The sequence below is a fragment of the Pseudorhizobium banfieldiae genome (assembly GCF_000967425.1).
Taxonomy (GTDB): Bacteria; Pseudomonadota; Alphaproteobacteria; order Rhizobiales; family Rhizobiaceae; genus Neorhizobium; species Neorhizobium banfieldiae.
Genome location: NZ_FO082820.1, coordinates 3,352,009 through 3,465,592, shown reverse-complemented (window position 1 = coordinate 3,465,592; position 113,584 = coordinate 3,352,009). Strand labels below are relative to the sequence as shown.

Here is a 113,584-nt window from a genome sequence, read left to right as displayed (position 1 = left end):
GAGGAGCGCCCCGATCCAGACAATGGCCGGGCCGATGCGGGAGAGCAGGTTGAGGTCGGGGCCAACCCCGAACGGAATGACCGCGACGACGGTCATGAAGAAGAGGACGCCGATCAGGGCGCCGCCGCCGGCACGCACGGACAGCTTCAGGTCGCGGAGCAGCAGGGACATCATGCCGCGAACTCCTCTGCCACACCGGCAAACCCCGTCATCCGCAGTTCCTGCATCCCCTCGATACCGAGCGGCTGGTGGGTTGCGGCGAGAAGAATGCCGCCACGGGCCAGGTGCTGGCGGATGAGATCGGCAAAGGTCGCCTCCGCCCTGGTGTCAAGGGCGGCAGTCGGTTCGTCGAGGATCCAGACCGGGCGGTAGGAGACGAGAAGCTTGGCGAAGGCCATGCGGCGCTGCTGTCCTGCGGAGAGATAGCCGAAGGGAAGATGAGCAATGCCGCCGAGGCCTACCTGTTCGGCGGCCTCGGCGACCGAAACGCCCTCGCCGCCGCCGAAATCCCCGCAGAATTCCTTCCAGAAGGCGAGGTTCTCCTGCACCGACAGCTCCGCCTTCATTGCATTGCGATGGCCGAGATAGTGGCAGGCTTCGCTGGCCCGAATCGCATCGTCTGTCGAGGAGGAGGACCATCTGACCTGACCGAACTCTGGGCGAAGCAGGCCCGCCACTACCCGCAGGAGCGTCGACTTGCCGGAGCCGTTCCTGCCGATGAGGATAAGTCCTTCACCTGCGCCGAGTTCGAAGGAAATGTCCGAAAAAAGCAGGTCTTCCCCGCGCCGGGCCGCAAGCTTTTCGGCTGTCAGCCGCATGGCAGGTCCTTCATTAGGATTCAAATTACCTGAGCAGAATTTTTGTATGCAATGAGCACAAAGCGGTCTGGAACCCTTCTTAGAAATTATCTATAAGCTTCGCAACCACGCCAGCGGCCGGCGTGATTATCATCTTGCGCCGAACCTGAAGACCTCAATCTTCTCGTGCGGACAGCGGAAATGGTCGCACCCGCATCCTGATGTGCATAAGTGCATAGGCGTCCGCACGCGCGTGTTGGCTCTCATATCAGCGGGGTTATTGTCCGTGGCTAAATCTCTCGACAGCTTCAATTGTCGCTCCGTCCTTACCGTGGGCGGCAAGGACTATGTCTACTACAGCCTGCCCAAGGCGGAAGCGAACGGTCTACCCGGCGTTTCGAAGCTCCCCTTCTCGATGAAGGTGCTGCTCGAAAACCTGCTGCGCCACGAGGACGGACGGTCCGTTACCAAGGAGCATATCCTTGCCGTCGCCGAATGGCTCAACAACAAGGGTACGGTGGAAAGCGAAATTGCCTATCGTCCCGCTCGCGTACTAATGCAGGACTTCACCGGTGTGCCGGCCGTGGTTGACCTCGCTGCGATGCGCGACGCCATGGTTTCGCTCGGCGGCGACCCGGAAAAGATCAACCCGCTGGTCCCGGTCGACCTCGTGATCGACCACTCCGTCATCGTCGACGAGTTCGGCACGCCGACCGCCTTCGCCCGCAACGTCGAACTTGAGTACGAGCGCAATGGCGAACGCTACCGCTTCCTGAAATGGGGGCAGCAGGCGTTCGAGAACTTCCGCGTGGTCCCTCCAGGCACCGGTATCTGTCACCAGGTCAACCTCGAGTATCTCGGCCAGACCGTCTGGACGAAGGATGAGGACGGCGAGACGATTGCCTATCCGGACACTTGCGTCGGCACCGACAGCCACACCACCATGATCAACGGCCTTGGCGTTCTCGGCTGGGGTGTTGGCGGCATCGAGGCGGAGGCGGCAATGCTTGGCCAGCCGGTCTCCATGCTCCTGCCGGAAGTCATCGGCTTCAAGCTCACCGGCAAGCTGAAGGAAGGCGTCACGGCGACCGACCTCGTGCTGACCGTGGTACAGATGCTGCGCAAGAAGGGCGTCGTCTCGAAGTTCGTCGAGTTCTTCGGACCGGGCATGGACAACATGCCGCTCGCCGACCGTGCGACCATCGGCAACATGGGCCCGGAATATGGCGCCACCTGCGGCTTCTTCCCGGTCGACGGCGAAACCATCAACTACCTTACCATGTCCGGCCGTACCCGCGAGCGGATCGCGCTGGTGGAAGCTTATTCCAAGGCTCAGGGCATGTGGCGCGAAGGCGATGGCTCCGAGCTCGTCTTCACCGATACGCTTGAACTGGACCTCGGCGACGTCGTGCCGTCCATGGCCGGCCCGAAGCGTCCGGAAGGCCGCATCGCGCTCGAGAACATCGCCTCCGGCTTCGCCTCTGCCCTTGAGGCAGACTACAAGAAGCCGGGCCAGCTCGACACGCGCTATGCGGTTGAGGGCGCGGACTTCGATCTCGGCCATGGCGACGTCGCGATTGCTGCGATCACGTCCTGCACCAACACGTCCAACCCCAGCGTGCTCATTGCCGCAGGCCTGCTGGCCCGTAATGCCGTTGCCAAGGGCCTGAAGACCAAGCCGTGGGTGAAGACTTCGCTGGCGCCTGGATCGCAGGTGGTCGGAGAATACCTTGCAAAGTCCGGTCTGCAGACGGATCTGGACAAGCTCGGCTTCAACCTCGTCGGCTTCGGTTGCACGACCTGCATAGGCAATTCCGGTCCGCTGCCGGCGCCGATCTCCAAGACGATCAACGACAAGGGCCTGATCGTATCGGGCGTTCTTTCCGGCAACCGCAACTTCGAAGGCCGCATCTCGCCGGATGTCCAGGCGAACTACCTGGCCTCGCCGCCGCTCGTCGTCGCCTATGCTTTGGCCGGCACGGTGCAAAAGGACCTGACGAAGGAGCCGATCGGTGAAGACCAGAACGGCAACCCTGTCTACCTGAAGGACATCTGGCCGACCTCGCACGAGATCCAGGAGTTCATCCTGAAGTACGTCACGCGCGAACTCTACGAGTCGAAGTATGCGGACGTGTTCAAGGGCGACGAGAACTGGCAGGCCGTTCAGGTGCCGCCGGGGCAGACTTACGCTTGGGACGACGACTCCACCTATGTCCAGAACCCGCCCTACTTCGTCGGCATGGGCAAGACGGGCACCGGCCTCAAGGACATCAAGGGCGCCCGTATCCTCGGTCTCCTTGGCGACAAGATCACCACCGACCACATCTCGCCGGCCGGTTCGATCAAGGCGGCCTCGCCGGCAGGTTCCTATCTCATGGAGCATGGCGTTGGCGTTGCCGACTTCAACCAGTACGGCACGCGCCGCGGCAACCATGAGGTGATGATGCGTGGCACCTTCGCCAACATCCGCCTTCGCAACCACATGCTCGGCCCGAACGGCAAGGAAGGTGGCTACACAATCCACTATCCGTCGAAGGAAGAGATGTCGATCTACGACGCGGCCATGAAGTACAAGGAAGAAGGTGTCCCGCTCGTCATCTTCGCCGGCGTCGAATACGGCAACGGTTCGTCCCGTGACTGGGCCGCGAAGGGTACCAATCTTCTCGGGGTCAAGGCTGTGATTGCGCAGTCGTTCGAGCGTATCCACCGCTCGAACCTGGTCGGTATGGGCGTCGTTCCGTTCGTCCTTGAGGAAGGCACCAGCTGGGCCAGCCTCAACCTCAAGGGCGACGAAACGGTGACGATCGAGGGGCTGGAAGGTCCGATCAAGCCGCGCGAATGGAAGACGGCGAGGATTACCTACGGCGACGGCTCGGTGAAGGAAGTGAACATTCTCTGCCGCATCGATACTCTCGACGAGGTCACCTACATGAACAATGGCGGCATCCTGCAGACCGTTCTCCGCGATCTGGCTGCCTGACAACCAACTTGCACCCGCCGGACCTGTCCGGCGGGTGTTTCGGCGGCCTGGGGCCGTATTCGCCGGAGCATATCCTTGAGCCCAGCCATCCTTGCAGGCATGGCGCTGACGGTCTTCCTGACATCGCTGCTTTCCGGCGTGTTCGGCATGGCCGGCGGACTGATCCTTCTCTGGGTCCTGCTTTTCCTGATGCCAGTCGCCACTGCGATCGCCGTGCACGGCGTCATCCAGATGGTCGCCAACGGCTCCCGCGCCTGGTTTTCGCGGCATTATATCGATTACCGGATCCTGGCGATCCTGTGTCTCGGCCTCCTGATCGCGGCGGCTCTACTGACGGTGGTGAACTACACGCCAAACCTTGTCGTGGTATCCATTGTTCTCGGGTTGATGCCGGTTCTCGTGTGGCTGCCGGTCCAGCGCCTGCAACTGGATGCCTCCCGCCCGTCTCACGCCCTCGCCTGCGGCTTCGTCGCCGGAGCTCTTGCCATGGGGGTCGGTGTCTCCGGGCCGACGATCGACATCTTTTTCATCCGCACCATGATGGATCGCCGCAAGGTCATTGCCACCAAGGCGGCGATGCAGCTCGTTTCGCATGCGACGAAGGTGGTCTTCTACTGGCAGGCTGCCGCCGCACTGCCTGCATCAGACTGGCTCGCGATCCTTCTGGCCGCACCGATCGCCATCTTGGGGACGCGGACCGGCAACATCGTCCTGCAGCGGATGACAGACCTGTCCTTCCGAAGCTGGACCCGCTGGATCGTTACCGGTGTCGGAGGGGTCTACCTGCTGCAGGGGCTCCACCAGTTGATGTGACTGTTGCGCGGGTGCAGACTCGGAAGCTCCTCACCCCATCGTGACTTCCTCTTGAGCCGTCCGCCCGTTTACTTTGGCCCGAGTTCTTCCGTTAGCCTCTTGATCCCCGCGGTCAGCCGTGGCTAACAAATGTCAGTTCAAGAGGTTTGCATTCATGCTGCCCATCGTCCGCAGAGCGATATTCCTTGCCGGCGTTCTGGCTGCCGCCGCAGCCTCGGCAGAAGAGGGCAAGACGCCGAAAGGTGTGGTCGAGCTGTTCACGTCGCAGGGATGCTCCTCCTGCCCGCCGGCAGATGCCGTGTTGAAGAAACTGGTACATCAAGGCGATGTCGTCGCCCTCTCCTACCACGTCGATTACTGGAACTACCTTGGCTGGACCGACACGCTCAGCTCCAAGGCCAATACCGAACGGCAATATGGGTATGCCGAATCGCTTGGCCGAACCGGCGTCTACACGCCTCAGGCGGTGATCAATGGCCGGGATCACGTGAAGGGGACGGAACTCAGCACGATCAACGCCACAGTGGACAGGCTAAAGGCCGAGGGCCAGGGTCTGACGGTGCCGGTTGTCGCCCGCATGCGGGGCAAGGAGATCGAGATCGAGATCGGCGAGGGCCAGGGCGAGGCCGAAGTAGTCGTCGCGTATTTCACCAAGCGGCAGGATGTCGAGGTCTCGAAGGGCGAGAATGCCGGCAAGACCATGGAATACTGGCACAGCGTCTACGATGTGCAGTCGGTCGGGATGTGGCAGGGAAAGCCGCTCAAGCTGTCACTGCCGGGCAAGTTCATGGGCAAGTGGAAGAAGGATGGGTGCGCAATCCTGCTGCAACGCTCAGGCTCCGGCGGGGAGCCAGCTTCCATCCTCGGGGCGACGATCCTGATGGCAGGGCGCAAGCGCTACTAGAAGCGATGCTTGGGAGGCGATCCGACCCGGAGACATTGGGGGGCTGGGGGTAAGGGTCAATGCAACCGGGCCGGATCTATTGGGGCTGAAAAGCCAACCAACGCTCGGACTTTTGTCCGCGAATCCGGCAGTGTTTTGTTCGAAATGCGGCAAGATTAAAAACCCGCTGCTGTTCGTCAAAAGATGCGTAGCCGATTGCTTTTTGCCCCCGCTGAGGCAAACTGTCATGCGACTGACATCATTCATGGAGTCGTGATGACGGATCAGCCGGATTTGCGGAGCCTCCGCAGCCAAGAAGACGACGTCGTCGTCAGCCTGACCGAATACCGCCAGAGCCGAGACCCCGTCCCCGTCACCTTCCACCGGCGAGAGTTGGATGCCATCCTGCGGATCTACGGACGCATGGTCGGCGAGGGCGAGTGGAAGGACTATGCCATCGACCATTTGAAGGACCGCGCGATCTTCTCGATCTTCAAGCGTTCCGGCGAGATGCCGCTCTACCGGATCGAGAAGAACCCCAAGCTGGCGGCCAAGCAGGGCCAGTACTCTGTCATGAACGCGCACGGGATGATCCTCAAGCGGGGCCACGAGCTGCCGCAGGTGCTGCGGGTCTTCGACAAGGTGCTGAAACTGATCGACTAGCCTGGGTAGAGCGTGCCGGGATAGGCAAGGGCGTCCGGATCCGTCGTGGCGCCATCTCCGAGCGATCTTTGCATGAGTACCGTGTCGAGCCACCGGCCATGCTTGAAGCCGGTTGCCTCCAGCCTGCCGGTGGTCCTGAAGCCGAGGGTTTCGTGGACGGCAATGGATGCGGGGCTCGCGCCGCCGATCACCGCCACCATCTGCCGGAAACCCATGCTCGTGCAGCGCGTCAGCAGTTCGGATAGCAGTGCCTTGCCGATCCCGCGGCCGCGGGCTTCGGGGGCAAGGTAGATGGAGTCCTCGACGAGCCAGCGATAGGCAGGTCGGGTCCGGAAGGCGGATGCATAGGCATAGCCGAGGAGATTACCCTCCGGATCTTCGGCGGCAATATAAGGGTAGCCCTTGCCGCAGATTGCGGCGAAGCGGGCTTCCATTTCAACAGTGTCGGGTGGGTCGAGCTCGTAGCTCGCTGTCCCGTTCAGGACGCAGTCTTCATATATGGCCGTGATTGCCGGGAGATCGGAAGGTGAAGCGTCGCGCAGTGTGAAGGTCATGGGGTGATGCCGAGGAGGAACCTGAGCGAACCTATTGCCGCAGCGCACGCCGGGCAACAAAAAAAGGCGGCCCGGAGGCCGCCTTTTCGTCTGCCGTTTCCGATGCTGTTACTCGTTGCGATTGCCGAGGAACTGCAGGAGGAACATGAACAGGTTGATGAAGTCGAGGTAGAGGGTGAGGGCACCCATGATAGCCTTGCGGCCAGCCACCACGGCTTCGTCGCCGTCCCAGTACATTTCCTTGATCTTCTGCGTGTCGTAGGCCGTCAGGCCGGCGAAGACGAGAACGCCGATCACGGAAATGGCGAAGCCCATTGCCGAAGACTGCAGGAAGATGTTGACGATCGAGGCGATGATCAGGCCGAACAGGCCCATGATCAGGAAGGTGCCGAAGCCTGACAGGTCCTTCTTGGTCGTATAGCCGTAGAGCGATAGCGCACCGAAGGAGGCTGCGGTCACGAAGAACGTCTGGACGATGCTCTCACCGGTAAAGACCAGGAAGATCGAGGACAGCGAGAGACCCATCATTGCCGCATAGATCCAGAAGGTCGTCTGGGCTGCAGCGACGCTCATCGAATTGATGCGGAAGCTCAGGAAGAATACCATGCCGAGCGGAGCCAGCATGATCACCCACTTCAGCGGGCTGGCGTAGAGCATCTGCCCGAAGCCGGTCAGCTGGCCATCGGCAACCGCCATCTGCCATGTCAAGAAAGCCGCAACGCCGGTGATCGCCAGGCCCAGCGCCATCAGGTTGTAGACCTTGAGCATGTAGGCGCGAAGACCTTCGTCGATCATCGCCCCCGCTTGCGCGTGGCCCTGCGCCATACGGTTCTGGTAGTTTTTGGAGTCAGCCATAGTTTCCTCATTCAAGCTCCGTGTTTAGTCACGGTGTCGGGACCAACAATCCCAGGCGCCGCTGCGGAGCTCAGCATGCCTGCTCCGAATATGATGGCAGATCGCCTGTTCTACAAGTGGTTAGGCGGCGAAATACGCCGAATCGACCGCACCGAAGGCGTCGAAATGCCTCCGCTGACGCGGATGTGATCAGGCCATGCTACGGAAGCCGGCGACTAAAGTTCCCGCAACACCGGACCCGCCTTCTGCCCCAGGACTCTCCAGGTCCCGATCAGGCCGATCCCCACCGTGAGGACGAGGGCCCCGAGGAGCGTCACCAGGGCCACATCCGGAAGAAAGATCGACGGCAAGTTCATGATGCGGCTGACAACGAGCCAGGAAGCCGTGCCGCCGGCGACGAGTGCGAAAACAGCCGTCGCCGCTCCGAGGATCATGTACTCGTAGCTGAAGGCCCGGATCAGCAGGGCACGGGTTCCGCCGAGCGTCTTCAGGATGACAGCGTCATGGGTGCGGGCGCGGTTCCCCGCGGCAAGGGCGCCTGCGAGAACCAGGACAGACGCGACGAGGGCGACGGCAGCTGCGGCCCGGATGGCTGTCGCCAACTGGCCGACGAGCTGGTCGACAATGTCGATTGCGTCCTTCACCCGGACACTGGTGATCGTCGGATAAGCGCCCGTCACATCCCGCAGGATGGCGGCCTCTTCGGTGGCCGTGGCATCGGGGTCCGTGAGCGTCGCCAGCCACGCATGCGGTGCGCCACGGAAGGTGTTGGGGGAGAAGACCATCACGAAGTTGATCGATAGCGATTCCCATTCCACCTGGCGGAAGTTGGCGATGCGCGCGGTAATGTTGCGGCCAAGGACGTTGACGGTGACGGTATCGCCGATCGCAAGGCCAAGTTCCCCGGCTTCCTCCGCCGAGAAGGAGACCAGCGGTTCTCCGTCATGGTCCCTTGGCCACCAGGTGCCTTCGGTCAGCGTGGAATTGGTGGGAAGGGTCTCTTCATAGGTGATCCCGCGATCGCCCCTGAGGACCCATCTGCCTCCAGGCGGAACGTTCATCTGGGCGACGTCCTGGTCGTTGAAGGCGATGATGCGGCCGCGCAGCATCGGCACCTGGTTGATCTTTCCCTCCGGCGCGTGCTTGTGGAGGATGTCGAGGAATCCCTCGCGTTCGGCGCTCTGGATGTCGACGAAGAAGAAGTTCGGCGCCTGCTCGGCCATTCTGCCGGTCAACTGCCGGCGCAGATTGCCGTCGATCAAAGCGAGGGTGACGAGCAGCGCAAGCCCGAGGCCGAGGGACAGCACGACGGATGACGTGAGCGCGCCCGGGCGGTGAATATTGCCGATCGCCAGTCGAAGAGCCGGTGAGTTGACGCGCGGACTGCGGCGGGCAAGGGCTGAAATCAGCAGTGCGACGAGCCGAAGCAGGATGAATGCGCCAGCTACAGCGGCAAGGAAGACACTGGCGATGAAGCGCTCCTCGGCGGTCGCAATCGCCAGGGAAGCGAGAGCCGCCAGCGCGGCTGCTGCGGCGAGCACGTATGGCCAGGATGGAAACCTTGCCTGGTCGAAGCTCTGTTCACGGAAGAGTGCGGTCGCGGGCACCTCGCGGGCGTGCCCCAGGGGAAGCACCGAGAAGGCGAAGGTGATGAGGAGCCCGAAGAGAGCCGCCATCGCGAGCGCACCGGGATAGAAGACGACCTCCTCCGGGACGGGGAGCACGCCTTCCAGGAACCGCATCGCAATGAACGGTGCAACGGCACCAATCACAAGGCCGATCGCAATGCCGATTGCAGCCAGCATCAGGATCTGGATGAGGTAAACGGCTGCGATGATGGCTGCGGGCGCGCCGAGGCATTTGAATGTGGCGATTGTGGTCCGCTTCGCGTCGAGAAAGGCGCGCACGGCGTTGGCGACACCGACACCGCCAACGATCAGTGCAGTCAGCCCGACGAGCGTCAGAAACTGCGAGAAACGCTCGACATTCTCCGTGAGCGAAGGTGCCGCGCGATCGGCAGTACGGATGGACCATCCGGCATTGGGGAATTCCGCAGCGGCGCGTGCGGGAAGGGTGCTGCGCACGGCTGGTTGGTCAAGGCGGATCTTGTAGGCGTGTTCGACCAGGCTGCCGGTCTGGACGAGGCCGGATGCCATCAATGCCTCGCGGCTTATCAGCAGGCGCGGTGCGAAGCCGAAACCGTCGGAAATGGCATCAGGCTCGCTGGCAACCGTCGCAGCGAGGCGCAAGCGGGCATTGCCGAGCAGAAGTTCGTCTCCCACGCGAATTCCGAGCCGGTCGAGCAGGAGCGGCGCGGCCACTGCACCGAATACCTCGCCATCCTGCTGCAGCAGTTCAGCGAGCGGAAGGTTGGGCTCGGCCTCGAACTCGCCGTAGAGGGGATAAGCGCCGTCGACGGCCTTCACTTCCACCAACCCCTGATCGGAGCCGTCGGGGACACGCGCCATGGAGCGCAGGCCGGTTGAAACCGAAAGTTCGCCAAGGCTTTGCAGGAAGGCAAGTTCCTCGGGTGCCGCCTCGCGATTGTCGAGTTCGAAGCGGATATCGCCGGCGAGGATGTCCTGTCCCTGCGTTGCTATGGCCCCAGTGATGGCTCGCGAGACCGAGTTGACTGCGGCGATTGCGCCGGTGCCGAGGGCGATGCAGGCAAGGAAGATATAGAAGCCCGAAAGCCCTCCGCGCATTTCGCGAAGAGCCAGCCTCCATGCGGTCCCCAGCCTTTGACCAAACCGGGTCATGCGCGCACCGCTTCCGGTGCTGCGTTGACTGCCGTATCCCCGACGATTTCGCCGGAGCGGACACGGATCTGCCGGGTGCAGCGGGCGGCAAGGGCATTGTCGTGGGTGACGAGCAGCATTGTCATGCCGCGCTCGGCCTGCTTGGCGAAGAGGAGGTCGGCGATCTGGCGTCCCGTTTCGGTATCGAGGTTTCCGGTCGGCTCATCGGCGATCAGGACCAGGGGTGATGGCGCGAGAGCCCGCGCGATGGCCACGCGCTGCTGCTCGCCGCCTGACAACTGCCCCGGATAATGGCTGAGGCGCTCTCCGAGCCCGACCGCGGCCAGTTCCCGCTGGGCGATGTCGAACGGGTTGCGGACATTGGCGAGTTCCAGGGGCACAGCGACGTTTTCCAGCGCGGTCATGTTGGCGATCAGATGGAAGGACTGGAAGACGATGCCGATATTGCGGCCGCGGAAATCGGCGAGCGCATCTTCCGAGAGGGCGTGCAGGGGCTCCCCGGCAATGTGTATCTCGCCCTTGTCGAGGCGCTCAAGACCAGCCAACACCATCAGCAAGGTCGACTTGCCCGATCCTGAAGGACCGACGATGCCGACGGCTTCGCCCCGGCGAACCTGCAGATCGATCTGCTTCAATACATGGACGGATGCCGCGGCGCTTCCGAGTGTAAGATCCGCCTGGTTCAACTCGATGATGGTTTCAGTCAAAACAAAGCTTCCTATATTGACTTTCAGCAAAACCGAAGCCGCGCCACGGCAGCGCGAATTTAGGAACCGGGCCTTGAGATTTAAAGCAATCCTCTTTCACTTCCTCGTCATGTCATTCATGGCTGTCTGGCCGGTGGCTGCGCAGCAGCCCATACAGCTGGTCGGTTTCGGCGACAGCCTGATGGCGGGCTACCAGCTTGCGCCGAGCGAGTCCTATACGGCGCAACTCGAGACCGCCCTGCAAGCCAAAGGGCATGATGTCGTCGTTACCAATGCCGGCGTTTCCGGAGACACGACATCGGGTGGCCTTTCTCGCGTCGACTGGTCCGTACCGGATGGCACCGATGGCGTCATCCTGGAGCTTGGCGCCAACGACGCGCTGCGGGGGATTTCCCCGGACGAGACCGAAAAGAATCTGGACGCCATCATATCCCGCCTGAAGGAGCGGAACATTCCGGTGCTGCTCGCCGGAATGATGGCGCCGCCGAACATGGGCAGCGCGTATTCTGAGCGCTACAACGAGATCTACCCGCGCCTGGCGGAAAAACACGATGTGCCGCTCTATCCCTTCTTCCTCGACGGTGTCGTCGCGGTTGCGGGGACGCAGTTGGAGGACGGCATGCATCCGAATGCGAAAGGCGTCGGGATCATGGTGGAGCGCTCCTTGCCTGCCGTTGAAGCCTTTCTGGGGGACATCCGCACGGCGGGGAAATAACAACTTGCAAGGAACCGGCACCCGTGATTCGCTGTTAACAGACGCAAGAGATTCGAGGAGGTTCGCAATGCCGAGACTTTTCACCGCCCTCGAAGTCCCGCGCAACATCGCCATGAGCCTGTCGCTCCTTCGCGGCGGCTTGCCTGGCGCACGCTGGATCGACGTCGAAAACTATCACGTCACCCTGCGCTTCATCGGCGACGTGGATGGACGCACGGCCGACGAGATCGTCGACCGGCTGGACCGCATCGACCGGCCCGAATTCCAGATCAGCCTGAACGGCATCGGCTCCTTCGGTTCGAAGAAGCCCCATTCCATCTGGGCCGGCGTTTCGCCCTCCCAGGAAATGGCGGCGCTCCAGTCGGAGATCGAGCGGATCTGCCAGCGTATCGGTCTCCCACCGGATCCGCGCAAGTTCATGCCGCACGTGACGCTGGCACGACTGAAGGCCTGCAGGCTCGACGACGTCGTCACCTATCTCTCCGGGCGGGGCGACTTCCATACGCTGCCGTTCAAGGTGTCCAGGTTCGTTCTGATGTCGTCCAAGGACTCGATCGGCGGCGGACCTTACGTGACCGAAGAGGCTTTCGACCTCCGCGACTTCGGAAGCGGCACGAACCGGTCCTCGGTGGAGCCGATCAAGAGCTTTGTCTGAGCCGGGAGCGTCTGTCCGATGTCTCTGGACAAGCTTTCTTCCGAAGTCATCGAACGGGAACTCAGTGGACTTCCCGGCTGGACGCTACGTGAAGACGGCGCCGCTATCTCGCGAAGCTTCCGGTTCCGGAACTTCAGCCAGGCGTTCGGCTTCATGGCAGAATGTGCACTGGTTGCGGAGCGGATGAACCATCATCCGGAATGGTTCAACGTCTATTCCCGGGTCGACGTGACTCTGACTACCCACGATGCCGGCGGGGTAACGGAAAAGGACGTCAAGCTTGCGCGAGCGATGAACCGGGCTGCAGGCCGCGGCGATTGACGTCCATCGGACCACGCCCCACATGAGGGAGCAGGTTTCGCACGGGTTAGAGTTTATGGACGACGTGAAGATTGGTGAAATTCTCCTGCCGGGTGACGAGGAAACGCAGGATCGGCGCGAGAAGCAGGTGCGGGCAAAGTTCTGGCCGAAGCTGAAGCGTGTAGCAGCAAGCATCCCGTTCAGCCGCGATCTGGTTGCCGCCTATTACTGCGCCATGGATCCGAGGACGCCGACCCGCGTTCGGGGGATACTGTTCGCGGCGCTGGCCTATTTCATCCTTCCCCTGGACTTCCTGCCGGACGTCTTTGCCGTGGTAGGGTTCACGGACGACATGGCTGTAATCGCCGCTGCACTTAGGATGATCCAGGGCCATATTGCCGACCGTCACTATGATGCCGCTGACAAGGCTCTGGCGCAGGACCCGGACGCCAGCACAAATCCAGCCTAGCTTCAACGAGGCTGAGCAAGCTGACTAAGCGCCCGCCCAGCCAAATTCTTGCCCAATTCTCCCGGTCAGTGGCGAATGGCGCGGTCGTCGTAAAGCTCCCGTTCATCCACGAACAGGTAGTCTGCACTTCATCGGACGCTGTTGACGGTTTGGTAACCGCAATTAAGTCAAATTAAACCGAATCGTGATGATGCCTGACCAGGCTTGCCTTATCGGCCCCCAGTAGAGAAGCGGCAGGAGACCATGTCTGTTAAAACCGTAGCAACTGCAGTGACCTTGATGCTGGCCGCCGCCGGCATCGCATCTGCCCAATCCCCCACCCGCATCCAGCAGTTCAAGGCATGGGGCGCTTATTCATACAAGGCCTCCGGCGGCACGGTCTGCTACGTACTCTCCGTGCCGACGGCCAAGGAACCCGCCAATGTCGATCATGGCGACATCTTCTTCATCGTCTCGCAGCGCCCGGGCCAGAACATCTCCTACGAGCCGCAGGCGATGATGGGCTATCCGCTGCAGTCGAATTCCAAGGTCAACGTCACCATCGACGGCAAGACCTTCGTGATGTTCACCAAGGACAAGGCAGCTTGGGTCGAGAATGCGGCAGAGGAGCCCGCCCTGGTCGCGGCCATGAAGGGTGGTTCGAACATGACCGTCAAGGCGACCTCCGGCCGTGGCACCAGCACGTCCTATTCCTATTCGCTCTCCGGCATCTCGGCGGCGCTGAAGCAGATCGAATCCTGCAAGTAAATCGGGTGCCACGACAGTATTCCAGTAAAGGCCGGTTGCAGGACCGGCCTTTACTGCGTCTTGAAGAATGGTGACGCGGCCACGATTTGATGCTATGTGCCGCCGCAAATATACCCGTAGGCCACAGATGCCGCGCGGCAATCTCAAGCACAACATGCCCGATGACAACTCCGCCGCGGCGGGCGCATGCGTTTGAACAGGACCCGTCAATGTCAGTCTCCGAAGCCGTTCTCGACCCCGCGGTGAAAGCGCCGCTTGTCGTTCGCCCCGAACTTGCGGGCACGAAGCCCTCGCTCATCGGGCTCACGCGCGAGCAGATGGCGGACGCCCTCAAGGAGAAGGGTGTTCCGGAGAAGCAGGTGCGCATGCGCGTCAGCCAACTCTGGCACTGGCTCTATATCCGCGGCGTTTCAGACTTCGACGCGATGACCAATGTCGCGAAAGACATGCGGCAGATGCTGAAGGAGCACTTCACCATCGCTCGTCCGGAGGTCGTCGAGGAGCAGGTCTCCAATGACGGCACGCGCAAATGGCTGCTGCGCTTTCCGCCGCGTGGTGCCGGTCGCCCTGTCGAGGTGGAGACTGTCTACATCCCGGAGGAAGGCCGCGGCACGCTCTGCATCTCCAGCCAGGTGGGCTGTTCTCTCACCTGTTCCTTCTGCCATACCGGCACGCAGCGCCTGGTGCGCAACCTGACGGCGGAAGAGATCCTGGCACAGCTGCTGCTGGCGCGTGATCGTCTCGGCGATTTTCCGGATCGCGATGTGCCGCAGGGGGCGATGATCCCGTCGAGCGATCGCAAGATCACCAATATCGTGATGATGGGGATGGGGGAGCCACTCTATAATTTCGAGGCGGTGAAGACGGCTCTGCTGATCGCCTCGGATGGTGACGGGCTGTCGCTCTCCAAGCGACGCATCACCCTCTCGACCTCCGGCGTGGTTCCGGAAATCTACCGCACCGGCGAGGAGATCGGCGTCATGCTGGCGATCTCCCTGCATGCGGTGCGCGACGAGCTGCGCGACATGCTGGTGCCGATCAACAAGAAGTATCCGCTGAAGGAACTGATCGAAGCCTGCCGCGCCTATCCTGGCCTGTCGAATGCCCGCCGCATTACCTTCGAATATGTGATGCTGAAGGACGTCAACGACAGCCTGGAGGACGCCAAGGAACTGGTGAAGCTGCTCAAGGGCGTTCCGGCAAAGATCAACCTGATCCCGTTCAACCCCTGGCCAGGCACCAACTACCAGTGCTCCGACTGGGCGACGATCGAGAAGTTCGCCGACTTCATCAACCAGGCGGGCTATGCTTCGCCGATCCGCACGCCGCGCGGGCGCGACATCCTTGCTGCCTGCGGACAGTTGAAGTCGGAATCGGAGCGCATGCGCAAGACCGAGCGCCTCGCTTTCGAGGCCATGATGATCGCCGGTCACGGCGAGGATGACTGATCCGCAGCTCTCGTTATCACCATCCGGTTGATTTCGGTTCTTTGGCTCCATAAGAGACGTGACGGAAAGAAGCGATCTCTGGAGGAGAACATGCGCAATCTCATTCTCGCCCTCGCCGCCGCGACGGCTCTCGCCATGCCTGCCAAGGCTCAGGATGTTACTGTTGCGGTGACCGCAATCGTCGAGCATCCCGCCCTTGATGCCGCCCGTGACGGCATCAAGGAGGCACTCTCCGAGGCCGGCTACAAGGAAGGCGAGAACCTGACCTTCCTCTACGAGTCGGCCCAAGGTAACCCCGGCACGGCGGCGCAGATCGCCCGCCAGTTCGTCGGCGAGGAGCCAACCGTCATCGTGCCGATCTCGACGCCTTCCGCGCAGGCCGTGGTTTCGGCAACCCGCGACATCGCCATCGTCTTCACGGCTGTCTCCGACCCGCTCGGCGCGCAACTGGTCAAGGACATGGACAAGCCCGGCGGCAATGTGACCGGCATCTCCGACATGTCGCCCGTGGCTGACCATATCGCCCTGATCAAGGAGATCACCCCGGATGCGAAGTCGGTGGGCTTCGTGTACAACACCGCGGAAGCCAACTCCGTCTCGACCCTTGCGGCTCTCAAGGAAGAAGCTGCCAAGGCAGGCCTCGAGGTGATCGAGTCCGTCGCGACGAAGTCTGCCGAGGTGCAGGGCGCAACCCGCGCGCTCGTGGGGCGGGCGGATGTCCTCTACATCCCGACCGATAACACTATTGTTTCCGCATTCGAGGCAGCCGTCGGCGTGGCCGAGGAAGCAAAGCTGCCGCTCTTTGCCGGTGACACGGACTCCGTTGCGCGTGGTGCACTTGCTGCGCTCGGCTTCAACTACTTCGATGTCGGCAAGCAGACGGGCGAAGTCGTGGTCCGCGTCCTGAAGGGCGAGGCTCCAGGCGACATTCCGGTGAAGGTTGCCGCCGGTACGGACCTCGTGATCAACAAGAAGGCCGCCGAGAAGATGGGCGTCACCTTCTCCGACGCCGTTCTGTCGCGCGCAACCCGCATCGTCGAGTAAGCTACGGCATATCGGGGGGGGTCGACCACCGAGCGTCGACACCCCCGACAACATCAGTCCGCCGCCGTGCGGCGGATAAAGCAGGAGAGCACCAGGGTGCTGAGTCAGATCGCCTTTTGGGGCGCAGTGGAACTGGGGCTGGTCTTTGCCTTCGTTGCCATTGGCGTGTTTCTTACCTTCCGGGTGCTCGATTTCCCCGACCTGACGGTGGACGGCTCGTTTCCGCTCGGCGCAGCGGTGGCCGCCGTGCTGATCACGACAGGCTTCAATCCGTGGCTTGCGGCAGCGATTGCCATGGTTGCAGGCGCCTTGGCGGGCCTCGTAACGGCCTTCCTCAACGTGCGCTTCCGCATTCTCAATCTGCTTGCCTCCATCCTGACGATGATCGCGCTCTTCTCGGTCAACCTGCGGGTGATGGGCAAGCCGAATGTCGCCCTCATCAATGCCGACACCATGCTCAGCCCCTTCTTCGGCATCGGCCTGCGGGAAGTCTACGTGCGGCCGCTGTTCGTCGGCGTGCTGGTGGTGATCGCGGTGATCCTCGTCTGGCGCTTCCTTGAAAGCGATGCGGGGCTTGCCATGCGGGCGACCGGCGCCAATGCTCGCATGGCGCGCGCACAGGGCGTCGATACGCGCAGGCAAGTCTATCTCGGATTGGCGCTGTCGAATGCGCTCGTGGCGCTCGGCGGCGCTCTGTTTGCCCAGACCAATGGATTTGCCGACGTCACGTCCGGCGTCGGCACGATCGTCGTTGGTCTGGCGGCGGTGATCATCGGCGAAACGCTGTTCGGCGCCCGGGGCATCCTGTTTGCGCTCATCGGCTGCATCGTCGGCTCGATCCTCTATCGCATCGCGATCCAGCTTGCGTTGTCGACGGATGCGCTGGGGCTGAAGGCCTCCGACCTCAATTTGGTGACTGCCGTCCTGGTGGCCGTGGCGCTCATCCTGCCGCACCTGCGTCGCGGAGGAGCCAGATCGTGATTGATCTCAAGAACATCCATGTCACCTTCGGCAAGGGAACCCCTCTTCAGAAGGAAGCGCTGAAAGGTGTGAGCCTGACGATCGAGCAGGGCTCCTTCGTCACGGTCATCGGCTCGAACGGTGCAGGCAAGTCGACGCTGCTCGGCGTGCTGGCGGGCGACGTGCTGCCGAACGAGGGCAAGGTCACGGTCGGCATGACCGACGTGACGCGGAAGCCGACGGCTGCACGGGCCGGTCTCGTTGCCCGGGTCTTCCAGGATCCGCTGACCGGCAGCTGCGGCGCCTTGTCGATCGAGGAGAATCTTGCTCTCGCCGCACGGCGAGGCGAACGGCGGGGACTGAAGGCTGCGCTTGGACCAAACCGGCGCGCCCATTTCCGCGAGCGCGTCGCCGAACTTAATCTCGGCCTGGAAAACAGGATGAAGGACCGGATGGACCTTCTGTCGGGCGGGCAGCGGCAGGCCGTCTCGCTGGTCATGGCGACCCTGGCCGGATCGGAAGTCCTGCTTCTCGACGAACATACCGCAGCGCTCGATCCGGGCATGGCGGAATTCATCATGAAACTCACCCAGCGGGTCGTGTCCGAGCGCAAGCTGACGACGCTGATGGTGACCCATTCCATGCGCCAGGCGCTGGACTTCGGTCACCGCACGATCATGCTGCACGGCGGAGAGATCGTCCTCGACGTCAGCGGCGACAGCCGCAAGGACCTGCAGGTCGAGGATTTGATCGCCATGTTCCGCAAAATGCGCGGCGAGACGCTGGACGACGACGCGCTGCTGATCGGCTAGATCTCCAACAGCGAAGAGTGCCCACACGACGGAGGAGACATGCAAAGCCCCTTCGAGGCTCTGAAAGCGCGCAGCGCCGAAGACTGGCAGGGCTACTGCGAGCATCGGTTCGTGCGGGAACTTGCCGCCGGAACACTGCCCGAAGCTGCTTTCAGGCACTACCTGAAGCAGGACTACCTGTTCCTTGTCCAGTTCGCGCGGGCCTGGGGCCTCGCGGTCTACAAGAGCCGGGATCTCGCGGAGATCCGGCAGGGCCTCGAAGCCCTGAAGGCCATCGTGGATGTGGAGATCGGTCTCCATGTTCGATATTGCGCCACCTGGGGGATCGATGAGGCGGAACTGGCGGGACTGCCGGAATCCCGCGCGACCCTGGCCTATACGCGGTATGTCCTCGATGCCGGGATGAGCGGCGATCTGCTCGATCTGCATGTTGCACTGGCGCCCTGCATCATCGGCTATGCGGAGATTGTACGGTGGCTCCTGAGCCAGCCGTTCACCAGGACGGCAGGCAACCCCTATGGCGACTGGATCGAGATGTATGCCGGGGAGGAGTACCAGACCGCGGTGGCATCGGAGCTCGCCTGGTTGAACCAGCGGCTATCCCAGGTGGACGAGACGCGGCTCGACCGGCTCTCCGTCGTCTTCCGGGACGCGACGCGCCTGGAGGCCGATTTCTGGCAGATGGGTCTCGATTTGTCCTGACCTGCCGCTCAGCGTGCCTGCGTCATGAAGATCTTGAACGCGAAGACGGAGAAGACGCCGGCAAAGGTGTAGTCGATTCCGCGCAGGACCTTCGGGTTCGCCTGCAGCCAACCGGCAAGCTTGTCCGCCAGCAGGATCACGATGACATTGACCGGCGATCCGACGAGGATGAAGAAGACGCCGAGGAAGATCAGCTTCTGCGTGACATCCGGATCGCTTGCAGTGACGAACTGCGGCAGGAAGGTCATGAAGAAGATGATGACCTTGGGATTGAGCAGATTGACCCAGAGCCCGGTGGAGACGTTGGCAAGGACGGATCCCTTTACACCTTCGACCTTCTCGACCGACAGGTTCGAGCCTGAGCGCAGGGCCTGGATCGCCAGCCAGAGCAGATAACCGGCTCCGCCGGTCTTCAGGATGAAGAAGGCGGTAGGGGATGCAGTGATCAGCGCCGAAATGCCGAATGCAACGAGCAGCGTGTGGATCAGGATGCCGGTTGACGTGCCGACGACGACGAACAGCGCCGGCCCGCGGCCCTGCGCCAGCGCGCGGCTGATCGACAGCGTCATGTCAGGACCCGGCGTCACCGCCAGCAGGAGGCTGGCCGCTGTGAAGGCGAGTAACGTCGGCAGGCTCGGCAGGAAATCCATGGGTAACCCGGAAAGCGGAGTATGAACAGTGCTTCCTTACTCCCGTTTCCCGCCGCTGCCAATCATTCCCGCTGCGCGATGAATGCCTTCGACGCCTCCGCAAAATCTGGATGCCAGCGCGACAATGGCGGCCGGTTCTCGATGATGTCACCGGCTGCCCAGAGGATGCGCCGCTCATCCGTCCTGCGATCCACATCGTTGTCGGGGCAGAGGATGTAGAAGTCGCCGCGGGCAAGGCTGTCCAGCATGTACTCGACTGTCTGATCGGGCGTCCACGCGCCTTCAGGTTTCTCCGTACGGCCGTTGGCGGTCAGCGGAGTGAAGACGAAGCCGGGGATCAGCAGGTGAGCGCTGACACGGCAGTTCTCCGTGTTTCGCAGCTCGTGCTGCAGCGCTTCGGTGAATGCCTTCACGCCCGCCTTCGAGACGTTGTAGGCCGGATCGCCCGGTGGCGTGGTAATGCCCTGCTTGGAGCCGGTATTGATGACGAGCGCTGGCTCGCCGTGAGAGATCATGCCCGGGCCGAAGATGCGGCTGCCGTTGACGACACCCATCAGGTTGACCGCAAGCACCCTGTCCCAATTGGCCTGAGGGCCGAACAGCGAACTTCCGGGCTGGATACCCGCATTGTTCATGAGGATGTGTACGCGACCATATTTCTGGATGACGGCGCGCTCCAAGGACTCCAGTTCGGCGGGCTGTGAGACGTCGGTGCCGATGGCGGTCACGTCAGCCTCGCCACCTTCCGCCAGAGCTGCGACTTCGCGGCAGGCGCTGGCGAGTGTGTCCCCCTCCAGATCTGCGAGCACGACGCACAGCCCGAGTTCGGCGAAGCGCTTGGCGGTCGCAAGGCCGATGCCGGAGGCAGCTCCGGTGACAACGGCAACATTGCCCTTCTTGATGGCGGGATGAATGTCGGCCATGGCTTGCTCCTTCGAAATGTCGTGCAGGCGGCTAATCTGGGGCCATACACTACGCGGTCAACATGTCGAACCCGTCACATCTTGCACCAGAAGGCAAACTCGCTAAAAGTGCCGGCCATCTAGCGCCCCCGGGCGCACGCGCTCATCCTAAGTGGACCAAGACATCATGGCACTCCCCAAAGACGTGAAGAAAGTCGTTCTTGCCTATTCCGGCGGACTTGATACCTCCATCATCCTCAAGTGGCTGCAGACCGAACTCGGCGCCGAAGTCGTCACCTTCACCGCCGACCTTGGCCAGGGCGAAGAGCTCGAGCCGGCGCGCAAGAAGGCAGAGATGCTGGGGATCAAGGAGATTTTCATCGAGGACGTGCGCGAAGAATTCGTCCGCGACTTCGTCTTCCCGATGTTCCGCGCCAATGCCGTCTATGAAGGTGTCTACCTGCTTGGCACCTCGATCGCTCGTCCGCTGATTTCCAAGCACCTCATCGAGATTGCCAGGAAGACCGGTGCCGACGCGATCGCCCACGGTGCGACCGGCAAGGGCAACGACCAGGTACGGTTCGAGCTTTCGGCCTATGCCCTGAACCCCGACATCAAGATCATCGCGCCCTGGCGCGACTGGGCGTTCAAGAGCCGGACGGATCTGCTCGATTTCGCCGAGAAGAACCAGATCCCGGTGGCAAAGGACAAGAAGGGCGAGGCACCTTTCTCCGTCGACGCGAACCTGCTGCACTCCTCGTCCGAGGGCAAGGTACTCGAGGATCCCAGCCAGGAGGCGCCTGAATACGTGCACATGCGCACGATCTCGCCGGAAGCCGCACCGGACAAGGCGACCATCATCAAGATCGGCTTCGAGCGCGGCGACGCCGTCTCGATCAACGGCGAGCGCCTGTCGCCTGCGACGCTGCTCGCCAAGCTCAACGACTATGGCCGCGACAACGGCATCGGACGTCTGGACCTGGTGGAAAACCGCTTCGTCGGCATGAAGAGCCGCGGCGTCTACGAAACTCCCGGTGGCACGATCCTGCTTACCGCTCACCGGGCAATCGAGTCGATCACGCTCGACCGAGGTGCTGCCCACCTCAAGGACGATTTGATGCCGCGTTATGCGGAACTGATCTACTACGGCTTCTGGTTCTCGCCGGAGCGCGAGATGCTGCAGGCTGCCATTGACAAGAGCCAGGAGCATGTCGAGGGCGAAGTGACGCTGAAGCTCTACAAGGGCAATGTCATGGTCGTCGGCCGCGAGTCCCCCAAGTCGCTCTACTCCGACAAGCTGGTCACCTTCGAGGACGACCAGGGCGCCTATGACCAGAAGGACGCGGCAGGCTTCATCAAGCTGAACGCGCTTCGCCTGCGCACGCTCGCAAAGCGCAACCTCGAGGGCTAAGATCCCAGATCGCCGTTTGCTGAAGCCGCTCCCGCTGACGCGAGGGCGGCTTCTTCACGTCCGCCGGTCGAGCGCCAGGTATGCGAGATAGCTGCCGACGGCCATGAACTCCATGAACGGGATGACCGTACCGAAGGCAGGCAGAGGCGCGCCGATCATGGCCGCAGCCAGGCCGCCGAGGAATCCGCAGCTCATCTGGATGAAACCCATCATTGCCGATGCGGATCCCGCGATATGCGGGAAGGGCGCCATGCCGACTGTGATGATATGCGGGCTGACGAAGGCGATGCCGAAGGTGCAGATGCCGACCGGGATCATGATGGACAGGAAGCTCGGCGGGAGCAGCGCGACAGAGAGGGCCATGATAATTCCGCCCATGGCCGAGAAGCAGAGTCCGATGACGACGGCGCGATGGCCCGAGATGCGGTGCGACACCTTGCGCAGGGCAATCGAGCCGGCGAGGTAGGAGCCCGTCTGCACCAGCATGCCAAGCCCGAACTCTGTCGGCGACAGGCCGACTTCGCCGATCAGCACGAAGGGCAGCATGGTGGATTGTGCATATAGCGCACCGATGGAGCCGCCGATGACGAGGGAGGCGAGCGTGAAACGAGGGTTCGAAAGAACCTCGGCGTAGCCTTTGAACAGCCGCGCGGGGCGCAGTCGCGTACGATCGGGAACAGTGGTTTCGCGCAGAAAGAGGCTCACGCTGCCAATGGCAATGATGCCAAAGCCAAGCATCAGCAGGAAGACCGATTTCCAGCCGAAGGCGGCGAGCGACAGGCCGCCCAGCGTCGGGCCCAGCGCCGGGGCCACCGTGAGCATGATGGCGATGAGGTTCATGATGCTCGCCGCTTCCTTGCCGACGAACTGGTCGCGTACCACTGCCCGGGCAACGGTAATGCCGACAGAGGCGCCAATGCCCTGGATGAGGCGTCCTGCAAGGATCAGGTCGATGCTCGGCGCCATGGCGGCAAGCACTGACCCCGCCAGATAGATCAGCAGGAAACCGACTGTCGAGGCCTTGCGGCCGAATGCATCGGATGCCGGGCCTGCCAGCAGTTGGGCCACCGCAAAACCCGCAAAATAGAGCGAGAGCGACATCTTGATCGCGCCTTCCGTGGTGGAGAAGGCGTCGACGAGTTCCGGCATGGCCGGCGTGTAGATCGCCATCGAAACCGGTCCAAGGGCGGTCAGCAGGGCACCGAGCAAAGCAGTTCGGCGCGGCGTCATGGTGGAGGCGGGTTGGGGATTGTTGGCTTTCATCGCGGGCCAGTTTCGGCAAGACAGGTTGCTGCCGGTGGGTTTGATGTGGTCCAGGGTCCGCCGCATGGGCGGCATCCGGGGAAGGGGGCAGAGATACTCCCTTTCCCCCTTCAGGCAAGAGCAGGGGCGAATTAGTGATCGTGAGAATTGCGCTTGGCAGCTTGCATGGATCGTCTAGCTTCCCAGATAGATCGGTGACAGCCTGATCGCGAGGCACCGAAGATCATCATGAAGGAATTCCGCATGCCGCAGCTTCACATCAATCCCGCCCTGATCGACTGGACCGGGCACGAAGGCCTGCCGCGCTTCGACCTTGTGAAGGACGAGGATTTCGCAGGCGCGTTCGATGCTGCGATGGCGAAGCATGATGCCGAAATCAACGACATCGCTTCCGATCCGCGCGAGCCGACGATGGAGAACACCATCATTGCGCTTGAGATCGCCGGTGATGAGTTGTCGCGTATCTCGGCGCTGTTCTGGAACAAGGCCGGCGCCCATACCAACGATGTGATCCAGGCGCTGGAGCGGGAAATCGCGCCGAAGATGTCGCGGCATTACTCCAAGATCGCGATGAATGAGGCGTTGTTCAAACGGGTCGATGACCTCTGGGAGAAGCGGGAAAGCCTCGGCCTGACTGTCGAGGAGGAGCGGGTTCTCGAGCGACACTGGAAAGGATTTGTCCGTACAGGTGCCAAGCTTCCCAAGCCGGAACAGGAGCGGCTTGCGGCGATCAACGAGAAGCTTGCGGGTCTCGGAGCGAAGTTTGGGCAGAACGTGCTGGCGGATGAGAAGAACTGGCAACTTCATCTTTCTGACGAAGCCGAACTCGCCGGCCTTCCGGCCTTCCTCCGCGATGCCATGGCCTCGGCTGCGCGTGACCATGGCCGCGAGGACGGTTACGTCGTGACGCTGTCGCGCTCGATCATCGAGCCCTTCCTGACTTTTTCGGAGCGCAGGGATCTGCGGGAGCAGGCGTTCAAGGCATGGACTGCACGCGGTGCGAATGGCGGTGAGACGGACAATCTTGCGATCGTGAAGGAGACGCTTGGCCTGCGGGTCGAACGCGCCAAGCTGTTGGGCTATGACAGCTTCGCCGCCTTCAAGCTCGACAATACCATGGCGAAGACGCCGGAGGCGGTGAACGACCTGCTTATGGCTGTTTGGGAAAAGGCGCGGAACCGGGCACTGGAAGAGGAAGCGAGCCTTGCCGGTCTTGTCGCGGAAGAGGGCGGCAACCACGAGGTGATGCCCTGGGATTGGCGGTTCTACGCCGAGAGGCTGCGCCACCGCACCTTCAACTTCTCCGAAACCGAGCTCAAGCCATACCTCCAGCTCGAGAAGGTCATCCAGGCTTGCTTCGATGTGGCCGAGCGGCTGTTCGGCATCCGCGCAACCGAGGTGAGGGACGTGCCTGCCTATCATCCGGACGTGCGTGTGTTCGAGATCCGCGACGAGGAGGGTGCGCTGACGGCTCTGTTCCTCGGCGACTACTTTGCCCGGTCGTCCAAGCGGTCCGGCGCCTGGATGAGCTCCTTCCAGTCGCAGCACAGGCTGCCGCTGAAGAACGGCAAGAAGGGCGAGATCCCGATCATCTACAATGTCTGCAACTTCGCGAAGCCCGCAGCCGGCAGGCCGGCGCTTCTGTCGCTGGACGATGCGCGCACGCTGTTCCATGAATTCGGACATGCCCTGCACGGCATGCTTTCGAAGGTGACCTATCCTTCGGTCGCCGGAACCGGCGTGGCACGAGACTTTGTGGAGCTGCCGTCGCAGCTCTACGAGCACTGGCTGACGGTGCCGGAAATTTTGGAGAAGTATGCGGTCCACTACGAGACCGGCGAGCCGATGCCGAAGGAACTGCTCGAGAAGGTTCTGGCGGCGCGCACCTTCAATGCCGGTTTTGCGACTGTCGAATTCACGTCGTCGGCGCTGGTCGACATGGCCTTCCATACGCGCGGCGAGGTAGGCGATCCCATGCAGGTCCAGGCGGAGGTTCTGGACAAGATTGGCATGCCGCAGTCGATCGTGATGCGCCACGCCACGCCGCATTTCCAGCACGTCTTCTCGGGCGACGGCTATTCGGCCGGATACTATTCCTACATGTGGTCGGAAGTGCTTGATGCGGACGCGTTTGCCGCGTTCGAGGAAGCGGGCGATGCCTTCGATCCGGTCATGGCGCGCAAGCTGAAGAACAACATCTACTCTGTCGGCGGATCGGTCGATCCCGAAGATGCCTACAAGGCCTTTCGCGGCAAGCTGCCGGACCCGCAAGCCATGCTTCGCAAGAAAGGGCTGGCGATGGTGGAGGAACTCTCCGGTAGCGACGCCTGACGCAAGTGCATGACTGCTGTTCCGGAAGAATAGGGGCTCCCCTCTTTCGCAATTGCGAAAAACGAGGTATGAGGCGCCAACGAAATTGGCGCTCTCCTCCCACAAGTAGCGCCCCCCAACTCAGAGATATACTATATGGCAATCCGCAACATCGCGATTATCGCGCACGTTGACCATGGAAAGACGACGCTTGTTGACGAGCTGCTGAAGCAGTCGGGCACCTTCCGAGAGAACCAGCGCGTCATGGAACGCGTCATGGATTCCAACGACATCGAGAAAGAACGCGGTATCACGATCCTTGCGAAGGCGACTTCCATCGATTGGAAGGGTCACCGCATCAACATCGTCGACACCCCCGGCCACGCCGACTTTGGCGGGGAGGTCGAGCGTATCCTTTCGATGGTGGATGGCGCGATCGTTCTCGTCGACGCGTCCGAAGGCCCGATGCCGCAGACCAAGTTCGTCGTCGGCAAGGCGCTCAAGGTCGGCCTGAAGCCGATCGTGGCCATCAACAAGATCGACCGCCCGGATGGTCGTCACGAGGAAGTGCTGAACGAAGTCTTCGACCTCTTCGCCAACCTTGACGCGACTGACGAGCAGCTCGACTTCCCGATCCTCTACGGCTCGGGCCGCAACGGCTGGATGAACGTCAATCCGGAAGGCCCGCAGGACGAAGGTATGGCGCCGCTGCTCGACCTCGTGTTGAAGCACGTTCCCGAGCCGACCGTCGAGGAAGGCCCGTTCCGGATGATCGGTACCATCCTGGAAGCCAACAACTTCCTGGGCCGCATCATTACCGGCCGTATCGCTTCCGGTTCGATCAAGCCGAACCAGGCGGTGAAGGTTCTCGGCCAGGACGGCAGACTGATCGAAAGCGGCCGTATCTCGAAAATTCTGGCCTTCCGCGGCATCGAGCGCCAGCCGATAGAGGAGGCCCATGCCGGCGATATCGTCGCGATCGCTGGCCTCTCCAAGGGCACCGTTGCCGATACCTTCTGCGATCCGTCCGTCACGGAGCCGATGGCTGCACAGCCGATCGACCCGCCGACCGTGACCATGTCCTTCATCGTCAACGACAGCCCGCTTGCCGGCACCGAAGGCGACAAGGTGACGAGCCGCGTCATCCGTGATCGCCTGTACAAGGAAGCGGAAGGCAATGTCGCGCTGAAGATCGAGGAGTCGGCCGACAAGGACTCCTTCTATGTCTCCGGACGGGGTGAGCTTCAGCTTGCCGTTCTGATCGAAAACATGCGCCGCGAGGGCTTCGAGCTTGCCGTGTCGCGTCCGCGCGTCGTCATGCACAAGGACGAAGCGACTGGCCAGATGATGGAGCCGGTCGAGGAAGTTGTCATCGACGTGGACGAGGAGCATTCCGGAGTCGTCGTCCAGAAGATGTCGGAGCGAAAGGCCGAGATGGTCGAGCTTCGTCCGTCGGGCGGCAACCGCGTTCGCCTGCGCTTCTATGCCCCGACCCGCGGCCTGATCGGCTACCAGTCGGAACTCCTGACCGACACCCGTGGCACCGCCGTCATGAACCGGCTGTTCCACGAGTACCAGCCGTACAAGGGCGAGATCGGTGGTCGTGTGAACGGCGTGCTGCTCTCCAATGAATCCGGCGAAGCCGTTGCCTATGCGCTGTTCAACCTCGAGGACCGCGGCCCGATGATCATTGACGCCGGCGAGAAGGTCTACGAAGGCATGATCATCGGCATCCACAGCCGTGATAATGATCTCGACGTGAACGTGCTGAAGGGCAAGAAGCTCACCAACATCCGCGCCGCCGGCAAGGACGACGCGGTGAAGCTCACGCCGCCGATCAAGTTCACGCTGGAGCGCGCTCTTTCGTGGATTCAGGACGACGAGTTGGTGGAGGTGACGCCGAAGTCCATCCGGCTTCGCAAGCTCTATCTCGATCCGAACGATCGCAAGCGCTTCGAGAAGGCCAAACTGGCCGGCTAAGACATCGACCTTCGAGAACCCGGCGATCCGCCGGGTTTTCTTTTTGTGTCTTAATCCCGCACACCCTTGTTCCCATCGTAAAAAAAGCGTTAACTTCGTCTCGAAGGCGCCAGAACCAATGCTGGGGACAGCCGTTCTGACGCTTTATCATATCTCGCGAAGCCCGATGATCGGGTCCAGAGTGGCGTTATGAAGACGTTGTCGATCGATGTGCGGCGAGCGGAGCCGCAAGATGCGTGCGCGATAGCCGACGCGCACCGCGTCTCGTGGAACCAGGCCTATGCTGGCCTCATTCCGCACAAGCCGCTGATCCAGATGCTGGAGCGCCGGGGCGAGGCCTGGTGGCGCAAGGCGACACGTGGGCCTGCGACACTTCTCGTGCTCGAAGTCGCCGGAACGATTGCCGGCTATGCCACGATAGGGCTCAACCGTGCGAAAGCGCTCCCCTACGACGGCGAGGTCTACGAGATCTACCTGCGCCCGGAATTCCAGGGAATAGGCCTCGGCCGTCGCTTGTTCGGCGAAAGCCGGCGTCTCCTCAAATCGCTGGGCTGCGACGGTCTGGTAGTCTGGTGCCTTGAAGACAGCGAACATGCCGCGCGCTTCTTCCGCCGCCATGGTGGGCTCGACATGGTGGAGGGCATGGAGGATTTCGGCGGGACGTCACTGCGCAAGATCGGGTTCGTCTGGCCGCGTTGACTGGGAGCGCGTAAGCGTTTCTCCCCGAGACCAAAGCCTTGTTGCCTTGCAGCATAATACCCAGTATCGAGGCGCATCGTCATACCTCACCCGGGGAGAAGAATGCGTATCGATGCAATTTCCGTAGGGAAGAACCCGCCTGATGACGTCAATGTCATCGTCGAAGTGCCAGTGGGCGGCCATCCCATCAAGTATGAAATGGACAAGGACGCCGGCGCACTGGTCGTCGATCGCTTCCTCTACACCCCGATGACCTATCCGGGGAACTACGGCTTCGTGCCCCATACGCTGTCCGAAGATGGCGACCCGATCGACGTGCTCATCTGCAATACGCGCCCGCTCATTCCCGGCTGCGTCATCAACGTCCGCCCCATCGGCGTCATGGTGATGGAAGACGATGGCGGCAAGGACGAGAAGATCATCGCTGTCCCGGTGCCGAAGCTGACCCGCCGCTACGACAAGATCGAAAACTACAGCGACCTGCCGGACATCACCCTCAAGCAGATCGAACACTTTTTCGAACACTACAAGGATCTTGAGCCCGGCAAATGGGTCAAGATCGGTGGTTGGCAGGATGTTTCGGTCGCCAAGCAGCTGATCGTCGAGGCAATCGAGCGCTTCCAGACCAAGAAATAAATCAGGCCCCAATCAGGGTCCTCAGGCGTGTTGCCAAATCCTCCGGGTCGCCATCGATCCGGAGGATTTTCTTTCGGGCGGTTTCGCCACTGAGGATTGAGAAGGAACTTTTCGGCAGACGAAGCGATTTGGCGAGCAGTTCGACCAGCGCCTTGTTGGCCTTGCCGCCTTCGGCAACGGCGGATACGCGAGCCTTGAGGAAAACCGTTCCGTCATCGGCTGTTTCTGCGCCGTCTATGCTGTTGCGTCCACCTCCCGGCGTCAGTCGGACAGAGAGGCGAAGATGGTCGTCATGCCGGCTGTAGGGCAGGTTCAAGCCACCATCGGGTAGATGCTCGTCCATAGCAGCGAACGCAGGAAGAAGATGAGCAGAAGGACGATGATCGGTGAGATGTCGATACCACCCAGATCCGGCATGACGCGGCGGATCGGACGCAGCACCGGTTCCGTCACGTTATAAAGGAAGGTGCCGATGGCGTTGACGAACTGGTTGCTGGAATTGATGACGTTGAAGGCATAGAGCCAGGAGAAAATGGCGCTGCCAATCAAGATCCAGGTATAGAGGTTCAAGGCCAGGTCAATCGTCTGAAACAGCGCGAGCATTCAGGTCTCCATTTCGAGTTGACAGACATGTAGACATTGGGGGACTAACGAGCAAGTGCCGCGCCGGCGGGGCATCCGAATCATGTTTAACGGGTGTCCGGACAGTGCTCACCTCTGGAAAGCCTCATCGCAATGTCCGCTTCAATACCTGGTGACCGGTTCGCAGCCTTTCGGCATGCATCCTATGCCCGCTTCTTCACCGCCCGTTTCCTTGCTGCCTTCGCGATCCAGATTATCAGTGTCTCGGTTGGCTGGCAGATGTATGACGAGACCGGCAGCGCACTCTACCTCGGGCTGATCGGCCTGTTCCAGTTCCTGCCTTCGCTGCTGTTGATCCTGGTGACGGGCTCCGTCGCAGATCGTTATAACCGACGCGCCATTGTCGCCATCTGTCTCGCGGTGGGAGCTGCCTGTGCCCTTGCCCTTCTCTTTCTCACCAATGCCGGTCTCTTCATCCCGTGGGTGGTCTTCCTGATCCTTACTGTCTTCGGCATAGAGCGCGCCTTCATGGGACCGGCGGTGCAGTCGCTGGCGCCTAACCTTGTGCCGGAGCGGGATCTCGCCAACGCCATCGCCTGGAACTCGTCCTCCTGGCAGACCGCATCCATTGTCGGGCCGGTGGCCGGAGGCCTTCTCTACGGCCTCAGTGCGACCGCCGCCTATTCCGTCGCGCTCGGGATGATGGTGCTGGCGGTGATCCTCGTGATCCTGATCCCGAAGCCGGCGCAGCGGACGGGATCGAAGACGGTGAGCTGGAGCGAGATCCTCGCCGGCTTCCACTTCATCAGCCGGGAAAAGGTGGTACTCGGCGCCATCTCGCTCGACCTGTTCGCGGTGCTGCTCGGGGGTGCCGTGGCACTGATGCCGATCTTCGCGCGTGACATCCTGGTGCTCGGTCCCTGGGGTCTGGGACTGCTGCGTGCGGCACCCGGCATCGGGGCCGTCGCCGTCGCCCTCTGGCTTGCCTTCTACCCCATCCGGAGCCATGCCGGCACGGCAATGTTCATCGGCGTTGCCCTGTTCGGTGCCGGGACGATCGTGTTCGGCCTGTCGCAGACGGCATGGCTGTCCATCGCGGCACTTATGCTGATGGGCGCATCGGACATGATCTCGGTCTACGTCCGCGAAACGCTGATCGTGCTCTGGACTCCGGACGAGGTCCGCGGGCGGGTCAATGCCGTGAACATGGTGTTTGTCGGCGCATCGAACGAACTCGGCGAGTTCCGCGCCGGCACCATGGCGTCCATCATCGGGGCCGTGCCCGCCGTCGTCATCGGCGGTGCCGGTACGCTTGCCGTGGCGTGGATGTGGGCCATGAAGTTCCCCCAGTTGCGCCGGATCGACAGCCTGGACGCACCGGATCGCTAGGGCTTCAGCTGTTCATTCTGCTATGAGGCGGCTCGAGGACCATCCGGAACCGGCCTCGCTCCGGACGTCGACGCTGCATCGCGTTCAAAGATCAGATCGAGGAAGTGCCAGAGCCACTGCCTGAGCGGCGCATCAAAGATCATCCGCCCCTCGAGATGCTCGCTTCCTTTCTGCGCATTCGGCATGATGAAGCGGTGCTCGCCGCGCACCACCCAGCGCTGCATCATGGCGCGCGTCAGTTCGGCGTGAAACTGCACGCCCCACGCATTGTCGCCATAGCGGATCGCCTGGTTGGGATAGGCATCGCCTTCCGCAAGGCGTTGCGCGCCGTGGGGCAGGCTGAAGCCTTCCCTATGGAAGTGATAGACCATCTGCGGCCAGTGCGGCATGAGCAGCCTGCCATGCTCCGTCGCCCGGAGAGGATACCAGCCGATTTCGGCCAGGTCGTCCTTGTGTGCCGCGACCGTTCCCCCGAGATGGCGAACCATCATCTGCGCGCCGAGGCAGATGCCGAGGAAAGGCTTGTTTTCCTTCAGCGGCACTCCGATCCAGTCCGTTTCCTTGCGGATGTAGGGTTCGGGATCATTGGCGCTCATCGGGCCGCCGAAGATGACGGCGCCGGAATGCCCGGCAAGTGTCTCCGGCAGCGGATCACCGAGGACGGGCCGGCGGATGTCGAGCGGAAAGCCCTTCTCGACCAGCATCTGCCCCACGCGACCTGACGAGGAATTCTCCTGGTGCAACACGACCAGTACGGGAAGCTTCCGCTGCGCACCGGGTGGCTTGCTGGGGATGGACGGCCTGCTCTTGGGCATCATGCCTCAGGCTCGGATCGCGCCTCGGCCCCCTGTCGCTGCAGAACGCGATCGCGGGGGGAGACGCCGAGCAGGTCGGCAATCCGCCAAATCACGTGGTCCTCCATCTCGCTTCGCTTGCCATCGGCGTGAACGAGGTCCCAAAGCACGCCCAGGAGCTCGACGCGCTGGTCGGGGTCGAGGTGCCGGCCGAGGTCGGAGGTGAAGCGGTAGTAGTCCACCGCCTCCTGCCCTGCGTCACGCCCGGCATCCATCAGTTCGGTCAGTTGCTCTTCGGTGAGGTCGTAGCGCTCCCGGAGCAGGTCGCGCAGGTGTCTTTGCTCCTCCTCCGAGACGGTTCCGTCCGCTTCCATGACCTGAAAACAGAGGCCTGCAAATGCAACGCGCGGGTCCCCCGGCGCGAATGCGCGCTCCGGTTCACGGGCGGCAAGATTCTGGATGAAGGCCTGGAAGCGCTCGAACATCGGCCGGCCTCTCAGAACAGCCGGAGGCGATTGGCGGGGTGCGATGATGCGGACGGATCCTTGACGCCCGGATCATCCGGCGGTCGGCCGAAGAACGGGTCCGGCTCCGCCTCTTCCTTCCTTGCCGGCGGCGCCTTCTGTTCCGCGCCTGCAGCAAGCGCGATGACGCGGTTTTCGTCGTGCTTGCTGTCCGTCGCGGTATCGGCAGGCGCGTTCGCCGTTTCAGGCTCTGCAGGCGCTGCGGGTGTCACGTCCATCATCGTGTCCGATTGCTTCTGCTCGGGTTCCGGCTCCGGCTCGGGCTCCGAGGTCACCGGCGGCAGTTCCGCAATTGCCCTGCCGGCGAGATCGCCTTCTTCGACAGAACCTTCGAGTTGTCCGAAGGGCACTTTCCACTCGAACGCATCGATGCGGCCGGAAACGGGCGACATCGGCAGCCAGTGCTCGGATACGAGACCGTCGGCCACCCAAGCCGGATCGCGCGGAGCCCGAAGCGCCTGTGCCATCCAGTGGCGGATGCGGCCCTGATCTCCGGTATCAGCTTCCTCGATGTCGGCCAGCAGCAGATAGATGCTCTCCCGGGAGCTCATGCGGGAAGCCGCTTCGGCTTTCTCCCGGGCCCGCTTCAGCTCCCGCGCATCGAGGGCGGCTTCGGCGACGGCGACCAGGGATTCGACATTGTTGGGACGGGCCGATTCAAGCTTCTCGGCCCGCTTCAGGCGGTCGACCGCGCTGTCACCGCTTCTGGCCCGGACATAGGTTCTGGCAATCTCCGGATGCGGCGATACCTTCCACACCCCTTCAAGCACGGATGCGGCTCGACGGATATTGTCTTCGCGCAGATAGGCCTTGGCCGCGATGATGGCGGCGGGGACCAGATCCTTGGCTAGCTTCAGCGCCGCCAGAGCGTCGTCGCGGGCGCCCTTGGGGTCGGCTTCCAGCCGCTCGCCGGCCTTTGCGGTCAGGAGGACGGCCTTCCAGCGATCTGCCTGCTTCCGGTCGATGACATTGGCTATGCGCTGCTGTTCCAGCAGGCGGATGGCTTCGTCCCACCGGCCCTCCCGACAGCGGGCTTCCAGGGTCGCCTCTGCCGCCCAAGGGAGATAGGGCGCGTGTTCGGCGGCGCGTTCAGCATATTGCCGGGCCGCTTCGTCGGCTCCGGCGCGGCGCGCTTCAACATACAGGCCTCGGAGGCCGAGTTCGCGCGTCTCGGGGTCTTCGGCCATACGTTCGAAGCGCCGGCGCGCATCGTCGTGGCGCCCCTCGATCAGGGCGGCCTGGGCGTCGAGGAGGTGGAGCAGCGGCTCCTGGTCAGCGCGCAGCAGGCCCTGGGCGCGCAGGCTCATCTTCCGAGCAAGAATGGCATTGCCGGCGCCGGCGGCGATCAGCCCGGTGGAGAGTGCCTGATAGCCCCTGTCACGCTTGCGGGCGCGGAAAAAACGACGCACGGAATGGGGAGAAGTCCAGATGAGTTGAACCAGCCACCAGAGAATCATGAGCGCCGCAATCAAGGCGGCGACGGCGGTCGCCGCGACCATCAGGCTCGTTTCGATCAGGTAATCCTGCCAGGTGATCGCAATCAGGCCAGGGCGGTCCGCCAGCCAGGCGAAGCCCCAGCCGAGGGCGAGGACGACAATGATGAACGCAAATAATCTGATCATTCTGCCATTCCTCAGTTCTGTGCGCCGGTTTCGCTGACGGCGCGGGTAAGAGCGTCGCCAATGAGCCCGTCGACGGTCATGCGAGCATCCAGCGCCTGCTTGAATTCGCCCGACGCATCCTTGGCCTCTTGCGGCAGGGCGTTCCATTCGGTTGCCGCAGCGGAAAGATCGCCCGACTGAAGCGCATTTTCCATCCGGGAGACGATAGCCTCCGGGTTGTCACCCTGTGTATCGCCCGTCCGGCGGACCTTGACGACGGACAGCGCACTCGACATCAGCCGGCTGGTTATGCCCTGGCCTTCCTGTGGCGCGGAAACGGCATCCAGAATCGCCTCCCTTGCCGAGGCGAACCGTTCCACCAACTGAGCGTGGGTGGGAACGCCGTCCTCGGCATAGGAGCGGAGCTGGTCTGCGACCTGGGGATCGGGCGTGACGGCGGCGAAGGTGTCGAGTTCGCCCGCGAATGCGCCGCCGCGGTCGACGGCAGCCTTCAGGGCGGCAGCAGCAATGGCGCGTGCCGCGGCTTCCTCCGCTCCCGGCTCATTCAGCTTTGCCTCGGCTGTGTCGAGACGACCCTGCAACTCGTCCAGGCGCGCAGAATTCTCCGAGGCAGTCCCCTGGGAAGCGCTCTGGACCGACTGCAACTGCTGCTCCAGCGAGGCAAGCCTTTCCTCGAGTCCGCTGTCGCCGGCGCGTTGCGCAACTGCCGTCTCGAGGGCGTCCACACGAGAAGCGAGTTCCGGATCGGGAGCAGGAGCTGAAGCCGGCGCCTGACGAAGGGCTTCGACTTCCTGGCGCATTGCCTGAATATCCGTGCTCGAATCCTGCGACGGTGCTGCGGCGGGGAGATAGCCGGCATACTGCATGCTACCGGCGAGGGCGAGCGCGACGATGCCACCAAAAATACCGGCTGCGACGAGGGTTGAAGCCGATGGGCCCGAGGATCGCGCCGGCGGTGCGGGCTCTTCCTCCTGGGCCACTGTATCCTCCGGCGCCGCTATCGGCTCCGGCTGGGGTTCCGTCGGCATTGGCTCAGGCGAGGTCTCGGAGTCAGCACTCTCCGGCGTTGGTGGAGGGGAGTTCGCTGCGGTTTCTGCCGCCTGCTTCTCCTCGAAGGAAGTCTCAGTCGAAGTGTCGCTCCCGTTATCGGAATCGTTGCTGCGCATGGGCTCGGCGACCGATGCCTCCTCCGCCGTCAGGTCGATCGTGGTCGGTTCTTTCTTAGCCTTCGGGCGGCGGTTCGGCTTTTCCGGTTCCATCAAGACCTCGTTCTGCAACTTCCTTCTGAAACTAGTAAGGAGGGCGTGCGAAGGAAAGGGGCCAAGCCTATTTTGGGCCGTGTGACAGACTAAAGGAGGGCGAGGAGGCTCTCCTCGTCCGGACCCGCTGCAACGCGAATGTTCGAGTGCAGGTTATCCGGAATGGCCTCGCTGACATTCGCGCTCAGGCACAGCAGGGGTACGCCAAGGAGGGCGCCAAGGGCATCACCGGTCGTCACCTTGAAAAACTGCCTGGCGGTCTCCCGCGAGTAGAACAGGACGGCGTCGGCAGGCGGATGGCGGAGAGCCGCCTCCACCGCCTCGGACGCTAGCGGGATTGGATGCATTCGATAGGCTTCCACAACGTTTGCCGCCGCCCCGAGATCGGCGAGGCCTGCTTCCAGGGCGGGCGAACGAGGATAGCCGGCGAGATAAAGCAGCGGCGAGGTCGCAGCCAGATGAGTGAACTCTTCGCCGAAAAGGCGTATCATGCTGGCACCGGTCCCCTCCGCAATGCGGACATCGGAGAAGCCAGTCTCACGCAGCGCCGTGGCTGTGGCTTCCCCAACGGCAAAGACGGTTTCTCCGAGGTGGCGGGACACCGTATCGTCTAGAGACCGCAGGACGCGAACGGCCTCGGCGCTGGTCACTAGGATCGCACTGTGCGGCTTCTCGAGTGCCTCGCGTACCGGCTGCGGATGCTGCTCAGCCGCGGTGACGGGGAAGGCGACGGGATCGTGCCCCAAGGCCCTCAGCCGCTCCAGGGTTCTGGCCGCGGCCCGTTCTGGGCGGGTGACGAGGACGCGCAAGGCACTAGCTCCAGGTCTCGAAGAATCCGGGGCCTGCGGCGGTCCGCACGGTTTCGCCAGCCCGCCGGCCGAGTGCTTCGGCCTCCGCCCGCGCCCCGTCGACCTTCACGGAGTACTCCTTCTGGCCGTCCGGCGTCAGGATGAGGCCGGAGAAGCGCAGGTCGTCCCCTTCGCAGAGGGCGTAGCCGGCAATCGGCGTGCGGCATGAGCCGTCGAGCGCCATCAGGAAGGCACGCTCGCAACTGACGGCGTCATAGGTGGGCCGGTCGTTGACGGCTTCCAGCAGGGTATCGACCCGCCTATCGCCGATGCGGCTCTCGATGCAGATCGCCCCCTGGGCCGGCGCCGGCGGGAAGTGCTCCGGATCGAGCAGTTCGGTGACGACTTCTTCCCTTGCCAGCCGTTTCAGACCGGCGAACGCAAGCAGGGTGGCATCGACATGGCCCTCGTCGAGCTTGCGCAGCCGCGTGCCGACGGAGCCCCGGAAGATGGTGACCTGGATGTCCGGCCGGATGCGGCGGACGAGGGCCTGCCGGCGAAGTGAGGCCGTGCCGACGGTTGCGCCATCGGGCAGAGCAGTCAGGCTCGGGGCCGTGCGGCCGATCAATGCATCACGAATATCCTCGCGCGGCAGGTAGGCCGAGATATGCAGCCCGTCCGGCAGGACCGTCGGCATGTCCTTGGAGGAATGAACGGCGAAATCGAGTTCGCCGGATGAAAGCTGCTCCTCCAGTTCCAGCGTGAACAGGCCCTTGCCGCCGATCTCGCTCAGCGGCCGGTCGGTGACGCGGTCGCCCGTGGTGGACAGGACAACGATCTCGAACATCTCCTCGGGCAGGTCATGCGCGGCCATCAGCCGGGCCCGTGTTTCCGCTGCCTGCGCCAGCGCGAGCGGGCTGCCGCGCGTGCCGATCCGGAAAGGTTTTGTTTGCATCCGCTTTCGTCCGTTGTTAACCGGAGGCCTTGGTACCCGGCTTCGCCCTGTCCCGCAATCAACGATAGGCTCATGACGCCCTTTCTGCGTATCCTCGGCATCGAAACAAGCTGCGACGAAACCGCGGCTGCCGTGGTCTGCCGGCATGAAGACGGGCGGGGCGAGACACTCTCTGATGTCGTTTTGTCGCAGCTCGATGAGCATAGTGCCTATGGGGGCGTGGTGCCGGAGATCGCCGCCCGCGCCCATGTCGAGGCGCTGGATGGGCTGGTCGAAGAAGCGCTTGTGCAGGCAAAGGTCTCCCTCTCCGAAATCGATGCCGTGGCCGCCACGGCCGGGCCCGGCCTGATCGGCGGGCTGATCGTCGGTCTGATGACCGGCAAGGCGATCGCCCGGGTCACCGGCAAGCCTCTCTTTGCCATCAACCACCTCGAGGGTCATGCGCTGACCGCCCGGCTGACGGACGGCCTCGCATTTCCCTACCTGATGCTGCTGGTCTCCGGTGGCCACACGCAGCTCGTCCTGGTGCGCGGCGTCGGAGAGTATGAACGCTGGGGCACGACGATCGACGATGCGCTGGGCGAAGCGTTCGACAAGACCGCCAAGCTCCTGGGCCTGCCCTATCCCGGCGGACCGGCCGTCGAGCGGGCGGCGCAGGAAGGGGATCCGGATCGCTTCACACTGCCGCGGCCGCTGGTCGGGGAAGCACGGCTCGACTTCTCGTTCTCCGGGCTGAAGACGGCGGTCAGGCAGGCGGCGACAGCGATCGGCCCGCTCAGCGACAAGGATGTCGCAGATATCTGCGCCTCGTTCCAGAAGGCGATCTCGCGGACGCTGCAGGACCGGATCGGCCGCGGCCTTGCGCGATTCCGCGCCCAATATGCCGACAACCGCGTCCAGCCGGCCCTGGTGGTCGCAGGCGGGGTGGCTGCCAACCAGGAGATCCGGCGTACCTTGCAGGCTCTCTGCCTCGAATACGGCTTTCGCTTCGTGGCGCCGCCGATGCGACTTTGCACCGACAATGCCGCGATGATCGCCTGGGCGGGTCTGGAGCGGATGGCAGCGGAACTTCCGTCCGATCCGCTCGATATCCAGCCGCGGTCGCGCTGGCCACTCGACATGAGCGCACAGACCGTGCTTGGGTCCGGCAAACGGGGAGCAAAGGCATGACGCCATCCGAGAACGTGGTCGTCATTGGCGCCGGAGCCTTCGGCACGGCGCTCGCCGCAGTCATGGCCCTGCAGGACCGCCTCAAGGTCACGCTGGTCGGCCGCAATCCGGCCCTGATGAGTGACCTGCGCGACTTGCGGATGCATGACGGTGCCTTGCCGGGTGTTCCGCTTCCGGATGCGCTGGAGTTTTCGGCGGAGCCGGACGCGATTTCAGAGGCGGACATCGTCCTCTTTGTAATGCCGTCGCAGGCGCAGGCGGATGCCGCCCGCCATTATGCTCCCTATCTCAAACATGATGCCGCCGTCGTCACCTGTGCGAAGGGGCTGGAGCGTGCATCCGGAGCGCTGCTGACCGATGTGCTGGAACGGGAATTGAGTGGAAGGCCAGCCGCTGCCCTGAGCGGTCCCGGCTTCGCGGCGGATATCGCCCGTGGCCTTCCGACGGCGATGACCATTGCGGCGCGTGATGCCGATCTTGCTGAAAGGCTCGCCCAGTCCCTTTCAACCCCGACATTCCGGCTCTATGCGTCGGCAGACCGTGTCGGTGTTCAGTTGGGCGGTGCGCTCAAGAATGTCCTGGCGATCGCTTGCGGGATCGTGGAGGGTGCGGGGCTCGGTGAATCCGCGCGTGCCGCCCTCATTTCCCGCGGACTTGCCGAGATGTCGCGTCTGGTGGACCGCATGGGCGGGAAAGCGGAGACGGTGCGTGGACTGTCGGGACTGGGCGATCTCGTCCTGACGGGGACCAGCCACCAGTCCCGCAACCTTCGCTACGGGATCGCGCTCGGCCAGCAGACGCATAATGGCGGGAGCAGCGAACTGGTCGAAGGTGCGTTCGCCGCGGCGGTCGCCGCGGACTTGGGCAGAAGGCAAGGCGTAGACCTGCCTATCACCAATGCCGTTGCCGACATCATCGCCGAAAAACTTGCCATACCCGAAGCGGTCGAGCGGCTGATGACCCGTCCGATCACCACCGAATGACCAACGGAGAGAATTCCTGATGCTTTTCGCCTTCCTCTGCACCGACAAGCCCGGCCATCTCAACGTACGGATGGACACCCGCCCGGCGCATCTCGAGCACCTCAACAAACTGAATGCCGAAGGCACGCTGAAGATGGCTGGCCCGTTCCTTGACGACGACGGCAAGCCCAACGGCAGCCTTGTGATCGTCGAAGCGGAAGACATGGCGGCAGCGAGAGCGCTTGCCGAGGCCGATCCGTATTACCAGGCGGGCCTCTTCGAGAAGGTCGAGGTGAAGCCCTACAACTGGGTCTTCAACAAGCCGGAGGCCTGAGGCGATGGCGTACTGGCTTTTCAAGTCCGAGCCGAATGTCTGGTCATGGGAAATGCAGAAGGCCAAGGGCGAGGCCGGCGAGGAATGGACAGGCGTCCGCAACTACCAGGCCCGTAACAACATGCGGGCGATGAAGCTTGGCGACAAGGGCTTTTTCTATCATTCCAACGAGGGGCTGGAGATCGTCGGGGTCGTCGAGGTCTGTGCACTCAGCCATCCCGATTCCACGGCAGGGGATGACGCGCGCTGGGACTGCGTCGACATCCGTGCCGTGTGCGACATGCCGAAGCCGGTGACGCTGAAGGACATCAAGGCGAACCCGAAGTTCGAGACGATGTCGCTGGTGACCTCCATGCGGCTGTCCGTGCAGCCCGTGACGGATGAAGAATACCTGGAGATTTGCCGCCTCGGCGGGTTGGAGAACCCGCCTCGCTCGCCGGAATGACCTCGGCGTGAAGACCGATCCGCGCAGCTTCATTCTTGCCAACACGACGCTGCAGGCGCCGCCGCATGTGCCGGAAATCCGGCTGCATCTTGCGGACGAAGCGCACGACCTCTGGCAAAAGACGGAGGAGGAACTGGAGGCGATCGGCCTTCCTCCCCCATTCTGGGCCTTCGCCTGGGCAGGCGGCCAGGGACTGGCCCGCTACATCCTCGATCATCCGGAGACTGTGAGGGGAAAACGCGTGCTGGATGTTGCGACGGGCTCCGGTCTCGTCGCCATCGCGGCCGGCCTTGCGGGGGCGGTAGACGTCTTCGCAGCCGATATCGACCCGTGGAGCTCTGGCGCCGTTGCGTTGAATGCCGCGGCTAACGGGGTGGTCCTGAACTTTACCGGTGAGGACGTGGTCGGCTGCGCTGTCGATGCCGACGTGGTTCTGGCAGGGGACGTGTTCTACGACAAGAGCTTTGCGGATCGCCTCCTGCCCTGGTTCAAGCGGCTGGCCGGGCAGGGTGTTGTCGTGCTGGTCGGCGATCCGGGCCGGAGCTACCTGCCGCAGGACTGCCTCGAGGGGCTTGCTACCTATGAGGTGGCGGTCACGCGGGCGCTGGAAGACAGCGAGGTGAAGAAGACGACGGTCTGGCGGCTCACCTAGTTGCCGCGGATGACGCAGACGCCGGCTTCGTAGGAACATGCATTCGCCGATCCGCCGAGCCTCAGGCCGCTGCCGACGTGGATGATAGTTGCCTTGGGTGCGAGAATCGGTGCGGGCGTTGCTGGCCCGTTGCGATTGATGACCCAGACGGATCGGCTGAAAGTACCGATGCGCCGAAGATGCGTGACGGGGCTGGAATAGCCTACGGACGGACCGGCCTTTTGATAGTGGTGATGGCCGAAGCCGCGCGAGGAGCTGTTCCAGCCGTTTCCGGCAAAAGCGGGATAGGCTGCGGATATCGCGAGGCAGCATGCGAGTGCGGCCATCATGAAAGGTTTTCCGGTCATCATGACCTCCAGTTCAAGCGTTAACGGAAGGTTAACACAGTTGTCCTAGGGAAGTCGCCATGGCTGTGGGGCTATTGCCGGATTTGGTTAATCCGCGGGGCGGAAGAGGCGGGGATTGAAGGGTTTCGACCCCAATCGATTTAAATTTGAAATCCGTTTGAATTCGCTTGTCGTAGGGTATATCGGGCATTAAACCACGCTCAATGATGCAATGCACATTTCTTCGGCATGGTGCATTGGCGGGTGCAACGCCCGCATGCCGCTTCAACGCCGCGAGGTCCTGATGGCGAATGTGACGAAAAACCGGCCCCTGTCGCCGCATCTGCAGGTTTACAGGTTCATTCCAACCATGGCGATGTCGATCATGCACCGCATTACCGGTGCTGCTCTCTACTTCGGCATGATTCTCATCGCTGCCTGGCTCGTCGCCGCTGCTTCCGGTGAGGAAAGCTTCAATCAGGCGAATGCGCTGTTTGGGTCGCTGGTCGGCCAGATCATCCTCTTCGGCTTTACATGGGCCTTGCTGCACCACCTGCTCGGCGGCCTGCGCCACATCATGTGGGACCTCGGCTACGGCTTCGAGAAGGAATTCTCGACGAAGCTCGCCAAGGCCAATCTTGCCGCTTCGATCGCGCTCACGATCCTCGTCTGGATCGTCGTCGTCATGGTTCGCTGAGGAGAAGTTCATGGATATGCGTACGCCCCTCGGCAAGGTCCGTGGCCTTGGCTCTGCCAAAAGCGGTACTGATCACTTCTGGAAAGTTCGCACCACATCGGTCGCGCTTGTTCCGCTTGTCCTTTTCTACATCGTCTTCCTGATCATGTATGTGGGTCGTCCCTATGCGGAGGTCATTGGCGCTCTGGCCAACCCATTCGTTGCCGCGATCAACGCGCTGACGGTGCTGGCGACAGTGATCCACATGCGCCTCGGCATGGAAGAGGTGATCCAGGACTATGTCCATAACGAGGGTATGAAGGTCGTGCTTTTCATCCTCAACGCTTCCTTCTCGCTTCTGATCGGCGGTCTCTGTCTTATCGCCGTCCTGAAAATCGCATTTGCAGGATAATCCGCCATGGCATCGATCACTCCCATTGCGCAGGGGACATCCCAGACCGGCAAGGCCTATACCTATGTCGACCACTCCTATGACGTGATTGTCGTGGGCGCCGGCGGCGCGGGCCTCAGGGCGACGCTCGGCATGGCCGAGCAGGGCTTTAAGACGGCCTGCATCACCAAGGTCTTCCCGACGCGTTCCCACACCGTGGCTGCACAGGGTGGCATCGCCGCCTCGCTGACCAACATGACGCCGGATTGCTGGCAGTGGCACCTCTACGATACCGTCAAGGGCTCCGACTGGCTGGGCGATGTCGATGCCATGCAATATCTCGCCATGGAAGCGCCGAAGGCTGTTTACGAGCTGGAACATTACGGCGTGCCGTTTTCCCGTAACGAGGAAGGCAAGATCTACCAGCGGCCATTCGGCGGTCACATGCAGAACTACGGCGCCGGTCCGCCGGTGCAGCGCACCTGCGCTGCCGCAGACCGTACAGGACACGCGATCCTGCACACGCTCTACGGCCAGTCGCTGCGCAACAATGCCGAATTCTTCATCGAGTACTTCGCGCTCGACCTGATCATGTCGGACGACGGCCGCTGCACAGGGGTCGTCGCCTGGAATCTGGACGACGGCACGATCCATCGCTTCGCCGCCAAGATGGTGGTGCTGGCAACCGGTGGTTATGGCCGCGCCTACTTCTCGGCGACTTCCGCGCATACCTGCACCGGAGACGGTGGCGGCATGATCGCGCGTGCCGGGCTGCCGCTGCAGGACATGGAGTTCGTCCAGTTCCACCCGACAGGCATCTACGGATCCGGCTGTCTGATTACCGAAGGCGCGCGCGGCGAGGGCGGCTACCTCGTCAACTCCGAAGGCGAGCGTTTCATGGAGCGCTATGCGCCCTCCGCCAAGGACCTGGCCTCGCGCGATGTCGTTTCCCGCTGCATGACGCTGGAGATCCGCGAGGGGCGCGGCGTCGGCAAGAACAAGGACCACATCTTCCTGCATCTCGATCACCTGGATCCGGCTGTTCTGCACGAACGCCTGCCGGGTATCTCGGAGAGCGCCAAGATTTTCGCCGGCGTCGACGTCACCCGCGAGCCGATCCCCGTCCTGCCGACCGTGCACTACAACATGGGCGGCATCCCGACGAATTTCTGGGGTGAGGTCCTGAACGCGGACAGCGCTAATCCGGAGCGGATCGCTCCTGGCCTGATGGCGGTCGGCGAGGCCGGCTGCGCGTCGGTTCATGGTGCAAACCGTCTTGGTTCGAACTCGCTGATCGACCTTGTCGTTTTCGGCCGTGCCGCCGCAATCCGGGCAGGCGAGGTGATCGACCGGGCAGCACCCGTGCCGGCGCTCAACACTGCCGCCTGCGACAAGATCATGGACCGCTTTGACCGCCTTCGGAACGCCAATGGCGGAACGCCGACAGCGGTGCTGCGCGACAAGATGCAGCGAACCATGCAGGAAGATGCTGCCGTCTTCCGCACGCAGGAGTCGCTGGAATCCGGCTGCCGCCGCATGTCATCGATCTGGGGAGAGCTGAAGGACGTCAAGGTCACCGACCGCTCGATGATCTGGAATTCCGACCTCGTGGAGACGCTGGAGCTGGAGAACCTGATGGCGAACGCCATCACCACCGTCTACGGCGCCGAAGCACGCAAGGAAAGCCGTGGCAGCCACGCCCGCGAGGACTTTACGGAAGGCCCGTTCGGCGGTCGCGACGACGTGAACTGGCGCAAGCATACGCTTGCCTGGGTCAACGAAGCCGGCGACGTGAAGCTGGACTATCGCCCGGTTCATACGGAACTCATTGCCGATGGCATCGATCCTGCGAAGATCGAGCCCAAGGCCCGCGTCTACTGATCCCGAGAGGACCCGGACATGGTTGAACTCGCTCTACCGAAGAACTCGCAGATGACCGAAGGCAAGGTCTGGCCGAAGCCGGACGGCGCCACCAATCTTCGCGAGTACCGGATCTATCGCTGGAATCCGGACGACGGCCAGAACCCTCGGATCGACACCTACTATGTCGACATCGACGACTGCGGACCGATGGTGCTCGATGGTCTTCTCTACATCAAGAACAACATTGATCCGACGCTGACGCTCCGCCGCTCCTGCCGTGAGGGTATCTGCGGCTCGTGCGCGATGAACATCGACGGCTCGAACACGCTGGCCTGCACCAAGGGCATGGACGACATCAACGGCACGGTGAAGGTCTACCCGCTGCCGCACATGCCGGTGGTGAAGGACCTCGTGCCGGACCTGACGAACTTCTATGCGCAGCACCGTTCGATCGAGCCTTGGCTGAAGACGGTTTCGCCGCCGCCGGCGAAGGAGTGGAAGCAGAGCCATGAGGACCGGCTGAAGCTCGACGGGCTCTACGAGTGCATTCTCTGCGCCTGCTGCTCCACCTCCTGTCCCAGCTACTGGTGGAACGGCGACCGCTATCTCGGCCCGGCTGTCCTGCTGCAGGCCTATCGCTGGCTCATCGACTCGCGCGATGAGGCGAAGGGCGAGCGTCTGGACAACCTCGAGGATCCGTTCCGGCTCTATCGCTGCCATACGATCATGAACTGCGCGCAGACCTGTCCGAAGGGATTGAACCCGGCCAAGGCGATCGCTGAGATCAAAAAGATGATGGTCGAGCGCCGTGTCTAGAGAAATGCGAGATCATTGCTTGATGTTGAGCAGCGCTGGCCCATGTTCCGCATCAAGGGCATCTCAGGGCGGAGAGTTCCGCCCTGTCTTGATTTGAGACAGCTCTTCGCGATAATTCCGCCGTCTTTCATCCATAGCAACGGCAGCAGGCAAAGAACGGAGTGAATGATGAAGTTCAGATATGTCGCAACCGGCTTGGTAGTCGCCGTCGCCCTGGCGGGTTGCCAGCGCACTTCCTATAGCCCGTACGACAATCTGCCGTCACAGCCCGCTCCCCTGCAGGCGCAGCCCGTCCCCTCTGTACAGTCCAACCAGCTGCCGCCGCCGGGTGGTGCAAGCCAGTTCCCGACGGCCCCGCAGCAGGAGACCGCCGCGCTTGACCCGAATGCTTCGGCTGCTCCGGCCACGGCGCTCGATGTCACCAAGGAACAGATGGTCGGCAACTGGCGCGTCTCCTATGCCGGTTCATCCTGCGACATGTTCCTGACGCTCACCAATCTCGGCAGCGGTTCCCGCGGCGGCACTCGCGGTTGTGCGGGAGAGCTCACGACGATGGGATCCTGGGAAGTGTCGGGCAAGATGGTGCAGTTCAAGGATCGCTCGGGCAACGTGATCGGCCGTGTCTACAAGTCCGCCGATAACCGCTTCGACGGCACCACCAATTCGGGCCAACCGGTCAACCTGAGCCGCTAACCGGCTCAGGGAACGCCGCAGCATTTCATGGACGTTATCCCCGACTACACGCACAGCGTCGTAGAGGAGTTGAAGGCCCTGGCGGAGGCCGGGAAGCTGACGCCGGACCGTGCCCAACTGGATGTTGCGGCCAAGCTGGACCGGGTCTTGGGTGACCTTCGCGATGCTCGCCCTGCCAAGAAGAAGAGTGCGCTCGGCTGGTTGTTTGCCAAGGGCAGCGGACGGCCGAAACCGATCCGCGGGCTATACATCCACGGCAGCGTCGGCCGCGGCAAGACCATGCTTATGGAAATGTTCTTCAAGCAGGCAGCGACGGACCGAAAGCGGCGCGCCCATTTCCATGAGTTCATGGCGGATGTGCATGGCCGGGTCCATGAGCATCGCATGAAGGTGAAGAATGGCGAGGTGCGTGATCCCGATCCGATTCCGCCCGTTGCTGCATCGATATATGCGGAAGCGGAGCTGCTCTGCTTCGACGAGTTCTCCGTCACCGACATTACCGACGCGATGATCCTTGCACGACTGTTCACGGAGCTTTTCGCGCTCGGCTGCGTGCTGGTTGCCACATCCAATGTCGCGCCTGAAAACCTCTACAAGGATGGTTTGAACAGGGGGCTGTTCCTGCCCTTCATCGATCTCCTGCGCAGGCATGTCGAGGTCACTACGCTGGACTCCGACACCGACTACCGGATGCAGAAGCTGGCAAACCTGCCGGTCTATGTCACGCCTCTCGGTCCTCAGGCGGATGCGACGATGGAGGCGACCTGGCACCAGGTAACGGACGGGGCGAAGACGGCGCCGTCCGAAGTGCCACGCAAGGGACGCTCCATCCCGGTTCCCGCGGCAGCCGGGCGGACTGCCCGGTTTTCCTTTGCCGACCTCTGTGAACGCCCGCTGGGTGCTGCCGACTATCTCGCCATTGCTGAGCGTTACGACTCCGTTTTCCTTGAGCGCGTGCCGCAGCTCGGCGCGGAAAAGCGCAACGAGACGAAGCGCTTCATCAACCTCGTCGACACGCTCTACGACAATGCCATACGTCTCTACGTCTCGGCGGCCGCCCAACCGGAAGACCTTCTGGCCGAAAGACGCGGCACCGAGGGTTTCGAGTTTGATCGTACGGTATCCCGTCTCTTCGAGATGCGGAGTGCTGACTACGCCGCGCTGCATCGCCAGCGGCACCGAAACAGGTCCGTGCCGCCTCTATAAATCTTACGTTTACGTAAGATATTGATGATCTAACCGATTGAAAATGCTGTGTCCAAAAGAACCGGTTGCCAATTTCAACGGTTGTCGGTATGGCGGTGGGCATATTGGCGGGCCGCGAGCCGTCTCAGCCAACAGGTTTTGATCGCGAGAGGAAGCTATTTATGGCGCGCAAGAAGATCGCACTTATTGGTTCCGGCATGATCGGCGGTACGCTGGCGCATCTGGCCGGCCTCAAGGAACTGGGCGACATAGTCCTGTTCGATATCGCCGACGGTATACCGCAGGGTAAGGGGCTGGACATCGCGCAGTCATCGCCGGTCGACGGTTTCAATGCCAAGCTGACGGGTGCCAGTGACTATGCCGCCATCGAAGGCGCTGATGTCTGCATCGTCACCGCCGGTGTTGCCCGCAAGCCAGGCATGAGCCGCGACGATCTCCTCGGCATCAATCTCAAGGTGATGGAGCAGGTTGGTGCAGGCATCAAGAAGTATGCACCGAACGCCTTCGTGATCTGCATCACCAACCCGCTCGATGCCATGGTCTGGGCGCTGCAGAAGTTCTCCGGCCTGCCGAAGAACATGGTGGTCGGCATGGCCGGTGTCCTCGACTCCGCGCGCTTCCGCCTGTTCATCGCCGAAGAATTCAACGTGTCGGTTCAGGACGTCACCGCATTCGTGCTGGGCGGCCATGGTGACACGATGGTGCCGCTCGCCCGCTACTCGACCGTTGCCGGCATTCCGCTGACGGATCTCGTCAAGATGGGCTGGACGACGCAGGAGCGTCTCGAGCAGATCATCCAGCGCACCCGCGACGGCGGCGCCGAGATCGTCGGCCTGCTGAAGACCGGTTCTGCATATTATGCCCCGGCTGCCTCGGCAATCGAGATGGCTGAATCCTACCTCAAAGACAAGAAGCGCGTCCTGCCTGTCGCTGCTCACCTCACTGGCCAGTACGGCGTGAAGGACATGTATGTCGGCGTTCCGACCGTGATCGGTGCCGGCGGCGTCGAGCGCGTGATCGAAGTCGAATTCAACAAGGACGAAGAAGCGGCCTTCCAGAAGTCTGTCGGCGCCGTCGCCGGCCTCTGCGAAGCCTGCATCAACATCGCTCCGGCACTCAAGTAATCGCGCCAGCCAACCATCCAAGGACAAGCTGATGAACATCCATGAATATCAGGCCAAGGCTCTCCTGAAGAGCTACGGTGCGCCGGTCGCGGAAGGCGTGGCCATCATGAAGGCCGAAGGAGCGGAAGCAGCAGCGAAGTCGCTCCCCGGCCCGCTCTATGTGGTCAAGAGCCAGATCCATGCCGGCGGCCGCGGCAAGGGCAAGTTCAAGGAGCTGGGTCCTGACGCCAAGGGCGGCGTCCGTCTCGCGAAGTCGGTCGACGAAGTCATCGCCAACGTCAAGGACATGCTCGGCAACACGCTGGTGACCGCCCAGACCGGCGAGGCCGGCAAGCAGGTCAACCGCCTCTACATCGAGGATGGTGCGGACATCGCTCGCGAGCTCTACTGTTCGCTGCTGGTCGATCGCTCCGTTGGCCGCGTAGCCTTCGTCGTGTCGACCGAGGGGGGGATGGATATCGAAGCCGTTGCCCACGACACGCCTGAAAAGATCCATACGATCGCCATCGATCCAGAAACCGGCGTGACGGCGGACGACGTCTCGAAGATCTCCAAGGCGCTCGAACTGACGGGTGCTGCGGCCGAGGACGCGAAGACCCTCTTCCCGATCCTCTACAAGGCCTTCTCCGAGAAGGACATGTCGCTGCTCGAGATCAACCCACTGATCGTCATGCAGAACGGCCATCTGCGCGTTCTCGACGCCAAGGTATCGTTCGATGGCAACGCGCTTTTCCGTCACGACGACGTGCGGGCGCTGCGTGACGAGACTGAGGAAGACGCCAAGGAAATTGAGGCCTCCAAGTGGGACCTCGCCTATGTGGCCCTCGACGGCAACATCGGCTGCATGGTCAACGGTGCCGGTCTCGCCATGGCGACGATGGACATCATCAAGCTCTACGGCAAGGAGCCGGCGAACTTCTGCGACGTCGGCGGCGGCGCCGGCAAGGAGAAGGTGGCGGCAGCCTTCAAGATTATCACCGCCGACCCGAAGGTCGAGGGCATCCTCGTCAACATCTTCGGCGGCATCATGCGCTGCGACGTGATTGCGGAAGGCGTGGTTGCTGCGGTGCAGGAAGTTGGCCTGAAGGTTCCGCTCGTCGTGCGCCTCGAGGGCACGAATGTCGAGCTCGGCAAGAAGATCCTGAACGAATCCGGCCTAGCGATCACTGCGGCTGACGACCTTGACGACGCGGCGAAGAAGATCGTCGCGGCGATCGAAGCCTAACCTGGAAGGACCGCAAAATGTCTATTCTCGTCAACAAAGACACCAAGGTCATCGTCCAGGGCCTGACCGGCAAGACCGGCACCTTCCACACCGAACAGGCGCTCGCCTACTACGGCACCAAGATGGTTGGTGGCGTGCACCCAAAGAAGGGTGGCGAATCCTGGTCGTCGGGCGTCGACGGCACCTCGCTGCCGATCTTCACGTCCGTCGCCGAAGCCAAGGAGCGGACCGGCGCCGACGCGACCGTGATCTACGTTCCGCCGGCGGGCGCCGCGGACGCGATCATCGAGGCGATCGAGGCTGAAGTCCCGTTCATCACCTGCATCACCGAGGGCATCCCTGTCATGGACATGGTGCGGGTGAAGGCCAAGCTCGACAAGTCGAAGTCGCGCCTGCTCGGCCCGAACTGCCCGGGTATCCTGACGCCGGAAGAATGCAAGATCGGCATCATGCCGGGCTCGATCTTCCGCAAGGGGTCGGTCGGGATCGTGTCGCGCTCCGGCACGCTGACCTACGAGGCCGTGTTCCAGACCTCCAACGAAGGCCTCGGCCAGACGACGGCCGTCGGCATCGGCGGTGATCCGGTCAAGGGCACCGAGTTCATCGACGTGCTGGAGATGTTCCTCGCCGACGACGCGACGACCTCGATCATCATGATCGGCGAGATCGGCGGCTCGGCCGAGGAAGACGCCGCTCAGTTCCTGATCGACGAAGCCAAGAAGGGCCGCAAGAAGCCGATGGCAGGCTTCATTGCCGGCCGTACGGCTCCGAAGGGTCGCACGATGGGTCATGCCGGCGCGGTCGTTTCCGGCGGCAAGGGCGATGCGGAATCGAAGATCGCGGCCATGGAAGCGGCCGGCATCAAGGTTTCGCCATCCCCGGCGCGCCTCGGCAAGACGCTGGTTGAAGTTCTCAAGGGCTGAGGCCACATAGCGATGCGGTGAGCGCATCGGATACGCTTCGGGCCGGCGGCGAGGAACATGCGTCGCCTGCCCGGGTTCAGCGTCGGTAGACGCGGTGTGCCGGCCTAGCGCCGGCGATTGCAGTTTGATGGCGGTGGCCGGCGCCCAGTCTCCGGCCTTCAATTATGTCAGGAGGCGGACGCGGCGTCCGCAGTAGAACCATGGCACGGCAAGAAGCCAACGAGCAGTTTCTCATCACCTCCTTCCTGGACGGCGCCAATGCCTCCTATATCGAGCAGCTCTATGCCCGGTACGAGGAGAACCCCAATTCGGTTGGGCCGGAATGGCAGTCTTTCTTCAAGGCGCTTGCCGACAGTCCGGAGGACGTGAAGAAGGCTGCAGCCGGTGCGTCCTGGCAGCGCCGGAACTGGCCGGTTACCCCGGGTGGTGACCTGGTGGCCGCGCTGGACGGCAACTGGCCGATGGTGGAGAAGGCGATCGAGGGCAAGGTCAAGGCGAAAGCCGAGGCTGCCGCTGCCGCATCCCGCACGGTCGTCAATGAGACCGAAGTGCTGCAGGCCACCCGCGATTCCGTACGCGCCATCATGATGATCCGCGCCTATCGCATGCGCGGCCACCTGCACGCCAAGCTCGATCCGCTCGGGTTGGCCATCCCGGTGGAAGATTACAACGAGCTTTCGCCGACTTCCTACGGTTTCACGGAAGCCGACTATGATCGCAGGATCTTCATCGACAACGTGCTCGGGCTGGAATACGCGACCATCCCGGAAATGCTCGACATCCTGAAGCGGACCTACTGCTCGACCATGGGCGTCGAGTTCATGCATATCTCCAATCCCGAGGAGAAGCAGTGGATCCAGGAGCGGATCGAAGGGCCCGACAAGGGCGTCGAGTTCACGCCGAACGGCAAGAAGGCGATCCTGCAGAAACTGGTCGAGGCCGAAGGCTACGAGCAGTTCCTCGACGTGCGCTTCAAGGGCACCAAGCGCTTTGGTCTCGATGGCGGTGAATCGCTCATCCCGGCGCTCGAGCAGATCATCAAGCGCGGCGGACAGGAAGGGCTGGAGGAGATCGTGCTGGGCATGGCCCACCGTGGCCGCCTGAACGTGCTGACCAATGTCATGGGCAAGCCGCATCGCGCGGTGTTCCACGAGTTCAAGGGCGGATCGTTCAAGCCGGACGACGTCGAAGGCTCGGGCGACGTCAAGTATCACCTCGGCGCTTCCTCCGACCGTGAGTTCGACGGCAACAAGGTGCACCTGTCGCTGACCGCAAACCCCTCGCACCTGGAGATCGTCAACCCGGTCGTCATGGGGAAGGCGCGTGCCAAGCAGGACATGCTGGCCAAGACCTTCGACAAGGACGGCATCATCCCGCTCAACGAACGGGCCAAGGTTCTGCCGCTGCTGCTGCACGGCGATGCGGCCTTCGCTGGCCAGGGCGTCGTGGCCGAAATCCTCGGCTTGTCCGGTCTGCGCGGTCACCGCGTCGCGGGGATGATCCACTTCATCATCAACAACCAGATCGGCTTTACGACGAACCCCGCGTTCTCGCGCTCATCGCCTTATCCGTCCGACGTGGCCAAGATGATCGAAGCGCCGATCTTCCACGTCAACGGCGACGATCCGGAGTCCGTCGTCTATGCCGCCAAGGTGGCTACTGAATACCGGATGAAGTTCCACAAGCCGGTTGTCGTGGACATGTTCTGCTACCGCCGCTTCGGCCACAACGAAGGCGACGAGCCGGCGTTCACGCAGCCGAAGATGTACAAGGTCATTCGCGCGCACAAGACCGTAGCCCAGCTCTACGCCGAACGACTGATCGCCGAAGGGCTGATCACCGATGGCGAATTCGAGAAGATGAAGGCCGACTGGCGCGCGCACCTGGAACAGGAATTCGAGGCCGGCCAGACCTACAAGCCGAACAAGGCGGACTGGCTCGATGGCGTCTGGTCCGGGCTGCGCTCTGCCGACAATGCCGACGAGCAGCGCCGCGGTAAGACCTCCGTGCCGATGAAGCAGTTGAAGGAGATCGGCCGCAAGCTGTCGACGATCCCTGACGGCTTCAACGCGCACCGCACGATCAAGCGCTTCATGGAAAACCGCGCCCAGATGGTGGAGACGGGCGAGGGGATCGACTGGGCGATGGCGGAAGCGCTGGCCTTCGGCTCGCTGGCTGTCGAGGGGACCAAGATCCGCCTGTCGGGCCAGGACTGCGAGCGCGGCACCTTCTCGCAGCGTCACTCCGTGCTCTACGACCAGGAGACGGAAGAGCGCTACATTCCGCTGTCCAACCTCGCGCCGACCCAGGCGCGCTACGAGGTCATCAACTCGATGCTCTCCGAAGAAGCGGTCCTCGGATTCGAGTACGGTTACTCGCTGGCGCGCCCCAACGCACTGACGCTCTGGGAAGCGCAGTTCGGTGACTTTGCTAACGGCGCGCAGGTTGTCTTCGACCAGTTCATCTCGTCGGGTGAGCGCAAGTGGCTGCGCATGTCTGGTCTCGTCTGCCTGCTTCCGCACGGTTATGAAGGTCAGGGCCCCGAGCATTCGTCTGCCCGCCTGGAGCGCTGGCTGCAGATGTGCGCCGAGGACAACATGCAGGTCGCCAACTGCACGACGCCGGCGAACTACTTCCACATCCTGCGCCGGCAGGTGAAGCGCGACTTCCGCAAGCCGCTGATCCTGATGACGCCGAAGTCGCTGCTGCGTCACAAGCGGGCTACGTCAACCCTCGCGGAGATGGCTGGTGAGTCTGCCTTCCATCGCCTGCTGTGGGACGATGCGGAAGTCATCAAGGACGGTCCGATCAAGCTGCAGAAGGATGCCAAGATCCGTCGCGTCGTCATGTGCACCGGCAAGGTCTACTACGATCTGCTGGAAGAGCGCGAGAAGCGTGGCATTGACGACGTCTACCTGCTTCGCATCGAGCAGCTTTACCCGTTCCCGGCGAAGGCGCTGATCAACGAGCTGTCCCGCTTCCGCAATGCGGAGATGGTCTGGTGCCAGGAAGAACCCAAGAACATGGGTGCGTGGGCCTTCATCGACCCCTATCTGGAGTGGGTGCTGGCGCATATCGATGCCAAGTACCAGAGGGTTCGTTACACCGGCCGCCCTGCAGCGGCATCGCCGGCGACGGGTCTGATGTCGAAGCACCTCGCCCAGCTCGAAGCATTCCTCGAAGACGCGCTTGGCGGCTGATCTGGCCGCCAGCGACAAGATCGACATTCTAGAGAAACGGAAACACTCCATGGCCACCGAAATCCGCGTCCCTACCCTCGGCGAGTCCGTCAGTGAGGCAACAGTCGGCACCTGGTTCAAGAAAGTCGGCGATACCGTGAAGGCGGACGAGCCGCTGGTCGAGCTCGAGACGGACAAGGTTACCGTCGAGGTTCCGGCACCGGCTTCGGGCGTGCTCACGGAAATTGTCGCACAGAACGGCGAGACCGTCGGGCTCGACGCACTTCTCGGCCAGATCGCCGAAGGTGCCGCCGGTGCGGCACCGGCTGCTCCCGCCAAGGCCGAAGCTCCTGCCAAGGCCGCCGAAGCGGCTCCTGCCAAGACCGCCGAGCCGGCACCGGCCGCCAAGGGCACCTCCGACATGCCGGCAGCACCCGCCGCCGCCAAGATGCTGTCCGAAAACAAACTGTCTGCCGATCAGGTGGAAGGATCCGGCAAGCGCGGCCAGGTTCTGAAGGGCGACGTGATCGCCGCCGTCGCCAAGGGCGTCTCGGCCCCCGCCGCATCCGCTGAGGCTCCGAAGGCCGCGCGCGCGCCGTCGACGACCGAAGATGCGGGACGCGAGGAACGGGTGAAGATGACGCGCCTGCGCCAGACGATCGCACGCCGCCTCAAGGACGCACAGAACACTGCTGCCATGCTGACCACCTATAACGAGGTGGACATGAAGGCGGTGATGGACCTGCGCAACCGCTACAAGGACATCTTCGAGAAGAAGCACGGCGTGAAGCTCGGCTTCATGGGCTTCTTCACCAAGGCCGTTACGCACGCGCTGAAGGAACTGCCGGCCGTCAACGCCGAGATCGACGGCACCGACATCATCTACAAGAACTACTGCCACATCGGCGTTGCCGTCGGTACCGACAAGGGCCTGGTCGTCCCGGTCGTGCGTGATGCGGACCAGATGTCGATCGCAGAGATCGAGAAGGAAATCGGCCGCCTCGGCAAGGCCGCCCGTGATGGCCAGCTTGGCATGGCCGACATGCAGGGTGGCACGTTCACCATCTCGAATGGCGGCGTCTACGGCTCACTCATGTCCTCGCCGATCCTCAACGCGCCGCAGTCCGGCATTCTCGGCATGCACAAGATCCAGGAGCGTCCGGTTGCCATTGGCGGCCAGGTCGTCATCCGTCCGATGATGTATCTCGCGCTCTCCTACGACCACCGGATCGTTGACGGCAAGGAAGCGGTGACATTCCTCGTGCGCGTCAAGGAAAGCCTGGAAGATCCGGAGCGCCTGGTTCTCGACCTGTAAGGTCTGAAGAAGAGGGAAGAGCAGCATGGACCCCGCCTCGGCAAACGCCACCCATATGGTGATCGTGCTGTGCCTGAGCGTGGCCCTGCTGTTCTTTCATATCCTGCTGCAGGGCATGCTGGCGACGCGGGAGCTTGGATCGGCCTGGAATGCCGGACCGCGCGACGAGGAGCGGCAGCCAAAGGGCGTCCTTGCCGGACGAGCCGCCCGCGCGTCGAAGAACTTCCAGGAAACCTATCCGGCATTCATCGGGCTTCTCCTTGCACTTGGGCTCATTGGTGATCCGTCAGGTGTCGGCATCGCCGGCGCCTGGACCTGGCTCATCGCCCGCATCGTCTATATCCCGCTCTACCTGGCAGGCGTGCCTTACATCCGTTCGCTCGCATGGCTGATGAGCGTTGTTGGTCTCGTCGTCATGATGGCCACGCTTTTGTTCTGAGAGATCGCGTCATGCACGCCTACTTCATCGAACTGATCTCGCTGATGGCCATTTTCTCCTTCGCCATTGTTTCGCCCGGCGCTGACCTCGCCATGGTGATGCGGCAGGCGGTGGTTCACGGCCGGCGGCAGGCGATCATCACGAGCTTCGGCATAGGAGCGTCGCTGATGCTCCACGTTACCTACACCATTCTCGGGCTCGGGCTGATCGTGTCCCAGTCGGTCTACCTGTTCAACATGGTGAAATGGCTGGGCGTTGCCTATCTGATCTACATCGGGGTGAAGGCACTGAGGGCGGGCAGGACCGAGATCACCATCTCGGCGGAGACCGAATCCGGCGCTGTCAGAAGCCAGACGGCTTCGAAGGCATTCATGCTCGGCTTCGCCGCCAACGCACTCAATCCGAAGGCGGTCTTCTTCTTCCTGTCGATCTTCTCATCCGTCGTCAGCGCCCATACGCCGATGGCGATCAAGTTCGGCTACGGCACGGTGATGGCAACCTGCCTCATTCTGTGGTTCGTGGGCGTGAGCGCGTTCATGACCACGCCGCGCATGCGCGCAGCGTTCTCGCGCGCCAGCAAGTGGATCGACCGGACCAGTGGCGTGGTATTCATCGCGCTCGGTATCAAGCTTGCGACTGAAAAGGCGGCCTAAGGGCCATTCTCGAAATATTGGCGGGTAACGCCGCCAGAAACAGGACCAGGATTTAGAACATGGCTTATGATGTCGTCGTTATCGGAAGCGGACCCGGTGGTTATGTCTGCGCCATCAAGGCGGCCCAGCTCGGGCTGAAGGTTGCCGTGGTCGAGAAGCGTGCCACCTATGGCGGCACCTGCCTCAATGTCGGCTGCATTCCCTCCAAGGCCCTCCTGCATGCCTCCGAGATGTTCCATCATGCCGCCCACGGCATGGATTCGCTCGGCGTCGAGATCCCGGCTCCCAAGCTCAACCTTGAAAAGATGATGGCGCACAAGGATGCGACGGTGAAGTCGAACGTCGACGGGGTCGCTTTCCTGTTCAAGAAGAACAAGATCGACGGCTTGATCGGAACCGGCAAGATCGTTGCGGCCGGCAAGGTCTCCGTGACTGCCGAGGACGGCAGCACCCAGGAACTGGAGACGAAGAACATCGTCATCGCCACCGGTTCCGACGTTGCCGGCATCCCCGGCGTGAATGTCGAGGTCGATGAGAAGGTGATCGTCTCCTCCACCGGCGCAATCGCGCTCGACAAGGTGCCGCAGAACCTCGTGGTCGTCGGCGGTGGCGTGATCGGGCTGGAGCTCGGCTCGGTCTGGATGCGCCTCGGCGCCAAGGTGACGGTCGTCGAATACCTGGACACCATCCTCGGCGGGATGGACGGCGAGGTCTCCAAGCAGTTCCAGCGCATGCTGGCCAAGCAGGGAATGACCTTCAACCTGGGAGAAAAGGTGACCGGGGTCGAAAAGTCCGGCGCCGGTGCCAAGGTCACGTTCGAGCCTGTGAAGGGCGGCGAAGCGCAGACGATCGAGGCGGATGTCGTGCTGATCTCCACCGGCCGCAAGCCCTATACGGCAGGCCTTGGCCTCGAAGAGGCGGGCGTGGCGCTCGACAATCGCGGCCGGGTCGAGATTGACGGGCACTACAAGACGAATGTCGACGGCATCTATGCGATCGGCGACGTCGTGAAGGGGCCGATGCTCGCCCACAAGGCGGAAGACGAAGGCGTGGCGCTGGCGGAAATTCTCGCCGGCCAGCACGGCCATGTAAACTACGATGTCATTCCTGGCGTCGTCTATACGCAGCCGGAAGTCGCTTCGGTCGGCAAGACCGAGGAAGAGCTGAAGGCGGCAGGAGTGGCTTACAAGGTCGGAAAGTTCCCCTTCACCGCGAACGGCCGTGCCCGCGCGATGCAGGTGACGGACGGCTTCGTGAAGATCCTCGCCGACAAGGAGACGGATCGCGTGCTCGGTGGCCACATCGTCGGCTTCGGTGCGGGCGAAATGATCCACGAGATCGCCGTGCTGATGGAGTTCGGTGGATCGTCGGAAGATCTTGGCCGCACCTGCCATGCGCATCCGACCATGTCGGAAGCGGTGAAGGAGGCAGCCCTCGCCACCTTCTTCAAGCCGCTCCACATGTAGAAACGCAAGACGGGCATTAAATCTTCTTCATCTTGAAGGCCGCAGCTTGCCACGCAGGCTGCGGCCTTTAACATCCGGAAGCAATTGCCGCGCAACGTGTTGACGAAAGGCAAGACAATGGCTTCCGACACCGTTTCCTATTCTGTTTCCCAACGCATCCTGCACTGGCTGGTCGTCGCTCTGGTCTTCTTCAACCTTCTGCTTCCGGAAGGCATGGAAGAGTGGAACCGCGCAGTTCGACAGGCGGGTGCGGCGACCGCCGAGCAGGTGGCAAGCGCCAACCTTCACGCCTATGCCGGCATCCTGATCGCGATACTCACCGTCTGGCGGATCGTGCTGCGGCTGACGATGAAGAGCCCGGCACTGCCTGTGGAGGAGCCGCCGATCTTCCGGATCGCCGCCAAGGCTGCGCACGGACTGCTCTACGTGTTGCTGCTGGCCCTGCCGCTGACCGGCGCTGGTGCCTACTATCTCGGCAACGAGCAGGCGGGCGACTTTCACGGGGGACCGCTGAAGGCGCTCCTGTGGCTTCTGATCGTCGCTCATGTTCTGGGCGTGCTGGCGCACCAGTTCTACTGGAAGACGAACGTCATGAAGCGAAGGACGGTCGGTTAGTGCTTCCGGGAACGGCTGACGGTGAAGCCCTGCTTGCGTAGCAATTCGACCAACCCATCCTCGCCCGGCAGGTGCAGGGCCCCAATAGCCACGAAGGCGCCGCCCTCGGCGAGAATGGGTGCGGCGCGCTCCGCCATCCGATGGTTGCGGTCGGAAATCACCGCGCTTTCGAAAGCGGCGTAGGCGCTCTCGTCCCCTTCGGTCAATGTCGGGGTCAGCGCCTTCAGCGCCGGAATAGTCACGCCCGTTTCCTCAGCGAGATAGAGTTCCGTCGTCGTCTCCACGACATCGTCCATCCGGCCGCCGAGCCTGACCGTCTCGACAAGAGCCTGGAGATGGAAGTCGATCGGCATTCCAGCCATCGCCGCCAGCTGCTCCTGAAGCGTTTCCAGCCCCTTCACGGGCTTGCCGGATGCCATGGCGTCGAGCGCGATCTTCTTGTCGAGAAATATGGCGCCGCCTGCCTTGCGCGCCGATTCGCAGGCTGAAGTCGCCACAAAGCCTGCCAGCATCCAGGGTTTCATGCGCGACACTGCGGAAAGGACGAGACCCCTTTCCTCCAGCCCTTCCTTCAGGACCACCAGATCTTCCGGGGGCAGAAGATTCTCGATCGACCGGCCATCCGTGAACATGGTCAGTTCAGGTCTGGCCAGGATGGCGGCAGCCGCCCTCCGCTCGTCGAGGATCTCGTCGGATTCGATGACGATCACCCGTGCGGCTGCGTGCGCCTCTGCGGCGCCCGGCGGCATCTTCAGGACACGCGGATCAGTCACGTGCATGGTGCCCAGCAGGTAGGACGGGGCAATGCCCTCGCGCTCGACCTTCCAGAAGAGACCTTGGCCGTTCACCACGTCTCGGCCCTCCGCCATCACAGCGGCGTAGGCCTGTGGATCGTCACGCTGCAAGCCTTTCAGCAGGTTCTTGCCGTGACATGCAGTCTCTGCTCTTGCCGGCGCGTACATGAGAAGGATCATCAGCAGGGACATCAGCGCCAACAGGTGGCCGGCGGCGAGCAGCCAAAGGGCAGTTGCGGACAGCTGGTGCAGCAAGCGCCGTGGCAGCGGGAAGAGGGCGTGGGTCGTCATGTCATCCTTCCAGGGAGGCCACAAGGACCTTAACCTCACGACCTGCACGAGCCATTAAGGCGGATGGTTAAGGCAATCCTATGCCCGCGGATGCGCCCGATCGTAGACCTCCAGCAGGCGTAGCGTGTCGACGCCAGTATAGACCTGCGTCGTCGAGAGGCTTGCATGTCCCAGAAGCTCCTGGATTGTCCTCAGATCACCGCCGCCTGCCAGGAGGTGCGTCGCGAAGGAGTGGCGCAGCGCGTGCGGCGTGGCGGTGTCAGGCAGGCCGAGCGCGCCGCGCAGCTTCTGCATGCCGCGTTGAATGATGGCGGGCTGCAGCGGTCCCCCACGGGCGCCGCGAAACAAGGGCTGGTCCGGCGGAGGAGCATAGGGACAGAGCTTCCGGTAGGCTGCCACCGCCTCGACCACGACGGGGAGCAGCGGTACGATCCGGACCTTGCCGCCCTTGCCGGTGACGCGAAGGCCAGAGGTACCAGCCTCAAGATCCCGCAACGTCAGTGCGAGGGCCTCCGATATTCGTAGTCCGCAGCCATAAAGCAGCGTCAGCACGGCAGCATCCCGCGCGGCGATCCAGGGTTCCTCCTGCAGTTGGGCGTCCTGGCCGACGACCGCCAGTGCCTGTCGATCGCTGAGCGGCTTCGGGAGTGATTTCGGCTGCCGAGGCGCACGGACAGCGCCGGCAGCCGCTGCGTTGATCAGGCCCTGCCGCTCCAGGTAATGAAGAAACGAGCGCAAGCCTGCCAGGTGCCGCCCAAGCGAGCGGGCGCCGGAGCCGTGGCGCCGGCGGACTGCCAGAAATGCACGCAGGTCGGCGGGGCGGAGCGTGTGGATGTCGGCGACCCGAGGCGGACCACCGAGATGACCGGTCAGGAAGCTCAGGAATTGGCGGGTATCGCGTTCGTAGGCTTCAAGCGTGTTGGCGGAAAGACGCCGCTCCCGTGCCAGATTGTCCAGCCATTCCACGCGATGCTGGAGGAGGTCTGGGGCTGCGATCGTTAGTATGTCGCTCAAGTCATGCCTATTGAATCGGTGCAGGGTGACCCCAGATTGCTTCTGATCGCGTTACTATTCACTGAAGGATGCGACCGTTGTCACTGGCCGATCATATCGGACTGCGATATACCCCTATCCTCTCTGCAGGAGTTCGTATGGCGCGCCGAGATTCAATGTCCTCCCTCGGGCATTTTGCCGAAGCACTTTCTCTGGTTTCCCAAGGTAAACCCGGTCACATCGTTGATACTCTCATTGCTGAGCGGGGACAGCGCATCGTCAAGCATCCGCTCTGGCCGGTGATGCGGCCATTTCTTTATTCCTTGCTGCGCTACGACCGTGCCATCGAGTTCGCGAATGACATCGCAGCGATGCCGGGCTTCCAGTCCTTCGAATATCTCAGCGACACGCTCAAGCTCGATGTCCGCGTGACCAATGCAGATCGCATTCCCGAAACCGGCGGCTTCATTCTCGTCAGCAATCACCCGACGGGCATTGCCGACGGCGTCGCAGTGTTCGACGTCCTCAAGCCGCGCCGACCCGACATGATGGTTTTCGCCAACCGTGATGCCGTCCGCGTCAATCCACGCTTCGCCGAAATGATCATACCCGTCGAATGGCGGGAGGAACACAAGAGCAAGCTCAAGACCCGCGAGACGCTTGTCCTGACCAACAAGACCGTCGAGGACGGCAAGGTGATGGTGCTTTTCCCGTCGGGGCGCATCGCCTACTGGGCGGACGGTCGGCTCAACGAGCGGCCCTGGAAGACGTCGGCTGTCGGACTTGCGAAGAAATACAACCTGCCGATCCTGCCGATCCACATGAAGGCGCGCAATTCGGGGCTCTTCTACTGGTTTGCCAAGTGGTCGACCGAGCTGCGCGACATGACGGTCTTCTACGAACTCCTCAACAAGAAGGGCAACCGTTTCGACGTGACGATCGGGCATCTGATCCAGCCGGAGCAGCTGGAAGGCGATCCGCAGGATGTTACGCGGGCGATCGAGAAGCACGCGGTCTTCGAACTGGCGCAAGACCATCATTCGGTATTCAGCCTGGCGCAGGAATAAGGCGTCCAGCTGCAATATCAGATGTTTCATTTTTGCGGGCTTCGGGGCAAGGTCCCGCCGCATGAGCCCAGATTCCTCCTCGCTCTTCGGTGAACTCCTGGCCCAGCCATCGGTCCAGCGCGTCGTTCCGGTGCTAGTGCCGCTTCCGGCGCCGGGTCCCTACAGCTATGCCGTACCAGCCGGCATGCATGTCGAGCCGGGCTCCGTCGTGCAGGTGCCGCTCGGCCCGCGCCAAGTGATCGGCGTCGTCTGGGAGGGCGGCAACGACGACAGGCTCGATCCGAAGAAGCTGCGGCCGATCACGCTGGCTTTCGACTGCCCTGCTCTCTCCCCCGAGATGCGGCGCTTCATCGAGTGGGTGGCGAGCTATACGTTGTCTCCGCCGGGCCTGGTGGCGCGCATGGCAATCCGTGCCCCCGCAGCACTGGAGCCCGAGCCCATGGTGGAGGGTGTACGCTATGTCGGCGGGCGTCCGGAGCGGATGACACCGGCGCGATCAAGGGTCCTCGCCCTGGTCGGCGAGGACGTGCCGTGGACGCGGGCCGGCCTCGCCCATGCCGCCGGCGTTTCCACGAGCGTCGTTGACGGGCTGACGCAGCAGGGGCTGTTCGAGACTGTCTTCCTGCCGCCGCCGCCGGTGGTCGCGAGGCCCGATCCGGACTATGCGCCGTCGCGGATCGAGGGGCCGCAGAAGGATGCTGCTCGCGACATCGTCGACCTCGTCAGGAAAGGCGGCTTTACCGCCTCGCTCATCGATGGGGTTACCGGTTCCGGGAAGACGGAGGTCTACTTCGAAGCGATCGCGGAAACATTGCGGCAGGGCCGGCAGGTGCTCATCCTCCTCCCTGAAATCGCCCTGACGTCGAGCTTCCTGGAGCGCTTTGAGGACCGCTTCGGGGCTAAGCCTGGCGAATGGCATTCCGAGCTTTCGCCGCGGATGCGCGAGAAGGTCTGGCGGGGCATCGTCACGGGGGAGGTGCAGGTGGTCGCTGGCGCCCGTTCGGCGCTCTTCCTTCCCTTCGAAAACCTCGGCCTGATCGTGGTCGACGAGGAACACGACCCCGCCTACAAACAGGAAGACCGGGTCTTCTACAATGCGCGCGACATGGCGGTCGTGCGGGCCCGGATCGGCGACTTCCCGATCGTCCTCGTCTCTGCGACGCCATCGGTGGAAAGCCAGGTAAACGCACAGGCCGGGCGTTACCACCTGGTGCACTTGCCGACACGATACGGCGAAGCGGCACTGCCGGACCTCCACCTGATCGACATGCGCAAGCATCCCCCCGAACGGGGTGGCTTCCTGTCTCCTGTGCTTCTGAGGGCCGTGGGCAAGACCATAGAGCGCGGCGAGCAGGCGCTTCTGTTCCTCAATCGGCGCGGTTATGCACCGCTCACCCTGTGCCGGGTCTGCGGACATCGCTTCCAGTGCCCGCAATGCTCGAGCTGGCTGGTCGAGCACCGGTTCCGCAACCAGATCCAGTGCCATCAGTGCGGCTATAGCGAGCCGACGCCGGAGGCGTGCCCCGACTGCGGCACGCTCGACCATCTCGTCGCATGCGGTCCGGGCGTGGAACGGATCGCGGAAGAAGTGGAAAGGCATTTTCCAGACGCCCGCACCATCGTCATGTCTTCCGACCTGCTCGGCGGCGTCAAGCGTCTCCGGCTGGAGCTGGAGGCGATCACCCGCGGCGATGCGGACATCGTCATCGGCACGCAACTGGTGGCGAAGGGACATAATTTTCCGCTGATGACCCTTGTCGGCATCGTCGACGCGGATCTGGGGCTGGCGAATGGCGATCCCCGTGCCGCTGAACGAACCTTCCAGTTGCTCAGCCAGGTGACGGGACGCGCAGGGCGGACAGGGCTCAAGAGCCACGGACTATTGCAGACCTACCAGCCGCAGCATCCGGTCATGCAGGCGATCGTTTCCGGTGATGCGGGGGCGTTCTATGAGCGGGAGATCATCGAGCGGGAACGCGCGATCCTGCCGCCCTTCGGCCGGCTGGCGTCGATCATCGTGTCCGCCGAGAGCCGTGCCGATGCGGAGGTGCATGCGCGCGGCCTGCGTGCCGCCGCTCCGCATGTCTCCGGAGTTGCCGTGCTCGGGCCGGCCGAGGCGCCGCTGGCGCTGGTCAGGGGCCGGCATCGCTTCCGACTCCTGGTCCATGGCAGGCGGAATTCCGACATGCAGGCCTTCCTGAAGAGCATGGTGGCGCAGGGGCCCAAGGTTCGCGGCTCGGTGCATGTGCAGATCGACGTCGATCCCCAGAGCTTCCTTTGAGAATCAATGGCCTGCTGGTATTGGGGCAGTTCACGATTTTCAGGAGTGAACATTGGAACTCTACTTTCCCGCCGAGCTGCCGGAGCGCCTGGCATTCCTGGCCGCCCTTCTCGTCGCGGTATTCGGTCTTCTGACCATGCTGTTTCCGGCCCGGCTGCTGAGGGCAGGGGGGCTGGTCACGGGGGAGGTCACCTCCGTCGGCTTCGGCGCGACGCGCTCGATTGGCGGGCTCCACCTGGGCCTGGGGCTGGCAGCGATCGCCCTTGCGCAGGACTTCACCTATCTCATGCTCGGCAGCGCGCTCGGGTTTGCGGCGCTGGGGCGTCTGCTATCACTCTTCCTCGACCGCGGCAGAATAACCATCAACGCCCTGGTGCTGATCGCGCAGCTCGCGCTCGCTGCGCTGCCGCTCGGCTATGTTCTCGGCTATTTCTAGCGCGGTTCGCTGCTTCTCATCCCGAATCCGCACAGGCAGGGTGATAAAATCGGTTCAACCCCTTCTAGCCCGGACGTTTTAGCCTATCTGCCGTGTTGCGAGTCCATAGATCCTATGGTAGACGAACCGCGAAAGTCTGAAGGGGCCAGCCCAAAAGCTGGTTGTTTTCAACAAAATAGCAAATACTCACAAGGGCTTATCGATCTCCGTCCGCGAGGTCCGGCCGTTGATGACAATCAAGGGAAACTGTGCCCGTGGCTGACACGTCCCAGCTGATTTCCGGTGTAGCTGAGCGCTATGCATCCTCGCTCTTCGAGCTGGCGCTCGAGGCAGGTTCGATCGATGCAGTCGGCGCGGATCTCGACCGGTTCCAGGCTATGATGGACGAGAGCGAGGACCTGCGGCGCCTGATCCAGAGCCCGGTCTTTTCCGCCGAGGAGCAGGTGCGTGCCATCTCCGCAGTCGCCGACAAGGCTGGCATCCGCGGCATGGTCGCCAACTTCCTGAAGGTCGTTGCGAGCAATCGTCGCCTTTTCGCCCTGCCGGGCATGATCCGGGGTTATCGCCAGATCGCAGCCGCCCATCGCGGCGAAGTTACGGCCGAAGTGACGTCCGCACACGCGTTGACGCCGGCCCAGGAACAAGAACTCAAGTCGGCGCTGAAGGGCGTCACTGGCAAGGACGTGGTCGTCGCCGTCAAGGTGGATGCCTCGCTTCTTGGTGGCCTGATCGTCAAGGTCGGGTCGCGACAGATCGACACCTCCCTTCGCACCAAACTTTCCACCCTTAAGCTTGCACTGAAAGAGGTTGGCTGATGGATATCCGCGCCGCGGAAATTTCCGCAATTCTGAAAGATCAAATCAAGAACTTCGGTCAGGAGGCTGAGGTATCCGAAGTCGGCCAGGTTCTCTCCGTTGGTGACGGTATTGCCCGCGTATACGGTCTGGACAACATCCAGGCCGGTGAAATGGTCGAATTCCCCGGCGGCGTGCGCGGCATGGCCCTCAACCTCGAAGCCGACAACGTCGGTGTGGTCGTCTTTGGTTCGGACCGTGAGATCAAGGAAGGCGACACCGTCAAGCGGACCGGCGCCATCGTTGACGTGCCGGTCGGCCCGGAGCTGCTTGGCCGCGTCGTCGATGCGCTCGGCAACCCGATCGACGGCAAGGGCCCGATCAACGCGACGCGCCGTTCGCGTGTCGACGTAAAGGCGCCTGGAATCATTCCGCGCAAGTCGGTTCATGAGCCAATGTCGACCGGCCTCAAGGCCATCGACGCCCTGATCCCGGTTGGCCGCGGCCAGCGCGAGCTCGTCATCGGCGACCGTCAGACCGGCAAGACCGCCATCATCCTCGACACCTTCCTGAACCAGAAGCCGATCCACGACAACGGTCCGGACAGCGAGAAGCTGTTCTGCGTCTATGTTGCTATCGGCCAGAAGCGGTCGACCGTCGCGCAGTTCGTGAAGGTTCTGGAAGAGCGCGGTGCTCTGCAGTACTCGATCATCGTCGCCGCAACGGCCTCCGACCCGGCTCCGATGCAGTATCTTGCACCGTTCGCCGGTTGCGCGATGGGCGAGTACTTCCGTGACAACGGGCAGCATGCGCTGATTGCCTACGACGACCTTTCCAAGCAGGCTGTCGCCTACCGCCAGATGTCCCTGCTTCTGCGCCGCCCGCCGGGCCGCGAAGCTTATCCGGGCGATGTTTTCTATCTGCACTCGCGTCTTCTCGAGCGCGCGGCCAAGCTCTCCGACGAGCGCGGTGCCGGTTCGCTGACGGCCCTGCCGGTCATCGAAACCCAGGGTAACGACGTTTCGGCGTTCATTCCGACCAACGTGATCTCGATCACCGACGGCCAGATCTTCCTCGAGACCGACCTGTTCTACCAGGGTATCCGCCCGGCCGTGAACGTCGGTCTGTCGGTTTCCCGCGTTGGCTCCGCCGCGCAGGTGAAGGCGATGAAGCAGGTTGCCGGTTCGATCAAGGGCGAGCTTGCCCAGTATCGTGAAATGGCGGCGTTCGCCCAGTTTGGCTCGGACCTCGACGCTGCAACACAGCGCCTGCTGAACCGTGGTGCGCGCCTGACCGAGCTCCTGAAGCAGCCGCAGTTCTCGCCGCTGAAAACGGAAGAGCAGGTTGCGGTGATCTTCGCAGGTGTCAACGGCTACCTGGACAAGATCCCGGTCGGCGATGTCGGCAAGTTCGAACAGGGTCTGCTCACCTACATGCGTTCGGAAGGCAAGGATGTCCTCGATGCGATCCGCACCGAGAAGGCTCTGTCGGACGACGTCAAGGCCAAGTTGAAGGCGGCGCTCGACGCCTACGCCAAGTCCTTCGCCTGAGCCCCGGATCACGCACACTAACCCTTAGGGGACCGATAACGGATGCCTTCACTTAAGGATCTGAAAAACCGGATCGCCTCCGTCAAGGCGACGCAGAAGATCACCAAGGCGATGAAGATGGTCGCCGCGGCGAAGCTGCGCCGTGCGCAGGAGGCGGCCGAGGCTGCACGTCCCTACGCGGAACGCATGAACAAGGTGCTGGCCAGCCTGTCCGCCGCCAATGCCGGCAATGCTGAAGCGCCACTGCTTCTGTCCGGGACCGGCCGCGATCAGGTTCACCTTCTCGTCGTTGCGACTGGTGAGCGTGGTCTTGCAGGTGGCTTCAACTCGTCCATCATCCGCCTTGCCCGTGATCATGCTTTGAAGCTGATCCGGGAAGGCAAGACGGTGAAGATCCTGACGGTCGGCCGCAAGGGTAATGACATCCTGCGCCGGACGTTCAAGGACAACATCGTCGATTACGTAACCTTCCGCGAAGTGAAGCAACTGAGCTTTGCCAATGCGGACGATGTTGCGCGCCGGGTGCTTGACCTCTTCAACAAGGGCGAGTTCGACGTTGCCACGCTGTTCTATGCACGTTTCCAGTCGGTGATCGCGCAGGTAGCCACGGCCCAGCAGATCATTCCGGCCAAGTTCGACGAAGCGGATGCCGGAAGCGGGTCGGCAGCCCTTTACGAATACGAGCCGAGCGAAGAAGAAATCCTCGCGGATCTGCTGCCGCGCAATGTGGCTGTGCAGATCTTCCGCGCGCTGCTCGAGAACAACGCATCCTTCTATGGCGCTCAGATGTCCGCAATGGACAACGCGACGCGCAATGCCGGTGAGATGATCAACAAGCTGACGCTGTCCTACAACCGTCAGCGCCAGGCGCAGATCACCAAGGAACTCATTGAAATCATTTCGGGCGCGGAAGCGCTCTGAGATAAGGAAAGAGGGTAAGAAACATGGCTATCGCAGCTACCCTGGACGCCGGCACCTCCGTCGGCAAGGTGACGCAGGTGATCGGCGCCGTTGTCGACGTTTCGTTCGATGGCGAACTGCCGCCGATCCTGAACGCACTGGAAACCGATAACAACGGTAACCGCCTCGTTCTGGAAGTCGCGCAGCACCTTGGTGAAAACCAGGTGCGTACCATCGCGATGGACTCCACCGAAGGCCTCGTTCGCGGCCAGCAGGTGAAGAACACCGGCGCTCCGATCTCGGTGCCGGTCGGGGACCAGACGCTCGGCCGCATCATGAACGTCATCGGCGAGCCAGTCGACGAAGCAGGTCCGCTCGACACCGGAACCCTGCGCGCCATCCACCAGGAAGCTCCGGCTTACGTCGAGCAGTCCACGGAAGCGCAGATCCTCGTGACCGGCATCAAGGTCGTCGACCTTCTCGCTCCTTACGCGAAGGGCGGTAAGATCGGCCTGTTTGGCGGCGCCGGCGTCGGCAAGACCGTTCTCATCATGGAACTGATCAACAACGTTGCTAAGGCGCACGGCGGTTACTCCGTGTTCGCGGGCGTTGGCGAGCGTACCCGTGAAGGCAACGACCTCTACCACGAAATGATCGAATCCGGCGTGAACAAGCACGGTGGCGGCGAAGGCTCGAAGGCAGCTCTCGTCTACGGGCAGATGAACGAGCCGCCGGGCGCACGTGCGCGCGTCGCGCTCACCGGTCTGACGATTGCTGAAGACTTCCGCGACAAGGGCCAGGACGTTCTGTTCTTCGTCGACAACATCTTCCGCTTCACCCAGGCAGGTTCGGAAGTGTCGGCTCTGCTCGGTCGTATCCCCTCGGCCGTGGGTTACCAGCCGACGCTGGCCACCGACATGGGTCAGATGCAGGAGCGCATCACCACGACGACCAAGGGCTCGATCACGTCGGTTCAGGCCATCTACGTCCCGGCCGACGACTTGACCGACCCGGCACCGGCAACCTCGTTCGCCCACCTCGACGCAACGACCGTTCTGTCGCGTTCGATCGCTGAAAAGGGTATCTATCCGGCCGTTGACCCGCTCGACTCCACGTCGCGCATGCTCGACCCGATGATCGTCGGCGAAGAGCACTACGAAGTGGCTCGCCAGGTGCAGACGACGCTGCAGCGCTACAAGTCGCTGCAGGACATCATCGCCATCCTCGGCATGGACGAACTGTCCGAAGAGGACAAGATGACCGTCGCCCGCGCCCGCAAGATCGAGCGCTTCCTGTCGCAGCCGTTCTTCGTCGCCGAAGTGTTCACCGGCTCGCCGGGCAAGCTGGTTGCTCTCGAAGACACGATCAAGGGCTTCAAGGGTCTCGTCAACGGCGAGTACGACCATCTTCCGGAAGCCGCCTTCTACATGGTCGGCTCGATCGAAGAGGCGATGGAAAAGGCGAAAAAGCTGGCAGCTGCTGCCTAAGCAGGACCAGCGGGCGCGCTGCAATTGCGGCGCGCCCTTGCATGAAACACGTGAAGAAGTGAACCGCCATGGCTGACGCCTTCAATTTCGAGCTCGTCTCTCCGGAACGCCTTCTCCTTTCCGAAAAGGTTACCGAAGTCGTGATCCCGGCTACGCTGGGCGAGATGACGGTTCTTGCGAACCATGCTCCTACGATGACGACCATCAAGCCGGGCGTGGTGACGGTGAAGTCGGCGGCCGGCCAGGAAGCGAAATATGTCGTGTTCGGCGGCTTTGCGGACATCCTGCCGACCGGCTGCACGGTGTTGGCCGAATCGGCCCTGCCGCTTTCCGACGTGACGCGGGAGACGCTGCAGGCGCGGATCGAGGCTGCCCGTAGCGATGCGGGTGCCGCGACCGATCACGAGCATAAGACCAAGCTCGAAGAATATCTGTCCCAGCTTACCGAACTCAACGGCGCCATCCTGCCGGCCTGATCGGCGAAGAGACCACTCGAAAGGCGGCCGCTGGGCCGCCTTTTTTGTTGCGCTTCTGCCTGCGGCTTGCTGTTGTGCGGCTTTCGTCGGGATAGTGCCGCATGCTGGACAAGCTCGAACTCTTCATCGTCCTCGCCCGCGAGGGTCACTTCGGGCGGGCGGCCGTTGAATGCGGCATATCTCAACCATCGCTTTCGGCCGCCATCCGTCAACTCGAGGATCAACTCGGCGTCGTGCTCGTCGTTCGTGGCACCCGCTATCAGGGCCTGACGCCGGAAGGGCAGCGGGTACTGGAATGGGCCAAGAGGATCGTTGGTGATGCCCGGACCATGCGCGAGGAAATGAGGGCTGCGAAGTCCGGCCTGTCAGGGCATATCCGGCTAGCAGCGATCCCGACCGCGCTTGCCATGATTCCCCGGTTGACCGAGCCGTTCCAGGCCAAGCATCCCGACGTCACCTTCTCGGTCGTTTCGCGCACATCCTTGCAGGTCCTAAGCCAACTCGACAATTTCGAGATCGACGCGGGTATCACATATCTCGACAACGAGCCGCTCGGCCGGGTTACGAGCGTACCGCTCTATGCGGAGCGCTACACGCTGGTGACGGCGGAAGGCACGCTCTATTCGGATCGCGATACCGTCACTTGGCACGAGATGGAGAACGTTCGGCTTTGCCTATTGACGCCGGACATGCAGAACCGTCGGATCATCAACCAGCACCTGGAACAAGCAGGCGTCACGGTGGAGCCGACGCTGGAATCGAATTCCATGGTCGTTTTGCTTTCGCATGTCAGTACCGGCCAATGGGCGAGCATCATGCCGAGGAACGTCGCCCACTCCTTCGGCTTCGCCAAGGAAATCCGCATGGTCCCGATCGTGGAGCCGGAGGCGAGCCACTTGGTAGGCCTTGTGGCGACCCACCGGGAACCTTTCACGCCGCTTGTATCCGCTCTGCTTCACCAAGCCCGGAACCTAAGCGCAGACGATCTGGATTGATAGGTTTTGTCTATCACGCGACGGAAAGCCGTTATTGACGCTGAGCCAGGCTAGCGTGAAACTTTCCCAATGCGCCCCGTGCGCGGAGAGGCCACTGTCTCTCCGGGAGGTTAATACCATGAACGTACATGTAGCGAGCGGCGGATATGCCGAACGTTCGCGATCCATCATCCGAGAGATGAAGCATCTGGAAGGCCCGATGCTGCCAATCCTCCACGCTCTCCAGAGCGAGTTCGGCTTCATCCCGGAAGAGGTCAAGCCGGTGATCGCGGACGAACTCAACCTGTCGCGAGCCGAGGTCCATGGCGTGGTCAGCTTCTACCACGACTTCAGGAACGCGCCCGCAGGCCGACATGTGTTGAAACTCTGTCGCGCCGAGGCCTGCCAGGCGATGGGCGGAGACGACCTCGCTCTCGCAGCCCGCCAGTTACTCGGCATCGATTTCCACCAGACGACGCTGGACGGAGCAATAACCCTGGAACCGGTCTACTGTCTCGGCCTGTGTGCCTGTGCCCCGGCGGCGATGCTGGACGGCGAGGTGCATGGGCGTGTGGATGTGCGCTGTCTGGGCGAATTGGTAACGGAGGCGCGCGGATGACCGTCACCATCTTCGTTCCCCGTGATGCCGCGGCTCTGGCGCTCGGTGCCGACAAAGTCGCTGCAGCGATGGGCTCAGAGATCCTTTCCCGGGGATTGGACGCCCGCATCGTGCGCAATGGATCGCGGGGTATGTTCTGGCTCGAGCCATTGGTCGAAGTGCGGACGGAGCAGGGGCGGATTGCCTACGGTCCAGTGAAGCCGTCAGATGTCGCTGGTCTCTTCGACGCCGGCTTTCTCACCGGCGGGGAGCATCCGCTCTGTCTGGGGCTGACCAAGGAAATTCCCTTCCTGCGTCAGCAGACACGCCTGACCTTTGCGCGTTGCGGGGTGACCGATCCTCTCTCGCTGGAAGACTATCGCAAGTGCCAAGGTCTCACGGGCCTCCAGCGCGCGCTGGCCATGTCCGCGCCGGAGATCGTGCAGGCCGTGACCGATAGCGGGCTGCGGGGCCGGGGTGGAGCAGGTTTTCCGACCGGCATCAAATGGAAGACGGTTGCCGAAGCGCCGGGGCCGCAAAAGTACATCGTCTGCAATGCGGACGAAGGCGACAGCGGAACCTTCGCTGACCGGATGATCATGGAGGGCGATCCTTTCGTGCTGATCGAAGGCATGGTCATCGCCGGCCTCGCGACGGGAGCTACGAAGGGATACATCTACACCCGCTCCGAGTATCCGCACGCAATTCAGACCATGAACGCGGCCATCGAGGTTGCAAGGGAGGCCGGCATCCTCGGCCCCTCAGTAGTGGGCTCCGGCAGAGCGTTCGACATGGAGGTGCGCGCCGGGGCTGGTGCCTATGTCTGCGGAGAGGAGACCTCGCTCCTCAACTCGCTCGAAGGCAAGCGCGGTATCGTGCGGGCAAAGCCGCCGCTGCCAGCGCTCAAGGGCTTCCTCGGCCGCCCGACCGTCGTAAACAATGTCATATCGCTTGCCTCGGTCCCCATCATCCTGAACCGCGGTCTGGAGTTCTATCGAGACTTCGGCATGGGCCGCTCACGTGGCACGATCCCGATCCAGATCGCAGGGAATGTAAGACATGGCGGACTGTTCGAAGCCGCCTTCGGCCTGACGCTCGGTCAAATCGTCGACGAGATCGGCGGCGGCACGGCGACCGGGCGGCCGGTGAAGGCGGTGCAGGTTGGTGGGCCGCTCGGAGCATTCTTTCCTCGCGCCCTTTTCGACACTCCGTTCGACTACGAAGCCTTCGCGGCGAAGGATGGACTGATCGGCCATGCGGGCGTGGTCGTCTTCGATGATACGGCCGACATGCTGAGACAGGCGCGGTTCGCGATGGAATTCTGCGCCATCGAGAGCTGCGGCAAGTGCACGCCGTGCCGCATCGGCTCCACCCGCGGTGTGGAGACGGCCGACAGAATTGCGCAGGGAATAGAGCCGGAAAAGAACAAGGCGCTGCTGGCCGACCTCTGCAACACGATGAAGTTCGGCTCGCTCTGTGCCCTCGGCGGCTTCACGCCCTATCCGGTGATGAGTGCGATGACGCACTTCCCGGAAGATTTCGCCCCTACACCCCTCGTCGAAGCGGCGGAGTAAAGACAATGTCTCTGATCCACGAAATCGACTATGGTACCCCGGCCTCCCGTTCCGAAACCCTCGTCACGCTCACCATAGACGGGCGCGAGGTGACCGTTCCGGAAGGTACCTCGCTCATGCGCGCCTCGATTGAGGCGGGAATCCGGGTGCCGAAGCTCTGCGCCACGGATATGGTGGATTCCTTTGGTTCCTGCCGGCTCTGTCTGGTGGAGGTGGAAGGGCGTAACGGCACCCCCGCCTCCTGCACGACACCCGTTGCACCCGGTCTCGTCGTCCATACGCAGACGGAACGGCTGAAGCAGATCCGCCGCGGCGTGATGGAGCTCTACATCTCCGACCATCCCCTCGACTGTCTCACCTGTGCGGCGAACGGCGATTGCGAGTTGCAGGACATGGCGGGCGCCGTCGGTCTGCGCGATGTGCGTTACGGCTATGAGGGCGAAAATCACGTCAAGGCGCGCAACAATGGCGAGATCAACGCCAAGTGGATGCCGAAGGACGAGTCGAATCCCTATTTCACCTACGATCCGTCCAAGTGCATCGTCTGCTCGCGCTGCGTTCGCGCCTGCGAGGAAGTGCAGGGTACGTTCGCGTTGACGATCGAGGGCCGCGGGTTCGACAGCCGCGTGTCGGCCGGCATGCACGAGCATTTTCTGGAGTCGGAGTGTGTGTCCTGCGGCGCCTGCGTACAAGCCTGTCCGACGGCCACACTGACCGAGAAATCCATCATCGCTATTGGCCAGCCGGAGCATTCGGCGGTCACGACCTGCGCCTATTGCGGCGTCGGCTGCTCCTTCAAGGCGGAGATGCGCGGCGAGGAGCTCGTCCGCATGGTACCGTACAAGGACGGCAAGGCGAACCGGGGCCATTCCTGCGTCAAGGGTCGCTTCGCCTATGGCTATGCCAATCACCGAGACCGCATCCTGAACCCGATGATCCGCGAGAGGATCACGGACCCCTGGCGGGAGGTGACGTGGGAGGAAGCTTTCGCCCATGTCGCATCCGAATTCAGGCGGCTGCAGTACCAATATGGCCGAGATTCGATCGGTGGGATCACCTCATCGCGCTGCACGAACGAGGAGACCTACCTCGTCCAGAAGCTTGTCCGGGCCGGCTTCGGCAACAACAACGTCGATACCTGTGCCCGTGTCTGCCATTCGCCGACGGGTTACGGGCTCGGCCAGGCCTATGGAACCTCGGCCGGCACCCAGGATTTCGATTCGGTCGAGTATTCCGACGTTGTGGTCGTCATCGGCGCCAACCCGACGGACGGACATCCGGTCTTCGGCTCGCGTCTGAAGAAGCGGCTGCGGCAGGGAGCTAAGCTGATCGTCATAGATCCGCGCCGTATCGACCTCGTCCGCCAGCCGCATGTGGAAGCCGCCTACCATCTGCCGTTGAAGCCCGGTACCAATGTGGCGGTGCTGACGGCGCTCGCGCATGTGATCGTTACGGAAGGCCTCTTTGATGAGACCTTTATCCGCGAACGCTGTGACTGGTCGGAATTCGAAGACTGGGCTGCGTTCGCATCCGAACCGCAGCACAGCCCGGAAGCGACGGCGGCATATACCGGCGTGCCGGCGGCTCTTGTTCGCGGAGCAGCGAGGCTCTATGCGACTGGCGGCAATGGGGCAATCTACTATGGGCTCGGCGTGACCGAGCACAGCCAGGGTTCCACCGCGGTGATGGCGATCGCCAACCTTGCGATGGCCACTGGCAATATCGGCCGTCCCGGCGTCGGCGTGAACCCGCTGCGCGGCCAGAACAATGTTCAGGGCTCCTGCGACATGGGTTCCTTCCCGCATGAGTTGCCGGGCTATCGGCACATCTCGGATGACGCCACGCGCGACACCTTCGAGAAGATGTGGGGCGTGACGCTCAACAACGAGCCGGGGCTGCGCATCCCGAACATGCTGGACGCGGCCGTCGAAGGGACGTTCAGGGGCCTCTACATCCAAGGGGAAGACATCCTCCAATCCGATCCGGATACGAAGCACGTCTCCGCAGGTCTTGCCGCAATGGAATGCGTCGTGGTGCACGACCTCTTCCTGAACGAGACGGCCAACTACGCGCACGTCTTCCTGCCGGGCTCGACGTTCCTGGAGAAGGACGGGACCTTCACCAACGCGGAGCGGCGTATCAACCGCGTCCGTAAGGTCATGAGCCCGAAGAACGGCTACGCAGACTGGGAGGTAACGCAAAGGCTGGCGCAGGCGATGGGGCTGAACTGGACCTATACGCACCCTGCAGAGATCATGGACGAGATCGCGGCCACCACGCCGAGCTTCGCCGGCGTTTCCTATACCTATCTCGACGCGAAGGGATCGGTGCAGTGGCCCTGCAACGAGAAATATCCGGACGGCTCGCCGATCATGCATGTGGACGGCTTTGTCCGCGGCAAGGGCAAGTTCATTCGCACCGAATATGTCGCAACCGATGAACGCACCGGCCCGCGCTTCCCGCTACTGCTCACCACAGGCCGCATCCTCAGCCAGTACAATGTCGGGGCGCAGACGCGCCGGACGGAGAATGTGGTCTGGCATGACGAAGACCGGCTGGAGATCCACCCGCACGACGCAGAGCAGCGGGGCATCAAGGACGGTGACTGGATCAAGCTTGCCAGCCGCGCCGGTGAGACCAGCCTGAGGGCGCTCATCACCGACAGGGTGGCACCGGGCGTCGTGTATACTACGTTCCATCACCCGGACACGCAGGCAAACGTCATCACGACCGACTTCTCAGACTGGGCGACCAACTGTCCGGAATACAAGGTGACGGCGGTGCAGGTCTCGCCGTCGAACGGACCGACAGAATGGCAGCAGGATTATGAGGAGCTGACGCAGCGGTCTCGCCGGATCGCCGGAAAGATGGAAGCAGCGGAATAGGACAAGGGGTGCAGGCTTACGATACGAAAGCGGCGGTTAGGGAGACGATCTGGCGTACCGGTGTACGCCCAGGCGTCAGGGTCGTTCCAGAGGAGGTGCCGATCGCGTTCTCCTACGCAGGCTCAACCCATGCCGTGATGATGGGTACGCCAAGCGATCTGGTCGATTTCGCCATAGGTTTCAGCCTCACCGAGGGCATCATCGGCAAGGCAGACGAGATCGAAGCCGTCGAGGTGGTTGTCGCCGGCAAGGGCCTGGATGTCCAGATCAGTCTCCAGGGCGACAAGGAGGAGGCGCTGCGTCGCCGTCGTCGCAGCATGGCGGGTCCCGTTGGCTGCGGCCTGTGCGGCCTGGAATCGCTCGATCAGGCGATGAGACCGGTTCCCCTGCTTTCCGGCCCAGGCTGTGAGCTGGATGCTGGACATGTCAGCGCTGCCGTTGCGGCTCTCGGCGAAGGCCAGCCGCTGCATGCTGAGACCCATGCGGTGCATGGGGCAGGATTCTTCATACCGGGCACGGGGCTGGCGATGGTCCGCGAGGATGTCGGGCGCCATAACGCTCTCGACAAGCTTATCGGTGCCGTGGCGCGGCAGGGCATAAAAGGTGCCACTGGTGCGGTCGTGGTGACGAGCCGCGTTTCCGTGGAAATGGTGCAGAAGACCGCGATCCTGGGTTCACCAATCCTGATCGCCATTTCCGCACCCACTGCACTGGCGATCCGCACAGCCGAGGAGGCGGGCATGACGGTCGTCGCGCTTGCGCGCGGCAAGGACTTCGAAGTCTTCACACGAAGCGACCGCATCAAGATGGGAAGCAGCGCTCATGTCGCATGATCAGTCGCAAGAGAAACTCGTCCGGATGGCGAACCAGATCGCTACCTTCTTTCTGTCCCAGCCCGAGGAGGTGAGGGCGGAGGGGGTCGCAACCCACATCAACAAGTTTTGGGAGCCACGTATGCGGCGGCATCTGTTCGAACATCTCGATCAGGGAGGCGAGGGGCTTCTGCCGCTCGTCATCAAGGCCGCGCCGATGATCCGCCGTCCGGAAGCGCGTGTGGGTTCAGGCGTCGGGGTGGGCGAGGATGCCGCGGCCGGAGCGCCTGGGGGTAAGGGCGTCATCGCAGGCGAGTCCCTTTCGGAGCCGAACATTCCCGAGACAAGCAACTGACGCCCGCTACTCGGGTTGCCTTTGCTCTCATGCCGAGCGACAGCCGCTGCAACTGAAAAAAGCCGCTGGACGGATCCATGCGGCTTCTTGAAGGCTCAAGCGGAGGGGACTGCCTCAGGCGGCGAGGTCTTCCACTTCTGTGCCCTTGAACATCTTGGAGAGGTTCAGGAAGCAGATCATGCCGTTCTCGTTGGCGATGATGCCTTCGGAGAAGGACTTGTCGAACGAGGCAGAGATTTCCGGAACTGGCTGAACCTGGTTCGACGGGATCGTGAGAATGTCGGAGACCTGGTCGACCAGCATGCCGATGACCATGTTGTGGACTTCCGCGACAACGATCGCACTACGCTCCGTTGCGACCGCGCTCTTCATGCCGAGCTTCTGGGCGAGATCGATGATCGGGATCACCGATCCGCGCAGGTTCATGACGCCGATCACGTCCGCCGGTGCATGCGGAATCGGCGTAGACGGCGCCCAGCCGCGGATTTCGCGAATGGTCGTGGTCTTGACGCAGAATTCCTGGTCGTGAAGGCGAAATGCTATGATTTCCAGCGTCTCGCCGCTGTAGCTTGCAGAAGTGTTCATCGTGGCCATCAATGTCTTCCCAACTCTCCGGTGCCTGGAGCAAGGCGACGCTCGACGCAGCACCGAAAGCCGGGCCGGAAGCAGACGCGCCTCCTGGCTACGCGCTTCGTGTCGTGGTGCGATGGGATCACCTTATTTGTAGAATGTTGAATAAATCTAAACCGCCTGCGGCAAAGGCCTCACGTCCCGCGCGACGCAGTTTCCGCGCCTAGTATTCCCGTTCGTAGAAGATACCCGCGGTGCCGCCTTCGGTTCCCGCGCCGGCTTTCAGCTTCACCCCGCGCCCGACATCCAGGTTGATGGTGGCGCGCGCGCCCTCTGCGCCGCCCTGCTCCAGCTGGAGATACGTCCGGTTGTTCAGATAGCGTCCTACAGACACCGTTGTCTGGCCCGTTTCGTCGGTGTTGATATCGAGGTCATCGACGCCGAGATTGCTGCGGAGCGTTTCCAGAAGCGAGGTGGAACCACCGCCCGCGAGCTGGCTGACAGCATCGGCCAACTGCGCGATCTGCAGCGGCGAAAGACGTGACATCGACTGGCCGAAGATCAGTCGCGCCAGAACCTCGTCCTGTGGCAGGGCTGGCGACGAGGAGAAACTGATATCCGGATCGTTCGCGATACCGGTCACGTTCACGGTAATCGTCGTCTGCGCCGATGTCGTCGTCGCCTCGAGGTCGAGAACCGGGATCAGGCCGCCGCCGAAGGTGATCTCGCCCGAAGTGAAGTCCAGACGCTTGGTGAGGATGATGATGCGGCCCCGGCGCATCTCAAAACCACCCGCCACCTGCGGCGCGGCGGCGGTGCCGGAAATCGCCAGTTCGCCGCCGAGTTCGGCATCGATCCCGCGGCCGCGAACGAAGATGCCGCTGGGCGCGCTTATCTGGAGATCGAGAGCCAGGGGACTTGAGGTGCCAGACGCCTGCTCCGGCGCGAGCTCCCTGACCTGACGGACGACTTCGGGAGGCGGGTTGCGGTGGCGGATCTCGATCTCGGTGAGGGATGTCGGCAATTTGGCCGGAACGGTTATCGCCGCTTCAGAGAGCTTGATGCGGCCTCCGAGCACAGGCCCGGCCGTCAGCGGACCTGTAACGGTGAGTTCTCCGCTGGCGGTTGCGGTGAAGAGCGTGCCGTCGACATAGGTGGCGTCCACCAGGCTGATCGACAGATCTGCGGGGAAACCGGAGCCGGGAGCGATGCCGATGGAGCCGCTGGCGGAAACGCGGCCCCCGGTCGAAAGCGTGCCGGTCAGGCTGGAGATATTCGCTTCGGTGCCGGTAAAGGTGACATTGGCGGCAAGTTGCTCGACTGCGAGGTTGCGGCGGACATCGATCAGACGGGCGCCGGATGTGGATGCGGAACCGGTGATGGAGGGGGAGGCGGTCGTGCCGCCGATAGCCAGATCGACGCTGCCCGTTCCCTCCAGCACGAAACCCTGGTCTGCCAGTTGTCCGGCCAGGATGGCAAAGGGTACCTGGCCGTCGAACTGAAGATCCAGAGCTCGCGCTCCCTGCAGCGAAATCGTGCCTCCGCCGGAGAGCGACAGGTTGCCTTGTCCGGCAAGGCTCGTCTCGATCGTGACGGCATTGTCGCGGTACTCGCCGGTCGCCCTCACCCGTAGCGACGAAAGCCCGGAGGATGTCGTCTGGGCGACGGCAGCATCCGACCATGTCAGGTCGTAGCGGACGGCGGGCGTCTGTGGCGTTCCGGCCGCAGTGACGGTGCCGGCGATCGTTCCGCGGGCGCCAAGGCCGGGAACGAAGGCGTTGGCAAGACTGGCGGGAACTGCGTTGGCCGTGGCGTTTATGTCCAGTGCAGGAGGTCCGTTCTCGTTCAGGACGATGCGGCCGGATGCATCGATATCCAGCCCGTCTGCGCCTGACAGTTGTGTATCGTCCAGATGAAGCGTCCTGTCGGAGAAGCTTCCTGCCGCCTGTAGTTGAAGCGGTCCGACGCCCGCCTGCCTGGTCTGCTGCAACTGTGCCTCCGACCATTCGAGATCATAACGGATCGAAGGGGCGGTGAGGGAGCCTTCGGCGTCTATGGTCCCGGAAATGGAGCCGGCCGCATTGAGTGCGGGTACGAAAGTATTGAGCAGGCTTGCAGGAAGGGATTCGATCTGAGCCTGCACATCCAGTTGGCTGCCGACCGTGCCGGTAACGCTGATACGGCCATCGCCGGTTCCGACGGTGAGGTCGGACAGGCGGGCATTTCCATCCGCGACCACGATGGTCGTCGGGTTGGCCAGTTGGACAGGAATGCCCCTAGGTTCGGCCGCGAAGCTCTCGAGCGCAACCGACGTGGTATCGCCTGTTCTTACCGTGGCCACACCCGTCAACGGTGCGTCGTCATATCGGGCGTCCAGCTCGAGCCGAGTGCCGGTATCCTGGTAGGCGAAGTTCAAGTCCAGAGCCTCTATCGCGGTTGCTGCGGTTCCAAGCCGGGTTGCTCGGATCGTGCCGTCCGCAGCAAGTGCCCGTAGGTCAGGAACCGTCACGTCGATCACCGGGCCGGTAACCTCCAGATTTCCGCTGGCGACCCGGCTTCCGGAGGCCCGCACAACGGCTGTTGTTTGCCCGTCCTGGTTTTCGAAGGCGACGGAGCCCTGGAGATCGCCTTCCGCTTGCTGGGCCGCAAGCGCCGCAAGCAGTGAGACGTCGGGGAATTCAAACTCCAGATTGCCTTCGGGCATGAAATCGGGAGAGAAGCTCAGAGCCCCTTCCAGTCGGTTGGGTCCCACCTGGAGGTCGATGGCTGGCGCCGAGGTGCGGCCTCCTTCCGACCGCAGGTCCGCATTAATGCTGAGCGGTTGCCCCTCGATCGATCCCGTCACCTCGACCGTTCCGGCGGGCGATTGCGGATTGGCGACGCCCTCCACGTTCACACGCAGATCCCGCAGGAGCTTTCCTGCCAGCCTGATCTCTGCGGCATTGGCAACGCCTTTAACCGACAGGGCATCCAGCCTTCCCTCCACCGAGACGTCGAAACCTGCCGCGCCTTCGGCATTGGCCAGCCAGCGACGAAGTTCGGGCACGCGCCCGGCAAGACGGCCGGTCATCTGCTCGCCAGCCAAGGTCGCGTTCCCATGAGCTTCCACCGCATCAGATTTCAGGACGAAGTTCTCGACCTTCACCTGGTTGGCGGACGTCCGTTCGACATAGCCTTCAGCCAGGATCGTGCTTTCGAAGCGCGAGGCAAATGCAGGCGGCATGGCTTCCGGTGTTGCGGTGATCCGGAAGTTGCCCGTGAGGTTCTGGGAGGTGGTATTGTACGTCCCGCTGACGGTTCCGCTCAAACGCGCGCTGTCGAGCGTTGCCGCATCCAAACCGATGGCCGGCAGATCGAGGCGGAGCGGCGCGTCGAGCGTAATCGGTGCCTGCAAGGCGCGATCCAGATCAGCATTTGAGAAATCACTTTCGCCGATTGTCAAGCGGGAGCGCACGCTGCCGGAGCGGGTCACCAGGTTCAGGTCTTCACTTTCCGCCTGCAGCCTGATCTGGCCGAAGCGGCCTTGAGCCACGTCGGCTGAGGCGAGTGCCGCGGTTGCGTTGAGGCGCGCGGACTGTGCTGCGCCGGTGACCGTCAGGTTGAGAGTGTCGACGACAAACCGGCTGTTGTAACCGGCAATCGGCCATACGATGGGTACGGGTCCATCGGTGCCGGTGAGGCTTGCCGTGAGGCTGTTGTCGCCCTCCGGATCCCAAACACCTGATGCCGTAACATCGACCGCGCCAGAAACAATCTTGCCGTTATCGATCGAGATACGCCCGTTGCGGCCAACATTGGCTGCCACGTCGATATCGGTTGTGCCCTCGAATAACGGGCGAAACGCGGGTGGCAGGAGTGTCGCCAACTGGCCGCCGCCCACGACCTCGACCCGGCGGCTGCCGTCCGGAAGCATCTGGTGGCTTCCCTCTACTGCCACGACAGGGTCCCCGGCCACGCTGCCTGACAGTTTGCCGCTCCAGTCTGACAAAGGCCCGGTCCCCTCGAGTGCCAGGTCGACTGCGGGGGCGCCTGGAAGCTTCAGCAGGCGCGCGAGCAAGCCGCCCTGCGGCTCCGAAACGGACGCTGTTACAGCAAGGCGGTTCTCGGCAGGTGCGTACAGTATGTCCGCAACGGCGCGAGCATCCGGTTCATCCTGCCTGGTTGCTTGGAGATCAAGCCGTATGTTCGGACCGGTGGCGTCGATCGATCCCTTGAGAGAAAGAGAAAAGGGCCGGCCGGTGAGAGCCGGCGCGATCTCGATGTCAGGCATATCGATCTGTGCAACGCGCACGCCGACCGGCAGCGAGAAGCCGGAGGACTGTCCAGCTTGCGGCTCATCCGGCAGCGCAGACGGAAGCGGCGCGCGCAAAACATCGATGCTGTCAACGCTCAAATTCTCGGCACGGAACACGCCGCGCAACAGCGCGGACGGTGACCAGTCGACGTGCAGCCCCTCGATCTCTGCATAGGTGCCTTCATCGTCGGATAGGGTAAGGGAGGCAATCTGCAGGTCGCCGCTCAGAAGGCCCTGCGGAGGCGAAAAATTAACCTGTCTTTCCGGTGTCGAGACAATGGATGAAATACGCTCGGCCGCGATCTGGCTGCCAACCGGGGTCAAGCCCACGAAGAGCAGGATACCGAGAGCCATGACGAGAAGGATCGCCACCGCGACGAGCGCGATCTTCACAACCCATTTCAACAGGCGAACCATCCCATCCTGCCCCTAGTTGATCGCCTCGCGGCGCTGTCAGAACGATTGCCCGATCCCGGCATAGATGCCGTAGTCGCTGCCGCCGTCATATTTCCGAAGCGGTACTGCAACGTCGAGGCGTAGCGGCCCAAATGGCGTCGCATACCGAATCCCGATACCCGCACCGGCACGGATATCGGAGAAATCAGGCACGATTTCGGTCGAGACCGTCCCGACGTCAATGAATGGTACCAGACCGATATTCTCGGTGATCTTGGTCCTGACCTCGAATGATGCGAGCGCGTAAGAACGTCCGCCCAAGGCTTCCTCGGCGTCATTATAGGGCGAAATCTCACGAAATGCATAGCCGCGGACCGATCCTCCGCCGCCGGCAAAGAACCGGCGGGTCACGGGGATGTCGGCGAGATCCTCCGCACCGATCAGCGTGCCGGCCGAAACCTTACCCGCGAGGACGATGTTGTCTTCGGCTCCCATACCCAGATACCCGGAGAGCGAGCCCTCGAATGAGGAGAAGACGTTACCGTTGAAGAATTCGTAGGAGGGCTTTGCCGAGATCGTCGCCCAGTATCCCTCCGTCGGGTCGAGCTTGTTGTCACGGGCATCCCGCTCGAACGCGACGGGGACGCTGAATGTCAGGTAATCGTTTTCGCCGAAGGCGTCGTCGGCATTGATCCAGGCAATTTCTCCGCCAGCCTTCAGTGTGTCGGTCTCGTTGAGTTCGTAGGAGAGGCCGGCAGAGCCGATGACCGTCTGCGCTTCGTATATGTCGTCGGGCGTCTCGCTTTTCGCCTCCAGACGCGACTCGAATGTGGCTTCCGGAACGGGAAATCCGGGCTTGGTGAAGACGATGCCGGCGGAATAGTCGAAGGTCGTCACGTCCGTTGTGGCGCCGATGCCCGATACCTTGCCTTCTATCCGAAGCGCTTCAGCCTCCCCGAAGAGGTTTCGGTGGCCCCAGTAGCCCTGCAGGCCTGCACCATCCAGCGAGGAGTATTCTGCACCGAATCCGAAATAACGATGCTTGCCCTCGGAAACCTCGATGGTGAGGGGAAGTGTTCCGTCGGGTGCAAGCGCTTCTGCCTCGCGAATCGTGATGCTTGAAAATACGCCCAGTTCACGCAGACGTTCCGAGGCCTTCCGCAACTGCTCGGGCGAGTAGCGGTCACCCTTGTCCAGCCGCGAATAGCGACGGATGAAATCCGCCTTCACGGTTCGTGATCCCTTGATCGTCACCGCGCCGAAGTCGGCTTCGGGGCCGCTGACCACACCCGTCACCACATCCACCGTCAGCGTCCGATGGTCGGCGGTGACCTGCCGCTCCGTCAGACGCGCCAGCGGACGTCCTTCTGCCTTCACATCGACAAGCAGACGTTCGCTTGCTTTCAGAATGACGCGGGAACCGGCTTCTCCTCCCGGGACAAGGTCGTAGTCGGCGGGATCGCGTCCGGCAGCGTCACCCTCGAACCGCACCGAGCCGAGCCTGAAGACCGGGCCGGGTATGATGCTGACTGTAACCGGCACAGGGCGTGAGTGATCGAAAGTCGGGTTTGGGGGGAGGGCGTCGATATCAACGCCCTCGATGCTGATATGGACGGTGCCGCCATAGCGGGCCTCCTCATAGAGGACTGCGATCAGCCGGTCCCGGTCTTCTCGTGCCTTGATAACGATACCAAGGTCTCCCGACACCGGCTGTTCCTCATCGTTGACAAGAGAGGCGGCATTCTCCAGGCGTTCGGCAAGATCGGAGTCGGCGTCGCCTGTGGACAGCGTGGCGTCGTACCGAACGGGATTGATGACCTCTATGGTCTCTTCCTCGGACCCAAACAGATTGATGCCGAACAGCTTGAGAGCATGAGCCGGCGAGGCCGTCAGAAGGCCGATCACGACGGCAGAGGCCGTGAACGTCACCATCCGTCCTGGGAAGCAGGCGACAGCTGCCTCGCTAACTGGTCTACGCACCCACACTATCGGTCTTTGCCTTCCGAGCCGTCTTCAAGCGTCAAGTCCGCCTATGTAGCGGTTAAAGCCGAGGCCGAACACCTCTTTTGATGGCTCGGTGATTGTTATTAAAAAGAAAAGCCCCGGAGCTTGCTCCGGGGCCACAGCCGGATATGCGCGGCTCAGTAACGGCGCGGGCAGTCGTCGATGTAACGCCGTCCATAGCGGTCGCGGTAGTAGCACTGGCCGGGCTGCTCGGCGACCGAGCCGATCAAGGCTCCCGAAACGCCGCCGATCGCGGCGCCGACTGCGGCTCCCCGCACATTGCCTGTGGCCAGGCCGCCGATCACGGCACCGGTGCCTGCACCGATTGCGGCTCCCTGTTCCGTCTGGGTGCAGCTTGCCAGCATCAATCCCGTCATTACGAGCACAAGCGTTCTTTTCATCGTCTCTCTCCCACAGCTCAACGTCATCAATGGCTGGCGGCGACGCCTTTGCCCACGGCATTCGTGCGCCCCATCAATTGCTACAATAGATCGGGCGCAGCCGATGTCCATAGATCCAAGGCGATCGTGGTCGGATCTTTCTGCACCGGATTTGACGGGCGTCATGTCTAGCGGGACCGTCCATCAACGTTCATCGGAAAAATGTTCCTCGTCGCAAAGCTAGAGGTTGATCGGGTCGGCAAAAAGGAAAATGATGCGAGCGTGTCTGGAGGAGACACGAGGAGGAGCACGATGGTAAAAGTGACGCTGACGGTGAACGGCCGTACGGTGAGTGGCGAGTGTGACGACCGCACGCTGCTGGTTCATTTCATCCGGGAGAAACTGGGACTGACGGGAACGCATGTCGGGTGTGATACGACCCAGTGTGGCGCATGCGTCGTTCACATGGACGGGAAGTCCGTCAAGAGCTGTTCCATCCTCGCCGTCCAGGCGGCAGGCTCCAGCGTCACGACCATCGAGGGAATCGCCGCACAAGGCGAACTTCATCCCGTCCAGGCCGCCTTCAAGGAACACCACGGCCTGCAGTGCGGCTTCTGCACGCCTGGCATGGTGATGACCGCTGTCGATATGATCAACCGTCACGGCGGCAAGCTCGACGAAGCGACCGTGCGCCATCAACTGGAAGGCAATATCTGCCGGTGCACCGGATACCACAACATCGTCAAGGCAGTCCTTGCCGCCGACGCCGAGATGGCGGCCGGCCGGCAGGCGGCGGAATGACAAGCCAGACCGAGGTGTGCGGATAGGACCGACAGCCGCTCCTGCGGCGCGGGATATTCGCCCTTCGAAGTTGCTGTTCGCTCATTTCTGGAGGAGATGAAAATGGGTGTTGAAGGAATTGGTGCACGTGTCACCCGCAAGGAAGACAAGCGCTTCCTGACCGGCAAGGGCCGGTACACGGACGACATGTCGGTGCCGGGAATGAAGTACGCCTACTTTGTTCGCAGCCCCTATGCCCATGCAAGGATACGCGGCATCGATGCCGCCGCGGCGAAGGCCATGCCGGGCGTCATCGATGTGCTGGACGGCAGGCAGCTACAGGCCGATGGGATCGGCAACCTGATCTGCGGCTGGATGATCCATTCCAAGGACGGATCGCCAATGAAGATGGGCGCCTGGCGGCCGCTCGCGCACGAGATCGTCCGCTATGTCGGCGATGCGGTCGCGATCGTCGTCGCCGATTCCTCGGCGGAAGCACGTGACGCAGCCGAAGCGGTCGTGGTGGACTACGAGGAGCTTCCGGCGGTGACGGAGGCGGTGTCAGCGCTGGAGACTGACGCACCGCAGATCCATCCGGAGGCGCCGGGCAATCTGATCTTCGATTGGGAGATCGGCGATGGTTCGGCGACGGACCAGGCGATCGCAACCGCCGCCCACGTCACCGAGATCGAGATCCACAATAACCGGCTGTCGCCCAACCCTATGGAGCCGCGTGCGACCCTCGGCATCTATGACACGGCCGAGGATCATTACACTTGCTATACGACCAGCCAGAACCCGCATGTGGCGCGTCTGGTGATGAGCGCCTTCTATAACGTCGCTCCCGAAAACAAGCTCAGGGTGATTGCCCCCGACGTCGGCGGCGGCTTCGGCTCGAAGATCTACATCTATCCGGAGGAGATCGTCTGTCTCTGGGCATCCAAGAAGAATGGGGTCCCGGTCAAGTGGACCTCGGATCGCACGGAAGCCTTCCTGACCGATGCGCATGGCCGTGACCATGTCTCCAAGGTCAAGATGGCCTTCGATGCTGATCATCGCATCATCGGCCTGAAGGTGGACACGATCGCTAATCTCGGCGCCTACATGTCCCTCTTCTCCTCCGCCGTACCGACCTATCTCTATGCTACGCTGCTCTCCGGCCAGTACGCCATCCCGTCGATCCATGCCAATGTCCGCACGGTCTACACCAATACGGTACCGGTCGATGCCTATCGCGGCGCCGGGCGTCCCGAGGCGACGTATCTCTTGGAGCGGACGATGGAAACGGCCGCCAGGGAGCTCGGGGTTTCTCCCGCCGAATTGCGACGCAAGAATTTCATCCGTTCGTTCCCCTATCAGACGCCGGTCATCATGAATTATGACGCCGGCGACTACGAGGCATCGCTGAGTGCCGCCATGCAGGCGGCCGATTGGGATGGCTTCGCGGCGCGCCGCGCAGAGGCGGAAGGCCGTGGCAAACGCCGTGGAATCGGCATGAGCTGCTACATCGAGGCCTGCGGCATTGCACCTTCGGCTGCCGTCGGCTCTCTGGGTGCGGGTGTCGGTCTGTGGGAATCGGCGGAAGTACGGGTGAACGCCGTCGGCACGATCGAGGTCCTGACCGGCTCGCATAGCCATGGACAGGGTCACGAGACGACGTTTGCGCAACTGGTGGCGGAGCGGCTTGGCGTGCCGCTCGACAGTGTCAACATCGTTCACGGCGACACCGACAAGGTACAGATGGGGATGGGCACCTACGGCTCCCGTTCCGGTGCGGTCGGCATGTCGGCGGTCGTCAAGGCGCTGGACAAGGTCGAGGCGAAGGCGAAGAAGATCGCCGCCCACCTGATGGAGGCGGATGACAGCGACATCGTCATCGAGAACGGCGAACTGAAGGTGGCGGGTACGGACAAGACCGTACCGTGGTTCCAGGTGGCGCTGGCAGCCTATACTGCCCACAACCTGCCATCGGGCATGGAGCCTGGGCTGAAGGAAACGGCTTTCTACGATCCTGCCAACTTCACCTTCCCGGCCGGATGCTATATCGCGGAGGTCGAGGTCGATCCGGAGACGGGCAAGACGGAGATCATCCAGTTCGTCGCGGCAGACGATTTCGGCAATATCATCAACCCTCTGATCGTCGAAGGACAGGTGCATGGGGGGCTGGCGCAGGGGATCGGCCAGGCGCTGCTCGAAGAAGTGCGCTATGACCGGGAAAGCGGCCAACTGCTCACCGCGAGCTATATGGACTATGCCATGCCTCGCGCGGACGACCTTCCGTCCTTCAACCTCTCGCATCAGAACACGCCCTGCCCAAGCAATCCGCTTGGCATCAAGGGCTGCGGCGAGGCGGGGGCAATCGGTTCGCCGCCGGCGCTCATCAATGCCATCACCGACGCGATCGGCAACAACAGCCTGACCATGCCCGCCACGCCGATGAAGGTCTGGCATGCTATGCGCGCGACACACTGAGGAGGATCGGACATGTATGCAACGAGCTATCACCGCGCCTCCTCGGTCGAGGAGGCTGTCAAACTGAAGAGCCAGCATGAGGAAGGGCGCTATCTGTCCGGCGGAATGACGCTGATCGCAACGATGAAGCAGCGGTTGGCCGCTCCGTCGGACCTGATCGACCTGCGCCACATTCCCGACCTGAAGGGAATTTCCCTCGATGGCGGCAATGTACGAATCGGCGCAGCCACGCCGCATGCGGATGTCGCCGGCTCGTCGCTCCTTCGCTCGGTCTGTCCGGCGATCTGCGATCTGGCCGGAATGATCGGCGATCCGCATGTCAGGCACATGGGAACGATCGGCGGTTCGATCGCCAACAATGATCCGGCCGCTGACTATCCGGCCGCCATGCTCGGTCTCGGGGCAACGATCATCACGGATCGCCGGTGGATCGGAGCGGACGAGTTCTTCACCGGTCTCTTCGAGACGGCCCTGGAGGAGGGAGAGATGGTGACCGCCGTGACCTTCGAGGCGCCCGAGAAGGCAGGCTATGCAAAGTTTGCCAATCCCGCTTCGCGTTATGCGCTTGCCGGGGTCTTCGTCGCCAAGCGCCCGGACGGGGTCCGTGTGGCTGTGACGGGTGCGGGAGCGAACGGCGTGTTCCGCCATGGAGGCATGGAAGAAGCACTGGCATCATCCTGGTCGCCCGAAGCCGTCATGACAGCCGAAGTCGGTCAGGCGGATATGCTCGCCGACATGCATGCGAGCGCGGACTACAGGGCCAATCTTGTTCGTGTAATGGCCAAGCGTGCCGTCCAGGCAGCCGGGTGAGGAGGAGAGTCGGGATATCCTTCCCAACTTGATGTGGATCAAGTCCGTGGTGGCCCGCATCGGCTACCACGGACCCTGGAACCGTTCGAAATAACGTCCAATTGCCGCAGTCTGGATTAATTCCAATCTGCGGGGTTGACGCGGAGCGAGCGAGAAACCAAAACCGTTACAGGGTTCTGGAGTGTGACATGGATTTCGAGGCATTTTTCAAGAGCGAACTGGACAGTCTTCACCAGGAAGGCCGTTACCGGGTGTTCGCCGATCTCGAGCGGCATCGCGGCAGTTTCCCTCGTGCCACGCGTCACACGCCCGAGGGTCCCAAGGAAGTTACGGTCTGGTGTTCCAACGATTATCTCGGCATGGGCCAGCATCCAGCCGTGATCGCAGCCATGCATGAGGCGATCGATCACTGTGGCGCGGGTGCGGGAGGCACCCGGAATATCTCTGGCACCACCCACTACCATGTTCTTCTCGAGCAGGAGCTTGCCGATCTTCACGGCAAGGAGTCCGCGCTCGTCTTCACCTCCGGCTATATCTCCAACTGGGCCACGCTCGGTACGCTCGGCCAGAAGATTCCCGGCCTCATCATCTTCTCCGATGCGTTGAACCACGCGTCGATGATCGAAGGCATTCGCTACGCCAAATGCGATCGGGTGATCTGGAAGCACAACGACCTCAACGACCTGGAGGCAAAGCTTGCCGCGGCCGATCCGAACGCGCCGAAGCTGATCGCGTTCGAATCGGTCTACTCCATGGATGGCGACATCGCGCCGATCAAGGAGATCTGTGATCTCGCCGACAAATACGGTGCAATGACCTATCTCGACGAAGTCCATGCGGTTGGCATGTACGGTCCGCGCGGCGGCGGCATCGCCGAGCGCGAAGGCCTGATGGACCGCCTGACGATCATCGAGGGCACCCTCGGCAAGGCCTTCGGCGTGATGGGGGGCTATATCGCGGCGTCTACAGCGCTCTGCGACTTCATCCGCTCATTTGCTTCCGGCTTCATCTTTACGACCGCCCTGCCGCCGACGCTCGCTGCCGGCGCGATCGCCTCGATCCGGCACCTGAAGGCCAGCCCCTTCGAACGCGTCCGCCATCAGGACCGCGTCAAGAAGCTACGTTCGCTGCTCGATGCCCGAGGCATTCCGCACATGCACAATCCCAGCCACATCGTGCCGATCATGGTGGGCGACGCTGCCAAGTGCAAGTGGATCTCAGACATCCTGCTCGACTCGTTCGACATCTACGTGCAGCCGATCAACTACCCGACGGTGCCGCGCAAGACGGAGCGCCTGCGTATCACCCCCACGCCGCTGCATTCGGATGGCGATCTCGAGCGCCTCGTCGATGGGGTGCATCAGCTCTGGTCGCGCTGCGCGCTCGCCCGCGCGGTTGCCTGAACCTCACCCCAGACAAATCAAGCAAATGGCCGCTTATGCGGCCATTGTTCTTTTCGAGACCAGAGCAGCAGCACTCCTTCGTGCCTCCGCATCCGCGGCAAAGACCCCGTCAATCGAGCCGGCAGCCGGATAGCCGATCATAGCCTCCATGACCTCCTCGGCGATGTCGGCCATCGCCAGGAAGCCGATCCTTCCGGCGCAGAAGGCGTCGAAGGCCACTTCCTCGGCGGCATTCATCACCGCGCCCTGGGCGCCGCCGCGTTCCAGCGCAGTTCGCGCCAGCCGTAATGCCGGGAAGCGCACCTCGTCCGGCGCCTCGAAGTCCAGCCTTGCGAGCTTGGCGAAGTCGAGCCGCTCGACGTTCAACTGAGGCCGATCCGGGTAGGTGAGCGCATAGCCGATGGCGGTGCGCATGTCCGGTGCGCCGAGCTGCGCCAGAATTGAACCGTCCCTATAGCCGACCATGGAATGAATGATCGACTGCGGGTGGACGATCACCTCGATCTGGTCCGGCCTGAGGTCGAAGAGATGCTTCGCCTCGATCATCTCCAGCGCCTTGTTGAACATGGACGCGCTGCCGATCGAGATCTTCAGACCCATGGACCAGTTGGGATGCGCCTTCGCGACATCGACCGTAACGTCTGCCATTTGGTCGCGCGACCATGTCCGGAACGGGCCGCCGGAGGCGGTGAGCACAATCCGCTCTATCGCATGATGCTGGTCGTCCTCCAGGGACTGGAAGATGGCGCTGTGCTCGCTGTCCACGGGAATGAGGCGCCCGCCACCTTCCCTGACCGCGTGCACGAAGAGATCGCCGGCGGAAACCAGGCATTCCTTGTTGGCAAGCGCGATATCTGCGCCTCTTCGGGCGGCCGCAAGTGTCGGCGCCAGACCGGCCGTGCCGACGATCGCGGCCATCACCCATTCGGCTTCGGCTGCAGCAGCTTCCATGACCGCCTTGCGGCCAGCGCCCGCCTCGATGCCTGTTCCGGCGAGCGCTTCCTTCAGTTCGGCATATCTGGCATCGTCCGCCGTGACGGCCATTCTCGCTCCAAAAGTCTTCGCCTGCCGCGCCAGGAGCTCCACATTGCTGTTGCCGGTGATGGCGACGAGATCGAAAGCCTCACGTCCACCCAGTTGCTCGACGACGTCGAGCGTGCTGACGCCGATCGATCCGGTCGAGCCGAGGATGGAGATGCGGCGCCGCGCGCCAGGGCCTATTGCCATTTTCTGTTTCCTGCAGGTGATCTCCTGACGGGTCTACAGGCCAAGCACGCTCGTCACAAGGGTCACCTCCGATCGCTCGAGGCTGCGACCGGATGCACCTTGATCGTCGCCGCGGTTCAGGCGAAGTAGGGACATGGATCATCAGGACGAACTGCAGACCACATGTGTGATCGCCGGCGCAGGCCCGGCCGGGCTGATGCTCGGCTTCCTGCTTGCCCGGGCCGGTGTCGATGTCGTCGTCGTGGAGAAACACGCCGATTTCCTGAGGGACTTCCGCGGCGATACGATCCATCCTTCGACCCTGGAAGTGATGCACGAACTGGGGCTGGCGGAGGAGTTTCTGGCCCTGCCGCACACGCGCGCTCCGAAGCTCTCGGCAGAAGTTGGCGGGCGTAACATAACGATCGCTGATTTCTCGCGCCTGCCGGTGAGGCATCGGTTCATAGCCTTCATGCCGCAATGGGATTTCCTGAATTTCCTGGCTCGAAAGGCAGCGCAGTACCCGAATTTCCGGCTGATCATGTCGGCTCGGGTGGTGGATGTGATCGTTGAGGGGGACCGGGTGGGCGGCCTTCAGATCGAAACAGAGGCGGGCCTTACCGCAATCCGGGCCAGGCTCGTCGTCGGAGCCGATGGCCGAAGTTCGGTGGTCCGGCAGAAGGCCGGGCTCGAGGTAGAAAACCTCGGCATGCCGAGCGAGGTCCTCTGGATGAAGCTCAGCCGGCAACCGGGAGATCCGGTAGAAGTCATGGGTCACGCAGGCCCGCGCCAGGGTCTGGTGCTGATCGACCGCGGCGACTACTGGCAGTGTGGTTACGTCGTCCGCAAGGGGACGTTCTCCGAGATCAAACGAGGCGGGATCGAGCCTTTCCGCCAGATGGTGCGGGACGTCTCTCCACTGCCGCCGGACCGCATGGAGGAGCTCAGGAGCTTCGACGATGTCAGCCTGCTCACCGTGCGCATCGATCGCCTGAAGAAATGGTGGCGGCCGGGGCTTCTGTGCATCGGCGACGCTGCCCACGCAATGTCCCCCATCGGCGGTGTCGGCGTGAACCTCGCGATCCAGGATGCCGTGGCGACGGCAAATATTCTCGGCCGCCCGCTGCGGGAGGGGCGGCTAACCGATGGCGATCTCGCGATGGTGGAGAAACGCCGCGGTTTCCCGACGAGGGCAACCCAGAAACTCCAGGTGATGATGCGTAGCAGCCGCCGGAAGGATCAGGACGATTCGCAGAAGCGAAGAGGCCCGCCCGCCTTTATCCGCGGAATCGCCCGCTGGCCGGTACTTTCCCATCTCGCGGGCCGGCTGATAGGACTTGGCTTCCGCATGGAGCATGTCCGGCCGCGCTAGCGTTCCTGACGGGGCGGGAAAAGCTCGGCCTGGAGATTCCCGGTATTTTTCTGATCCAGCTTCTTCGGTTGTAAAAGGCATATTTGATGTAACGACATATTAACCATACTGCGGAAGTATAGCTGAGTAATTTCATTTCAATTTGTTTTCCATCTTCTCGCTGCTGAGAGGCAAGGCCGTCCAGTGCTGGCGCAATTCCAGGACGAGTCCCACCCAGCGGCAACGCCCCGCACCATGAAGATCGTGACCGAAGGCATCGGGATTGAGCTGGAGCGGTTCAGCACCGACAACGCCAATGTGGTCAGGCAGATAAGACTGCTGGCAATCAATGCGCTGATCGAGGCGGCAAGGGCCGGAGACACGGGAAAGGGTTTTGCGGTCGTCGCCAACGAAGTGCAGCGCCTGGCACAGACGGCCACGGAGATCGCGGAGAAATTCGAAACCCGCGTGCTGGGGCGTATCGGCCTCGGTCGCAGCATGGCAGATGCGCTGGTCGTCGAGATGGAAGGTGTCCGATTGACGGACCTTGCCCAGACACTGGTCCAGCTCATCGTCCGCAACCTCTTCGAGCGTACGGCGGACGTACGCTGGTGGGCGACCGACTCAGCGCTCTGGCAAGCGCTTTCAAGCGACGATCCTGCAATTCGGGCGGTTGCCTCCGAGAGGCTGGGCGTCATCAATCGCTTCTACACCGTCTATCTCGATCTGGTGCTGACAGATCTGGATGGCCGCATCGTCGCCTCCGCCAATCCGACGTTCCAGAGAAAGATCGCAGGTTCTACCATTACGGCCGAGCCCTGGTTTGCTGCGGCGAGACGCTGCGGTTCCGGCGACGACTGCATCGTTGACGACGTCAAGCCGAGCCGCCTTCACGACGGACGCAAAGCGCTGGTCTATGCAAGGGGCGTGCGGGAGGGTGGACGGCTGGATGGGCAGCTCCTCGGCACGCTCGGCGTCTATTTCGATTGGGAGATCCAGGGGCAGGCGATCGTAGAAAAGGAAGCGAACCTTCCACCTCATGTCGCCGAGAAGACGATCGTCATGCTCCTTGATGGCAACAACAAGGTCATCGCTACCACGCGCCCCTCGCTGCTCTTCACCCACTACGCCCTGCAGAAGAAGGCCGGGCAGGACAAGGGCAGCTACTATGATCGCAATGGAGCGATCGTCGCCTTCGCCAAAACCCTCGGCTATGAGGATTATGACGGCCTCGGCTGGTACGGGGTAGTCGTGCAGGAGACCGAGAGCGACGACTCGATACGGGCGGCGCTCGACCTGGGGTGATCCGGGACCCCTGCGGGCGTGGGCGCGATTTCCAGAGGCGACGAGATGACCGGATACGTGGAAGGCCTCGACGAGGTGCGTTTCCGGGTGGTTTAGTCCCGGAGCTACCTAGTGCATGGCCGGGTTTGCCGAGTGCAATCTTACAAAGCAAGGATCTGAGGAGTGGTGATCCCGGCGCGATTCGAACGCGCGACCCCCAGATTAGGAATCTGGTGCTCTATCCTGCTGAGCTACGGGACCACTGCCAGCATCCATACAAAAGCCGCCTGCCGAAGCCAAGCCTTTTCATGGGGCGGGGCAGGCGAGCTTCCGGCTTCGTTCACCGCCGTCAATCACTAAGGCGTTGTTCCGCCAGCCGCACCCAATAGGAGATGCCGTAGGCGATCGCCTCGTCGCTGAAGTCATAGGCGGGGTTGTGGAGAGGCGTGCTGTCGCCGTTGCCGATGAAGATGAAGGCGCCGGGGCGGCTCCTCAGCATGTAGGCAAAGTCCTCTCCAGCCATCGAAGGCTCCGCCTCCAGATCGAGATTGGCCGTTCCCACCACGTCCGTGGCTGCCCGTGCGGCATGTCCGGTTTCGCCGTCGTGGTTGATGGTCACGGGGCAATTGCGCTCGTAGTGAATTTCCGCATTCGCATCATGGGCAAGGGTGATGCCGGCGACGATCTGTCGGATGCGCTGCTCGGCGAGATCGCGAACCTCCTCGTTGAGGCTGCGGACGGTTCCGCCGAGCTCGGCACAGTCGGGAATGATGTTGTGGGTCGTTCCCGCCTGGAAGCGGGTCACCGAAACGACGACGGATGCCAGCGGGTCGGCATTGCGTGCGGCAATTGCCTGCAGGCCGCCGACGATCTGGGTGCCGACGAGGATGGGGTCGATCGTTCGGTGCGGCTGGGCCGCGTGGCCGCCGCGGCCCCTGACGGTGATGGCGAACTTGTCAGGGGCGGCCATGATGGCGCCGCGACGGATCGCGAACTGGCCGATCGGTATGCCAGGCATGTTGTGCATGCCATAGACCTCGTCGATCCGGAACCGCTCCATCAGGCCGTCCTGGATCATCGCCAGCGCTCCGGCGCCGCCTTCCTCGGCCGGCTGGAAGATGACCGCGATGGCTCCGTTGAAATTGCGGGTTTCGGAAAGGTATTTTGCCGCACCAAGCAGCATGGCGGTGTGGCCGTCATGCCCGCAGGCATGCATGCGGCCGGATATCTTCGAGCTCCACGGCTTGCCCGTCATCTCTTCAAGCGGCAAGGCGTCCATGTCGGCGCGCAACCCGATCGTCCGTTCGCCCGGTCCCCGGCCGCGGATGATTCCGACGACGCCGGTACCGCCGATGCCGCCGACGATCTCGTCCACCCCGAACTCGTGGAGGCGTGCTGTCACGAAGGCAGCGGTTTCATGAACGTCGTAGAGAATTTCGGGATGCTGGTGCAGATGGCGGCGCCATTCCGTCGCTTCCGCCTGAAGTTCGGCGGCTCGGTTGATGATCGGCATTCTTTCCCCTTGGGCCTCGCAAACGAGATCGTGAATCCTCGTCCCACTGCATAGTGGCCGTTGCGATTGACGCAATCAATCTTCTTTGCCATTGCTTGGCCACATAGGCCACCTATGGCCACGCTCGTTTCCGACACAACGAGGTTACCGTCTTGCCGAACAATTGCCCTAGCCTGCCGCGTTTTCCCCGGTTGATGGCATCCGTCCTTGCCGTTGTGGTGTTCGCGTCGGCGGGTGTCGCTCATGCCAATCCGAGCATGGTCGTGGACGTCCGTACGGGCCGGGTGATCGCTCATGAAGAGGCGTTCAGCAAATGGTATCCCGCCTCCCTCACCAAGCTGATGACCGCCTATGTGACCTTCAAGGCTCTAAAGTCCGGCAGGCTGGCGCTGGATACGGAAGTGATCATGAGCAAGAAGGCAGCGGACCAGCCGGCCAGCAAGATGTATTTCAAGCCGGGCTCGAAGCTCACGCTCGACAGTGCCCTCAAGCTGCTGCTGGTGAAATCCGCGAATGACGTCGCGGTGGCCGTCGCGGAGACTGTCGGTGGTACCCTTGACGAGTTCATCGTGATGATGAACTCCGAGGCCGGACGATTGGGGATGACCTCGACCCGATTCATCAACCCGCATGGCCTGCCGGGCAAGGGACAATATACGACCGCCCGGGACATGGCCGTTCTTGCCATGCAGCTGAAGCGGGAGTTTCCTGAATATGCTGGATATTTTGCGCTCGAGGGTGTCAGTACCGGCAAGAAGAACTATGCCAATTTCAACATGCTCGTCGGCCGCTTCGACGGCGCTGACGGCATGAAGACGGGCTTCATCTGCGCATCCGGGTTCAACCAGGTGTCGTCGGCGACGCGGAACGGCCGCACCGTCATTTCCGTCGTTCTCGGCTCCGACAGCCTTGCCGGGCGTGCGGACGAATCCGCCGATCTCCTGCAGAAGGGCCTTTCCGCGCCTCCAGGCCAAGGGGTGCCGCTCTCAGCCCTCGCTCCCTATGGTGATACGGCCACCGTCAATGACGTGAGTGCCGAGATCTGCAACCCGCAGGCAGCCAAGGTGCGCAGCGAAGGCCGTGACGATGCCGGGCGGATGATCGTGCATTCTCCTTACATCAAGGAGATGTCACGGCCGCCGCGCTACAGCTTTGCGGGGCTGATTCCAGGTTCGGAAGTCGCGGCGAGCACCAAGGGCCAGAACGAGATCGCCAACGTGCCGATCCCGCTCCCACGACCGACGTTCTGAGCCGAGGCCATGTCTCCTGCTTCCGGCCGCATTCCCGTTTCGATTCTCACCGGCTTTCTCGGCGCCGGAAAGTCGACGCTTCTCAACCGGATCCTGAAGGATCCCGCGATCACCGATACCGCGGTCATCATCAACGAGTTCGGCGAGGTCGGGATCGACAACCTGCTTGTGGAGGCGTCCGGCGACGCACTGGTTCAGCTGTCGGACGGTTGCCTCTGCTGCACCGTGCGGGGAGAACTGGTCGATACGCTTGCTTACTTCATGGATGCCATCCAGACCGGAAAGCTGAAGCCGTTGCGGCGGATCGTCATCGAGACGACCGGTCTCGCGGATCCCGCACCGGTCATGCAATCCATCATGGGGCATCCGGTCATCGTCCAGAACTTCGAACTCGACGGCGTCATCACCGTCGTTGATGCCGTCCATGGGCTGGCGACGCTGGACCGGCATGCGGAAGCCGTAAAGCAGGTTGCGGTGGCGGACCGTCTCATCATTTCCAAGAAATCACTCGCCGATGCAGCTCAGATGGAGGCGCTGGAGGCACGCCTTGCCGTGCTGAACCCGCGTGCGCCTCGCATGGACGGCGACGCTTCGGAAGCTGCGAGCGCTGCGATGCTCGCCAACGGTCTCTATGACCCTGCGACCAAGAGCCCTGATGTTGGGCGATGGCTGCAGGACGAACTGGTGGCGGTCTCGCAAGGGAGTGGCCATCATCATCATGACCACGGTGACCACCATCATCATGGTGAGCATCACCACCACCATCACCACGACGTCAATCGCCATGGCGAGGATATCCGCTCGTTCTCGCTGGTCAGCGATCGTCCCATAGATCCTGCGGCCATCGACATGTTCGTCGATCTGCTTCGCTCTGCACATGGAGAGAAGCTGTTGCGTATGAAGGCGGTGGTTGCGCTGTCGGACAATCCTGACCGGCCGCTGGTGCTGCACGGTGTGCAGTCCATCTTTCACCCGCCCCAGCGGCTCGATGCCTGGCCGGCAGGCTCGGATCGATGTACGCGTATGGTGCTGATAACGCAGGGACTGTCGGAAGAGTTCGTGTCGGATCTCTTTGCCGCCTTCAACGGGCAGCCGTGCGTCGACCGTCCCGATCGCGCCGCGCTTGAAGACAATCCGTTAGCGGTCCCGGGGCTGCGGATGTGACAGGTGCGTTCCCGGTTATCCCTTCCGGATGCAGAAGCGGTGGCCGTCGCTGGTTTTTTCCGACTGCAGCAGTTCGTGGCCTTCCTCCCGGCAGAAGTGCGGGATGTCGATGCCGGCCAAGGGGTCGCTGGTTTCGACGATAAGCTCGTCGCCGGAGCGCATCGACTTCAGCCGCCGGCGGGTCTTGAGCACCGGAAGAGGGCATTTGAGACCCCGCAAATCATAGGCGGAGTCCAGCGTCCCCGACGTCATTCCTGCGACCAGAATTTCCAGAACGGCCGCTTCTTGCTGTCCGAAACCGGCGGGGCGGCATAGGCCATCGGATTCTGTACCGGGATCGGCACCGTGGTGGACGAAGCATCGGCCGTGGCCGTCGGTTCTGCAGTCGGGGCGGCCCCTGCGATTTCGCTCTGCTGGCGCGGCAGTCGGTCCTGCTTCATACGCTCCGCCGCCGTTGCCGGACGGGCGGACGTCGAGGCAAGCATGGTCGTTGCGGGTTTGCTTTCCGGCGCCGTGCGCTTGGCCATCAGCGCCTCGAACTCCTCGCGCTTCATCAGCTTGCCGGCTTCGAGAGAGGTACCGGTCGGGGCATAGGCAATGTCCCGGCCCTTGCGCTTCTCGGCAACCACGGCCTTTCGCTCGGCTTCGGAGGGCTCGTACCAGACCATGCCGTCAAGCTTCTTGACGGCCTTCGCATAGGCAACTTCGTAGCTCTGCTGATGGGATGCGAGAGCGGCCATCAAGCCCGGGGGTGTCGACATCGGCGGGCAGGCTGCCGCTGCGTTGAAGGTCGCTGCGCCCTCGACCTGCTGGTTGAAGACGTACTTTTTCTCGCAGACATTCACCTCGGGGGGACGCTTCGTCACCTCGAAGTTGTCGTAGCCGGTCTTCAGCATCTGCCAGAAGTCGTAGTGCTCGCTGCCACGGTGGCGGGCCATGTTTTCCGCCGTCATCCGGAAGGGAAAGGCCTGCAGTTGCACGGCGGACTGACCACCCTTGAAGGCGTCGCGCGCAAAGGCATAGATTTCCAGAACCTGCTCGTCGGTCATCGAATAGCATCCGGACGAGGAGCAGGCGCCGTGGATCATCAGGTTGGAACCGGTCCGGCCGTTGACCTGGTCATAACGGTTCGGGAAGCCGGTATTGATGGCGAGGAAGTACTTGGAGTTTGGATTGAGATGCGCCGGCGTCAGGTTGTAGAAGCCTTCGGGTGCCTGCCTGTCGCCTTCCTTCTTCTTCGGGCCCAGCTTTCCCGACCACGCGCAGATCTGGTAGCTCGAGATCATGTCGAAGCGGTTGTCGGCTTTCGCCTTCCAGACCTCCAGGACACCTTCTTCCTTGAAGATGCGGATCATGATCGGCGACGTGCGCGGCATGTTCTTCTTCTGCATCTCAGCGACAATGCGCGAGGGCAGGGGGTGCTCGACCTTGTTCTTGATCTTGGACACGTCGACGGAGTCGAGAGTATCATTGCAGCCTGCAAGGGCAGTCGCGAGTGCGAGAGCGAGAGCGATGTTTTTCAGGCGCATCGGCATAGGACCACGTGACTGTGTATTGCGGACATAAGTATCTGCGTAACAGCAGCGATAATGAAGCGGTAATCTTTACATCTTCTTAACCGCTCGTCCCCGTCTGTATAGCAAAACTGCGGCTAAGTGCCACCCTGATCAGCAATGTGGCCAAATTGAGCTAAGACTGCACCCTTCAGAGGTTACGGCCGATCTGGAGGAACTTCTGGCGCCGTGCCGCGCGCACCTCGTCGCCCGACAGTTTGCCGAGTTCCGCCAAGGCCTCTTCAATGACATTCCCGGTAGCCGTGATAACCGTTTGCGGATCCCTGTGAGCGCCGCCGACGGGCTCGGGGATGATGTCGTCGATGATGCCTAGCTCCTTCAGGTCTTCCGCCGTGATCCGCATATTGGTGGCGGCTTCCTTGGCACGGGTCGAATCCCGCCACAGGATGGATGCCGCACCTTCGGGCGAAATCACCGAATAGATCGCGTTCTGGAGCATGTAGACGCGATTGCCTGTCGCAATGGCGATGGCTCCGCCGGAACCGCCCTCGCCGATGACGACCGAGACCATGGGAACGCGCACTGCAAGACACATTTCAGTGGAACGGGCGATTGCTTCCGCTTGTCCACGTTCCTCCGCCCCGACACCCGGATAGGCGCCTGCGGTGTCAACCAGCGAGATGATCGGCAAACCGAAGCGGTCGGCCATTTCCATGACGCGGATCGCCTTGCGATAGCCTTCCGGACGAGGGCTGCCGAAATTGTGCTTGAGGCGGCTCTTCGTGTCGTGGCCCTTTTCCTGGCCGATCACCGCGACAGGCTGTCCGCGAAAGCGTGCGAGACCGGCCTGGATCGCCGCATCCTCGCCGAAACCTCGGTCGCCCGCGAGCGGTGTGAAGTCGGTCAGCAGATGCGACGCATAATCGACGAAATGCGGGCGCTGGGGATGACGCGCTACCTGGGTCTTCTGCCAGGCGTTCAGCTTTGAATAGATCTCTTCGGTCGCTTCGCGAACGCGTCCTTCAAGTCTCGCGATCTCTTCGGATGTGTCGATGCTCTCGTCTTCAGCGGCAAGCTTCTTCAGTTCGTGGATCTTCCCCTCGAGGTCTGAGATAGGCTTTTCGAAGTCGAGATAAGTCTGCATGAGATCCGTGTTCCGATCATTCTGGCTTGGCGGCGGCCTTCTATTCCCGGTTTTCGCCGGTTTTTGCAAGGGGGTGGTGCGTCTGCACCAACTGCCTCAGCCGTTCTTCGAGCACATGAGTGTATATCTGTGTGGTGGAAATGTCGGAGTGACCGAGCAGTTCCTGAACGATGCGCAGGTCCGCTCCGTGCTGCAGGAGGTGGCTCGCGAACGCGTGGCGCATGACGTGCGGTGAAATTGCGGCGGCTCTAAGTCCGGCGCGTGCGGCAATCGCCTTCAGGTCGCGGGCAAAGACCTGGCGCGGCAGGTACCCGTCCTTTCCTGGCGAAGGGAAAAGCCAAGGGTTGTCGCCTGCTTCCGCCAGTTCCGCCTGCCGGGCCTGCCCGTATCGCTGCAGGACGTGGATCGCGGATTTCGAAAGCGGGACGAGCCGTTCCTTGTTGCCCTTACCCCGGATAATCAGGAAGCGGCCCTCCTGGCTGAGGACGCGGGCGGGCAGGGAGACGAGCTCGCTGACGCGCATGCCGGTGGCGTAGAGGAGTTCGAGCAGGGCCAGCATGCGAAGACGGACATACTGGCCCGGCGATGGATCATCCGCCTCTCGTGCCGCCTGCTCCAGAAGACGCGTAACGTCGTCCTCGCTCATGGTTTTCGGCAGCGCCCTGCGTTTCTTTGGGCTGTCCAGGGTGGATGTCGGGTCGTCGCCCCTAAGGCCCTCCGCGTAGAGGAACTTGTAGAACTGCCGCATCGCCGACAACCTGCGCGCCTGGGAGCTGGGGGCAAATCCCTTTTTCCCGAGGTCCGAAAGGTAGGCGCTGAGATCCCTGCTGCCGGCGGTGATGGGGGAGACCTTCTTTGCCGCCAGGAAGGAATGGAGGTCATCGAGGTCCCGCTGATAGGACGCGAGTGTGTTGCCGGCGGCGCCACGCTCTGCGCTCATCATCTCGAGAAAGGCCTCGATGTGGGCGTGAGAGAGGTCGGCCATGCCGACTATTCCTGAGGGGCGGGGTTCAGGCGCTCCGACGGAACCCGCACGGAGACTTCCCGCTCGCGTGGTTCCACGAGGAGGACGAGGGCCACCATGCTCCCATAGATCACGCCGGCGATGGCCGTCAGGATGAAGAGGAAGCGAAAGAGGGTGGGCATAGATTGACGGCTCCGTTCGCACTCCGGTGCGAGTGCGCACTATATGCGTAAACCCTTGCGGTCAGGCAAGCCCGCCGCGAGCGACCTCTTTCGCGGCAGCACGACTTGACGCTGCCGGTCCATTTGTCGATACCGTTGACGAAATGGATACAGGCCTATGACAGACCTCCTAGCACCCGTCGCGGCGTCCTCGCTTGCGGAACAGGCTCGCGCTGCCCTTGGCAAGCGCAACCTCGTCTTTGTCGGCCTAATGGGGGCGGGCAAGTCGGTGATCGGCAAGATGGTGGCGCAGGCTCTCTCCATTCCCTTCGTGGATACCGACGGAGAGATCGAGAAGGTCTCCCGGATGACGATCGCCGAACTCTTCGCCAGCTATGGCGAGCCCGAATTCCGGGCGCTGGAGGCAAGGGTGATCGACAGGCTGCTGAAAGGCGGACCGCGGGTCATTTCGACGGGCGGAGGGGCGTTCATCAACGACAATACCCGCAGGCTTATCAAGCAGGGCGGCATATCCGTCTGGCTGAAAGCGGACCTCGATGTACTGTGGGAGCGGGTCAACAAACGTGACCATCGGCCACTCCTGAAGACGGAAAACCCGAAGGCGACGCTGGAGAACCTCATGAATCATCGGTACCCGATTTATGCAGAGGCGGACCTCACCGTCTATTCCGGCAATGTCCGCAAGGAGACCATGGTGACGAACGTCTTGTCTGCAGTTGTCGAACTCGCAGAGAAAGGTCAGGGGAAATGAGTGCTGCAATGCTCAGGCCTGCGGAGGAACGTATCGTCCATGTCCCTCTCGGGGAGCGTGCCTACGACATCCTGATCGGCCCCGGGCTCATCGGTCGCGCGGGCGGAGAATTCACGGCACGCCTGAAGGGCAGGCGGGCTGCGATCATCACCGACGAGAACGTCGCATCGCATTACCTGGCACCGCTCATGGACAGCCTGCAGACCGACGGTATCGAGGCCGTTTCGCTGACATTGCCGGCAGGCGAGAAGACCAAGAGCTTCGACAATCTGGCCGCGGTTGCGGACATGGTGCTGTCGGCGAAGATCGAGCGCAACGATGCCGTGATCGCTCTCGGCGGCGGCGTCATCGGCGATCTGGCCGGTTTTGCAGCGGGCATAGTCCGTCGGGGAGTGCGCTTCGTGCAGATCCCGACCTCGCTCCTCGCACAGGTGGATTCCTCCGTGGGCGGCAAGACCGGCATCAACACGCGCCATGGCAAGAACCTTCTGGGCGTCTTCCACCAGCCCGATCTGGTGCTTGCCGACACAGCCGTTCTCGACAGCCTGTCGCCGCGGGAATTCCGGGCTGGTTACGCCGAGGTCGTGAAATACGGACTGATCGACAAGCCTTATTTCTTCCACTGGCTCGAGAAGCACTGGAAGCAGGTCTTCGAGGGTGGCCCGGAACGGAACGAGGCGATCGCCATCAGTTGCCGGGCCAAGGCAGACGTGGTCGTCGAGGACGAGCGGGAGACGGGTCGTCGCGCCCTGCTCAATCTCGGGCACACTTTCGGCCACGCCCTCGAGGCGGCAACGTCCTACGACAGCAGCCGCCTCGTCCACGGAGAGGGCGTCGCGATCGGCATGGTGCTCGCGCATCAGTTCTCCGCCCGGCTGAACCTTGCAAGCCCGGATGACGCTCAGCGTGTTGCCGCGCATCTGTCCGAGGTCGGCCTGCCGACGCGGATCACCGACATCGAGGGCGAACTGCCGCCGACTGATGTTCTCATGGATGCGATCGCCCAGGACAAGAAGGTCAAGGGCGGAAAGCTCACCTTCATCCTCACCCGCGGCGTGGGGCAGTCGTTCGTCGCCGATGACGTGCCGCCATCGGAGGTCGCCAGCTTCCTGGAGGACATGCGATCCTGATGATGGAAACCTTTGTCTCCGTGCTCTCGGAATACTGGCTAACGGTCGTCTCGATCCTCGTTCTGATCGGCGCCTCCGCTTTCTTCTCCGGTTCCGAGACGGCGCTTACGGCAGCCTCTCCGGCGCGAATGCACACGCTCGAGGCCAACGGCGATCAACGGGCCGGCGTGGTCGCATCCCTGATCAGGCGTCGCGACCGCCTGATTGGCGCACTTCTGATCGGAAACAACCTGGTGAACATCCTGGCGTCGTCGCTCGCCACCAGTCTCTTCCTCGGCCTGTTCGGAGATTCGGGTGTGGCGTTCGCCACGCTTCTGATGACGGTCCTGCTGGTGATCTTCTCGGAAGTGCTTCCCAAGAGCTGGGCAATCTCCTCGCCAGACCGCTTCGCGATGGTGGTGGCGCCGGTGGTGCGTCTCTTCGTGGTCGTGGTCGGTCCCCTCTCAAGCGGGGTTAACGCCCTCGTCCGCGGGCTGCTCTCCCTGGTGGGGATCAACCTCTCGAGCGAAGGGTCCATGCTCTCCGCCCATGAGGAGCTTCGGAGTGCGCTCGACCATCTTCACCGCGAGGGCGGCTTCAAGAAGGCGGATCGCGACCGTGTCGGCGGCCTTCTTGACCTGGAGGAGCTCGAAGTCTCCGACGTCATGAAACATCGCACCGTCATGAGGGCCGTCAATGCCGACGATCCGCCTGAGGTAGCGGTCAGGACGGTTCTGGAGAGCCCGTTTACCCGCATGCCTGTCTGGCGGAACTCGACGGAGAACATTATCGGCGTCGTCCATGCCAAAGATCTCCTGCGGGCGTTGGCAGAGCCGAATGTCGAGCCGGAGAACCTTGACATCGTCAAGATTGCCCAGAAGCCGTGGTTCGTCCCGGACAGCACGACGCTGAAGGACCAGCTCAACGCGTTTCTTCGCCGCAAGGTCCACTTTGCCGTTGTCGTGGACGAGTATGGAGAAGTGCAGGGCATCGTCACGCTCGAGGATATCCTCGAGGAAATCGTCGGGGACATTTCCGATGAGCACGACCTGGAGATTGAAGGCGTGCGGCAGGAGGCCGACGGCTCTATCATCGTCGACGGATCGGTCCCGATCCGCGACCTGAACCGGGCGCTCGACTGGAACCTGCCCGACGACGAGGCGACCACGATCGCGGGCCTGGTGATCCACGAATCGAAGCTGATCCCGCGGGAGCGGCAGGCCTTCACCTTCTATGGCAAGCGCTTCATCATCATGAAGCGCGAGAAAAACCGGATTACCCGCTTGAGGATCCGACCGGCGGAGGTGAACCTTCCCGCCGAATGAGGCTTACCACCGTCGGGGCTCTCCCGGTGCCGCGGCCTCGATCGCCAGGGCGTGCAGTCCCGCATCCAGCACGGGCTTCAAGAGGTCGTTGACGGCCCGGTGGCGCTGCAGCCGGCTCATGCCGCCGAACTGCATGGCGACGATCCTGACCCGCACGTGCGTTTCTCCGGCGCCGTCGAAACCCGGCTGATGGCCGGCATGCTGATGGCTTTCGTTGATCACCTCGATCTGCTCCGGATGCAGTCCCTCCTGGAGGAGTGATTCGATCTGGGCTTTGATGGACATATCGCCTCCAGGACAGGGAAAGGGGGCTACCCAGAAACCAGCAAGAAACCGCTTTGTCAATTCTTGTAGCGCCTCTGCCCGAACCCCATAATGAGCCCGTATGAAACTCGATTCCAAATACTTCGATCGCATTCGCACGCGCCGGAAGCCGCAGCAGGAAACTGCCGTGGAGGCGCCGGTGTGCCAGTGGGATGGATGCGACAAGCCCGGCGTTCACCGGGCGCCGGTCGGGCGCAATGCCGAGGGGCAGTTCTTTCTCTTCTGCTTCGAGCATGTGAAGGACTACAACAAGGGCTACAACTACTTCTCGGGTCTCTCCGACAGCGAGATCGCCCGCTACCAGAAGGAAGCGATAACCGGTCACCGGCCGACCTGGACGATGGGGGTGAACAAGGCATCGAAGACCGCGCCGCTTCACTCCACCATGCGTTCCGGCTCCGCCGCCTCACACAACAGGATCAAGGATCCCTTCGGCTTCGTGTCCCAGGGACAGGGCTCGCGGCCCCGTCCGCAGGCACGCAAGCTGAAGACGCTGGAGGCCAAGGCCTTCGATACGCTGGATCTCACAGCAAGCGCCACATCGGACGAGATCAAGAGCCGCTACAAGCAACTGGTCAAGAAGCACCACCCGGACGCCAATGGCGGCGACCGGGGTTCCGAGGAACGTTTTCGCGCCGTAATCCAAGCATATCAGTTGTTGAAGCAAGCCGGTTTCTGCTAAGCGATACGACGAATGGCAGAGGATATGGCGGCCGGGCGGTGGCTCGCGCCTTGGAGAGATAATGAGCAAGATCGATCTGGATATTTCGAACCTTCCCGACACGTCAGTCTCCGTCCGGGAGGTCTTCGGCATCGACACCGACATCAGGGTGCCGGCCTATAGCAGCGGCGACCCCTATGTTCCCGACCTAGACCCCGACTACCTCTTCGATCGTGACACGACGCTCGCCATCCTCGCCGGTTTCGCGCACAATCGGCGCGTCATGGTCTCCGGCTATCACGGTACCGGCAAGTCCACGCATATCGAGCAGGTCGCAGCGCGCCTCAACTGGCCGTGCGTGCGCGTCAACCTCGACAGCCATGTCAGCCGTATCGACCTCGTCGGCAAGGACGCGATCGTCCTCAAGGATGGCAAGCAGGTCACCGAGTTCAAGGACGGCATCCTGCCCTGGGCGTACCAGCACAATGTCGCGCTCGTCTTCGACGAATATGATGCGGGTCGCCCGGACGTGATGTTCGTAATCCAGCGCGTTCTGGAATCCTCGGGCCGCCTGACGCTTCTCGACCAGAGCCGGGTCATTCGCCCGCATCCGGCCTTCCGCCTGTTTGCGACCGCCAATACGGTCGGCCTTGGCGACACGACCGGCCTCTATCACGGCACGCAGCAGATCAACCAGGCGCAGATGGACCGCTGGTCTATCGTCACGACGCTGAACTACCTGCCGCACGACAAGGAAGTCGACATCGTTGCCGCCAAGGTGAAGAGCTTCGGCAAGACGGCCGAGGGCCGTGAGACGGTCTCGAAGATGGTGCGCGTCGCAGATCTCACCCGCTCCGCCTTCATGAACGGCGATCTTTCGACGGTCATGAGCCCGCGTACCGTCATCACCTGGGCTGAGAATGCCGAGATCTTCGGTGACGTGGCATTTGCCTTCCGGATCACCTTCCTCAATAAGTGCGACGAACTGGAGCGGACGCTGGTCGCGGAGCAGTATCAGCGCGCCTTCGGCGTCGAGCTGAAGGAGAGCGCGGCGAACATCGTGCTCGGAGCCTGAGGCAGGATCAGAATGGCAGGCCCCGGAGACAACCAGAAGAGCAGGTCGGGCGGCCCGGTGGACACTGAGCCGATGCGCCGGGCGATTACCGGTTGTGTCCGCTCCATCGCTGGAGACGCGGAGGTCGAGGTCAGCTTCGCCAATGAGCGTCCCGGAATGGCGGGAGAGCGGATACGCCTGCCGGAGATATCAAAACGTCCGACGGCGCATGAGCTCGCGGTAACCCGCGGCCTTGGTGACTCCATGGCGCTGCGACTCGCCTGTCACGATACCGGCACGCATGCGAGTCTCTCTCCCCAGGGCTCTGATGCCCGTAGCGTATTCGATGCCGTGGAGCAGGCCCGGGTCGAATCGCTCGGTGCATTGCGCATGACGGGCGTTGCCGCGAACCTCAACTCCATGAATGCCGAGAAATACGCCAAGGCGAATTTTTCCGGGATCGAGCGCCAGGACGACGCGCCGCTGGCAGAAGCCATGGCGATGCTGGTGCGCGAGAAGCTCGCCGGCACCAAGGCACCGGAAAGTGCCGGCAAGGTCCTCGAACTCTGGCGCCCGTTCATCGAGGAAAAGGCGGGTACCGATCTCGACAGCCTGAAGGGAGCCATCGAAGATCAGCAAGCCTTCGGGAAGCTCGTGCGCCACATGCTCTCGTCGATGCAGGTGGCCGAAGACCTCGGGGACGAAGAGTCCGAGCCCGAGGAGATGGAGAACCCGAACGACGACGAGCAGCCGCGCAGCAACGAGACCGAGAACGAGGAGGTCGAGGAGGAGGCTGGTTCTGATGCCGCGCCGGCGGAGCAGAGCGAAGCTGCCGACGATGAGATGGACGAAGGCGAGATGGATGGCGCCGAAATGTCCGACGACGAGATGTCGGATGAGGCGGACGATCATTCGGAGACGCCTGGCGAGACCAAGCGGCCGCACAGCCCCTTCGACGACTTCAACGAGAAGGTCGATTATCGCATCTTCACGCAGGAATTCGACGAGGAGGTCCTTGCTGAGGAGCTGTGTGACGAGGCTGAGCTGGACCGCCTGCGCGCCTTTCTCGACAAGCAACTGTCGCATCTCCAGGGGGCTGTGGGGCGACTGGCGAACCGATTGCAGCGCCGCCTGATGGCGCAGCAGAACCGTTCATGGGATTTCGATCTCGAAGAAGGCTATCTCGACTCTGCCCGACTGGTGCGCCTGGTCATCGATCCGATGCAGCCCCTTTCCTTCAAGAAGGAGCGGGACACGCAGTTCAGGGACACGGTCGTGTCTCTGGTGCTGGACAATTCCGGCTCAATGCGTGGGCGCCCGATCACGGTCGCCGCCACCTGCGCCGATATCCTTGCCCGCACGCTGGAGCGTTGCGGCGTCAAGGTCGAAATCCTCGGCTTCACCACCAAGGCCTGGAAGGGTGGGCAATCGCGCGAAAGCTGGCTGGCGAGCGGGAAACCGGCCAACCCGGGCCGCCTCAATGATCTCCGTCACATCGTCTACAAGTCTGCCGATGCACCCTGGCGTCGCTCGCGCCGCAACCTCGGGCTGATGATGCGCGAGGGCCTGCTCAAGGAGAATATCGACGGCGAAGCGCTGATGTGGGCGCATAATCGCCTGATCGGCCGGCCGGAGCAACGCAAGATCCTGATGATGATCTCAGATGGCGCGCCCGTCGACGACTCGACGCTCTCCGTCAATCCGGGCAACTATCTGGAGCGGCACCTTCGCGCGGTCATCGAGCAGATCGAGACCCGCTCGCCCGTCGAGCTCCTGGCGATCGGCATCGGTCATGACGTCACCCGCTATTATCGCAAGGCCGTGACCATCGTCGATGCTGACGAACTTGCCGGCGCGATGACGGAGCAGCTTGCCGCGCTGTTCGAGGAGAATGGCGGCCGCAGTGCAGGCAGGATGCGGCGCGCCGGGTGACGAAGCTGTACACGATGCGCCGACGCTTGCTTCTGGCGGCGATCCTGAGCGTGGCCGCCGTAGTGCCAGTGGCTCCGGCGACGGATCTATTGCCTCTCCAAACCTCCCCTATCAGGCAGTTTCGGCCCGGATCTACCGAGAGCCGCTTCGGGTCGCTGGAATTCATTGGCGGCTTCCAGTTCTCGTCATCCGACAGCCGACTTGGCGGCGTCTCCGCCATCCGCTTCCGACCGAACGGGCGCGATTTTGTGGCCGTACAGGATACCGGCGAGTGGCTCACTGGATCCATAGAGCGCGATGCAGCGGGCCGCCTGTTCCGTTTCTCTTCCCTGTCGATCAGTGCCATGCAAGATACCAGGGGCCGGAAGCCTTCGAAGTCCGACATCGACGCTGAAGGGCTCGCGCTGCAGCCCGGACGATTGATCGTCAGCTATGAGCGCCGGCACCGGATCGACGCCTACCCTGATCCGGGTCATGCCAACGCGAAGCCACAATCCGTGGAGATGGTGATCCCGCGCGGAGAGCTTCGTGCCAATGGCGGCATTGAAACGCTGGTAAGCTCGCCGAAAGATGGACCCCTCGAAGGCGCGCTGGTGGCGGTGGCGGAGAGAAGTATCGACGGCGATGGAAACCTGTTTGCTGCCGTCCTGAGCGGGGCCCGCAAGGGCGTCTTCAAGGTGGCGAGGCAGGACCCTTGGGCGGTTACCGACGGCGCATTTCTGGCGGATGGCGACCTGCTTCTGCTGGAGCGTCGGTTCAGCTATCTCAATGGTGTCGGCATGCGTCTGCGGCGCATCGAAACCAGTTCGATCAAGCCAGGCGCACTGGTGGACGGGGAGGTATTGATCGAGGCCGACATGGGTGCCGAGATCGACAATATGGAAGGCGTCGACGTCCTCATCGAGAATGGCGAAGCCCGCATCATCCTGGTCTCCGACGACAACCGGTCCTTCCTGCAGAGAAACGTCATGCTGGAGTTCCGCCTGGTGGATTAATCCACCAGCGGTGACATCTTCAGCCTGCGGCCTTGGCGGGTGGCATGGGCTTCAAGACGCTCATCAGCGCGCCATAGGGCAGGAGCATCACGAAGCCGACGAGGATCTTGACGCCGAGATCGCCGAGCGCCCACGAAACCCAACGCGGCGCTTCGGTCGCCATGATACCGAGGATCGGCGCCCATTCGATGGCAAAAGCGTCATTGGGGCCGAGGACCGCGAGGGTGGACGCGAACGCCAGCGAGAAGAACAGGGCCGTATCGATCGCCGAGCCAGCCAGCGAGCCAGCCAGCGGTGCATGCCACCAGGTTTGCCGCCGCAGTTGATTGAAGATCGAGATGTCGAGAAGCTGGCCGACCAGGAAGGCGGTACCGGACGCAATTGCGATCCGCGGGATGGAGGTCCAGAAGGAGGCCGCAACCCCGACTACGAAGCCCGCCAGCACGACACGTCGCGCGATCGACGGACCGAATTGCCGGTTCGTGAGGTCGGTGACGAGGAATGCGACGGGATAGGTGAAGGCACCCCAGGTCAGCAGGTCGCCGAGCTGGACGCCAAACAGCGTCCCGGAGAGCGGGAACTGGACGAAGAAGTTCGAGGCGACGACGATAGCCGCCATCAGCAGTGCATAGATGGAGGTATGGCGAAGGTATCGCATTTTTTTATCCTGGGTGATGCCACCAGTTGGAGTTCGATGGGGTTCAAGAGAAAGGGCTTGTCCGGTTTTCCCGTCAAGCCCTTCCCGCAACCGATGATGTATTCGCGCTTAGGCAGCAACCGCTGCTTCGGCGGTCTTCTTGGCGATCTGGCGGCGCAGCAGGCGTGCGCGCATCGACAGTTCGTTCTCGTCAGCCTTCAGGAGGAAGGCGTCAAGGCCGCCACGGTGCTCGACGGAGCGCAGGGCATGCGCCGAGACGCGCAGACGGAAGCGCTGGCCGAGTGCGTCGGAGATCAGTGTGACGTGGCACAGGTTCGGCAGGAACCGGCGGCGCGTCTTGTTGTTTGCGTGGCTGACGTTGTTGCCGGTCTGAACGCCCTTGCCGGTCAGTTCGCACATACGAGACATGGGTACACCTTTGTTGTTCTTCTGCAATCGAATGGTACTTCCGGGCAATGCCCGGCGCGCCGATCCAACTGGCCTGATTGGAAAGTTGCGGTTCTATAGTCAGTGAGGTCTGTCCAGTCAAGCCAAAACCTCGGACCTGCGGGTACAGAATCCAGAGGGCCCGAGCGGCTCCGGCTATTTTCTTGCCATAGTGGCGGGTTTATATCTTTGCGACGGGGGTGAGAACCCCGCTTTCGCATCATTAGAGGCACGATCATGACCGGGCGCCGTGGGGCCATCCTCGCCAGTGCATTCGCCTTCTCGCTGTTCGCCGGACCTGCGGGAACGGCGGGCATACGGCATGTCAGCGAATACGATATATCGCTCGGCATACTGCCGATCGCCAAGGCTGCCTTCGCAAGCGAGTTCGGCAGCAATGACTACCGCATTGCCGGGAGTTTTCGCTCCTGGGGACTTGCGGATATCATCAGCAAGATCTCCGCTGAAACCAGCGTCACGGGCCGCAAGCGCGGTGATAAGCTTCAGGCAGAGCAGTATGACCTCGTCTACAAGACCGGCAAGCGGACGCGGGTCTACGAGGTGACCTATCGCAACGGCGACGTGACGCGTTCGGTGATGAAGCCGGAGCCGAAGCGGCGGCCCGAAAACTGGGTGCCGGTTGCGCCAGAGGATTTGCGTTCGGTGCTCGATCCACTGACAGGTCTGGTGTTCTCTGGCGACGTGAAAAGCTGCCCCAGCCGCGTTCCGATCTACGACGGGGAGTCGCGGATGGACCTGATCCTCACGCCGAAGGGGACGGAGACATTCTCCACCGAGGGCTTCACGGGAGAGGTGATGGTCTGCGAGGTCCGCTACGTCCCGAGATCGGGCTTCCGGCGCGGGCGTTCCGACATCGAGCACCTGAAGAAGACTCCGATGGAGATCTGGTTTGCCAAGGCGCAATCGGTGAATGTATATGCTCCCGTCTATGCCCGCATTCCGACGAGCATGGGACAGGTTTACGTGAAGGCCGCGAAGTACGGCGGCTGACGGGGCTGGATCGGCCCTGGAGGGGGCATGGTGAAGGCACGCGGGACGCTTATCGGCTTCACGGCCATCCTCATGTGGTCATTGCTGGCGCTAATGACAGCGGCGTCGGGGAAGATGCCGCCCTTCCAGCTCTCCGCGATCAGCTTCGCCATCGGCAGTCTTCCAGGCCTTCTTCTTTTTGCTGCGAGGCCGCATCGGCTGAGACTTCTGCGGCAGCCACCCAAGGTGTGGATCATCGGCATCGCAGGCCTTTTCGGCTACCATTTTCTCTACTTCACCGCCCTGCGCAATGCGCCGGCGGTCGAGGCAGGGCTGATCGCCTATCTGTGGCCGCTCTTCATCGTCGTCGGCTCCGCGCTGCTGCCAGGGGAGCGGTTGAGATGGCATCACGTCGCCGGTGCAGTGGCGGGGCTCGCCGGGACGGTGGCCATCGTGTCGCGAAAGGGGATTTCCTTTGAGGACCAGTATGCGCTGGGCTATGGCGCGGCGTTTCTCTGCGCCTTCACCTGGTCCGGCTACTCCCTGCTGACGCGCAGCTTCGGCCGCGTCTCTACCGACGTTGTCACCGGCTTCTGCCTCGCCACCTCCCTTCTGTCGCTCATCTGCCACCTCTTTCTCGAGACGACGGTATGGCCCGCCGGTGGGAGCGAATGGCTGGCGGTGGTGGGGCTCGGCCTGCTTCCGGTTGGAGCCGCCTTCTATGCCTGGGACTATGGAGTCAAGAACGGCGATATCCAGATCATCGGTGCGGCAAGCTATGCCGCGCCGCTGCTTTCAACACTGATCCTTGTGGCAAGCGGATTTGCCGAGCCGGACTGGCGCATCGGGCTTGCCTGTCTGCTGATTACCGGCGGCGCGGTGCTGGCGGCGCGGGACATGCTGATGCCGAAGCGATCGCGGCAGCCGTCGCCGGCCGAATAGCAGCGCCGCGATGCTGGACGTGCCGGTTCTCATTCTCTCACTTCTGCTGGCGCTTCTCTATTTCCGCCTTCTGGGAAAGCCTGCAAGCCATCGTCGGGCGGCCTTGAAGACTGCGTCGGTGCTCCTTCTCGCGGTCTATGCGCTGGCGGCCGGCGGGGCCACCTGGCTGGTGATGGCGCTTTTCCTTGGAGCGCTCGGTGATCTTTGCCTGGCCTATGATGGTGAGCGCGCATTTATCGCTGGGCTCGTCTCCTTTCTTCTGTCGCACATTGCCTACGTCGCGCTGTTCTGGCCGATGGCGGAGCCGAGCCTCATCCTAGGCGAGGCGTGGCGGATCGGCAGTGCCGCTGCGCTGGCGATCCTGGTTCCGGCACTGATCCTCGTCCTGTGGCAGCCGGCTGGTCCATTGGCCATGCCCGTCGCCATCTATGGGCTCGTGATCGGCGCAATGGGCTTTACCGCGCTGTCCGTCGCGGATGCCGCTGTATTTCTCGGAGCGGCCCTTTTTCTCTCCTCCGACACGGCTCTTGCTGCGGAGAAATTCCTCGTCGGCGCCGGCGCGCCGCCCGGTCGGCTGCTGCGCAACTTCGTGTGGGCGACCTACTATGTCGCACAGCTGGTGTTCACCCTCGCCGTCGCCGGCCTGCCGTCAGCCTGATCCCGGCTCCCAGCCGGGTGGTGCCATCTCGAAGGCGTCGAAGTCGAAGCCCGGAGCGACAGTGCAGCCGACAAGGGTATAGGCGCCAAGGGTCTCTGCCGCCTGCCACGCACCTGCCGGGACGATCGCCTGCGGCCGCTCGCCCTTCAAGATGTCCGGACCGAGCGTCACCGTGTCCAGGTCGACGCCATCAAGGGATATCCGCAGGCGCAGCGGATTGCCGGCGTGGTAGTGCCAGATCTCGGCGGCATCGCGTACCCGGTGCCAGTGGGAGCGCTCCCCTGCCTGAAGCAGGTAGTAGATAGCGGTCGAATGGCCGCGCCTGCCGCCGGTGGGGTCGCGGAAGGTCTCCTTGTACCAGCCGCCTTCGGGATGAGGCTGCATGCCGAGGATGCGGATGATGTCCTGCGGATCCATGAGGGTCTCGCCTGTTCGAGGAGGACTAGAAGCTGTCCTTGCGCTTGCGGATCTCCGCGAACACTTCCTCGTTCGACCTGGATTCCATCAGGAGGTTGCGGCGGACGGCCAGATCGGTGGCGCGCAGGAAAGGATTGGTCTCCTTCTCCAGGCCGATCGTCGTTGGGATGGTGAAGCGGTTTGCCGCGCGGGTCGCTTCGATCTCCCGAACCCGCTCCTGAAGCCGCGCATTGTCCGGATCGATCGTCAGCGCAAAGCGCGCGTTCGAGAGGGTGTACTCGTGTCCGAAATAGACCGCCGTCTCGTCCGGCAGCGCGGAGATTTTCTGGAGGGAGTGCCACATGTCGGCGGCAGGCCGCTCGAACAGCCGGCCGCAACCGAGAGCAAACAGCGTGTCGGCAGCGAAGAGAACGTTATCATCGGGAAAGTAGTAGCAGACATGGCCGGCAGTATGCCCGGGCGTCTCGATCACGCAGACGGTATGGCCACCGAATTCGAATTCGTCACCATCCTCCACCGACCGGTCTAACCCTGGTATGGCAACGGCCTCGTTGATAGGGCCGATGATCTCCAGCTGGAAACGCCCCTTAAGCCCAAGATTGGCTTCGACATGATCAGTATGATGATGGGTGGTCAGGATATGGGTCAGCGTCCAGCCGCGCCTTGAGAGTGCATCGAGGATCGGCTGTTCCTCCGGAGCATCGATCGATGCCGTCAGACCTGCTTCGGGGTCGTGCACCAGCACGCCGTAATTGTCGCTGCGGCATTGAAAGACTTCGATCTCCAGCGGCTTCATGATGCTGTCCCCGTTGCAAAGATGGCGCCGCGAGCGAATGTAGACGCTCCGGCTATGATGTCCAACCGCTCTCTGCTAGCATTTTTGTGATGCATACAGATATCGTCGATCTCCGTGAGTTCTACCATTCCCAGCTGGGCCGCCTTGCGGAGCAGTCCATCAGCTTCGCGCTCTCCTCTCTCTGGGCGCGGCTTCCAGAGGAGCGGCTCGTCGGTCTGGGCTATGCGGTTCCCTATCTCGACCGCTTCCGGGCCGATACCGAGCGCACCTTCGCCTTCATGCCTGCCGGGCAAGGTGCCGTGAACTGGCCGTCCGGCGAACTCTCGGCAACGGCGCTCGTCTTCGACGAGGAACTGCCGCTGCCCGACGCGTCGATCGATCGCGTTCTGATGGTGCACTCTCTCGAGTTCGCCGAGAATCCGCGCGAGACATTGAAGGAGTTGTGGCGCATTCTTGCGCCAGGCGGCCGGCTCATCATCGTTGTGCCCAATCGGCGTG

General features: G+C 62.5%; 109 protein-coding genes and 1 tRNA gene (2 of these 110 running past the window's edge). 73 read left to right on the top strand and 37 right to left on the bottom strand.

Translation table 11 applies throughout. The features are described from left to right. Positions 1 to 174: the start of a heme exporter protein CcmB gene (gene ccmB / locus NT26_RS16870; protein ID WP_052640436.1), read on the bottom strand. Its footprint begins 486 nt before the window's first position; only the first 174 of its 660 coding nucleotides appear in the window; its start codon is at positions 172 to 174; its stop codon lies beyond the left edge, outside the window. After that, positions 171 to 818, bottom strand: coding sequence for a heme ABC exporter ATP-binding protein CcmA (ccmA, locus tag NT26_RS16865; RefSeq protein ID WP_052640433.1), 648 nt, complete (start codon positions 816 to 818; stop codon positions 171 to 173). Before ccmA ends, ccmB begins: the two co-directional genes overlap by 4 nt. Positions 819 to 1,083: 265 nt before the next feature. Between ccmA and acnA the strand changes: the two genes are divergently transcribed. From acnA to NT26_RS16845, 4 genes are all read left to right on the top strand, one after another. After that, complete coding sequence (gene acnA / locus NT26_RS16860; RefSeq protein ID WP_052642304.1) at positions 1,084 to 3,777, top strand: aconitate hydratase AcnA; 2,694 nt, start codon at positions 1,084 to 1,086, stop codon at positions 3,775 to 3,777. 75 nt (positions 3,778 to 3,852) lie between these two features. Then, positions 3,853 to 4,590, top strand: a complete 738-nt coding sequence (locus NT26_RS16855) for a TSUP family transporter (protein WP_052640432.1) — start codon at positions 3,853 to 3,855, stop codon at positions 4,588 to 4,590. Between the two features lie 154 nt (positions 4,591 to 4,744). Continuing rightward, positions 4,745 to 5,494, top strand: a complete 750-nt coding sequence (locus tag NT26_RS16850) for a DUF1223 domain-containing protein (protein ID WP_052640430.1) — start codon at positions 4,745 to 4,747, stop codon at positions 5,492 to 5,494. Positions 5,495 to 5,749: 255 nt separating this feature from the next. Continuing rightward, positions 5,750 to 6,136, top strand: a complete 387-nt coding sequence (locus tag NT26_RS16845) for a DUF2794 domain-containing protein (RefSeq protein ID WP_052640428.1) — start codon at positions 5,750 to 5,752, stop codon at positions 6,134 to 6,136. On the opposite strand, the gene NT26_RS16840 is transcribed toward NT26_RS16845, so the two are convergent. The 4 genes from NT26_RS16840 to NT26_RS16825 form a co-directional block, all read right to left on the bottom strand. Then, positions 6,133 to 6,690 (bottom strand): GNAT family N-acetyltransferase, encoded by a 558-nt coding sequence (locus NT26_RS16840; RefSeq protein WP_052640426.1) that lies wholly within the window; start codon positions 6,688 to 6,690, stop codon positions 6,133 to 6,135. The two genes, NT26_RS16845 and NT26_RS16840, sit on opposite strands and share 4 nt — an antisense overlap. A gap of 108 nt (positions 6,691 to 6,798) precedes the next feature. Then, on the bottom strand, positions 6,799 to 7,545 hold the full coding sequence (locus tag NT26_RS16835) for a Bax inhibitor-1/YccA family protein (RefSeq protein ID WP_052640424.1): 747 nt from the start codon (positions 7,543 to 7,545) through the stop codon (positions 6,799 to 6,801). Between the two features lie 215 nt (positions 7,546 to 7,760). Next, positions 7,761 to 10,304, bottom strand: a complete 2,544-nt coding sequence (locus NT26_RS16830) for an ABC transporter permease (protein WP_052640422.1) — start codon at positions 10,302 to 10,304, stop codon at positions 7,761 to 7,763. Further along, entirely contained in the window at positions 10,301 to 11,011 is a 711-nt protein-coding gene (locus NT26_RS16825) for an ABC transporter ATP-binding protein (protein WP_052640420.1), read from the bottom strand. Before NT26_RS16825 ends, NT26_RS16830 begins: the two co-directional genes overlap by 4 nt. A 73-nt stretch (positions 11,012 to 11,084) precedes the next feature. On the opposite strand from NT26_RS16825, the gene NT26_RS16820 reads away from it, so the two are divergent. From NT26_RS16820 to tenA, 10 genes are all read left to right on the top strand, one after another. Next, on the top strand, positions 11,085 to 11,726 hold the full coding sequence (locus tag NT26_RS16820; protein WP_052640418.1) for an arylesterase: 642 nt from the start codon (positions 11,085 to 11,087) through the stop codon (positions 11,724 to 11,726). 67 nt (positions 11,727 to 11,793) lie between these two features. Then, on the top strand, positions 11,794 to 12,381 hold the full coding sequence (gene thpR / locus NT26_RS16815; protein ID WP_052640417.1) for an RNA 2',3'-cyclic phosphodiesterase: 588 nt from the start codon (positions 11,794 to 11,796) through the stop codon (positions 12,379 to 12,381). Positions 12,382 to 12,399: 18 nt separating this feature from the next. Then, positions 12,400 to 12,702 (top strand): 4a-hydroxytetrahydrobiopterin dehydratase, encoded by a 303-nt coding sequence (locus NT26_RS16810; protein WP_052640415.1) that lies wholly within the window; start codon positions 12,400 to 12,402, stop codon positions 12,700 to 12,702. A gap of 55 nt (positions 12,703 to 12,757) precedes the next feature. After that, entirely contained in the window at positions 12,758 to 13,150 is a 393-nt protein-coding gene (locus tag NT26_RS16805) for a YkvA family protein (RefSeq protein WP_052640412.1), read from the top strand. Between the two features lie 243 nt (positions 13,151 to 13,393). Continuing rightward, positions 13,394 to 13,897 (top strand): invasion associated locus B family protein, encoded by a 504-nt coding sequence (locus NT26_RS16800; RefSeq protein WP_052640410.1) that lies wholly within the window; start codon positions 13,394 to 13,396, stop codon positions 13,895 to 13,897. Positions 13,898 to 14,106: 209 nt separating this feature from the next. Further along, on the top strand, positions 14,107 to 15,345 hold the full coding sequence (gene rlmN / locus NT26_RS16795) for a dual-specificity RNA methyltransferase RlmN (protein ID WP_052640409.1): 1,239 nt from the start codon (positions 14,107 to 14,109) through the stop codon (positions 15,343 to 15,345). 90 nt (positions 15,346 to 15,435) lie between these two features. Continuing rightward, positions 15,436 to 16,389, top strand: coding sequence for an ABC transporter substrate-binding protein (locus tag NT26_RS16790; RefSeq protein ID WP_052640407.1), 954 nt, complete (start codon positions 15,436 to 15,438; stop codon positions 16,387 to 16,389). Between the two features lie 99 nt (positions 16,390 to 16,488). Next, positions 16,489 to 17,370: an ABC transporter permease gene (locus NT26_RS16785; protein WP_052642302.1), complete on the top strand. Its 882-nt coding sequence runs from the start codon at positions 16,489 to 16,491 to the stop codon at positions 17,368 to 17,370. Continuing rightward, on the top strand, positions 17,367 to 18,161 hold the full coding sequence (locus NT26_RS16780; RefSeq protein WP_052640405.1) for an ABC transporter ATP-binding protein: 795 nt from the start codon (positions 17,367 to 17,369) through the stop codon (positions 18,159 to 18,161). Before NT26_RS16785 ends, NT26_RS16780 begins: the two co-directional genes overlap by 4 nt. Positions 18,162 to 18,200: 39 nt before the next feature. Then, positions 18,201 to 18,863: a thiaminase II gene (gene tenA / locus NT26_RS16775; protein WP_052640403.1), complete on the top strand. Its 663-nt coding sequence runs from the start codon at positions 18,201 to 18,203 to the stop codon at positions 18,861 to 18,863. An 8-nt stretch (positions 18,864 to 18,871) separates the two neighbouring features. On the opposite strand, the gene NT26_RS16770 is transcribed toward tenA, so the two are convergent. Continuing rightward, a complete protein-coding gene (locus NT26_RS16770; protein WP_052640401.1) occupies positions 18,872 to 19,513 on the bottom strand; it encodes a LysE family translocator in 642 nt (213 codons plus the stop codon). A 62-nt stretch (positions 19,514 to 19,575) separates the two neighbouring features. Next, positions 19,576 to 20,436, bottom strand: a complete 861-nt coding sequence (locus NT26_RS16765; RefSeq protein ID WP_052640400.1) for an SDR family NAD(P)-dependent oxidoreductase — start codon at positions 20,434 to 20,436, stop codon at positions 19,576 to 19,578. Positions 20,437 to 20,602: 166 nt separating this feature from the next. Between NT26_RS16765 and NT26_RS16760 the strand changes: the two genes are divergently transcribed. Next, on the top strand, positions 20,603 to 21,826 hold the full coding sequence (locus tag NT26_RS16760; RefSeq protein WP_052640399.1) for an argininosuccinate synthase: 1,224 nt from the start codon (positions 20,603 to 20,605) through the stop codon (positions 21,824 to 21,826). A gap of 54 nt (positions 21,827 to 21,880) precedes the next feature. Here the strand turns inward: NT26_RS16760 and NT26_RS16755 are convergent, their stop codons facing one another. Then, positions 21,881 to 23,056, bottom strand: a complete 1,176-nt coding sequence (locus tag NT26_RS16755; protein ID WP_052640398.1) for a multidrug effflux MFS transporter — start codon at positions 23,054 to 23,056, stop codon at positions 21,881 to 21,883. Positions 23,057 to 23,317: 261 nt separating this feature from the next. Between NT26_RS16755 and NT26_RS16745 the strand changes: the two genes are divergently transcribed. From NT26_RS16745 to ppa, 4 genes are all read left to right on the top strand, one after another. Continuing rightward, positions 23,318 to 25,420: a M3 family metallopeptidase gene (locus NT26_RS16745; RefSeq protein WP_425287717.1), complete on the top strand. Its 2,103-nt coding sequence runs from the start codon at positions 23,318 to 23,320 to the stop codon at positions 25,418 to 25,420. A gap of 135 nt (positions 25,421 to 25,555) precedes the next feature. Continuing rightward, complete coding sequence (gene typA / locus NT26_RS16740) at positions 25,556 to 27,379, top strand: translational GTPase TypA (RefSeq protein WP_052640396.1); 1,824 nt, start codon at positions 25,556 to 25,558, stop codon at positions 27,377 to 27,379. A gap of 189 nt (positions 27,380 to 27,568) precedes the next feature. Continuing rightward, positions 27,569 to 28,078: a GNAT family N-acetyltransferase gene (locus tag NT26_RS16735; RefSeq protein ID WP_052640395.1), complete on the top strand. Its 510-nt coding sequence runs from the start codon at positions 27,569 to 27,571 to the stop codon at positions 28,076 to 28,078. Between the two features lie 102 nt (positions 28,079 to 28,180). Next, positions 28,181 to 28,714 carry an inorganic diphosphatase gene (ppa, locus tag NT26_RS16730; RefSeq protein WP_052640394.1) on the top strand — a complete coding sequence of 178 codons (534 nt, stop codon included), beginning with the start codon at positions 28,181 to 28,183 and terminating at the stop codon, positions 28,712 to 28,714. 1 nt (position 28,715) lies between these two features. Here the strand turns inward: ppa and NT26_RS16725 are convergent, their stop codons facing one another. Together NT26_RS16725 and NT26_RS16720 are read right to left on the bottom strand one after the other, a co-directional pair. Next, on the bottom strand, positions 28,716 to 29,057 hold the full coding sequence (locus tag NT26_RS16725; protein WP_425287716.1) for a DUF167 domain-containing protein: 342 nt from the start codon (positions 29,055 to 29,057) through the stop codon (positions 28,716 to 28,718). Continuing rightward, positions 29,027 to 29,317 carry a YggT family protein gene (locus NT26_RS16720; RefSeq protein ID WP_052640392.1) on the bottom strand — a complete coding sequence of 97 codons (291 nt, stop codon included), beginning with the start codon at positions 29,315 to 29,317 and terminating at the stop codon, positions 29,027 to 29,029. The genes NT26_RS16725 and NT26_RS16720 overlap by 31 nt, the downstream gene beginning before the upstream one ends. A 132-nt stretch (positions 29,318 to 29,449) precedes the next feature. On the opposite strand from NT26_RS16720, the gene NT26_RS16715 reads away from it, so the two are divergent. Next, the gene (locus tag NT26_RS16715; RefSeq protein ID WP_052640391.1) at positions 29,450 to 30,685 is read left to right on the top strand and encodes an MFS transporter; all 1,236 of its coding nucleotides are present in this window, start codon (positions 29,450 to 29,452) and stop codon (positions 30,683 to 30,685) included. Between the two features lie 20 nt (positions 30,686 to 30,705). On the opposite strand, the gene NT26_RS16710 is transcribed toward NT26_RS16715, so the two are convergent. The 6 genes from NT26_RS16710 to hemC form a co-directional block, all read right to left on the bottom strand. Beyond that, positions 30,706 to 31,500 (bottom strand): glutamine amidotransferase, encoded by a 795-nt coding sequence (locus tag NT26_RS16710; protein ID WP_052640390.1) that lies wholly within the window; start codon positions 31,498 to 31,500, stop codon positions 30,706 to 30,708. After that, positions 31,500 to 31,964: a tellurite resistance TerB family protein gene (locus tag NT26_RS16705; RefSeq protein ID WP_052640389.1), complete on the bottom strand. Its 465-nt coding sequence runs from the start codon at positions 31,962 to 31,964 to the stop codon at positions 31,500 to 31,502. The genes NT26_RS16710 and NT26_RS16705 overlap by 1 nt, the downstream gene beginning before the upstream one ends. An 11-nt stretch (positions 31,965 to 31,975) precedes the next feature. Next, positions 31,976 to 33,625, bottom strand: coding sequence for a heme biosynthesis protein HemY (locus NT26_RS16700; RefSeq protein ID WP_052640388.1), 1,650 nt, complete (start codon positions 33,623 to 33,625; stop codon positions 31,976 to 31,978). A gap of 11 nt (positions 33,626 to 33,636) precedes the next feature. Next, complete coding sequence (locus tag NT26_RS16695; protein WP_052640387.1) at positions 33,637 to 34,884, bottom strand: COG4223 family protein; 1,248 nt, start codon at positions 34,882 to 34,884, stop codon at positions 33,637 to 33,639. A gap of 89 nt (positions 34,885 to 34,973) precedes the next feature. Next, the gene (locus tag NT26_RS16690) at positions 34,974 to 35,693 is read right to left on the bottom strand and encodes a uroporphyrinogen-III synthase (protein ID WP_052640386.1); all 720 of its coding nucleotides are present in this window, start codon (positions 35,691 to 35,693) and stop codon (positions 34,974 to 34,976) included. A 4-nt stretch (positions 35,694 to 35,697) separates the two neighbouring features. Beyond that, positions 35,698 to 36,627, bottom strand: coding sequence for a hydroxymethylbilane synthase (gene hemC, locus NT26_RS16685; RefSeq protein WP_052640385.1), 930 nt, complete (start codon positions 36,625 to 36,627; stop codon positions 35,698 to 35,700). Positions 36,628 to 36,699: 72 nt separating this feature from the next. Between hemC and tsaD the strand changes: the two genes are divergently transcribed. The 5 genes from tsaD to NT26_RS16660 are packed head-to-tail and all read left to right on the top strand — an operon-like array spanning position 36,700 to position 40,190. Then, the gene (gene tsaD, locus NT26_RS16680; protein WP_052640384.1) at positions 36,700 to 37,797 is read left to right on the top strand and encodes a tRNA (adenosine(37)-N6)-threonylcarbamoyltransferase complex transferase subunit TsaD; all 1,098 of its coding nucleotides are present in this window, start codon (positions 36,700 to 36,702) and stop codon (positions 37,795 to 37,797) included. Continuing rightward, complete coding sequence (locus tag NT26_RS16675; protein WP_052640383.1) at positions 37,794 to 38,780, top strand: NAD(P)H-dependent glycerol-3-phosphate dehydrogenase; 987 nt, start codon at positions 37,794 to 37,796, stop codon at positions 38,778 to 38,780. The genes tsaD and NT26_RS16675 overlap by 4 nt, the downstream gene beginning before the upstream one ends. 19 nt (positions 38,781 to 38,799) lie before the next feature. Continuing rightward, positions 38,800 to 39,093: a YciI-like protein gene (locus tag NT26_RS16670; RefSeq protein ID WP_052640382.1), complete on the top strand. Its 294-nt coding sequence runs from the start codon at positions 38,800 to 38,802 to the stop codon at positions 39,091 to 39,093. Positions 39,094 to 39,097: 4 nt separating this feature from the next. Then, positions 39,098 to 39,538 (top strand): EVE domain-containing protein, encoded by a 441-nt coding sequence (locus NT26_RS16665; protein ID WP_052640381.1) that lies wholly within the window; start codon positions 39,098 to 39,100, stop codon positions 39,536 to 39,538. 7 nt (positions 39,539 to 39,545) lie between these two features. Continuing rightward, positions 39,546 to 40,190: a class I SAM-dependent methyltransferase gene (locus NT26_RS16660; protein WP_052640380.1), complete on the top strand. Its 645-nt coding sequence runs from the start codon at positions 39,546 to 39,548 to the stop codon at positions 40,188 to 40,190. On the opposite strand, the gene NT26_RS16655 is transcribed toward NT26_RS16660, so the two are convergent. Further along, a complete protein-coding gene (locus NT26_RS16655) occupies positions 40,187 to 40,519 on the bottom strand; it encodes a hypothetical protein (protein ID WP_152338634.1) in 333 nt (110 codons plus the stop codon). The two genes, NT26_RS16660 and NT26_RS16655, sit on opposite strands and share 4 nt — an antisense overlap. 301 nt (positions 40,520 to 40,820) lie before the next feature. Here NT26_RS16655 and sdhC point away from each other — a divergent pair, with 301 nt between their 5' ends. From sdhC to NT26_RS16580, 15 genes are all read left to right on the top strand, one after another. Then, a complete protein-coding gene (gene sdhC, locus NT26_RS16650) occupies positions 40,821 to 41,213 on the top strand; it encodes a succinate dehydrogenase, cytochrome b556 subunit (RefSeq protein WP_052642298.1) in 393 nt (130 codons plus the stop codon). Positions 41,214 to 41,223: 10 nt separating this feature from the next. After that, a complete protein-coding gene (gene sdhD / locus NT26_RS16645) occupies positions 41,224 to 41,604 on the top strand; it encodes a succinate dehydrogenase, hydrophobic membrane anchor protein (RefSeq protein WP_052640378.1) in 381 nt (126 codons plus the stop codon). A gap of 6 nt (positions 41,605 to 41,610) precedes the next feature. Continuing rightward, positions 41,611 to 43,464: a succinate dehydrogenase flavoprotein subunit gene (gene sdhA / locus NT26_RS16640; RefSeq protein WP_052640377.1), complete on the top strand. Its 1,854-nt coding sequence runs from the start codon at positions 41,611 to 41,613 to the stop codon at positions 43,462 to 43,464. An 18-nt stretch (positions 43,465 to 43,482) separates the two neighbouring features. Continuing rightward, positions 43,483 to 44,262: a succinate dehydrogenase iron-sulfur subunit gene (locus tag NT26_RS16635; protein ID WP_052640376.1), complete on the top strand. Its 780-nt coding sequence runs from the start codon at positions 43,483 to 43,485 to the stop codon at positions 44,260 to 44,262. A 168-nt stretch (positions 44,263 to 44,430) separates the two neighbouring features. Further along, positions 44,431 to 44,955, top strand: coding sequence for a protease inhibitor Inh/omp19 family protein (locus NT26_RS16630; protein ID WP_052640375.1), 525 nt, complete (start codon positions 44,431 to 44,433; stop codon positions 44,953 to 44,955). A 27-nt stretch (positions 44,956 to 44,982) separates the two neighbouring features. Further along, a complete protein-coding gene (gene zapE, locus NT26_RS16625) occupies positions 44,983 to 46,161 on the top strand; it encodes a cell division protein ZapE (protein WP_052640374.1) in 1,179 nt (392 codons plus the stop codon). Positions 46,162 to 46,322: 161 nt separating this feature from the next. Further along, positions 46,323 to 47,285 (top strand): malate dehydrogenase, encoded by a 963-nt coding sequence (gene mdh, locus NT26_RS16620; RefSeq protein ID WP_052640373.1) that lies wholly within the window; start codon positions 46,323 to 46,325, stop codon positions 47,283 to 47,285. 31 nt (positions 47,286 to 47,316) lie between these two features. Next, positions 47,317 to 48,510, top strand: a complete 1,194-nt coding sequence (gene sucC / locus NT26_RS16615) for an ADP-forming succinate--CoA ligase subunit beta (RefSeq protein ID WP_052640372.1) — start codon at positions 47,317 to 47,319, stop codon at positions 48,508 to 48,510. A 17-nt stretch (positions 48,511 to 48,527) separates the two neighbouring features. Beyond that, a complete protein-coding gene (sucD, locus tag NT26_RS16610; RefSeq protein ID WP_052640371.1) occupies positions 48,528 to 49,433 on the top strand; it encodes a succinate--CoA ligase subunit alpha in 906 nt (301 codons plus the stop codon). Between the two features lie 200 nt (positions 49,434 to 49,633). Next, positions 49,634 to 52,633, top strand: a complete 3,000-nt coding sequence (locus tag NT26_RS16605) for a 2-oxoglutarate dehydrogenase E1 component (protein ID WP_052640370.1) — start codon at positions 49,634 to 49,636, stop codon at positions 52,631 to 52,633. A 49-nt stretch (positions 52,634 to 52,682) separates the two neighbouring features. Further along, positions 52,683 to 53,927, top strand: a complete 1,245-nt coding sequence (gene odhB / locus NT26_RS16600; protein WP_052642296.1) for a 2-oxoglutarate dehydrogenase complex dihydrolipoyllysine-residue succinyltransferase — start codon at positions 52,683 to 52,685, stop codon at positions 53,925 to 53,927. A gap of 25 nt (positions 53,928 to 53,952) precedes the next feature. Next, positions 53,953 to 54,366 carry an MAPEG family protein gene (locus tag NT26_RS16595; RefSeq protein ID WP_052640369.1) on the top strand — a complete coding sequence of 138 codons (414 nt, stop codon included), beginning with the start codon at positions 53,953 to 53,955 and terminating at the stop codon, positions 54,364 to 54,366. 11 nt (positions 54,367 to 54,377) lie between these two features. Continuing rightward, complete coding sequence (locus NT26_RS16590) at positions 54,378 to 55,019, top strand: LysE family translocator (protein WP_052640368.1); 642 nt, start codon at positions 54,378 to 54,380, stop codon at positions 55,017 to 55,019. Between the two features lie 59 nt (positions 55,020 to 55,078). After that, the gene (gene lpdA, locus NT26_RS16585; RefSeq protein WP_052640367.1) at positions 55,079 to 56,485 is read left to right on the top strand and encodes a dihydrolipoyl dehydrogenase; all 1,407 of its coding nucleotides are present in this window, start codon (positions 55,079 to 55,081) and stop codon (positions 56,483 to 56,485) included. Positions 56,486 to 56,602: 117 nt separating this feature from the next. Continuing rightward, the gene (locus NT26_RS16580) at positions 56,603 to 57,100 is read left to right on the top strand and encodes a cytochrome b (RefSeq protein WP_052640366.1); all 498 of its coding nucleotides are present in this window, start codon (positions 56,603 to 56,605) and stop codon (positions 57,098 to 57,100) included. Here NT26_RS16580 and NT26_RS16575 read toward each other — a convergent pair. Beyond that, a complete protein-coding gene (locus NT26_RS16575; protein ID WP_244467706.1) occupies positions 57,097 to 58,086 on the bottom strand; it encodes a TraB/GumN family protein in 990 nt (329 codons plus the stop codon). The two genes, NT26_RS16580 and NT26_RS16575, sit on opposite strands and share 4 nt — an antisense overlap. A 177-nt stretch (positions 58,087 to 58,263) precedes the next feature. Next, entirely contained in the window at positions 58,264 to 59,199 is a 936-nt protein-coding gene (locus NT26_RS16570; RefSeq protein WP_052640365.1) for a tyrosine recombinase XerC, read from the bottom strand. Between the two features lie 137 nt (positions 59,200 to 59,336). Between NT26_RS16570 and NT26_RS16565 the strand changes: the two genes are divergently transcribed. The 14 genes from NT26_RS16565 to NT26_RS16500 all read left to right on the top strand — a co-directional run bounded on the left by NT26_RS16565 (position 59,337) and on the right by NT26_RS16500 (position 75,367). Continuing rightward, positions 59,337 to 60,245, top strand: coding sequence for a GNAT family N-acetyltransferase (locus tag NT26_RS16565; protein WP_052640364.1), 909 nt, complete (start codon positions 59,337 to 59,339; stop codon positions 60,243 to 60,245). Positions 60,246 to 60,306: 61 nt separating this feature from the next. Next, positions 60,307 to 62,526 carry a primosomal protein N' gene (locus NT26_RS16560; RefSeq protein WP_052640363.1) on the top strand — a complete coding sequence of 740 codons (2,220 nt, stop codon included), beginning with the start codon at positions 60,307 to 60,309 and terminating at the stop codon, positions 62,524 to 62,526. 52 nt (positions 62,527 to 62,578) lie between these two features. Continuing rightward, positions 62,579 to 62,962: a hypothetical protein gene (locus tag NT26_RS16555; protein WP_052640362.1), complete on the top strand. Its 384-nt coding sequence runs from the start codon at positions 62,579 to 62,581 to the stop codon at positions 62,960 to 62,962. Between the two features lie 248 nt (positions 62,963 to 63,210). Then, positions 63,211 to 63,777 (top strand): F0F1 ATP synthase subunit delta, encoded by a 567-nt coding sequence (locus NT26_RS16550; RefSeq protein ID WP_082077746.1) that lies wholly within the window; start codon positions 63,211 to 63,213, stop codon positions 63,775 to 63,777. Further along, on the top strand, positions 63,777 to 65,306 hold the full coding sequence (atpA, locus tag NT26_RS16545; protein ID WP_052640360.1) for a F0F1 ATP synthase subunit alpha: 1,530 nt from the start codon (positions 63,777 to 63,779) through the stop codon (positions 65,304 to 65,306). The genes NT26_RS16550 and atpA overlap by 1 nt, the downstream gene beginning before the upstream one ends. Before the next feature lie 42 nt (positions 65,307 to 65,348). Further along, positions 65,349 to 66,227 (top strand): F0F1 ATP synthase subunit gamma, encoded by an 879-nt coding sequence (locus NT26_RS16540; RefSeq protein ID WP_052640359.1) that lies wholly within the window; start codon positions 65,349 to 65,351, stop codon positions 66,225 to 66,227. 23 nt (positions 66,228 to 66,250) lie between these two features. Further along, positions 66,251 to 67,693: a F0F1 ATP synthase subunit beta gene (gene atpD / locus NT26_RS16535; protein ID WP_052640358.1), complete on the top strand. Its 1,443-nt coding sequence runs from the start codon at positions 66,251 to 66,253 to the stop codon at positions 67,691 to 67,693. Between the two features lie 68 nt (positions 67,694 to 67,761). Beyond that, positions 67,762 to 68,169, top strand: coding sequence for a F0F1 ATP synthase subunit epsilon (locus tag NT26_RS16530; RefSeq protein ID WP_052640357.1), 408 nt, complete (start codon positions 67,762 to 67,764; stop codon positions 68,167 to 68,169). A gap of 101 nt (positions 68,170 to 68,270) precedes the next feature. Further along, positions 68,271 to 69,164: a LysR family transcriptional regulator gene (locus NT26_RS16525; RefSeq protein WP_052640356.1), complete on the top strand. Its 894-nt coding sequence runs from the start codon at positions 68,271 to 68,273 to the stop codon at positions 69,162 to 69,164. Positions 69,165 to 69,282: 118 nt separating this feature from the next. Then, on the top strand, positions 69,283 to 69,762 hold the full coding sequence (locus NT26_RS16520; protein ID WP_052640355.1) for a formate dehydrogenase subunit gamma: 480 nt from the start codon (positions 69,283 to 69,285) through the stop codon (positions 69,760 to 69,762). After that, positions 69,759 to 71,315, top strand: a complete 1,557-nt coding sequence (locus tag NT26_RS16515) for a formate dehydrogenase beta subunit (RefSeq protein ID WP_052640354.1) — start codon at positions 69,759 to 69,761, stop codon at positions 71,313 to 71,315. The genes NT26_RS16520 and NT26_RS16515 overlap by 4 nt, the downstream gene beginning before the upstream one ends. A 5-nt stretch (positions 71,316 to 71,320) precedes the next feature. After that, complete coding sequence (gene fdhF / locus NT26_RS16510) at positions 71,321 to 74,200, top strand: formate dehydrogenase subunit alpha (RefSeq protein ID WP_052640353.1); 2,880 nt, start codon at positions 71,321 to 71,323, stop codon at positions 74,198 to 74,200. A gap of 8 nt (positions 74,201 to 74,208) precedes the next feature. Further along, positions 74,209 to 75,033 carry a formate dehydrogenase accessory sulfurtransferase FdhD gene (fdhD, locus tag NT26_RS16505; protein WP_052640352.1) on the top strand — a complete coding sequence of 275 codons (825 nt, stop codon included), beginning with the start codon at positions 74,209 to 74,211 and terminating at the stop codon, positions 75,031 to 75,033. Continuing rightward, positions 75,023 to 75,367: a formate dehydrogenase subunit delta gene (locus tag NT26_RS16500; protein ID WP_052640351.1), complete on the top strand. Its 345-nt coding sequence runs from the start codon at positions 75,023 to 75,025 to the stop codon at positions 75,365 to 75,367. The genes fdhD and NT26_RS16500 overlap by 11 nt, the downstream gene beginning before the upstream one ends. 114 nt (positions 75,368 to 75,481) lie before the next feature. On the opposite strand, the gene NT26_RS16495 is transcribed toward NT26_RS16500, so the two are convergent. From NT26_RS16495 to NT26_RS16480, 4 genes are all read right to left on the bottom strand, one after another. Next, the gene (locus tag NT26_RS16495; RefSeq protein WP_052640350.1) at positions 75,482 to 75,961 is read right to left on the bottom strand and encodes a chemotaxis protein CheW; all 480 of its coding nucleotides are present in this window, start codon (positions 75,959 to 75,961) and stop codon (positions 75,482 to 75,484) included. Between the two features lie 199 nt (positions 75,962 to 76,160). Continuing rightward, positions 76,161 to 80,648, bottom strand: coding sequence for a translocation/assembly module TamB domain-containing protein (locus tag NT26_RS16490; RefSeq protein ID WP_052640349.1), 4,488 nt, complete (start codon positions 80,646 to 80,648; stop codon positions 76,161 to 76,163). A 36-nt stretch (positions 80,649 to 80,684) separates the two neighbouring features. After that, entirely contained in the window at positions 80,685 to 82,559 is a 1,875-nt protein-coding gene (locus NT26_RS16485) for an autotransporter assembly complex protein TamA (protein WP_052640348.1), read from the bottom strand. 209 nt (positions 82,560 to 82,768) lie between these two features. Continuing rightward, the gene (locus NT26_RS16480; RefSeq protein WP_052640347.1) at positions 82,769 to 83,032 is read right to left on the bottom strand and encodes a YMGG-like glycine zipper-containing protein; all 264 of its coding nucleotides are present in this window, start codon (positions 83,030 to 83,032) and stop codon (positions 82,769 to 82,771) included. A gap of 291 nt (positions 83,033 to 83,323) precedes the next feature. Here NT26_RS16480 and NT26_RS16475 point away from each other — a divergent pair, with 291 nt between their 5' ends. From NT26_RS16475 to hemA, 4 genes are all read left to right on the top strand, one after another. Next, entirely contained in the window at positions 83,324 to 83,812 is a 489-nt protein-coding gene (locus tag NT26_RS16475; protein ID WP_052640346.1) for a (2Fe-2S)-binding protein, read from the top strand. Positions 83,813 to 83,914: 102 nt separating this feature from the next. Then, positions 83,915 to 86,263, top strand: coding sequence for a xanthine dehydrogenase family protein molybdopterin-binding subunit (locus NT26_RS16470; protein ID WP_052640345.1), 2,349 nt, complete (start codon positions 83,915 to 83,917; stop codon positions 86,261 to 86,263). Positions 86,264 to 86,275: 12 nt separating this feature from the next. Next, entirely contained in the window at positions 86,276 to 87,073 is a 798-nt protein-coding gene (locus tag NT26_RS16465) for an FAD binding domain-containing protein (RefSeq protein ID WP_052640344.1), read from the top strand. 188 nt (positions 87,074 to 87,261) lie between these two features. Further along, the gene (hemA, locus tag NT26_RS16460) at positions 87,262 to 88,476 is read left to right on the top strand and encodes a 5-aminolevulinate synthase (protein ID WP_052640343.1); all 1,215 of its coding nucleotides are present in this window, start codon (positions 87,262 to 87,264) and stop codon (positions 88,474 to 88,476) included. Positions 88,477 to 88,509: 33 nt separating this feature from the next. On the opposite strand, the gene dxr is transcribed toward hemA, so the two are convergent. Then, positions 88,510 to 89,703, bottom strand: coding sequence for a 1-deoxy-D-xylulose-5-phosphate reductoisomerase (gene dxr, locus NT26_RS16455; RefSeq protein WP_052640342.1), 1,194 nt, complete (start codon positions 89,701 to 89,703; stop codon positions 88,510 to 88,512). A gap of 133 nt (positions 89,704 to 89,836) precedes the next feature. Between dxr and NT26_RS16450 the strand changes: the two genes are divergently transcribed. Further along, positions 89,837 to 91,054 (top strand): FAD-dependent oxidoreductase, encoded by a 1,218-nt coding sequence (locus NT26_RS16450; RefSeq protein ID WP_052640341.1) that lies wholly within the window; start codon positions 89,837 to 89,839, stop codon positions 91,052 to 91,054. Between the two features lie 234 nt (positions 91,055 to 91,288). Then, positions 91,289 to 92,338, top strand: a complete 1,050-nt coding sequence (locus NT26_RS16445) for a methyl-accepting chemotaxis protein (protein ID WP_052640340.1) — start codon at positions 91,289 to 91,291, stop codon at positions 92,336 to 92,338. A gap of 163 nt (positions 92,339 to 92,501) precedes the next feature. Here NT26_RS16445 and NT26_RS16440 read toward each other — a convergent pair. Both NT26_RS16440 and NT26_RS16435 read right to left on the bottom strand, forming a co-directional pair. Beyond that, positions 92,502 to 92,578: transfer RNA gene (locus NT26_RS16440), tRNA-Arg, on the bottom strand. 88 nt (positions 92,579 to 92,666) lie between these two features. Further along, positions 92,667 to 93,830, bottom strand: a complete 1,164-nt coding sequence (locus tag NT26_RS16435) for a M20 aminoacylase family protein (RefSeq protein WP_052640339.1) — start codon at positions 93,828 to 93,830, stop codon at positions 92,667 to 92,669. Positions 93,831 to 94,024: 194 nt separating this feature from the next. On the opposite strand from NT26_RS16435, the gene NT26_RS16430 reads away from it, so the two are divergent. Together NT26_RS16430 and NT26_RS16425 are read left to right on the top strand one after the other, a co-directional pair. Further along, positions 94,025 to 95,080 (top strand): D-alanyl-D-alanine carboxypeptidase family protein, encoded by a 1,056-nt coding sequence (locus tag NT26_RS16430; protein WP_082077745.1) that lies wholly within the window; start codon positions 94,025 to 94,027, stop codon positions 95,078 to 95,080. Positions 95,081 to 95,089: 9 nt separating this feature from the next. Beyond that, the gene (locus NT26_RS16425) at positions 95,090 to 96,244 is read left to right on the top strand and encodes a CobW family GTP-binding protein (RefSeq protein ID WP_052640337.1); all 1,155 of its coding nucleotides are present in this window, start codon (positions 95,090 to 95,092) and stop codon (positions 96,242 to 96,244) included. 15 nt (positions 96,245 to 96,259) lie between these two features. Here the strand turns inward: NT26_RS16425 and NT26_RS16420 are convergent, their stop codons facing one another. From NT26_RS16420 to NT26_RS23015, 5 genes are all read right to left on the bottom strand, one after another. After that, positions 96,260 to 96,496, bottom strand: a complete 237-nt coding sequence (locus NT26_RS16420; RefSeq protein WP_052640336.1) for a sulfurtransferase TusA family protein — start codon at positions 96,494 to 96,496, stop codon at positions 96,260 to 96,262. After that, positions 96,493 to 97,773 carry a L,D-transpeptidase family protein gene (locus tag NT26_RS16415; protein WP_052642292.1) on the bottom strand — a complete coding sequence of 427 codons (1,281 nt, stop codon included), beginning with the start codon at positions 97,771 to 97,773 and terminating at the stop codon, positions 96,493 to 96,495. Before NT26_RS16415 ends, NT26_RS16420 begins: the two co-directional genes overlap by 4 nt. Positions 97,774 to 97,948: 175 nt before the next feature. After that, a complete protein-coding gene (locus tag NT26_RS16410) occupies positions 97,949 to 98,902 on the bottom strand; it encodes an acetyl-CoA carboxylase carboxyltransferase subunit alpha (protein WP_052640335.1) in 954 nt (317 codons plus the stop codon). A gap of 40 nt (positions 98,903 to 98,942) precedes the next feature. Beyond that, complete coding sequence (xerD, locus tag NT26_RS16405) at positions 98,943 to 99,887, bottom strand: site-specific tyrosine recombinase XerD (RefSeq protein ID WP_052640334.1); 945 nt, start codon at positions 99,885 to 99,887, stop codon at positions 98,943 to 98,945. Between the two features lie 5 nt (positions 99,888 to 99,892). After that, positions 99,893 to 100,048, bottom strand: coding sequence for a hypothetical protein (locus NT26_RS23015; protein WP_172972366.1), 156 nt, complete (start codon positions 100,046 to 100,048; stop codon positions 99,893 to 99,895). Between the two features lie 157 nt (positions 100,049 to 100,205). Here NT26_RS23015 and NT26_RS16400 point away from each other — a divergent pair, with 157 nt between their 5' ends. Genes NT26_RS16400 through NT26_RS16390 form a run of 3 tightly spaced genes read left to right on the top strand, consistent with a single transcriptional unit; the run spans position 100,206 to position 103,233 of the window. Beyond that, on the top strand, positions 100,206 to 100,799 hold the full coding sequence (locus NT26_RS16400) for a shikimate kinase (protein WP_052640333.1): 594 nt from the start codon (positions 100,206 to 100,208) through the stop codon (positions 100,797 to 100,799). Continuing rightward, positions 100,796 to 101,929 carry a 3-dehydroquinate synthase gene (gene aroB / locus NT26_RS16395; protein ID WP_052640332.1) on the top strand — a complete coding sequence of 378 codons (1,134 nt, stop codon included), beginning with the start codon at positions 100,796 to 100,798 and terminating at the stop codon, positions 101,927 to 101,929. The genes NT26_RS16400 and aroB overlap by 4 nt, the downstream gene beginning before the upstream one ends. After that, positions 101,929 to 103,233, top strand: a complete 1,305-nt coding sequence (locus NT26_RS16390; protein WP_052640331.1) for an HlyC/CorC family transporter — start codon at positions 101,929 to 101,931, stop codon at positions 103,231 to 103,233. The genes aroB and NT26_RS16390 overlap by 1 nt, the downstream gene beginning before the upstream one ends. A gap of 3 nt (positions 103,234 to 103,236) precedes the next feature. On the opposite strand, the gene NT26_RS16385 is transcribed toward NT26_RS16390, so the two are convergent. Continuing rightward, positions 103,237 to 103,518 (bottom strand): BolA family protein, encoded by a 282-nt coding sequence (locus NT26_RS16385; protein WP_052640330.1) that lies wholly within the window; start codon positions 103,516 to 103,518, stop codon positions 103,237 to 103,239. A 100-nt stretch (positions 103,519 to 103,618) separates the two neighbouring features. On the opposite strand from NT26_RS16385, the gene NT26_RS16380 reads away from it, so the two are divergent. From NT26_RS16380 to NT26_RS16365, 4 genes are all read left to right on the top strand, one after another. Continuing rightward, entirely contained in the window at positions 103,619 to 104,239 is a 621-nt protein-coding gene (locus NT26_RS16380; protein WP_052640329.1) for a J domain-containing protein, read from the top strand. 61 nt (positions 104,240 to 104,300) lie between these two features. Continuing rightward, positions 104,301 to 105,293 (top strand): cobaltochelatase subunit CobS, encoded by a 993-nt coding sequence (cobS, locus tag NT26_RS16375; RefSeq protein ID WP_052640328.1) that lies wholly within the window; start codon positions 104,301 to 104,303, stop codon positions 105,291 to 105,293. Positions 105,294 to 105,305: 12 nt separating this feature from the next. Then, positions 105,306 to 107,204 (top strand): cobaltochelatase subunit CobT, encoded by a 1,899-nt coding sequence (gene cobT, locus NT26_RS16370; protein WP_052640327.1) that lies wholly within the window; start codon positions 105,306 to 105,308, stop codon positions 107,202 to 107,204. 14 nt (positions 107,205 to 107,218) lie between these two features. Beyond that, positions 107,219 to 108,199 (top strand): esterase-like activity of phytase family protein, encoded by a 981-nt coding sequence (locus NT26_RS16365; RefSeq protein WP_052642290.1) that lies wholly within the window; start codon positions 107,219 to 107,221, stop codon positions 108,197 to 108,199. 19 nt (positions 108,200 to 108,218) lie between these two features. Here NT26_RS16365 and NT26_RS16360 read toward each other — a convergent pair whose 3' ends face one another. Both NT26_RS16360 and rpmB read right to left on the bottom strand, forming a co-directional pair. Then, positions 108,219 to 108,857, bottom strand: a complete 639-nt coding sequence (locus tag NT26_RS16360; RefSeq protein ID WP_052640326.1) for a VUT family protein — start codon at positions 108,855 to 108,857, stop codon at positions 108,219 to 108,221. A 108-nt stretch (positions 108,858 to 108,965) separates the two neighbouring features. Next, on the bottom strand, positions 108,966 to 109,265 hold the full coding sequence (rpmB, locus tag NT26_RS16355; RefSeq protein WP_052640325.1) for a 50S ribosomal protein L28: 300 nt from the start codon (positions 109,263 to 109,265) through the stop codon (positions 108,966 to 108,968). 255 nt (positions 109,266 to 109,520) lie between these two features. Here rpmB and NT26_RS16350 point away from each other — a divergent pair, with 255 nt between their 5' ends. From NT26_RS16350 to NT26_RS16340, 3 genes are read left to right on the top strand one after another with little or no spacing between them, the layout of a single operon-like run. Then, positions 109,521 to 110,294, top strand: a complete 774-nt coding sequence (locus NT26_RS16350; RefSeq protein ID WP_052640324.1) for a DUF3108 domain-containing protein — start codon at positions 109,521 to 109,523, stop codon at positions 110,292 to 110,294. Between the two features lie 30 nt (positions 110,295 to 110,324). Further along, positions 110,325 to 111,215, top strand: a complete 891-nt coding sequence (gene yddG, locus NT26_RS16345) for an aromatic amino acid exporter YddG (RefSeq protein WP_052642288.1) — start codon at positions 110,325 to 110,327, stop codon at positions 111,213 to 111,215. A 10-nt stretch (positions 111,216 to 111,225) separates the two neighbouring features. Continuing rightward, positions 111,226 to 111,873, top strand: coding sequence for a lysoplasmalogenase family protein (locus NT26_RS16340; RefSeq protein WP_052640323.1), 648 nt, complete (start codon positions 111,226 to 111,228; stop codon positions 111,871 to 111,873). Here NT26_RS16340 and NT26_RS16335 read toward each other — a convergent pair. Both NT26_RS16335 and gloB read right to left on the bottom strand, forming a co-directional pair. Continuing rightward, on the bottom strand, positions 111,865 to 112,290 hold the full coding sequence (locus NT26_RS16335) for a cupin domain-containing protein (protein WP_052640322.1): 426 nt from the start codon (positions 112,288 to 112,290) through the stop codon (positions 111,865 to 111,867). The two genes, NT26_RS16340 and NT26_RS16335, sit on opposite strands and share 9 nt — an antisense overlap. Before the next feature lie 25 nt (positions 112,291 to 112,315). Continuing rightward, positions 112,316 to 113,086, bottom strand: a complete 771-nt coding sequence (gene gloB / locus NT26_RS16330; RefSeq protein ID WP_052640321.1) for a hydroxyacylglutathione hydrolase — start codon at positions 113,084 to 113,086, stop codon at positions 112,316 to 112,318. 89 nt (positions 113,087 to 113,175) lie between these two features. On the opposite strand from gloB, the gene NT26_RS16325 reads away from it, so the two are divergent. Then, positions 113,176 to 113,584: the 5' portion of a class I SAM-dependent methyltransferase gene (locus NT26_RS16325; RefSeq protein WP_052640320.1), read on the top strand. Its footprint extends 356 nt past the window's final position; 409 of the gene's 765 nt are visible here — the first part of the coding sequence; it begins with the start codon at positions 113,176 to 113,178; the stop codon falls past the right edge of the window.

Coding starts and splice junctions, on each gene's coding strand:
- NT26_RS16765 (WP_052640400.1), bottom strand. CDS start 20,436: ATGGCCGACATTCATCCCGCCATCAAGAAGGGCAATGTTGCCGTTGTC.
- NT26_RS16595 (WP_052640369.1), top strand. CDS start 53,953: ATGGACCCCGCCTCGGCAAACGCCACCCATATGGTGATCGTGCTGTGC.
- xerD (WP_052640334.1), bottom strand. CDS start 99,887: ATGGCCGACCTCTCTCACGCCCACATCGAGGCCTTTCTCGAGATGATG.
- NT26_RS16695 (WP_052640387.1), bottom strand. CDS start 34,884: ATGGAACCGGAAAAGCCGAACCGCCGCCCGAAGGCTAAGAAAGAACCG.
- NT26_RS16365 (WP_052642290.1), top strand. CDS start 107,219: ATGCGCCGACGCTTGCTTCTGGCGGCGATCCTGAGCGTGGCCGCCGTA.
- fdhF (WP_052640353.1), top strand. CDS start 71,321: ATGTCTCTGATCCACGAAATCGACTATGGTACCCCGGCCTCCCGTTCC.
- sdhC (WP_052642298.1), top strand. CDS start 40,821: ATGGCGAATGTGACGAAAAACCGGCCCCTGTCGCCGCATCTGCAGGTT.
- NT26_RS16715 (WP_052640391.1), top strand. CDS start 29,450: ATGTCCGCTTCAATACCTGGTGACCGGTTCGCAGCCTTTCGGCATGCA.
- ppa (WP_052640394.1), top strand. CDS start 28,181: ATGCGTATCGATGCAATTTCCGTAGGGAAGAACCCGCCTGATGACGTC.
- NT26_RS16630 (WP_052640375.1), top strand. CDS start 44,431: ATGAAGTTCAGATATGTCGCAACCGGCTTGGTAGTCGCCGTCGCCCTG.
- odhB (WP_052642296.1), top strand. CDS start 52,683: ATGGCCACCGAAATCCGCGTCCCTACCCTCGGCGAGTCCGTCAGTGAG.
- mdh (WP_052640373.1), top strand. CDS start 46,323: ATGGCGCGCAAGAAGATCGCACTTATTGGTTCCGGCATGATCGGCGGT.
- NT26_RS16580 (WP_052640366.1), top strand. CDS start 56,603: ATGGCTTCCGACACCGTTTCCTATTCTGTTTCCCAACGCATCCTGCAC.
- atpD (WP_052640358.1), top strand. CDS start 66,251: ATGGCTATCGCAGCTACCCTGGACGCCGGCACCTCCGTCGGCAAGGTG.
- NT26_RS16340 (WP_052640323.1), top strand. CDS start 111,226: ATGCTGGACGTGCCGGTTCTCATTCTCTCACTTCTGCTGGCGCTTCTC.
- NT26_RS16675 (WP_052640383.1), top strand. CDS start 37,794: ATGACGCCATCCGAGAACGTGGTCGTCATTGGCGCCGGAGCCTTCGGC.
- NT26_RS16700 (WP_052640388.1), bottom strand. CDS start 33,625: ATGATCAGATTATTTGCGTTCATCATTGTCGTCCTCGCCCTCGGCTGG.
- NT26_RS16790 (WP_052640407.1), top strand. CDS start 15,436: ATGCGCAATCTCATTCTCGCCCTCGCCGCCGCGACGGCTCTCGCCATG.
- NT26_RS16450 (WP_052640341.1), top strand. CDS start 89,837: ATGGATCATCAGGACGAACTGCAGACCACATGTGTGATCGCCGGCGCA.
- NT26_RS16500 (WP_052640351.1), top strand. CDS start 75,023: ATGTCGCATGATCAGTCGCAAGAGAAACTCGTCCGGATGGCGAACCAG.
- aroB (WP_052640332.1), top strand. CDS start 100,796: ATGAGTGCTGCAATGCTCAGGCCTGCGGAGGAACGTATCGTCCATGTC.
- sdhD (WP_052640378.1), top strand. CDS start 41,224: ATGGATATGCGTACGCCCCTCGGCAAGGTCCGTGGCCTTGGCTCTGCC.
- NT26_RS16470 (WP_052640345.1), top strand. CDS start 83,915: ATGGGTGTTGAAGGAATTGGTGCACGTGTCACCCGCAAGGAAGACAAG.
- lpdA (WP_052640367.1), top strand. CDS start 55,079: ATGGCTTATGATGTCGTCGTTATCGGAAGCGGACCCGGTGGTTATGTC.
- NT26_RS16565 (WP_052640364.1), top strand. CDS start 59,337: ATGGCGCGCCGAGATTCAATGTCCTCCCTCGGGCATTTTGCCGAAGCA.
- NT26_RS16840 (WP_052640426.1), bottom strand. CDS start 6,690: ATGACCTTCACACTGCGCGACGCTTCACCTTCCGATCTCCCGGCAATC.
- NT26_RS16835 (WP_052640424.1), bottom strand. CDS start 7,545: ATGGCTGACTCCAAAAACTACCAGAACCGTATGGCGCAGGGCCACGCG.
- NT26_RS16415 (WP_052642292.1), bottom strand. CDS start 97,773: ATGCGCCTGAAAAACATCGCTCTCGCTCTCGCACTCGCGACTGCCCTT.
- rpmB (WP_052640325.1), bottom strand. CDS start 109,265: ATGTCTCGTATGTGCGAACTGACCGGCAAGGGCGTTCAGACCGGCAAC.
- NT26_RS16830 (WP_052640422.1), bottom strand. CDS start 10,304: ATGACCCGGTTTGGTCAAAGGCTGGGGACCGCATGGAGGCTGGCTCTT.
- NT26_RS16475 (WP_052640346.1), top strand. CDS start 83,324: ATGGTAAAAGTGACGCTGACGGTGAACGGCCGTACGGTGAGTGGCGAG.
- NT26_RS16665 (WP_052640381.1), top strand. CDS start 39,098: ATGGCGTACTGGCTTTTCAAGTCCGAGCCGAATGTCTGGTCATGGGAA.
- sdhA (WP_052640377.1), top strand. CDS start 41,611: ATGGCATCGATCACTCCCATTGCGCAGGGGACATCCCAGACCGGCAAG.
- NT26_RS16725 (WP_425287716.1), bottom strand. CDS start 29,057: ATGGACGAGCATCTACCCGATGGTGGCTTGAACCTGCCCTACAGCCGG.
- NT26_RS16420 (WP_052640336.1), bottom strand. CDS start 96,496: ATGACGTCGGGGACGCTGGACTCCGCCTATGATTTGCGGGGTCTCAAA.
- NT26_RS16480 (WP_052640347.1), bottom strand. CDS start 83,032: ATGAAAAGAACGCTTGTGCTCGTAATGACGGGATTGATGCTGGCAAGC.
- NT26_RS16605 (WP_052640370.1), top strand. CDS start 49,634: ATGGCACGGCAAGAAGCCAACGAGCAGTTTCTCATCACCTCCTTCCTG.
- NT26_RS16430 (WP_082077745.1), top strand. CDS start 94,025: ATGGCATCCGTCCTTGCCGTTGTGGTGTTCGCGTCGGCGGGTGTCGCT.
- NT26_RS16380 (WP_052640329.1), top strand. CDS start 103,619: ATGAAACTCGATTCCAAATACTTCGATCGCATTCGCACGCGCCGGAAG.
- NT26_RS16540 (WP_052640359.1), top strand. CDS start 65,349: ATGCCTTCACTTAAGGATCTGAAAAACCGGATCGCCTCCGTCAAGGCG.
- NT26_RS16485 (WP_052640348.1), bottom strand. CDS start 82,559: ATGGTGACGTTCACGGCCTCTGCCGTCGTGATCGGCCTTCTGACGGCC.
- NT26_RS16760 (WP_052640399.1), top strand. CDS start 20,603: ATGGCACTCCCCAAAGACGTGAAGAAAGTCGTTCTTGCCTATTCCGGC.
- gloB (WP_052640321.1), bottom strand. CDS start 113,086: ATGAAGCCGCTGGAGATCGAAGTCTTTCAATGCCGCAGCGACAATTAC.
- NT26_RS16530 (WP_052640357.1), top strand. CDS start 67,762: ATGGCTGACGCCTTCAATTTCGAGCTCGTCTCTCCGGAACGCCTTCTC.
- hemA (WP_052640343.1), top strand. CDS start 87,262: ATGGATTTCGAGGCATTTTTCAAGAGCGAACTGGACAGTCTTCACCAG.
- cobS (WP_052640328.1), top strand. CDS start 104,301: ATGAGCAAGATCGATCTGGATATTTCGAACCTTCCCGACACGTCAGTC.
- NT26_RS16670 (WP_052640382.1), top strand. CDS start 38,800: ATGCTTTTCGCCTTCCTCTGCACCGACAAGCCCGGCCATCTCAACGTA.
- NT26_RS16385 (WP_052640330.1), bottom strand. CDS start 103,518: ATGTCCATCAAAGCCCAGATCGAATCACTCCTCCAGGAGGGACTGCAT.
- NT26_RS16390 (WP_052640331.1), top strand. CDS start 101,929: ATGATGGAAACCTTTGTCTCCGTGCTCTCGGAATACTGGCTAACGGTC.
- NT26_RS16590 (WP_052640368.1), top strand. CDS start 54,378: ATGCACGCCTACTTCATCGAACTGATCTCGCTGATGGCCATTTTCTCC.
- NT26_RS16720 (WP_052640392.1), bottom strand. CDS start 29,317: ATGCTCGCGCTGTTTCAGACGATTGACCTGGCCTTGAACCTCTATACC.
- NT26_RS16350 (WP_052640324.1), top strand. CDS start 109,521: ATGACCGGGCGCCGTGGGGCCATCCTCGCCAGTGCATTCGCCTTCTCG.
- NT26_RS16575 (WP_244467706.1), bottom strand. CDS start 58,086: ATGTCCCTGCTGATGATCCTTCTCATGTACGCGCCGGCAAGAGCAGAG.
- tenA (WP_052640403.1), top strand. CDS start 18,201: ATGCAAAGCCCCTTCGAGGCTCTGAAAGCGCGCAGCGCCGAAGACTGG.
- hemC (WP_052640385.1), bottom strand. CDS start 36,627: ATGCAAACAAAACCTTTCCGGATCGGCACGCGCGGCAGCCCGCTCGCG.
- cobT (WP_052640327.1), top strand. CDS start 105,306: ATGGCAGGCCCCGGAGACAACCAGAAGAGCAGGTCGGGCGGCCCGGTG.
- NT26_RS16425 (WP_052640337.1), top strand. CDS start 95,090: ATGTCTCCTGCTTCCGGCCGCATTCCCGTTTCGATTCTCACCGGCTTT.
- NT26_RS16710 (WP_052640390.1), bottom strand. CDS start 31,500: ATGCCCAAGAGCAGGCCGTCCATCCCCAGCAAGCCACCCGGTGCGCAG.
- NT26_RS16810 (WP_052640415.1), top strand. CDS start 12,400: ATGTCTCTGGACAAGCTTTCTTCCGAAGTCATCGAACGGGAACTCAGT.
- NT26_RS16850 (WP_052640430.1), top strand. CDS start 4,745: ATGCTGCCCATCGTCCGCAGAGCGATATTCCTTGCCGGCGTTCTGGCT.
- NT26_RS16445 (WP_052640340.1), top strand. CDS start 91,289: ATGAAGATCGTGACCGAAGGCATCGGGATTGAGCTGGAGCGGTTCAGC.
- NT26_RS16435 (WP_052640339.1), bottom strand. CDS start 93,830: ATGCCGATCATCAACCGAGCCGCCGAACTTCAGGCGGAAGCGACGGAA.
- NT26_RS16525 (WP_052640356.1), top strand. CDS start 68,271: ATGCTGGACAAGCTCGAACTCTTCATCGTCCTCGCCCGCGAGGGTCAC.
- NT26_RS16845 (WP_052640428.1), top strand. CDS start 5,750: ATGACGGATCAGCCGGATTTGCGGAGCCTCCGCAGCCAAGAAGACGAC.
- NT26_RS16770 (WP_052640401.1), bottom strand. CDS start 19,513: ATGGATTTCCTGCCGAGCCTGCCGACGTTACTCGCCTTCACAGCGGCC.
- NT26_RS16635 (WP_052640376.1), top strand. CDS start 43,483: ATGGTTGAACTCGCTCTACCGAAGAACTCGCAGATGACCGAAGGCAAG.
- tsaD (WP_052640384.1), top strand. CDS start 36,700: ATGACGCCCTTTCTGCGTATCCTCGGCATCGAAACAAGCTGCGACGAA.
- ccmA (WP_052640433.1), bottom strand. CDS start 818: ATGCGGCTGACAGCCGAAAAGCTTGCGGCCCGGCGCGGGGAAGACCTG.
- NT26_RS16560 (WP_052640363.1), top strand. CDS start 60,307: ATGAGCCCAGATTCCTCCTCGCTCTTCGGTGAACTCCTGGCCCAGCCA.
- NT26_RS16400 (WP_052640333.1), top strand. CDS start 100,206: ATGACAGACCTCCTAGCACCCGTCGCGGCGTCCTCGCTTGCGGAACAG.
- sucD (WP_052640371.1), top strand. CDS start 48,528: ATGTCTATTCTCGTCAACAAAGACACCAAGGTCATCGTCCAGGGCCTG.
- NT26_RS23015 (WP_172972366.1), bottom strand. CDS start 100,048: ATGCCCACCCTCTTTCGCTTCCTCTTCATCCTGACGGCCATCGCCGGC.
- NT26_RS16490 (WP_052640349.1), bottom strand. CDS start 80,648: ATGGTTCGCCTGTTGAAATGGGTTGTGAAGATCGCGCTCGTCGCGGTG.
- dxr (WP_052640342.1), bottom strand. CDS start 89,703: ATGGCAATAGGCCCTGGCGCGCGGCGCCGCATCTCCATCCTCGGCTCG.
- NT26_RS16735 (WP_052640395.1), top strand. CDS start 27,569: ATGAAGACGTTGTCGATCGATGTGCGGCGAGCGGAGCCGCAAGATGCG.
- zapE (WP_052640374.1), top strand. CDS start 44,983: ATGGACGTTATCCCCGACTACACGCACAGCGTCGTAGAGGAGTTGAAG.
- thpR (WP_052640417.1), top strand. CDS start 11,794: ATGCCGAGACTTTTCACCGCCCTCGAAGTCCCGCGCAACATCGCCATG.
- typA (WP_052640396.1), top strand. CDS start 25,556: ATGGCAATCCGCAACATCGCGATTATCGCGCACGTTGACCATGGAAAG.
- NT26_RS16705 (WP_052640389.1), bottom strand. CDS start 31,964: ATGTTCGAGCGCTTCCAGGCCTTCATCCAGAATCTTGCCGCCCGTGAA.
- NT26_RS16800 (WP_052640410.1), top strand. CDS start 13,394: ATGTCTGTTAAAACCGTAGCAACTGCAGTGACCTTGATGCTGGCCGCC.
- sucC (WP_052640372.1), top strand. CDS start 47,317: ATGAACATCCATGAATATCAGGCCAAGGCTCTCCTGAAGAGCTACGGT.
- NT26_RS16515 (WP_052640354.1), top strand. CDS start 69,759: ATGACCGTCACCATCTTCGTTCCCCGTGATGCCGCGGCTCTGGCGCTC.
- NT26_RS16465 (WP_052640344.1), top strand. CDS start 86,276: ATGTATGCAACGAGCTATCACCGCGCCTCCTCGGTCGAGGAGGCTGTC.
- NT26_RS16335 (WP_052640322.1), bottom strand. CDS start 112,290: ATGGATCCGCAGGACATCATCCGCATCCTCGGCATGCAGCCTCATCCC.
- NT26_RS16745 (WP_425287717.1), top strand. CDS start 23,318: ATGAAGGAATTCCGCATGCCGCAGCTTCACATCAATCCCGCCCTGATC.
- atpA (WP_052640360.1), top strand. CDS start 63,777: ATGGATATCCGCGCCGCGGAAATTTCCGCAATTCTGAAAGATCAAATC.
- rlmN (WP_052640409.1), top strand. CDS start 14,107: ATGTCAGTCTCCGAAGCCGTTCTCGACCCCGCGGTGAAAGCGCCGCTT.
- NT26_RS16410 (WP_052640335.1), bottom strand. CDS start 98,902: ATGCAGACTTATCTCGACTTCGAAAAGCCTATCTCAGACCTCGAGGGG.
- NT26_RS16805 (WP_052640412.1), top strand. CDS start 12,758: ATGGACGACGTGAAGATTGGTGAAATTCTCCTGCCGGGTGACGAGGAA.
- NT26_RS16520 (WP_052640355.1), top strand. CDS start 69,283: ATGAACGTACATGTAGCGAGCGGCGGATATGCCGAACGTTCGCGATCC.
- NT26_RS16495 (WP_052640350.1), bottom strand. CDS start 75,961: ATGGCCACGATGAACACTTCTGCAAGCTACAGCGGCGAGACGCTGGAA.
- NT26_RS16755 (WP_052640398.1), bottom strand. CDS start 23,056: ATGACGCCGCGCCGAACTGCTTTGCTCGGTGCCCTGCTGACCGCCCTT.
- NT26_RS16655 (WP_152338634.1), bottom strand. CDS start 40,519: ATGATGGCCGCACTCGCATGCTGCCTCGCGATATCCGCAGCCTATCCC.
- NT26_RS16360 (WP_052640326.1), bottom strand. CDS start 108,857: ATGCGATACCTTCGCCATACCTCCATCTATGCACTGCTGATGGCGGCT.